The 115343-nt window shown below is 39.5% G+C and carries 100 protein-coding genes and 1 CRISPR repeat array (2 of these 101 running past the window's edge); of the genes, 60 read left to right on the top strand and 40 right to left on the bottom strand.

All coding sequences use genetic code 11. From position 1 onward, the window contains the following. On the top strand, positions 1–163 hold the 3' end of the coding sequence (locus BVC88_RS15360) for a hypothetical protein (protein ID WP_075351595.1). The gene continues 878 nt to the left of window position 1, outside the view; the window shows 163 of its 1041 coding nt (coding positions 879–1041); its start codon lies beyond the left edge, outside the window; the stop codon is at positions 161–163. Between the two features lie 46 nt (positions 164–209). Here the strand turns inward: BVC88_RS15360 and dinB are convergent, their stop codons facing one another. After that, positions 210–1400, bottom strand: coding sequence for a DNA polymerase IV (gene dinB / locus BVC88_RS15355; protein WP_075351594.1), 1191 nt, complete (start codon positions 1398–1400; stop codon positions 210–212). A gap of 234 nt (positions 1401–1634) precedes the next feature. Between dinB and BVC88_RS15350 the strand changes: the two genes are divergently transcribed. From BVC88_RS15350 to BVC88_RS15340, 3 genes are all read left to right on the top strand, one after another. Further along, positions 1635–2033 carry a four helix bundle protein gene (locus BVC88_RS15350; protein WP_075351593.1) on the top strand — a complete coding sequence of 133 codons (399 nt, stop codon included), beginning with the start codon at positions 1635–1637 and terminating at the stop codon, positions 2031–2033. Between the two features lie 146 nt (positions 2034–2179). Then, the gene (locus BVC88_RS15345) at positions 2180–2875 is read left to right on the top strand and encodes an XRE family transcriptional regulator (RefSeq protein WP_075351592.1); all 696 of its coding nucleotides are present in this window, start codon (positions 2180–2182) and stop codon (positions 2873–2875) included. A gap of 289 nt (positions 2876–3164) precedes the next feature. Next, on the top strand, positions 3165–3641 hold the full coding sequence (locus BVC88_RS15340; protein WP_075351591.1) for a methylated-DNA--[protein]-cysteine S-methyltransferase: 477 nt from the start codon (positions 3165–3167) through the stop codon (positions 3639–3641). Positions 3642–3739: 98 nt separating this feature from the next. Here BVC88_RS15340 and BVC88_RS15335 read toward each other — a convergent pair whose 3' ends face one another. After that, positions 3740–4252 carry a RidA family protein gene (locus tag BVC88_RS15335; protein ID WP_075351590.1) on the bottom strand — a complete coding sequence of 171 codons (513 nt, stop codon included), beginning with the start codon at positions 4250–4252 and terminating at the stop codon, positions 3740–3742. Between the two features lie 81 nt (positions 4253–4333). Here BVC88_RS15335 and BVC88_RS15330 point away from each other — a divergent pair, with 81 nt between their 5' ends. Further along, positions 4334–4795, top strand: coding sequence for a GNAT family N-acetyltransferase (locus BVC88_RS15330; RefSeq protein WP_075351589.1), 462 nt, complete (start codon positions 4334–4336; stop codon positions 4793–4795). 102 nt (positions 4796–4897) lie between these two features. Next, positions 4898–5722 carry a universal stress protein gene (locus BVC88_RS15325; protein ID WP_075351588.1) on the top strand — a complete coding sequence of 275 codons (825 nt, stop codon included), beginning with the start codon at positions 4898–4900 and terminating at the stop codon, positions 5720–5722. A gap of 1 nt (position 5723) precedes the next feature. On the opposite strand, the gene BVC88_RS15320 is transcribed toward BVC88_RS15325, so the two are convergent. Further along, positions 5724–6647, bottom strand: a complete 924-nt coding sequence (locus BVC88_RS15320) for a DUF6089 family protein (protein WP_075351587.1) — start codon at positions 6645–6647, stop codon at positions 5724–5726. A 51-nt stretch (positions 6648–6698) separates the two neighbouring features. Beyond that, positions 6699–7601, bottom strand: coding sequence for a mechanosensitive ion channel family protein (locus tag BVC88_RS15315; RefSeq protein ID WP_075351586.1), 903 nt, complete (start codon positions 7599–7601; stop codon positions 6699–6701). A 163-nt stretch (positions 7602–7764) separates the two neighbouring features. Here BVC88_RS15315 and BVC88_RS15310 point away from each other — a divergent pair, with 163 nt between their 5' ends. From BVC88_RS15310 to BVC88_RS15290, 5 genes are all read left to right on the top strand, one after another. After that, positions 7765–9306 (top strand): bifunctional GNAT family N-acetyltransferase/carbon-nitrogen hydrolase family protein, encoded by a 1542-nt coding sequence (locus BVC88_RS15310; RefSeq protein WP_075351585.1) that lies wholly within the window; start codon positions 7765–7767, stop codon positions 9304–9306. Beyond that, positions 9288–9872 carry a KdsC family phosphatase gene (locus BVC88_RS15305; RefSeq protein ID WP_075351584.1) on the top strand — a complete coding sequence of 195 codons (585 nt, stop codon included), beginning with the start codon at positions 9288–9290 and terminating at the stop codon, positions 9870–9872. The genes BVC88_RS15310 and BVC88_RS15305 overlap by 19 nt, the downstream gene beginning before the upstream one ends. Then, positions 9859–10707, top strand: a complete 849-nt coding sequence (gene kdsA / locus BVC88_RS15300) for a 3-deoxy-8-phosphooctulonate synthase (protein WP_075351583.1) — start codon at positions 9859–9861, stop codon at positions 10705–10707. The genes BVC88_RS15305 and kdsA overlap by 14 nt, the downstream gene beginning before the upstream one ends. Positions 10708–10717: 10 nt before the next feature. Continuing rightward, a complete protein-coding gene (locus BVC88_RS15295; RefSeq protein ID WP_075351670.1) occupies positions 10718–12340 on the top strand; it encodes a L,D-transpeptidase family protein in 1623 nt (540 codons plus the stop codon). Positions 12341–12539: 199 nt separating this feature from the next. Then, positions 12540–14207 carry a L,D-transpeptidase family protein gene (locus BVC88_RS15290; RefSeq protein ID WP_075351582.1) on the top strand — a complete coding sequence of 556 codons (1668 nt, stop codon included), beginning with the start codon at positions 12540–12542 and terminating at the stop codon, positions 14205–14207. Here BVC88_RS15290 and BVC88_RS15285 read toward each other — a convergent pair. After that, a complete protein-coding gene (locus BVC88_RS15285; protein WP_075351581.1) occupies positions 14187–14879 on the bottom strand; it encodes a murein L,D-transpeptidase catalytic domain family protein in 693 nt (230 codons plus the stop codon). The two genes, BVC88_RS15290 and BVC88_RS15285, sit on opposite strands and share 21 nt — an antisense overlap. A gap of 305 nt (positions 14880–15184) precedes the next feature. On the opposite strand from BVC88_RS15285, the gene BVC88_RS15280 reads away from it, so the two are divergent. The 8 genes from BVC88_RS15280 (at position 15185) to BVC88_RS15245 (ending at position 21370) form a co-directional block, all read left to right on the top strand. Beyond that, positions 15185–15595 (top strand): 6-pyruvoyl trahydropterin synthase family protein, encoded by a 411-nt coding sequence (locus BVC88_RS15280; protein WP_075351580.1) that lies wholly within the window; start codon positions 15185–15187, stop codon positions 15593–15595. Next, complete coding sequence (folE, locus tag BVC88_RS15275; RefSeq protein WP_075351579.1) at positions 15555–16259, top strand: GTP cyclohydrolase I FolE; 705 nt, start codon at positions 15555–15557, stop codon at positions 16257–16259. Before BVC88_RS15280 ends, folE begins: the two co-directional genes overlap by 41 nt. 97 nt (positions 16260–16356) lie before the next feature. After that, complete coding sequence (locus BVC88_RS15270; protein ID WP_075351669.1) at positions 16357–17037, top strand: SDR family NAD(P)-dependent oxidoreductase; 681 nt, start codon at positions 16357–16359, stop codon at positions 17035–17037. Between the two features lie 72 nt (positions 17038–17109). Next, entirely contained in the window at positions 17110–17373 is a 264-nt protein-coding gene (locus tag BVC88_RS15265; RefSeq protein WP_075351668.1) for a hypothetical protein, read from the top strand. 15 nt (positions 17374–17388) lie between these two features. Further along, the gene (locus tag BVC88_RS15260) at positions 17389–17832 is read left to right on the top strand and encodes a hypothetical protein (RefSeq protein WP_075351578.1); all 444 of its coding nucleotides are present in this window, start codon (positions 17389–17391) and stop codon (positions 17830–17832) included. Continuing rightward, on the top strand, positions 17829–18458 hold the full coding sequence (locus BVC88_RS15255; RefSeq protein ID WP_075351577.1) for a flavin reductase family protein: 630 nt from the start codon (positions 17829–17831) through the stop codon (positions 18456–18458). The genes BVC88_RS15260 and BVC88_RS15255 overlap by 4 nt, the downstream gene beginning before the upstream one ends. Before the next feature lie 87 nt (positions 18459–18545). Continuing rightward, entirely contained in the window at positions 18546–19541 is a 996-nt protein-coding gene (locus tag BVC88_RS15250) for a ligase-associated DNA damage response exonuclease (protein WP_075351576.1), read from the top strand. A 260-nt stretch (positions 19542–19801) separates the two neighbouring features. Then, entirely contained in the window at positions 19802–21370 is a 1569-nt protein-coding gene (locus BVC88_RS15245; protein ID WP_075351575.1) for an L-serine ammonia-lyase, iron-sulfur-dependent, subunit alpha, read from the top strand. A 72-nt stretch (positions 21371–21442) separates the two neighbouring features. On the opposite strand, the gene BVC88_RS15240 is transcribed toward BVC88_RS15245, so the two are convergent. Then, entirely contained in the window at positions 21443–23089 is a 1647-nt protein-coding gene (locus BVC88_RS15240) for an AMP-binding protein (protein ID WP_075351574.1), read from the bottom strand. Positions 23090–23149: 60 nt separating this feature from the next. After that, positions 23150–25870 carry a DUF6797 domain-containing protein gene (locus tag BVC88_RS15235; RefSeq protein ID WP_075351573.1) on the bottom strand — a complete coding sequence of 907 codons (2721 nt, stop codon included), beginning with the start codon at positions 25868–25870 and terminating at the stop codon, positions 23150–23152. 234 nt (positions 25871–26104) lie between these two features. On the opposite strand from BVC88_RS15235, the gene BVC88_RS15230 reads away from it, so the two are divergent. After that, positions 26105–26791, top strand: a complete 687-nt coding sequence (locus BVC88_RS15230) for a hypothetical protein (RefSeq protein ID WP_075351572.1) — start codon at positions 26105–26107, stop codon at positions 26789–26791. Positions 26792–26814: 23 nt separating this feature from the next. Continuing rightward, complete coding sequence (locus tag BVC88_RS15225; protein ID WP_075351571.1) at positions 26815–27675, top strand: phosphotriesterase family protein; 861 nt, start codon at positions 26815–26817, stop codon at positions 27673–27675. A gap of 147 nt (positions 27676–27822) precedes the next feature. On the opposite strand, the gene BVC88_RS15220 is transcribed toward BVC88_RS15225, so the two are convergent. Beyond that, positions 27823–28521, bottom strand: coding sequence for an SGNH/GDSL hydrolase family protein (locus tag BVC88_RS15220; protein ID WP_075351570.1), 699 nt, complete (start codon positions 28519–28521; stop codon positions 27823–27825). A gap of 210 nt (positions 28522–28731) precedes the next feature. On the opposite strand from BVC88_RS15220, the gene BVC88_RS15215 reads away from it, so the two are divergent. The 3 genes from BVC88_RS15215 to BVC88_RS15205 all read left to right on the top strand — a co-directional run bounded on the left by BVC88_RS15215 (position 28732) and on the right by BVC88_RS15205 (position 31998). Beyond that, complete coding sequence (locus BVC88_RS15215; protein ID WP_075351569.1) at positions 28732–29292, top strand: LemA family protein; 561 nt, start codon at positions 28732–28734, stop codon at positions 29290–29292. Between the two features lie 218 nt (positions 29293–29510). Then, positions 29511–31193: a DUF2207 domain-containing protein gene (locus tag BVC88_RS15210; RefSeq protein WP_075351568.1), complete on the top strand. Its 1683-nt coding sequence runs from the start codon at positions 29511–29513 to the stop codon at positions 31191–31193. Positions 31194–31467: 274 nt separating this feature from the next. Next, positions 31468–31998, top strand: a complete 531-nt coding sequence (locus BVC88_RS15205; protein ID WP_075351567.1) for a hypothetical protein — start codon at positions 31468–31470, stop codon at positions 31996–31998. Positions 31999–32102: 104 nt separating this feature from the next. Here BVC88_RS15205 and BVC88_RS15200 read toward each other — a convergent pair whose 3' ends face one another. After that, positions 32103–32699 (bottom strand): hypothetical protein, encoded by a 597-nt coding sequence (locus tag BVC88_RS15200; protein WP_075351566.1) that lies wholly within the window; start codon positions 32697–32699, stop codon positions 32103–32105. A gap of 63 nt (positions 32700–32762) precedes the next feature. Further along, positions 32763–34466: a M28 family peptidase gene (locus BVC88_RS15195; RefSeq protein WP_075351565.1), complete on the bottom strand. Its 1704-nt coding sequence runs from the start codon at positions 34464–34466 to the stop codon at positions 32763–32765. A 169-nt stretch (positions 34467–34635) separates the two neighbouring features. On the opposite strand from BVC88_RS15195, the gene guaA reads away from it, so the two are divergent. The 4 genes from guaA to BVC88_RS15175 all read left to right on the top strand — a co-directional run bounded on the left by guaA (position 34636) and on the right by BVC88_RS15175 (position 39646). Further along, positions 34636–36165 (top strand): glutamine-hydrolyzing GMP synthase, encoded by a 1530-nt coding sequence (gene guaA / locus BVC88_RS15190; protein WP_075351564.1) that lies wholly within the window; start codon positions 34636–34638, stop codon positions 36163–36165. Positions 36166–36323: 158 nt separating this feature from the next. Further along, positions 36324–37979, top strand: a complete 1656-nt coding sequence (locus BVC88_RS15185; RefSeq protein WP_075351563.1) for a hypothetical protein — start codon at positions 36324–36326, stop codon at positions 37977–37979. Between the two features lie 3 nt (positions 37980–37982). Then, positions 37983–39275: a glutamate-1-semialdehyde 2,1-aminomutase gene (gene hemL / locus BVC88_RS15180; protein WP_075351562.1), complete on the top strand. Its 1293-nt coding sequence runs from the start codon at positions 37983–37985 to the stop codon at positions 39273–39275. Positions 39276–39289: 14 nt separating this feature from the next. Next, the gene (locus tag BVC88_RS15175) at positions 39290–39646 is read left to right on the top strand and encodes a Spx/MgsR family RNA polymerase-binding regulatory protein (RefSeq protein ID WP_075351561.1); all 357 of its coding nucleotides are present in this window, start codon (positions 39290–39292) and stop codon (positions 39644–39646) included. Here the strand turns inward: BVC88_RS15175 and BVC88_RS15170 are convergent. The 4 genes from BVC88_RS15170 to BVC88_RS15155 form a co-directional block, all read right to left on the bottom strand. After that, a complete protein-coding gene (locus BVC88_RS15170; RefSeq protein ID WP_075351560.1) occupies positions 39640–41016 on the bottom strand; it encodes a c-type cytochrome domain-containing protein in 1377 nt (458 codons plus the stop codon). The genes BVC88_RS15175 and BVC88_RS15170 overlap by 7 nt on opposite strands. Positions 41017–41020: 4 nt before the next feature. Continuing rightward, entirely contained in the window at positions 41021–42526 is a 1506-nt protein-coding gene (locus BVC88_RS15165; protein ID WP_075351559.1) for a DUF1501 domain-containing protein, read from the bottom strand. Position 42527: 1 nt separating this feature from the next. After that, positions 42528–45263 carry a DUF1553 domain-containing protein gene (locus tag BVC88_RS15160; protein WP_075351558.1) on the bottom strand — a complete coding sequence of 912 codons (2736 nt, stop codon included), beginning with the start codon at positions 45261–45263 and terminating at the stop codon, positions 42528–42530. 115 nt (positions 45264–45378) lie between these two features. Further along, positions 45379–46335, bottom strand: a complete 957-nt coding sequence (locus BVC88_RS15155; RefSeq protein ID WP_075351557.1) for an NAD-dependent epimerase/dehydratase family protein — start codon at positions 46333–46335, stop codon at positions 45379–45381. Between the two features lie 151 nt (positions 46336–46486). Here BVC88_RS15155 and kbl point away from each other — a divergent pair, with 151 nt between their 5' ends. After that, positions 46487–47680, top strand: coding sequence for a glycine C-acetyltransferase (kbl, locus tag BVC88_RS15150; RefSeq protein WP_075351556.1), 1194 nt, complete (start codon positions 46487–46489; stop codon positions 47678–47680). 45 nt (positions 47681–47725) lie between these two features. On the opposite strand, the gene cdaA is transcribed toward kbl, so the two are convergent. Beyond that, positions 47726–48601 carry a diadenylate cyclase CdaA gene (cdaA, locus tag BVC88_RS15145; protein WP_075351555.1) on the bottom strand — a complete coding sequence of 292 codons (876 nt, stop codon included), beginning with the start codon at positions 48599–48601 and terminating at the stop codon, positions 47726–47728. Further along, entirely contained in the window at positions 48598–49380 is a 783-nt protein-coding gene (gene folP, locus BVC88_RS15140) for a dihydropteroate synthase (protein WP_317044978.1), read from the bottom strand. The genes cdaA and folP overlap by 4 nt, the downstream gene beginning before the upstream one ends. A 122-nt stretch (positions 49381–49502) precedes the next feature. Between folP and BVC88_RS15135 the strand changes: the two genes are divergently transcribed. The 3 genes from BVC88_RS15135 to BVC88_RS15125 are packed head-to-tail and all read left to right on the top strand — an operon-like array spanning position 49503 to position 51674. Then, positions 49503–50048: a DUF1599 domain-containing protein gene (locus tag BVC88_RS15135; protein WP_075351553.1), complete on the top strand. Its 546-nt coding sequence runs from the start codon at positions 49503–49505 to the stop codon at positions 50046–50048. Next, positions 50041–51141: a BT_3928 family protein gene (locus tag BVC88_RS15130; RefSeq protein ID WP_075351552.1), complete on the top strand. Its 1101-nt coding sequence runs from the start codon at positions 50041–50043 to the stop codon at positions 51139–51141. The genes BVC88_RS15135 and BVC88_RS15130 overlap by 8 nt, the downstream gene beginning before the upstream one ends. Next, complete coding sequence (locus BVC88_RS15125) at positions 51138–51674, top strand: shikimate kinase (RefSeq protein ID WP_075351551.1); 537 nt, start codon at positions 51138–51140, stop codon at positions 51672–51674. Before BVC88_RS15130 ends, BVC88_RS15125 begins: the two co-directional genes overlap by 4 nt. Here BVC88_RS15125 and BVC88_RS15120 read toward each other — a convergent pair. Both BVC88_RS15120 and BVC88_RS15115 read right to left on the bottom strand, forming a co-directional pair. Beyond that, positions 51658–53166, bottom strand: coding sequence for an OmpP1/FadL family transporter (locus tag BVC88_RS15120; RefSeq protein ID WP_075351550.1), 1509 nt, complete (start codon positions 53164–53166; stop codon positions 51658–51660). The two genes, BVC88_RS15125 and BVC88_RS15120, sit on opposite strands and share 17 nt — an antisense overlap. Positions 53167–53242: 76 nt before the next feature. Further along, positions 53243–54610, bottom strand: a complete 1368-nt coding sequence (locus BVC88_RS15115; RefSeq protein WP_075351549.1) for a hypothetical protein — start codon at positions 54608–54610, stop codon at positions 53243–53245. 123 nt (positions 54611–54733) lie between these two features. On the opposite strand from BVC88_RS15115, the gene proS reads away from it, so the two are divergent. The 3 genes from proS to floA all read left to right on the top strand — a co-directional run bounded on the left by proS (position 54734) and on the right by floA (position 57782). Further along, entirely contained in the window at positions 54734–56215 is a 1482-nt protein-coding gene (gene proS / locus BVC88_RS15110) for a proline--tRNA ligase (protein WP_075351548.1), read from the top strand. A 95-nt stretch (positions 56216–56310) separates the two neighbouring features. Then, the gene (locus BVC88_RS15105) at positions 56311–56769 is read left to right on the top strand and encodes an NfeD family protein (RefSeq protein WP_075351547.1); all 459 of its coding nucleotides are present in this window, start codon (positions 56311–56313) and stop codon (positions 56767–56769) included. A gap of 2 nt (positions 56770–56771) precedes the next feature. Further along, a complete protein-coding gene (gene floA / locus BVC88_RS15100) occupies positions 56772–57782 on the top strand; it encodes a flotillin-like protein FloA (RefSeq protein WP_075351546.1) in 1011 nt (336 codons plus the stop codon). Positions 57783–57794: 12 nt separating this feature from the next. Here the strand turns inward: floA and BVC88_RS15095 are convergent, their stop codons facing one another. Together BVC88_RS15095 and hemA are read right to left on the bottom strand one after the other, a co-directional pair. Next, entirely contained in the window at positions 57795–59357 is a 1563-nt protein-coding gene (locus BVC88_RS15095; RefSeq protein ID WP_083639119.1) for a WG repeat-containing protein, read from the bottom strand. An 86-nt stretch (positions 59358–59443) separates the two neighbouring features. Beyond that, complete coding sequence (hemA, locus tag BVC88_RS15090; RefSeq protein WP_075351545.1) at positions 59444–60712, bottom strand: glutamyl-tRNA reductase; 1269 nt, start codon at positions 60710–60712, stop codon at positions 59444–59446. Positions 60713–60903: 191 nt separating this feature from the next. Between hemA and BVC88_RS15085 the strand changes: the two genes are divergently transcribed. The 21 genes from BVC88_RS15085 (at position 60904) to BVC88_RS14985 (ending at position 87296) form a co-directional block, all read left to right on the top strand. After that, positions 60904–61587 carry a ComEA family DNA-binding protein gene (locus tag BVC88_RS15085; protein ID WP_075351544.1) on the top strand — a complete coding sequence of 228 codons (684 nt, stop codon included), beginning with the start codon at positions 60904–60906 and terminating at the stop codon, positions 61585–61587. Positions 61588–61632: 45 nt separating this feature from the next. Then, on the top strand, positions 61633–62106 hold the full coding sequence (locus tag BVC88_RS15080) for a type I restriction enzyme HsdR N-terminal domain-containing protein (RefSeq protein ID WP_075351543.1): 474 nt from the start codon (positions 61633–61635) through the stop codon (positions 62104–62106). 69 nt (positions 62107–62175) lie between these two features. After that, positions 62176–62889 (top strand): Crp/Fnr family transcriptional regulator, encoded by a 714-nt coding sequence (locus BVC88_RS15075; RefSeq protein WP_075351542.1) that lies wholly within the window; start codon positions 62176–62178, stop codon positions 62887–62889. Between the two features lie 37 nt (positions 62890–62926). Continuing rightward, complete coding sequence (locus BVC88_RS15070) at positions 62927–63439, top strand: rhodanese-like domain-containing protein (protein ID WP_083639118.1); 513 nt, start codon at positions 62927–62929, stop codon at positions 63437–63439. 92 nt (positions 63440–63531) lie between these two features. After that, complete coding sequence (locus tag BVC88_RS15065) at positions 63532–64296, top strand: DUF547 domain-containing protein (protein WP_075351541.1); 765 nt, start codon at positions 63532–63534, stop codon at positions 64294–64296. 45 nt (positions 64297–64341) lie between these two features. Beyond that, entirely contained in the window at positions 64342–65697 is a 1356-nt protein-coding gene (locus tag BVC88_RS15060) for an NAD(P)/FAD-dependent oxidoreductase (protein ID WP_075351540.1), read from the top strand. Beyond that, positions 65694–67238 (top strand): 4Fe-4S binding protein, encoded by a 1545-nt coding sequence (locus BVC88_RS15055; protein ID WP_075351539.1) that lies wholly within the window; start codon positions 65694–65696, stop codon positions 67236–67238. The genes BVC88_RS15060 and BVC88_RS15055 overlap by 4 nt, the downstream gene beginning before the upstream one ends. Beyond that, positions 67239–68705, top strand: a complete 1467-nt coding sequence (locus tag BVC88_RS15050) for a cellulose synthase family protein (RefSeq protein WP_075351538.1) — start codon at positions 67239–67241, stop codon at positions 68703–68705. It begins immediately after the preceding gene. 3 nt (positions 68706–68708) lie between these two features. Continuing rightward, positions 68709–69401, top strand: coding sequence for a glycosyltransferase family 2 protein (locus BVC88_RS15045; RefSeq protein WP_075351537.1), 693 nt, complete (start codon positions 68709–68711; stop codon positions 69399–69401). Positions 69402–69526: 125 nt separating this feature from the next. After that, complete coding sequence (locus tag BVC88_RS15040) at positions 69527–70405, top strand: hypothetical protein (RefSeq protein ID WP_075351536.1); 879 nt, start codon at positions 69527–69529, stop codon at positions 70403–70405. A 44-nt stretch (positions 70406–70449) separates the two neighbouring features. Continuing rightward, the gene (locus BVC88_RS15035) at positions 70450–71739 is read left to right on the top strand and encodes a glycosyltransferase 87 family protein (RefSeq protein WP_075351535.1); all 1290 of its coding nucleotides are present in this window, start codon (positions 70450–70452) and stop codon (positions 71737–71739) included. Next, complete coding sequence (locus BVC88_RS15030; protein ID WP_075351534.1) at positions 71736–72467, top strand: hypothetical protein; 732 nt, start codon at positions 71736–71738, stop codon at positions 72465–72467. The genes BVC88_RS15035 and BVC88_RS15030 overlap by 4 nt, the downstream gene beginning before the upstream one ends. 12 nt (positions 72468–72479) lie before the next feature. After that, positions 72480–73232 (top strand): DUF6503 family protein, encoded by a 753-nt coding sequence (locus tag BVC88_RS15025; RefSeq protein WP_075351533.1) that lies wholly within the window; start codon positions 72480–72482, stop codon positions 73230–73232. A 5-nt stretch (positions 73233–73237) separates the two neighbouring features. Further along, positions 73238–74455 (top strand): bifunctional alpha/beta hydrolase/OsmC family protein, encoded by a 1218-nt coding sequence (locus tag BVC88_RS15020; RefSeq protein WP_075351532.1) that lies wholly within the window; start codon positions 73238–73240, stop codon positions 74453–74455. After that, positions 74452–75492, top strand: coding sequence for a glycoside hydrolase family 113 (locus BVC88_RS15015; RefSeq protein ID WP_075351531.1), 1041 nt, complete (start codon positions 74452–74454; stop codon positions 75490–75492). The genes BVC88_RS15020 and BVC88_RS15015 overlap by 4 nt, the downstream gene beginning before the upstream one ends. 132 nt (positions 75493–75624) lie before the next feature. Then, positions 75625–75834: a YgaP family membrane protein gene (locus tag BVC88_RS15010; RefSeq protein WP_075351530.1), complete on the top strand. Its 210-nt coding sequence runs from the start codon at positions 75625–75627 to the stop codon at positions 75832–75834. A 340-nt stretch (positions 75835–76174) separates the two neighbouring features. Continuing rightward, positions 76175–80476, top strand: coding sequence for a type II CRISPR RNA-guided endonuclease Cas9 (gene cas9, locus BVC88_RS15005; protein ID WP_075351529.1), 4302 nt, complete (start codon positions 76175–76177; stop codon positions 80474–80476). Between the two features lie 11 nt (positions 80477–80487). After that, positions 80488–81381: a type II CRISPR-associated endonuclease Cas1 gene (gene cas1 / locus BVC88_RS15000; RefSeq protein ID WP_075351528.1), complete on the top strand. Its 894-nt coding sequence runs from the start codon at positions 80488–80490 to the stop codon at positions 81379–81381. 34 nt (positions 81382–81415) lie between these two features. Further along, complete coding sequence (gene cas2 / locus BVC88_RS14995; RefSeq protein WP_245803655.1) at positions 81416–81721, top strand: CRISPR-associated endonuclease Cas2; 306 nt, start codon at positions 81416–81418, stop codon at positions 81719–81721. A gap of 146 nt (positions 81722–81867) precedes the next feature. After that, a CRISPR array of direct repeats spans positions 81868–83886; the repeat unit is 46 nt; unit sequence GCTGTGATTTCCACTGGAAAGATACATTTTGAAAGCAATTCACAAC. A gap of 94 nt (positions 83887–83980) precedes the next feature. After that, positions 83981–85366, top strand: a complete 1386-nt coding sequence (locus BVC88_RS14990) for a Gfo/Idh/MocA family protein (protein ID WP_075351526.1) — start codon at positions 83981–83983, stop codon at positions 85364–85366. 343 nt (positions 85367–85709) lie between these two features. Continuing rightward, entirely contained in the window at positions 85710–87296 is a 1587-nt protein-coding gene (locus tag BVC88_RS14985) for an AsmA family protein (RefSeq protein ID WP_075351525.1), read from the top strand. A 177-nt stretch (positions 87297–87473) separates the two neighbouring features. Here BVC88_RS14985 and BVC88_RS14980 read toward each other — a convergent pair whose 3' ends face one another. Beyond that, positions 87474–88106, bottom strand: coding sequence for an FMN-binding negative transcriptional regulator (locus tag BVC88_RS14980; RefSeq protein ID WP_075351524.1), 633 nt, complete (start codon positions 88104–88106; stop codon positions 87474–87476). A 102-nt stretch (positions 88107–88208) separates the two neighbouring features. Here BVC88_RS14980 and BVC88_RS14975 point away from each other — a divergent pair, with 102 nt between their 5' ends. After that, positions 88209–90467: a helix-turn-helix domain-containing protein gene (locus tag BVC88_RS14975; protein WP_075351523.1), complete on the top strand. Its 2259-nt coding sequence runs from the start codon at positions 88209–88211 to the stop codon at positions 90465–90467. A 174-nt stretch (positions 90468–90641) separates the two neighbouring features. Here the strand turns inward: BVC88_RS14975 and BVC88_RS14970 are convergent, their stop codons facing one another. Together BVC88_RS14970 and BVC88_RS14965 are read right to left on the bottom strand one after the other, a co-directional pair. Then, on the bottom strand, positions 90642–92177 hold the full coding sequence (locus BVC88_RS14970) for a sulfatase family protein (RefSeq protein WP_075351522.1): 1536 nt from the start codon (positions 92175–92177) through the stop codon (positions 90642–90644). Positions 92178–92273: 96 nt separating this feature from the next. After that, positions 92274–93920, bottom strand: coding sequence for a carboxylesterase/lipase family protein (locus BVC88_RS14965; RefSeq protein ID WP_075351521.1), 1647 nt, complete (start codon positions 93918–93920; stop codon positions 92274–92276). Between the two features lie 91 nt (positions 93921–94011). Here BVC88_RS14965 and BVC88_RS14960 point away from each other — a divergent pair, with 91 nt between their 5' ends. Beyond that, on the top strand, positions 94012–94731 hold the full coding sequence (locus BVC88_RS14960) for an NUDIX hydrolase (protein ID WP_075351520.1): 720 nt from the start codon (positions 94012–94014) through the stop codon (positions 94729–94731). Here the strand turns inward: BVC88_RS14960 and BVC88_RS14955 are convergent. Genes BVC88_RS14955 through BVC88_RS14945 form a run of 3 tightly spaced genes read right to left on the bottom strand, consistent with a single transcriptional unit; the run spans position 94724 to position 97730 of the window. Beyond that, positions 94724–96241, bottom strand: a complete 1518-nt coding sequence (locus tag BVC88_RS14955) for a M20/M25/M40 family metallo-hydrolase (protein WP_075351519.1) — start codon at positions 96239–96241, stop codon at positions 94724–94726. The two genes, BVC88_RS14960 and BVC88_RS14955, sit on opposite strands and share 8 nt — an antisense overlap. Positions 96242–96264: 23 nt before the next feature. After that, on the bottom strand, positions 96265–96930 hold the full coding sequence (locus tag BVC88_RS14950) for an NAD-dependent epimerase/dehydratase family protein (protein ID WP_075351518.1): 666 nt from the start codon (positions 96928–96930) through the stop codon (positions 96265–96267). A 17-nt stretch (positions 96931–96947) separates the two neighbouring features. Beyond that, positions 96948–97730: an NYN domain-containing protein gene (locus BVC88_RS14945; protein ID WP_075351517.1), complete on the bottom strand. Its 783-nt coding sequence runs from the start codon at positions 97728–97730 to the stop codon at positions 96948–96950. A gap of 143 nt (positions 97731–97873) precedes the next feature. On the opposite strand from BVC88_RS14945, the gene BVC88_RS14940 reads away from it, so the two are divergent. Beyond that, positions 97874–100045 carry a B12-binding domain-containing radical SAM protein gene (locus BVC88_RS14940; RefSeq protein ID WP_075351665.1) on the top strand — a complete coding sequence of 724 codons (2172 nt, stop codon included), beginning with the start codon at positions 97874–97876 and terminating at the stop codon, positions 100043–100045. A gap of 39 nt (positions 100046–100084) precedes the next feature. On the opposite strand, the gene BVC88_RS14935 is transcribed toward BVC88_RS14940, so the two are convergent. Genes BVC88_RS14935 through BVC88_RS14925 form a run of 3 tightly spaced genes read right to left on the bottom strand, consistent with a single transcriptional unit; the run spans position 100085 to position 102219 of the window. Next, complete coding sequence (locus BVC88_RS14935; RefSeq protein ID WP_075351516.1) at positions 100085–100384, bottom strand: chaperone modulator CbpM; 300 nt, start codon at positions 100382–100384, stop codon at positions 100085–100087. A 1-nt stretch (position 100385) separates the two neighbouring features. Next, a complete protein-coding gene (locus tag BVC88_RS14930; protein WP_075351515.1) occupies positions 100386–101282 on the bottom strand; it encodes a DnaJ C-terminal domain-containing protein in 897 nt (298 codons plus the stop codon). A gap of 46 nt (positions 101283–101328) precedes the next feature. After that, the gene (locus tag BVC88_RS14925; protein ID WP_075351514.1) at positions 101329–102219 is read right to left on the bottom strand and encodes a dienelactone hydrolase family protein; all 891 of its coding nucleotides are present in this window, start codon (positions 102217–102219) and stop codon (positions 101329–101331) included. Positions 102220–102470: 251 nt separating this feature from the next. Between BVC88_RS14925 and BVC88_RS14920 the strand changes: the two genes are divergently transcribed. Next, positions 102471–103037: a Pycsar system effector family protein gene (locus BVC88_RS14920; RefSeq protein WP_075351513.1), complete on the top strand. Its 567-nt coding sequence runs from the start codon at positions 102471–102473 to the stop codon at positions 103035–103037. Between the two features lie 44 nt (positions 103038–103081). Here the strand turns inward: BVC88_RS14920 and BVC88_RS14915 are convergent, their stop codons facing one another. The 11 genes from BVC88_RS14915 to BVC88_RS14865 all read right to left on the bottom strand — a co-directional run. Further along, positions 103082–104044, bottom strand: coding sequence for an NAD(P)-dependent alcohol dehydrogenase (locus tag BVC88_RS14915; RefSeq protein ID WP_083639117.1), 963 nt, complete (start codon positions 104042–104044; stop codon positions 103082–103084). Positions 104045–104072: 28 nt separating this feature from the next. After that, positions 104073–105224, bottom strand: a complete 1152-nt coding sequence (locus tag BVC88_RS14910) for an aminotransferase class V-fold PLP-dependent enzyme (RefSeq protein ID WP_075351512.1) — start codon at positions 105222–105224, stop codon at positions 104073–104075. A gap of 90 nt (positions 105225–105314) precedes the next feature. Further along, entirely contained in the window at positions 105315–105878 is a 564-nt protein-coding gene (locus BVC88_RS14905; RefSeq protein WP_139316581.1) for a hypothetical protein, read from the bottom strand. 163 nt (positions 105879–106041) lie between these two features. Next, positions 106042–107352 (bottom strand): polysaccharide deacetylase family protein, encoded by a 1311-nt coding sequence (locus BVC88_RS14900; protein ID WP_075351510.1) that lies wholly within the window; start codon positions 107350–107352, stop codon positions 106042–106044. 101 nt (positions 107353–107453) lie between these two features. Beyond that, on the bottom strand, positions 107454–109727 hold the full coding sequence (locus tag BVC88_RS14895) for an aminotransferase class III-fold pyridoxal phosphate-dependent enzyme (protein ID WP_075351509.1): 2274 nt from the start codon (positions 109725–109727) through the stop codon (positions 107454–107456). Positions 109728–109989: 262 nt separating this feature from the next. Next, positions 109990–110679: an SIMPL domain-containing protein gene (locus BVC88_RS14890; protein ID WP_075351508.1), complete on the bottom strand. Its 690-nt coding sequence runs from the start codon at positions 110677–110679 to the stop codon at positions 109990–109992. 137 nt (positions 110680–110816) lie between these two features. Continuing rightward, a complete protein-coding gene (locus tag BVC88_RS14885; RefSeq protein WP_075351507.1) occupies positions 110817–111785 on the bottom strand; it encodes a Kelch repeat-containing protein in 969 nt (322 codons plus the stop codon). Between the two features lie 145 nt (positions 111786–111930). Next, entirely contained in the window at positions 111931–112779 is an 849-nt protein-coding gene (locus BVC88_RS14880; RefSeq protein ID WP_075351506.1) for a prephenate dehydrogenase, read from the bottom strand. A gap of 6 nt (positions 112780–112785) precedes the next feature. Then, positions 112786–113934 carry a pyridoxal phosphate-dependent aminotransferase gene (locus BVC88_RS14875; RefSeq protein ID WP_075351505.1) on the bottom strand — a complete coding sequence of 383 codons (1149 nt, stop codon included), beginning with the start codon at positions 113932–113934 and terminating at the stop codon, positions 112786–112788. Further along, positions 113931–114758 carry a prephenate dehydratase gene (locus BVC88_RS14870; RefSeq protein WP_075351504.1) on the bottom strand — a complete coding sequence of 276 codons (828 nt, stop codon included), beginning with the start codon at positions 114756–114758 and terminating at the stop codon, positions 113931–113933. The genes BVC88_RS14875 and BVC88_RS14870 overlap by 4 nt, the downstream gene beginning before the upstream one ends. Then, a protein-coding gene (locus BVC88_RS14865; RefSeq protein WP_075351503.1) for a 3-phosphoshikimate 1-carboxyvinyltransferase crosses the window boundary here: on the bottom strand, positions 114755–115343 show its final stretch. The gene runs 638 nt beyond the window's last position; 589 of the gene's 1227 nt are visible here — the last part of the coding sequence; the start codon falls outside the window, past its right edge; it ends in the stop codon at positions 114755–114757. The genes BVC88_RS14870 and BVC88_RS14865 overlap by 4 nt, the downstream gene beginning before the upstream one ends.

The raw sequence follows: 115343 nt of genomic DNA, 5'->3' as shown, positions 1-115343 counted from the left end.
TCAATTTCGCCCTTTGCTCAATCTTTACTTTTTTCCGATGGTAATTGATAACGGCTATGCCTATGAAGGACGAAAAGACAAGAAGTCGTTTGAAGTGTATCGCTATCCGCTTAAGGGGCAAGTTTCTGACAAGGTGGTACCATTTGGGTTTGAGGGAAATTAGATGCTTACAATTCAGTCTAATTTTAAATTTCTTCATTTTAAATTCTTCACACCGTCATCCCATTAAAAGGATTGAATCGCCGTCTGCCGACACCCATACCCACTGCCCGGCAGACGCTTTTTTCACCGAATTTCCCATTGATTTTGTCCAGCGCCTGGTAGAGGTTGATCTGCTCCTGCGTGTCTTCGAAGAGGCTGATCTGATAGTTGCCATAGACTAGCGAACTGAAGCGTACGCCGATGAGCCGGATTAGCATGCGACGGTTGTAGAGCTTGCGAAAGAGCTCCTTGACCAGCGGAATCAGCGTATGATCAGCCGAAGAGTAGGGGATGCGTTGCTGGCTCGTATGGGTATCAAAGTCGGAATAGCGGATTTTCACACTCACACAGGCGGTGAGTTGGCCATTTTGGCGAAGTTTGCCCGTGAGTTGCTCGCACATCGCCACTAGGGTAGCTTCCAGCATGCGCACGTCGATGGTATCCTGTTCGAAGGTATTTTCCGTAGAGATGGATTTTGCTTCGGAGTAGGGCGTGACGGGCGAGGTGTCGATTCCGTTTGCTTTTTCCCAGATCATATTGCCGTTTTTCCCGAAGGTCGCCTGTAAGAGTTCGGCCGGCATCTGCTGTAGCGTCAGGACTTTTTTTACTCCCATATTATAAAGTGTCTGGGAAGTCTTTTCACCGATCATGGGGATTTTGCGCACCGAGAGTGGGGCCAGAAAAGGCTTTTCCTCACCGAGGAGAATCTGCTTGGCGTTATTCGGTTTTGCCTCGCCGGTAGCTACTTTGGAGACAGTTTTATTGGCAGAGAGTCCTAAGGAAATCGGCAGGCCCGTCTCCTTGATAATGCGCTCTCGGATCTGCTGGGAAAGCTTGAAGCAACCAAAAAACCGATCCATTCCGGTCATGTCGATGTAGAATTCATCAATGGAGGACTTCTCGAAAAGCGGCACTTCCTCCCGGATGATCTCGGTGACTTCATGGGATTTTTGGCTGTACTTCTCGAAGTCGCCCCGGATGATTAGTGCTTCGGGGCAAAGCTGCCGCGCCGTCCGCATAGGCATGGCTGAGTGTACGCCGAATTTCCGTGCTTCGTAGCTGCAGGAAGCGACTACGCCTCGATCGCCCGAACCCCCAATAAGGATAGGTTTCCCATTCAACCGGCTATCAAACAGCCGCTCCACCGACACGAAATAGGAATCCAAATCCATGTGCACAATATTCCGCTTCACTTCCATCTCTAATTGTTTATTAAATTGACATTTTATTGTTTATAATTTAATCAAAGTTTTTATATTTGGATAAGCTTAAAATTGGATTGACGGAGGTTGACGAGAAAAGAAAGATAGGCCTTCGGCAAGATAAGCTTCGCGAGATAGACCTTTGGTGAGATAGCGAAAGATAGGTTTCACTAGATATCGTTGCGCGGAGATATAGGGGAGAGACAGTAGTAAACTAATTCAGACAAAGCCATGGAATCCAGCTCAAAATACATCCCCCTCAAGGAATTGGACATCTATATTTTGTCAAGACAATTGTCTGCTAAGGCATGGACTATCTATCAAAGACTAGATTATCACCTAAGGAAAAACTGGGGAGATCAGATGATAAGTTCTATAGATTCTGTGGGAGCAAACATTGCCGAGGGCTATGCGAGATTTCATTTTCTTGATAGAATAAGGTTTTATTATATCGCTAGGGCATCACTTTCAGAGAGTGTTGAACACTGGATTAGTGTAGGTCAGGAGCGAAAAATAGTGCTAGAAGAGGAATATCAAGAGATCAACTGTATTGCAAAAAATTTGCAGATCAAACTTAATCGGCAGATCAAGACAACTTATGATGCAAAAGACAAAGTTTCGTCTAAATAGAGCTAGTGTATATACCTTCGGTGTAAATAGGTTTTCGGAAAGATCTAATTCACAATTGTCTAATGTAAGTCAGGTGGTAGGCTATCTGTCTTAGACTATCTTGAAAATATCTGCGAAGCTATCTTAAACTATTACTAAATGAACAAATGACACTTAATTCTAATATCAAATTCCTCCGAAAACAAAAATCCCTCACTCAAGAAACCATGGCTTCTGCGATTGGGATTTCACGGTCTAAGCTTGCAGGATACGAATTGAATGTGAATCCGCCTTTGGAGACACTGGTGAAAATTTCGGATTACCTCGGGGTATCGGTGGATATTTTACTTCGGGAAGATCTTACTTCTTATTCTCCGTACAAACTCCGCGAACTCCTCGAAACGGATCAATTTCTTCGTGGTCGGAAGTTGCGAATCTTGGCAACCACAGTGGATGAGCAAGGACGCGAGTTGATCGAAGTGGTCTCCCAACGTGCCAAGGCGAGTTATTTGGCTGGGTTTTCCGATCCGGAGTTTATTGCGGAGTTGCCACGATTTGCCTTGCCTTTTCTACCCATGGATAAGAAACATCGGGTATTTCAGGTGGATGGAGACTCCATGCTTCCGATTCCTGATGGGGCTTGGATTGTATGCGAATATGTGGATGATTGGCTGGTAATCAAAGATGGCGAACGCTATGTAATCGTCACCGAGCAGGATGGAGTGACCTTTAAAATCGCCTACAACCGAATTAACTCAGACCAAAAACTATTGCTTTGCTCAGCAAACCCAATCTATCCGCCTTTTGAAGTCGAAATCGAACAAGTGCAGGAAGTGTGGCGGTATCGACTGGCGATGAGTTGAAATTAAAATAGAAATACAGTAGAAATACACCTCCCTTTGGTCGGTGAAATAATCAGTTCGAATCCTATTTCGCCGAAGGCATATTTCAAAAAGTCTATTTCCTATTTTTAACTTTAAATAATATGTATATCCGCAATTGCACCAGTAAAATGTGAAAAACGACTTAATGAATGATAAACACTAGCATAGCTGGTACTTCGGTCATCGGTCATCGGTCTTCCAGCCTGATAAGCAAAGAAACAGAGGACAAGGCATCATCGCAGACAATCAAAATAAATAAAAAATAACAATGCCTATCATCCCATCTCCACTCGGAAATATTCTGATCAATACTCAGGAAGAAATGATTTCCGAACTCCGATTTACTGAAGAATCGGTTTCTCCCGAAGTCTTGGAAGCTGTCGTCTTGAAAGCTCAGGAGCAATTGGAAGAGTATTTTTCAGGAAAGCGCAAGGTGTTTAATCTCCCCTTGGCAATTAGCGGAACAGCCTTTCAACAACGGGTTTGGACTGCCGTAAATACCATTCCTTTTGGGGAGACAACTTCCTATTTGAAGCTTTCCCAAACCCTTGGCAATCCAGCTGCGATTCGTGCAGTTGGAGCGGCGATTGGAGCAAATCCCATATTAGTGATTATCCCTTGCCATCGAATCATCGGTACCAATGGTCAACTCACCGGCTATGCTGGAGGTTTGGGTCGGAAAGAGAAGTTGCTGGAACTAGAAGGAAGACCACGACAAGCAAAGCAGGCTAGTCTTGATTTTTAAGTTCATTTCTTGATTATGGATATTGGTCAGCCCAAGTTTGGGACAACCCACGTCCAACATCAGTCACCTGACATCGAACATCGATCATCCGGCTTTTTTTAATCTTTCAATTCCACGATTACTTCGATCTCCACGGCAATATTGTTTGGCAAGGCAGCAACACCAACTGCTGATCGGGCATGCTTTCCAGGTTCACCAAAGACTTCCACCATCAAATCTGAAAAGCCATTAATAACTCTAGGATGATCAGTGAAGTCCGGTGCGGAATTTACCATTCCCAGCACTTTTACAAACTGTTTGATCCGGCTTAAATCGCCTCCTGTGGCAGCTTTGAGTACGGCTAAAGTCTCGATACCGGTTTCTCGGGCCGCTTGATAACCTTGCTCCAGCGTCAAATCTGCTCCAACTTTCCCAAACACATCCGGGCCATTTCCAGCCAAATAAAGTATATTTCCTACCTGTCTCCACTTGACATAAGTGCCCATGGGTTGTCCCACTTCAGGTAGATTGATGCCTAGTTCTTTGATCCGGGCATCAGGTGATTGAGCCTGTGTGAAAAATGGAAAAGTGGCCAGAGCAGCTAGTAGCGTAAAGAATTGAAGTGATTTCATAGTATTTTTGAGTTATTTATATTTCTAAGCTAATCGATTCTGGTTACATTTAACAATCTCAAACCTCAAAAAATAGAACTCGTGGACCAAGTTCGAATTTTACCTTACTCCCCAGCCTATAATTCTGCCTTTAAAGCTATCAACCAATCTTGGGTAGAATCGCTTTTTTCGCTTGAGCCTTTTGATATCGAGCAGTTCGAGAGACCAGAGGAGACTATTATAAAAACTGGAGGTACAATTATTTTCGCAAAGCTTGGAGAGGAAATTCTTGGAACTGTAGCCCTATATAAATCTGGAGACGATACCTTTGAAATGATTAAAATGGGGGTTGATCCAAAGGCCCAAGGTAGAGGAATTGGGATGCTTTTAGGGAAATCTATTATTGCCAAGGCCCGCGAAATGGGAGGTAAAAAACTTGTTTTGTATAGTAATACTAAGCTGAAAGCAGCGCTTCATATTTACGAAAAACTTGGTTTTAGATCAGTTATACCTGAAGAAGGAAAGTATTGTCGATGTGATGTAAAAATGGAAATGGATCTTTAAAGATTTTTTTTGCTAATTTTTATCATGAGTTCAGCTGATTTTTGTTAGCTGAAAATGAGGTTTTTATTTTGAAATTTAGGTTCAATCAATTTCTACATCATTATGAAAAAGATCCTTGTTCCTTTTGATTTTTCCTCCTATTCACTTGCGGCACTAAAAACTGCTCAAAAAATAAGTGCTAAATCCGATGCGGAGATTCTCTGTGTTACCGTCATTCCTTCAGAGGTGGATTGGGAATTACTCTCCGATGAGGCGAAAAAGAACTATCCTGATCTGATCTCAGAATTTGAGGAGGCCGAAGAAGTGCTTCCTGACTATATCCATAAGATTGCGCCGGCAAAAGCTCCAATCCGACAAATAATCCGAATAGGAGTTCCAAATGAATTAATCCTTCGGGTAATTCAAGAGGAAAACCCCGATTTAGTGGTGCTAGGTGCCTATGGTAAAGGATATGTGGAAGGGAACTTTATAGGTTCTACGCTCCAAAAAGTGCTTCGTAAAGCCACTTGCCCTGTTTTAGCTGTGAAAGAGGCCTTGGATGGAAATGATTTCCGAAAGGTTGCTTTTGCTTCAGATTTTGAACCAAAATCTAAAATAGCTTTTGAGAAAATCAAGCCACTTGTCAAGCTATTTAAAAGTACAGTTCATTTGTTGTTCGTCAATGTTCCTGCTCATTTTACTTCGACACAAGAAATCACTTCGGGAATGAATTCATTTATGAAAGGGCATGAGGAATTGACTTTTCACCAGCATATTTTCAATGATTCTGAGGTAGAAAAGGGGATGATTGCTTTTGCCGAAACCCAGAATATTAAATGGATTATTTTGGTTTCCAGTGATCATAGCCATGCACCAACCTATCAAATAGGAACTACAGAGACTTTGATTTTCAAGAGTGATTTGGGTGTGCTAAGCGTAAAGACCTAGTTTACCAGAATCTGAACCGCTTTTCATTGATTCGGTTTCTGAAGATCCAGTTGTCGAAAATATCTCGTGACAAGTGGATTTCAAGGCCAAGATTCACGGTCATATAGCCATCGAATCGGTGTGTAAGACCGGATCCTCTTCGGATTCGGCCATTATTTCGTAGGATTTTATCGACATCAGGTAGCCCATTGTCATCCATAAAGTTTGGGTTTCTGATTGCAAGCCTAAGTCGATCTGGATTGTTTCCAGTGACATAATCATCCACTAGATCTAAATAAAACTCTGACACATTGTAAGCAGAAATGTCATCCATGTAGTCTGTAAAAGTCCATCGGTAATTTCCTTCGAATGTCAAGTCCATGTAGACATTCAATTTATATTTTAACCCAAGCCCCGTAGGGATTACCACTATATAGCGCTCATAAGGGTTGTTTTCAAGTTGTAGCGGACGGAGATCTACCCAATTCCCATCCAACTGAGTTTCAGGATTATTAGTAGACATGCCTAATCCCACGAAAACGTAAGGATTCCATAGTGGACGATTGATATTTGGAGTTTTTACAGGATATAAATAATACTCAACGATGCCGGTAAGCTCCCAGTTTTGAGCTCGGAAATCTAAATTCCTAGGTGTCCGATAAGCTCTAGGATCAGACGGAGGGTCTTGCCCAGACATTTTTACATAAGAAAATTCTCCTCTTGCTCGTAAATGCGTACCGAAAGTATAGTGGAAAGCAAAATTCGCATTCCAATCTGGTTGAACTCCTTCATTATACTTCCAAAAAGAATAGAGCTCTCCAAAATATTGGGTAGGACCGATACTCGCCGATATCGACCATGGTTCTTCAAATCGATACCTGTAGAAGCTTTGTGAATAGGCAGAAGCTGTTGCGAAAAAAAGAAAAATAAATATTAGTTTTTTCATATTGAGACTTTACTCCACCCGCTTATTTCTTATCAAAGCTGAAAATTAGACTTATTTCATAAGATTTTCAAACCCTGATTTCATATGAAGATCACGCTGTGGGAAAGGTATTTCAACGCCCTCTTCTTTAAATATCCTGAAGATCTCGTAATATAATTGACTTTTAAGAACTTTGGGTCTATTAATGTATTCCGAAGTCCAAACCCGAAGGCTAAAATTAAGACTACTATCACCGAATTCCTCAAACAAGACATCTGGTTCAGGTAAATTCAAAACCCCACTGTTATGCTTTGCTACATCAAGTAAGATTCGTTTTATTTTTTCAGGATCTTCTTTGTATGATACCCCAACAGGGAAATTGAATCGGATATTTCGATCATTATGTGACCAGTTTATTACTTGACTATCAATAAATTGACTATTTGGGACGATGATACTGATATTATCATTTGTGACAATCATGGTAGATCGGGCTGATATTTTAATAACATCTCCTGAAACATCGCCGACTTCAATCCGGTCACCTTCTTTTATGGGCTGTTCAAATAAAATAATCAACCCACTAATGAAGTTGTTGGTGATATTTTGAAGGCCGAAACCAATACCTACACCAACTGCACCTGCTAAAATCCCAAATGCACTTAAATCCAGGCCATTGGTTTGAAGAATGGAAAAAATACCCGCCAAGATTAAAAAGTACTTAATCATTGTACCGATGGACTTTCGAGTTCCTACGTCCAAACGATATCGACTTAAGATCTTATTGACGATGAGTTTTCTAATCCATTCAGCTCCGATGAAAAGTACTACAAAAGAGAGGATTAGAGTAAGGACTAGTCCAATGGTTAATTTTGAATCTCCTAAATTAAAAAGACTGAAATTCATGATCTCTTCAAGCCATTCTAAGAGACTTTGAGCTTTTTCTTTGGCTACTTCGTCAATGTTTTGTTGCATTTGTTTGATTTTGAGTTCATTCAAACCTATCGGTTTATTTATTAAGAGGTTTCTCGTTTCTATTTTGAAAGTTAACCAAAAAATAAGCCAGAAGGATTTTTGTTCTCATATTACTGACCATCCGAATACCGAATTATTAGATAGTTTTGGCTAATTTTGGCTCATGAGCAAACACAGAGAAGAGCTAGAGCACAGACTCAAACTTCGAAACATCAAGCTTTCTGATTATGAGGATATCCGACAAATCATGATTTCCATTTATCAAAATCAAGGGGGAGCTTGGACTAAAGCAGAATTAAAAAATCAACTTAATGCCTTTCCTGAAGGTCAGATATGTATTGAGGATAATGGGATAGTGGTTGCAGCTGCATTGAGCTTAATCGTAGATTATGCTCGATTTGGTGATAATCACACTTACGATCAGATTACCGGCTTTGGTAAATTTGATACTCATGATGACGAAGGCGACACCTTGTACGGAACGGATGTTTTCGTTCATGCCGACTATCGAGGTATGCGAATTGGGAGGAGATTATATGATGCGCGAAAAGAACTTTGTGAGAATCTTAATCTAAGGTCAATCATTGCCGGAGGTAGAATCCCTGGTTATTCGAAATACGCCGATGAGATGACCCCTAGAAAGTACATCGACTTAGTCAAGAACAAAGAGGTCTTTGACCCGGTGCTTTCGTTTCAATTGGCAAATGAGTTCCACGTCAGAAAAGTTATTACCAAATATTTGCCTTCAGACACTGATTCTAGAGCTTATGCTACTCTTCTTGAGTGGATCAATATCTACTATGAAAAGGATGAGAAATTAATTGGAAATAAGAAGTCAATTGTCAGATTGGGTCTTGTGCAATGGAAAATGCGTAGATTCTCTAATGTAGACGATTTGATGCAGCAGGTAGAGTTTTTCGTGGATACAGTTTCTGGCTACAAATCGGATTTTTGCTTGCTACCAGAGTTTTTTAATGCACCCTTATTGGCAGAGTTTAATGATATGGATGCTTCTGAGGCAATCCGGAATCTCGCTGATTATACAGATGAGATTGTAAGTAGAATGAGCGATCTGGCTGTATCATATAATTTGAATATCATCGCAGGATCCATGCCTGAATACGATGGTAAGAAGCTCCGAAATGTAAGCTACCTCTGCCGAAGGGACGGTACTCAGGATAAGCAATATAAATTACACATTACACCGGATGAAGCATCTTATTGGGGGCTTCAAGGTGGAAATGGTATTAATGTCTTCGATACTGACGCCGGTAGGATTGGAATTTTAATTTGTTACGACGTTGAATTTCCTGAGTTGGGGCGAATCCTCGCAGAACAAGAAATGGATATTTTATTTGTTCCTTTTTGGACTGATACCAAGAATGCATTCCTTCGCGTAAATACTTGTGCCAGATCACGTGCGATCGAGAACGAATGCTACGTAGCAATTACTGGTTCTGTGGGTAATCTCCCAAAAGTTGAGAATATGGATATTCAATATTCCCAAGCAGCAATTTTCTCACCTTCTGACTTTTCTTTTCCGCATGATGCAATAGTCGCTCAGGCTTCAGAAAATGAGGAGACGATCATTGTAGCAGATGTTGATTTAGACTTATTGACTAAGCAGCGAAAAGCAGGAAGTGTGAGAAACCTAGAACAAAGAAGACTTGACCTTTATTCGATTCAATGGAAACAGAAAAAATAGTATCCTCATATTTTTCTCATATTCCGGATGAAATCTGGGAAAAAGCCACAAAGATAAAGCTTCTCATCACGGATGTGGACGGAGTATTGACTGATGGAGGTATCATCTATGATGATATGGAAACTGAGTATAAGAAATACGATGTCAAAGATGGTTTGATAGTAAGTCATCTAAGAAGAAATAAATTTATGGTTGGAGCTATCACAGGCCGAAACTCCAGAGTGGTAGAAAATCGATGCGAGGAATTGAAGTTTGATTTTCATTATCATGGAGTGAAAAACAAAGGAAAGAAGTTTGATGAAGTGCTAGAAACTTTAGAGTTGGAGGCAGATCAAGTGGCGTATATCGGGGATGATTTGATTGATATACCTATTCTTTCCAGAGTTGGCTTTTCTATTTGTCCGGCAGATGCGATAGAGTATGTAAAGTCTTTTGCTCATTATACTTCCAGATTTTCTGGAGGAAAAGGAGTATTCAGAGAAGTTGGTGATTTGCTGCTCCATGCTAATCAACTGCTAGTACCTATTATTGAAAATTTATCCCAAAAGGAAAATGATAAGAACTAATCAAGTAATGAAAATCACAGATGATGTGGTTTTGGGAGCAGAGAAGCCTGTTTTATTTTCTGGACCCTGTGCGGTAGAAAGCTTTGATATCTGTATGGAAATCGGGACTAAGGTGAAAGCCTGGGCTGAATTGCATGGATTTTCATATGTTTTTAAAGCCTCTTTTGATAAAGCAAATCGCACATCCTCAGGTTCTTTTCGAAGTATAGGAATGGATAAATCGCTGGAGGTGCTTCAACGAGTGGGAAAGGCACTCAATGTTCCTTTGGTCACAGATATTCATGAAAGTTATCAAGCCGCTGAAGTAGCAGAAGTTGTTGATGTACTTCAGATACCTGCATTTCTTTGTCGTCAGACCGATTTGCTTTTGGCAGCTGGGAATACTGGAAAGGCGGTCAAAATTAAGCGTGGTCAATTCATGGCGCCGGAGGATATGCAGTATGCTGTTTCTAAAGTCCGATCTACGGGAAATGATAATGTCTGTCTGACTGAGCGAGGATTCTCTTTAGGCTATCATAATTTGGTTGTAGATATGAGAGGGCTTCCGATCATGAGACAGTTTGCGCCAGTGGTATTTGATATCACGCATTCCGTTCAGCAACCGGGCGGGCAAGGAGGTACCAGTGGAGGTCAGCGCGAATTTGCTCCGATTCTAGCTCGAGCAGCAGCAGCAACCGGAATTGATGGGTTTTTTATAGAAACTCATCCAGAACCTGAAAAAGCCTTAAGTGATGGGCCTAACTTGATTCCTCTACATCGTATGGGGGACTTTTTGGAAATGCTCCATGAAGCTTGGAAACTGGGCCGGAAGTACCAAGATTTTCAAGTATTGTAGTCTTATTTTTATGAATGTTATAATAGCTATTCTTGGGTTTTTTTATCTACAGACTGGCTTTTCATCAACTATCAGCGATCAGATCAGAATTAGGCTGGAGTCTGATGAGCCAGGAAAGAAAATCGAAATCCGTGGAACCTCATTACTTAGCAGGGATGAGATTCAGACCTTTTATGCTAATCGAAATTTTGAAGAAGTATGGTCTGAAAATGGAGTTTTGAAGGAATTGGCCTATGAAATGCGATTTGAAATCCTTCAATCAAAGTTTGACGGGCTCAATCCGTTAGATTACAATCTGGAGATTTTGGAGATTTTTTTTCAAACTTTCGAAAACAATAAAAAGAATAAAATTAAAAATAACCCAGGTGATTTAGCAGATCTAGATTTGATTCTGAGTGATGCGTTTTTTCATTTGGCGTCTCATCTGGAGCGTGGTAAAGTGGATCCCATAGCTTTAGAATCAACTTGGGATATTACGCGAAAGCCTAAAAAAGCAGATTATAGCGCACTGCTTGAAGAAGGTGTGAGTTCTGCTGATATACGAAGACAACTTGAAAAGCTTTACCCTGATTTTGTGATTTACAAAAGGGGAAGAGAGGTAATCAGGTCAATGGATGAGCGACGCAAGTCTGATACACTTTCATGGAAAAGAGTAAAAATTGATAAAACCATTAAAGTTGGAGATGAAAATTCAATTATTCCTATTCTTCGAGACCGTTTGATTTTTTGGGGTTATTTATCTCAATATCCGATTTCAGATCAAAAACGCTACGACTCTACGATGCTGAAAGGAGTCATAGAGTTTCAGAAGAATAATGGAATGGAGCCAGATGGAGCCATCGGAAAATTGACTGGTCAGGCACTCAACTATTCACCAGGAGATCTTATAAATAAAGCTTCAGTAAATTTAGAGCGACTTAGATGGCTTCCTGATACTGTTATAAATCATGAGTTTATACTAGTTAATATCGCCAATTATCAGTTAGACTATATTCATAATCTTGACACCTTATTTTCGGCTAGAGTGATAGTAGGAAAACAATATCACGAATCACCAATCTTCACGGCAGATATGAGTTATATTGTATTTAGCCCATATTGGAATATCCCAAATTCAATTGTTAAAAATGAGATTATTCCCTCTGTAAGAAAAAATCCCAATTATTTGAATCAGAAGAATATGGAAGTGATCACTTATTCGGGAAAAGCCGTTGATCCAGGTTCCATCAACTGGTCTTCTAAATCATTTCCTTACCTAATAAGACAAAAACCTGGTGGGAGTAATTCTTTGGGATTAGTGAAATTCATGTTCCCAAATCGATATAGCGTCTACATACATGATACCCCATCGAAAGCTTTATTTACAAAGGAAGAGCGGGCTCTAAGTCATGGGTGTATAAGATTAGAAAATCCTACAAAATTTGCGGAGCTGCTGCTTAAAAATGATCCATTTTGGACTCCTGAAAGAATCGATGAGGCGATGCACTTGTCAAATGAAAAGATTGTACACTTAGATCGCAAAATCCCTGTGATATTACTTTACTTGACGTTTTGGGCAGATTCAAATGGCAAAGCACATTTCCGCCCTGATGTATATGGTCGCGATGCAGAGATTATCGAAGCACTTCGTTAATCGTAATTTTTCAAACTACCCCTAATTGGGAAATCTTCGCCCCTACTAATCTATGAGTTTAATAATTCTATTTTTCCAGCCTTGATTCTAAATCATTGATCACAAGTGAGCTGTTTTGTTTTTTTAACCATTTGTAACTTACAAAAGTAGAAGCGTATGAACTTTGATCAGTAAACGAGAAATTAATCTCTCGGTACTTATGAATAAGAAAATTATTATTTCAATAGTTTTAGTCCTAATTGTCTCTATTGGATTGGTTTGGTTTTTCAACCAGCGCAGATCTGATTTGACAGATGAACTTAGAGCTGAATTAAGTGGTGAGGGGTCTGGGGTTTTATTGAACTCTGACTTTCAATCAGAAATTGAAAGCTTCTATTCAGATCGAGATTATTTAGAAGTGTGGCTTTTCAATGGCTCTCTATCCTCGACAGGTAAAGATTTAGTAACAGCAATCGAAAACTCACGCTATGATGGACTACAGCCAGATGATTATAATTTAAGTCTTGTCTATGCTTTAGCCGCTAATCCAGAAAAAGAGAATAAGAAATTTAGTAATCTCTCAGTTGGAGAAAAGGTCAAGCTAGATCTTCTGTTGACTGAAGGATTTTTAAAGTTGGCAAAAGATCTTGTTTATGGCAAAGTGAATCCTTCTGATTTAGACGCCAACTGGAAATTTGAACGAGAGGAATCTGACATAAATCTTATCGACTTGCTTACAGAGGTAGCCGGTGGAAGTGCAGTTTCCGAAACTATTGAAAAACTTTATCCTAGTTTGCCTTTGTATTCAATGGGAAGAAAATCTATTGAAAAGTTATATGAGACGAAGAGAAATGATACTCTTTCATGGGAATTTAAGACCGTAGAAGGCTCAATAAAAGTAGGAGAAAATCATGAGTCTATTCCTGCCCTTCGCCAGCGGTTGATTTTTTGGGATTTTCTGGGTGCTGAGGAACCTGAAAATCCATTGCTCTTTGATTCCACAATGCTTAAAGGATTGAAAAAATATCAGGAATTAAATGGAATGAACCCAGATGGCGTGATTGGTTCACTAGTAGCAGAATCACTTAATAAGTCTCCCCAGAACTTGATTGACATTGCTTCCATCAACATGGAACGTCTCAGATGGATGCCGACTTTTGACTGGGAAAAAGAGATGGTTTTGGTAAATGTTGCTAATTATCAATTGGATTACCTCGTGAAGGCTGATACAGCATTCACTGCCAAAGTGATCGTAGGTAAGGAATATAATGAATCTCCGACCTTCACAGCCTTGATGAGTTACATTGCATTCAGTCCCTACTGGAATATTCCAGCTTCTATCACACAGGAAGAAATAATACCTGCTGTTCGTAAGGATAAAAATTACCTCAATCAAAAAAATATGGAGGTAGTGGAAACTTCGGGAAATCCAGTAAATGAAAATAGGATTGATTGGTCAGATAAGAATTCCGAGGATTTCCCATACCTAATTCGACAAAAGCCAGGAGGAGATAATTCTTTAGGATTAGTAAAGTTTATGTTCCCTAATGAGTACAATATTTACATTCACGATACTCCTTCAAGAAGTCTATTCGACAGAGAGACTAGGGCCTTGAGCCATGGATGTATTCGTATCCAAAATCCTGACCAGTTCGCCAAAGTCCTTCTTAATGACAAATCTTGGAACGATGAAAAAATCAAGATCGCAATGAATCAGGATTCTGAGCAAATTGTCAAACTAGACCGTGAAATCCCTGTGGTCATTCTATATATGACTTTTTGGGCGGGTGAAGATGGGACTGCTAATTTCAGATCAGATGTTTACAACCGTGATGAAGCGCTGCTGAATGCCTTGAAAAGAAATAATTCAAGGTTGGCTAAGAATTGACTTGGATAAGTAATTAGCATCATTACCGTAGATAAATAACAGGGATCCATCTTTAATTAGGTCAATCGCTTTTGATGAAAGTTCAGCTGGTAAGGCCGGACATCCTAGACTTCTCCCCAACCTTCCGTTTATTTTTGCAAATGACTCATTTGCGTAGTCTGCACCATGAATTACGATTGCTCGATTTCGAGCTTGATCATTAATTCCTTTTTCTAACCCGTCTAATCTTAAGGAATAACCGTGTTTTCCTTGATATGTCTCTCCTGTCTTGTAGAATCCAAGGCTGCTTTGATAAGACTCTGGCTTGTTTGAAAATTTACTTGCAATTAGTTCTCCTGAATTTCTACCATGAGCGACGACTGTATTTAAACTCACTGTTTTTGTTGTCAGGTCGACTATCCATAATCTTCGTTCAGTGGAAGGAAGACTGAAATCTACAATAGTGAGAATAGGTGAGTTCAACTTATCATCCATTTTTTCCCATCCGGCGTAGGCCAATTCGAAAATTTCCTTACTCGGTAAATCTCCATCCGGATGATTTAAGGAGAAGTAAATTTCTGATGCCGTATCGGACTTTTCTTCTAATGAGGGGGAATTGCTATCGGTAGGTATTGGAGTAAAGTGACTATTGAAAAAGAATAATATTGGAAATAGGAAGTTTGATAAATTCATAGGGCGTAGACTAACAGGTTATATTTATTAAATCACATTTTAGAAAGGATTGCTGTCTTATACAATTTGGGTTTCTAAACAAAAGAGCTGTGGCTAGCTTTCACTGGGTGTGTTTGAACCTTTACATCTCCTAACTTGGTTTAATCATTACTAGTTCCAAACGAAATACTCGTACCAATTATTATTCTGTATTTTTGCAAATCCAAAGAAAAAAATAATTCGTTGAATAGCAAGGTTTTGGGAATTTTGTTTAACGAATTTTATTAAAAATTAAACAAAAATAAATAATCAGGGTTCAACATCCAATGAAAGTATCCGTATTCAGAAAAGAGCATTTCAATGCCGCGCACCGATTGAACAATCCCTCTTGGTCAGAAGAGAAAAATCAAGCCATATTCGGGAAGTGTAACAATCCTAGTTTCCATGGTCATAATTACGAGTTGTTTGTGGAACTTCTTGGGGAAATTGATCCTGACACTGGATATGTCTATGACATGAAAATATTAAGTGATCTTATTAAAGAACACGTTTTAAATAAATTTGACCATAAAAATTTAAACTTGGATACCGATGAATTCAGTCAACTTAATCCAACCGCTGAGAATATTGCAGTGGTTATTTGGAATATTTTAAGGGAAAAAATTGATCGGAAATTCGAATTAAAGATTCGACTTTATGAAACAGAAAGAAACTTTGTTGAATACAATGGAAATTAACCTTTCCAACTCCTCATTTGATGAATTGGGAGAAGATCACGCAGGTTCATCTTTTGAAACGCCTCTTCGAGAGGATGCTTTCGAAATGGATGACAACCTGAAGATTGAACTTATTGAGAAGCACTTCAGAGAGATTATGCACATCATGGGCTTAGATCTCACCGATGATAGTCTCAAAGGAACGCCGCACCGTGTCGCCAAGATGTACGTGAAGGAGGTTTTTAGTGGATTAAATCCCAAGAATAAGCCTGCTGCTAAACTATTCGAGAATAAGTATAAGTATAATGAGATGTTGGTAGAAAAAGATATCACATTTCATTCTCATTGTGAGCATCATTTTGTGCCAATTTATGGTAAAGCTCACGTCGCTTATATCTCTAATGGAGATGTTATTGGTCTTTCCAAAATCAACCGGATTGTTCAGTATTACTCTAAAAGACCACAAGTTCAGGAGCGATTGACCATGCAGATTGGTAATGAATTGAAAGAAGCTTTGGGAACCGAAGACGTAGCAGTGATCATGGATGCATACCACATGTGTGTGAGTTCTCGCGGAGTTCAGGATACAAATAGTTCCACAGTAACTTCATTCTATTCGGGAAAATTCCAGCATGATGAGCAGACTCGACAGGAGTTTTTGAAATATATCGAATTGAAAAAATAGAATTCAGAAAACTAGACCAACAAGACCGGATTTTTATCCGGTTTTTTTTTTGACTTTCTCAAAACAAAAAACATCCAAAATTGCTTTTAAAGACTATATGAAAGGTAAAAATATTGTAATAATTGGAGGGAACTCCGGGATTGGAAAAGCACTTGCCGATCAATTGTCAGAAACAGGGGCAAATCTTTTCTTGTATTCGAAAAGCGGGAACGGGACTCATGCCTTGGACGTCACAAAAGATTTTGATCAAATTCCCGATCTCCCTGAAGTTATTGACGGGTTAGTTTATTGTCCAGGTACAATCAACTTGAAGCCGTTTCACCGAATAGCCATTTCAGATTTCCAGAATGAAATGGATGTTAATTTTTTTGGAGCAGTACGAGTGCTTCAGGCCTGTCTCAAAGGATTGAAAAAGTCCGATTCGGCTGCTGTCGTTTTATTTAGTACGGTTGCCGTGCAGACCGGGATGGGATTTCATGCAGGAATAGCGTCAGCTAAGGGGGCTATTGAAGGGTTAACCAGATCCTTGGCAGCTGAGTGGGCTCCGTCCAAAATCAGAGTAAATTCGATTGCCCCATCTTTGACAGATACACCTCTGGCATCTAATCTTCTGTCAACCCCTGAGAAAAAAGAAGCATCAGATAAGCGACACCCTCTAGGAAGAATAGGTTCTCCGGAGGATCTTGCTAACGCTGCATTCTATTTATTATCGGATAACTCCTCTTGGATGACAGGTCAAATCCTGCATTTAGATGGAGGTATGTCAAGTCTTAAATAAGATCTTTAAACAATTTGACTTCGAAAAGTGTACTCTAAATGGGTATTGTCCCGAGAAGTAAGAACTGTGAATATGAAGACACCACCTGAATCATTCTTATTATTCAAAGAAGAATTGAGGAAAGCCCAACTTGAGAAAGAAAGGCTTAAAAAGGAGTATGATCAAAAATTGAGCGGAGTAAATAAAGAACTCGAACGTCTCAAAGAGCAAATCCAAGCTCAGCAGGATATGCTTCGTACTACCTTGGATTATGCATCTAATCTTGAACTGAAGCTTGACCAAATCAAGTCAGATGTAATTATTTCTCAGTCTCAAAAAAATAAATCTGTTTATTGATTAAACACGCCTGTCATGAACGAAACTCAATATCCTTCCGAAACGCGAGATTTTGAATTAGCCTTTGAGGAGAAATATGCTCGGGTGCTAATTAATGTGGAGAAAAAAATGGTTATCTGTGAATTGCTTGCGGATTACATACCTATCGATGATTTCAAAGAGACTTTTTATAGAATCGGAGACTTGGTCAAAGAAGGAGACTTTCGAAAATTTATCTTTGATAAGCGATCCTTGCGGGCATTTCATCAACCTACGATGGAATGGTACTTTATCCACTGGAAAAGTGAAATGCTTAAATACGGTGTAACCAAACATCGGAAAATACTTCCGTCAGAAAAGTGGTTTGAAAAAATGGTACAAATTGCCAAAGCTCAAATCCTCCAAAATTACCCCGATAACATTATAGACCAGTTGGATATACAGTATTGTGATTCCATCGAAGAAGCAATAATGAAATGATAAAACATTTCGATCAAGAAGCAATTCTATCGGCAGACTCCTTTTACAGGAGAAATCTCATTAATTGCCTCTCAGGTTACAAAAGTTTAAATTTAATTGGAACTCAGAATAAGGAAGGAGTAACCAATCTCGCTCCTTTTTCACAGGTCTTTCATATTGGGGCATCTCCTCCTTTGGTAGGGATTCTATTTCGTCCTCATACTGTAAAGCGTGATACACTTGAGAACATTCTGGAAACTGGCTTTTTTACTCTTAATCATGTCACCTCCGAATTTTATCAAGAGGCTCACTGGACTTCTGCTAATTGGGATGGTTCGGAATTTGAAAAGACTAGCTTAGTCCCCGAATACTTGCTTAATTTCTCAGCACCTTTTGTGAAAAACAGTCCATTAAAACTTGCTTGCGAACTGGTTGAGACGCAGACTTTGAAGGTAAATCAAACTGTACTGCTAATAGGAAGTATTTCGCATATTTTCGTGGAGGAAAAAGGTTTGCGTGTTGATGGTTCTTTGGATTTGAATATTTTGGATACAGTAACTGTTTCTGGATTGGATGAGTATCATAAAGGATTGAAGTTAAGTAGGTTGAGCTATGCAAAGCCTATCCAAATGCCATCTGAAATTTAATTTTCCGCCAAAAAAACTAGAGGAAAAAATCCTTTCTTCAATTTCTTATACAAAAACAGTATTCTTTTTAGGTTTTGTAACAATAAATTGAAACTCCTAGAACTCACCGAATCAGGTTTATTTTGCCCGGCAGCCGGGATTTATATTGATCCCTGGAGAACTGTGGATCGTGCCGTAGTTACTCATGCACATTCAGACCATTCTCGCTGGGGGATGAAGCATTACCTAGCCCACCATCATTCTGTTGAAGTGATGAGGCTTCGATTGGGCAAAGAAATAAGCCTTCAAACTGTAGATTATAATCAGCCTTTAGTGATTAATGGAGTGAAAATCTCCCTCCATCCTGCTGGTCATATTCCGGGTTCGGCGCAGGTAAGACTTGAACACAAAGGGAAAGTAGCTGTAGTCAGTGGAGATTATAAAGTTGAAAATGATGGACTATCCACTCCATTTGAGTCTGTAAAATGCCACGAGTTTGTATCTGAATGTACCTTTGGCCTTCCGATCTACAAATGGGAAAGTCAATCAAATATTTTTAATCAGATTAATTCCTGGTGGAGGTCAAATGAAGCGGAAGGAAAAAACACAGTGCTCTTCGCCTATTCTCTCGGAAAGGCCCAACGAATTCTGCAAAATCTAGATCAAAGTATTGGTTCAGTCTTTGTCCACGGAGCTATTTGGAATACCAACCAAGCATTAATCGCTAATGGAATTGATATCTGGGATGTGCCAAAAGTAACTTCTGATTTAGCCAAGTCTGCTTTCAAAGGTTCCCTAATTATCGCTCCTCCGTCAGCCATGGGCACTCCTTGGATGAGGAGATTTTCACCTTATCGGACTGGAATTTGCTCTGGCTGGATGGCTGTCCGAGGGGCAAGGAGAAGACGAGCCGCAGATCGTGGATTTGTGCTTTCAGATCATGCAGATTGGGAAGGATTGGTTACTGCAATCACTGCTTCGGAAGCCGAAAAAGTCTACCTGACTCATGGGAATACTGCTTCATTTGGAAGATTTCTTCAAGAGGAGCGAGGGATAGATGCGGTCGAATTAAAGACACTTTTTGGGGAAGAGGAGGAATCCTGAACGTTTTTTAAGGTTATTAATCCTTCGAAATCCTGCGCGTAGGTTATTGAATTTAAAATTATTAGGATTTAAGACCCTGTCATTTTCTTTAGAAGGGTGAAAGTTTTCTCATTTAATTTTCAAAAAATACTTCTGAAAGGGTAGGTACAAAATCACAGATATACATTTAAAGTATATAAAAAAACTAAAAATCTTATATTCTTCTTTTGTCTTAATTAACTTAAAATCAATATATTGATTTGTTTAAATAACCTGATCTTATGAACTACCCAAGCATATTTAACGACGTCGTCGGCCCAGTGATGAGAGGGCCTTCCAGTTCCCATTGTGCAGCCGCTTTAAGAATTGGTAGAATCTGTCATGACTTGATGGATGGTAGGATTTCTGAAATCATCATTGATTTTGATCCCAATGGTTCTCTGGCTACTACACATAAAGAGCAGGGTTCCGATATGGGTTTGTTTGGAGGTTTTTTGGGCTGGGAAGCATACGATGAGCGATTGGTTCAATCCGAAATGCATCTCGGTGCTGCTGGAATTAAGTTCGAAATCAACATTAAGGATCTCAAGTATGATCACCCAAACACCTATCAAATCACTCTAAATAATCCTTGGGAGACACATCAGGTAATTGCGATTTCTACTGGAGGAGGAATGATAGAAGTTATAGAAATTGATGGGGTAAAGGTCTCTTTAGCAGGAGATAAATTTGTAACCTTGATCTACTCCTCTGATTTACAAAAGTTGAATAATTACCTTCTTAAATCCGGAATCTTAGAGGATGTAGAATTTCATATTGAAAAAGGAGATTTTTTGGCATTAACGTCGCTGGCTTTTTTGAATGAGTCAATTATCGAGGAGCTAAAAGAAATCGAAGGTGTCTCTCAAGTGAAGCAAATCAAGCCTGTCTTGCCAATTTTGGCAGGTAAAAATCCTACTGTTCCATTTATCACTTGTGAAGAGATGTTGGAGTACAATAAAGACAAGAATTTAAGCTTGTGGGAGCTTGCCGTGAAATATGAAAGCATTCGGGGAAATATCTCTGAAAAAGAGGTGCTTTCAAAAATGAATGAAATCAGAATTATCCTTAAGAATGCGGTGGAAACAGGCCTGAAAGGAACCAAGTTTGAAGATCGGATTTTAGGACCTCAATCTGTGAATTTCAAGTCCATGATGGAAGATAAGAAATTGATTGATGGAGATGTTTTAAACAGAATCATCATGTATGTGTCGGCAATAATGGAGGTAAAAAGTTCAATGGGTGTAATCGTTGCTGCACCAACTGCAGGATCCTGTGGTGCGATGCCAGGGGCTGTTTTGGGCGTTTCAGATTCCTTGGGTCTTTCGGATGAAGATACTGTCAAAGCCTTGATGGTAGCAGGCTTAATAGGTGTATTCATAGCAGCGCATTCCACTTTTGCTGCGGAGGTTGGTGGATGTCAAGCTGAATGCGGTTCTGGGTCTTGCATGGCTGCAGCGGCAATTGTCAGTTTGGTAGGAGCAAGTTTGAATCAAAGCATTTCCGCTGCTTCCATGGCTTTGCAAAGTTCTTTAGGAATGATCTGTGACCCAATTGGAAATAGGGTAGAAGCGCCCTGTCTCAACAAGAATGTGATGGCGGCTTCCAATGCTTTGTCTTGCGCAAATATGGCTTTGGCAAATTATGATCATTTAATTCCCTTGGATGAGGTAATTGAGACCATGTATGAAGTAGGGAAAAGTATTCCGAATACCTTGAGATGTACCAATTTGGGAGGACTTTCTATCACGAAAACTGCTAAGGAAATCGAAGCTAGACTTGTTCAGAAGCATTTCTATAAAAGCTGCTAAGAACTTACAGAGACTAAATTCAAAAAATAAGTAGGTGAAGCTAAAACAGGTCTTTCGCTTCACCTACTCTTTCTATTTCTCATAGACTACATCATTTTTAGATTCAAACCATTGTCCATATCTATCTTTATGAATTCCTTCAACTCTATTTCGTTTTACTTTTAGCGTAGGGGTCAATAGTCCGTTGTCTACAGACCAATCCTCCTCCATAATAATTACTTTAGCAATTTTCTCATAACTTTCAAGTTTAGGATTGAGCTCGCCGATAGTACCCATAAGCGATTTCTCCAAAATTGCTTTGCTTTTTGATTTTCCTAGTTCAGATACTACGACTAAAGCAATTGGTTGAGGGATACCCGTCCCTACAATACAGACTTGATCAATATCTCCATTTTTCAATAATTCTAATTCTATAGGCGCAGGACTTATGTATTTCCCTTTATCTGTTTTGAATTGATCTTTGATACGTCCTGTAATAGAGAGGTAGCCATCATGATCGAACTCTCCAATGTCTCCAGTCTTCAAGAAACCGTCTTCAGTAAACATCTCAGCTGTTTTCTCTGGCTCTTTGTAGTAACCTTTCATCAGACAATCACTCTTTATAAGGATCTCTCCTTCTCCTGATAGTTTCGATAAAACTCCAGGCAGTGGTCTGCCTACCGTTCCAAATTTATTCGAGCCAGGTAAATTGAAATGAGAAAGGATGCAGTCTTCTGTCATTCCATAGGCTTGATTGATTTCTATTCCGAGTTTTGAATACCATTTTTGCAAGCTAACAGCGATAGGTGCTGCACCAGAAAAATTTGCTAATGAAGCGTCTAGGCCTAACTTTTTCCGTATTTTTTTCTTGATGATATTACCTAAAATGGGCAAAGAAATGAGTCGATCCAGTTTTTTCTGAGGCATCTTTTCCAATATCTTTTCTTGGAATTTTTGCCAAATTCTAGGGACTCCAAAGAAAGTTTCTGGCTGAACTGAGGCAAGGTCTTCCGCAAATGTGGCCAAGGATTCAGGAAAACTGACTGATGCGCCACGATAGACGGCAGATAGCTCTATCCCTGCTCTCTCAGCAATATGTGTCATGGGTAGGTAAGAAAAGTATCGAGGCTGTTCAGGCAATTTTATAGACTCTTTAGCTGTACTGAGTAGCCTGCTGAAAGTACCTACCGTGTGCATGACGCCTTTTGGACTTCCCGTCGTTCCAGAAGTATACATGATGGTCATCAAGTCCTCAGGTTTCTGCTCAATAAGACCTTTTACCGGCTGGTTGCCAGCTATTAGTTCATCCCATCCATATTCCTCCTTGATGTCATATAGTTCAACGCCGATGATCGGAATGTCTGGTATGCCGGATTTCTGCTCGCTATAATCATCCAGTTTGCCGACGATAATAGCTTTTGACTCACTATGAACCAATATTTCATGGATTGACTCGGCACCTAAAGTGGGGTAAATGGGTATGGATATGCAACCTGCCATCATAATTGCAAGATCTGCCATGATCCAATGAGCACAATTCTTAGAGAGAATCGCGACATGACTTCCCTTCGAAAGTCCCATTCCATTTAGCGCGGATGCTATTTTTCTGATTTCTTCATCCGCTTCCTTAAAAGTATATTCCTTAAATACGCGATTAATAGGTTGCCTTAAAAATGTCTTGTTGGGCGTAGTATCTACCCAATGGGCAAAAGCCTCGAGTGGAGTATTAAATCTTTCCATGTATGGTTATTTTAGGTTAATAGAAATATAGGAATTTTATTTTTTTAGAAAAGCGAAATATCACCTAACGGCGATTTCTCCCAATTGATGAATTGTATTCTGAATTGATCCCTCAATGCTTTTACCATTCTTATCCTTCACTTGGTATTGGATTTCCATCACCCAAGTTGGTTTGATGTTTGGGATAGTCAATAGTATCGTCTTTTTGTCCTTTCCTAATTCCGCTTTGATGACAGACAGCATTTTTTCATTGTAGTGTTTTGATCCGTAATTTCTGGATCTCAACAAATCCCATGTTTCCACGGTGTAGTTTGTGATTTCATTGACGCTGTCTGGATCCAGTTCGTCCGTAAAGCTTAGCTCAATACCTGCAGTAGTAGCTTTGATCCCAATGGGGATAACCATGGGTTGATCTACCTTTCTTATTCGATATAGTCCTCCCAATTGTGGCTGTGTAGAACCCCAAGCCGATAAGCCACAAAGATAAAGTTGTTCATCTCCTGGGTTAAATCTTCCACGCATTACCCCGGTAGAAAATCTCGGAATCGGTAATTCGAAAATGCCTCCCTGTACTTGCTCGCCAACTGTCTCGTAAGGAATGACAAAGATTTTCCCATATCCATAAGAGAAGTTCAAAAGCTTTCCGTCTAATTCGCCCCACTTTTTACTATCTACCCAAAGGAGTTCGGAAGGTGATTGATCTATATCCCTTTCTACCCAAACCAAAGGAAGTTCCATCCCTCTTTCGGTGCTATCGGCAGGAGGGTTGAAGCTGAACATGTTGCCATAGAATCCACCTTCTTTTACCCAATTGATCCTGTTCATCGGGTTCCAGTGTCCTTCCTGGTCAGTTACGATAAAAGTGCCATCCGGATTGATACAAACCCCATTTGCTGCTCTGAAACCTCTTGCTATGATATCGGTCTTTTTTCCATCCTTGCTTACTTTGATCAAGGTTCCATGTTGTGGGACCAAAGCCTCTCTGGCGTGGCGGGCACTTTTGGCATAATAAAAATTCCCTTCCACATCGACTTGAAGCCCCATGGCGAATTCATGGAAATGATCGGTCACTTGATGATCATTGTTAAAGCTTTCGTAAAAGTCTGTTTCCTTGTCTCCATTAAAATCGTGTAATCGAACCAACTGATCTCTACAGGTGACAAAGATTTCTTCGTTGACCACTTTGATTCCCAAAGGTTGAAACAAACCTGAAGCGATTCGTTGCCAAGTAAGTTTGCCGGAATTTTCAAGGAATCCTTCCACCAACCAAACGTCTCCATCTGTAGAGCAAATCACCCCTTTATTTGGATTTTTGAAAAAGTCCAGACCGCTCAGTCTGAATTGATTTCTCCATGGACTGTCAAAAGGTGGATTCAAAATATCTACTTGAAAAGGACCTTCTTGCTGTCCTCGCAGTATTTCAGTAGTCAATTTTTCAGGATATCGAGCAGGACCTCCTTTAATCAACTTATTTAAGTCTTCTGGTTTGGTGGAAGATTTGGCAAATTGTTCAAGACCTGTGGTTCCTGCTTTTGCAATCAGTAACTTGATTTGGATGGATTTGCCGGATTCAATTTCCAAAATGTGAAATTCAGCCTCTTTTTTTAAACTTGAACCTTCCCCAACAAATGCAACCGCCGCACTGCTTGGTGCCACTCTCATTTTTAGAGTTTGATCGGAAGCAGATATGTTCAATGTTCGTGTGAAAACAGGCTGATTATCCAAAGTTTCCATTCCAAAGGTTTCCAATACTTTCGCTTTGCCCACGGAGTAGGAAATTATCACGCGATCATTGTATTGATACAGGCCCTCATAATGTGTCCACTCTCGAGGCAAAGGACCGAACTTTCGTTTATCTCTAGCTGTAAATCTGGGGTCATCAAAGTTACCGGTAGCGGGGTTTGCCCAAGCTGGGGCTACAGGATTTTCAAAATGAAGTTCACCGATTGTTCTTGGTGAAATATTGTGCCTCCCGTTAAATAAAATAGCTTCCCAATCTATAAACCCTTCACCTGTCCAAGCACCTGCAACTCTCATAAGATCGTGGTCAAACATTATCCAGGCTTTGCCAGCGGCAACTCCACCTTTCCCCTTGTCAAGTCTTATTGCAATTCCTTTATAGGCAAAATTTGAATTCACTAGGGGCTCATCTGGAAGCGGAGCTTTGCCTGATGAACGCTCTCGTGGTGCTGCATCGAGACCAACAAGTTCATATGTATTTATTAAAAAATTCCCGTAATCCATTTCAGCCCAAGGCTTAAATTCTTTGGCAGCGGGCCCTGTATTGGTTCCTGCGGGGAGGCTTGCTAAGTAAGTCGAATCGACTTCGATATATTGAGTTACATTATCTTCCTTCAAAAAGGTTTCCCTTAAGTAATTGATGATATCATACTTCTCCACTGGAGTCAAATTGACTTGTGGAGGCATGGACCCGTAGCCTCTGGTAAGCGTTTGGTAGATTGAATAGGGATCCTTTCCTACTTTAAATTCATCCTTCCAAAACTTGAAAGCATTGGGCATGGAGCCTTCCTGATCCGGGTTTCCATGGCAATTGAAGCAGTTGTTGTTGTAAATATGTTCCCCCGTTCGGATCGATTCCCCTTGTCGGTCTCCCCAAGCGGTGATGAGTCTCTGATGATCAATGTTTTTTTCGTAATCTGGGAGGTCTGATTCCTGAAGATTAAAACCAATTGGAATTTCTGATTCTTTGGTACTGGAATTACATCCAATGAAAATCAGAAATAATAAAAGAGAGTTTAAACCAAGCAGGAATCTTTTCATAGTTAAGTTAGATGGGCTTTTTTGCTAGTTCTATTTTAAAATTCAATTGCGTTCAATAATCGATTTTAAATTAAGGTAAACTTCTGATAGAGAGTAGGAAAATACACATTTCCTCGAAAGGACCGTATTTTAAAAGGATACTTTTTGGGGAAGAGAAATATTTAGTGCAATTTGTTAAACCTTGAAAATAATTTTTCAGTTTTAAACTTAAGTTCGATTTAAATCCAGTTTTTTATGAAAACACTTTCCTTAGTATTTCTGATTTGTCTTTGCCTTGTTGAGTTTTCCCTCGCAAAAGAGACTCAAGATGAGTTTGTAATTAAAAATGCTAATTATTCATTTGAGCTAATACCACTTCCTCAAACAGGTTTTCTCAAAGGAGGTAGTGCTTCCGGTCCAAAAATGATTCAAGTAATTGGAAAACCGGATCAAGTATTCAAACAGGTCTGGCCTGAATTTTCAATTAAATCTGAATGGGAAAAGAGTGAATACAGTTTAAAACTTACAAGTTCTGAACAAGAAATTAATTCCGCTTTTTTAAAAGAAGTCTTAGACGATTTAATTAATAAATATCCTGATCAATTCTCAATTGGAACTAAGTCAATTGAATTCAATTGCATGAAGGTTGAAGACGAGTCACTTTTAAAAAATGCCATGTTTAATCCCAATCGAGGAATTGAAAAGTTTATTGCCCATAAAAACAATTCAGTAGAACTTAAAGGCCTTAAGCTTGAAGAAATTGCAGAATGGCTTACGGAAAATACGCAGTATTCATTCGGCTTCTTAGGAGATCAGGAGGGGGTTTTTGAAGTCAAAATTAATCTTACCTCTGCAAAAACAATTGCGTGCTCCCTTGAGAAAATGGGTTTGAATACTGCCGTCTGCCAGGGTAAAGTAGAGGAAATAATATTAATGGATTAACAGAATCCGTTAAATTGCCTTTAATGAAGCCTTTTGTATTTAATATATCAGTTCTCATTATTATCGGACTTCTGTTTTTTTCCTGCCAGGAGAAAGTGTATCAGGAATCTGATCAATTTTTTAATTCAGTTTCAGGTAGTCATTCGATTGATTCCTTAGGCTTGACTCTGATTCACGAGCATATGCTGGTGGATTTTATCGGAGCTGATTCGGTTTCTATGGATCGGTATGATAGAGCCGCTGTGGTTCAAAAAGTCTTGCCTTATCTTTTGGAGGTAAGAAAATTTGGAGTCAAGACCATCTTCGAATGTACTCCCTCCTATTTGGGAAAAGATCCAGAGCTTTTAAAGATTTTGAGTGAAAAGTCGGGAATTCAGCTAGTCACTAATACCGGTTACTATGGAGCTGTGGATGGGAAATACTTACCCAAACATGCGTTTACTGAATCAGCTGAGGAACTTGCCGCTCGATGGATTGATGAATTTGAAAATGGGATTTCTTCCACCGGCATTAGACCTGGATTTATTAAAATATCCGTAAATGCGGAGCAACCGTTGCTTGAGGTCGATGCTAAGCTTGTGCGAGCTGTTGGAATAACTTTTCAAAAGACTGGTTTACGAATAGTCTCTCATACAGGTCCTTGGTTTGCAGCCCTGCAGGAAGTGGCGATTTTGCAAGAAATGGGAATTGACCCTTCGGTTTTCGTTTGGGTTCATGCTCAAAATGAACCCGATTTCGAGAATTTCAAGAAAGCAGCGGAATTGGGTGTTTGGATTTCCTGGGATGGAATAGGCTGGGAAGTGGATTCCTATGTGGATCGATTTTTGTTTGCCAAGGAAAATGCTTTTGGAAGAAAATCCAAAGCGGGCTTTTGGGTTAAGTAATTAGGGAGATTAAACCAAATGCTATCCGAAATTCTAATAAAACCATTATTTAATTTATTACAATTTACGGGGTTTGTAAGTGGATAATTAGAAATCAAAATAAGCCATAGAACCCTAGTCGGGGTCATATGTACAACCTATTAAATACTACTTGAAATACCCCAAAATCCCTTTGGCAATTAGTGCATGTCCTTTTTCATTCGGATGATTTCCTCGAGACATCAAAGAAAGAAGATCGCCTCCAGAGATTACTTCATTTTTGAACAAGGCGTAGCTATCAGCAAGGCCGACCTCGTATTTTTCTGATAAGGCACGAATTTGATCAGCATGCTGATCTAAAACGGTATCAACCTCTTTTAAATCTAATTTCTGATCGGGTGAAGGAGTTAAAAGAATGATTTTTATATCCGCTTTCAAGGCCATTTGGATCATTGATTCCCATTCAACTTTTGCGCTATCAATTCCAAGTCTTCTGTCATTCAAGGCATAGTCAATAAAGAGTACATCAGGTTTATGAATTAGGACATCTGATTTGAATCGCTGGGCTCCACTTTTAGAATCTTCGCCACCAATCGAGGTATTGATGATGTTAATCATAGCGTATGGATATTGTGCTTTTAGCTCCTTTAATACTAGGTAAGGATAGGATTGGAGGGTATTTACAATTGGGGTTTTGAAATAACCAGCCGGTACAGAATGACCATGAAAAACCAAGTTGATCGTCCTGTTTTCAGGCCATTTTTTCTGAAATTCGATTTTCAGATCATTTAGATAATCAGATGGATTCACCTTAGGCTGAAATGCAAAAAGAACAAAAGAAATTAGGATTAAGTGGAGTGACTTCATTTCAAGATCGGATTAAGTTGCTTATTCTAAGGGTAATTTAGTAATCTTCGGGTGGAGGCTTTGTTTTCTAGATTTGGATGTGCCGATATTCTTGAGTTTTCAATAAAAGTTGGTATTTTGAAAATGTAAAATCATCGGAGTACGAAAAGACTGTATACCAATTTACTTTTTTGATATCTCTGTCCTAATTCATTTTAAACCCAACGCATTATGGTAGTACTTCTCATTATTGCTGGAATCATCGTGTTTCTAAGCATTATTCTAATTGGCATTTTCAACAAATTTGTAAAAAACAAAAACACGGTAAAAGATGGCTGGAGTAATATAGATGTGGCTCTTAAGCGACGCTATGACCTTATTCCTAATCTTGTGGAAACTGTAAAAGGCTATGCCAGCCATGAAAAGGAAACCCTTGAAGCTGTAATCCAAGCTAGAAATGCTGCGATGGCTGTACCTTCTGATGACATCAACAAACAGATCCAAGCAGAAAATCAGCTCCAAAAAACACTGAGAAGCATTTTTGCATTGAGCGAAGCATATCCCGATTTGAAAGCCAATACTAACTTTCTTCAACTCCAAGACAAACTGAATGAAATAGAGGAAAATCTAGAGCGGTCAAGACGCTATTACAATGGCACTGTTCGCGAAAACAATACCTATGGAGAAAGTTTTCCAGCAGTGATGGTGGCCGGTATGTTCAATTACCAACATTTTGACTATTTCGAAGCTGAGCCAGAAAGTCGTGAAAATGTAAAAGTGAGTTTTACTTGATCTGATTTTCCTTTTTAATGCCATTACCCATAATTCTTTGCTTTACCGGCCGGAAGACAGAAGACCGGTGACCGAAGTAGCCTAAAATCTAGTTTGGAGCTTTTCTCTGATGTTTTTGTCAATATATTTTCAGAAAGTAATAAACACCTATCTCTTAATTAGAAAACAATTATCCATACAAATCTTCAGTTAAGCTTTGTAGGTACTTTAGCACTAACATGAAAAAAATCTCATTTTTATTACTCTTATTTTTTGCGCAGTTAATAGTCAACGCTCAAGATTTCACAGTCACTTCCTACGTAGTGGACATTACGATTCATGAGGAAGGTTATTTTGATGTAGTTGAGAAATACAACCTCAATTTTGAAGCTCCAAAACATGGTATCTTTCGGGATATTCAAACTTCCTACGATTTGTTGAACGAGGAAGACAAGGAAGAAACCCGTAAGATCAAAATAAGCAATATTGAAGTTCCAGGCTATAAGTTTGATGCTCCTTCAGCATTTGGGCAGAAAATGTCCGATAATCTGCGGATCAAAATCGGGGACGCTGATATTACTTTGGAAGGCCCACAGCTGTACGAAATCAGATATAGAGTAGAGAACGCTTTTCTCTACGAGAAAGAGGCCATACAATTCTATTGGAATATCAAGCCTAGTGATTGGAATGCTCCTTTCAATAAAATTGATTTCAAAGTTCATTTACCAAATGGAGTCACGCTGGATGAGGGAGATTACTTTTTGTATTCCGGAACGGTAGGCTCAGCTACGCCCTCCTCAGATTTCTTAACGAGTTATTCTAATGGTGCTTTTTCGGGCAACAGCAAACCTGATGTAGTTTCTTCTGGCGGCGAAGCGGTGACAGTACTGTTGAAATTGCCTTTGGGAAGCATTAAAGAGATCAAACTCTTCTGGCCGTTCTGGACAAATTATGGATGGATAATCATTTTGACCTTAGTTTATATTGCATTTCATGCGATCTGGAAAAAGCATGGCAAAGACGATCATGTCACCTCTACGACGAGTTACTATCCGCCTAAAGGTATGGATCCAGCTATGGTGGGTTACTTGATCGATGATTCTGGTGATACGGCAGATTTGATATCACTCATTCCATTCTGGGCTTCCAATGGCTACCTGACTATTGAGGAGATAGATGAAAAGGGTTGGTTTGCCAAGGATGACACAAGGCTTAACAAATTGAAAGATCTTGAAGCTGATGCTCCTTTATATCAGCGCCAACTTTTCAATGGTCTATTTGCCAGCACAACAGAAGTGCTAGTCAGTAGTCTCAAGGAGAAGTTTTATACCACGATGAGTACCGCAAGTGGTGACTTGAAAGCCGCAGCGCAGATTTACTATGTGAATAAGTCTCGCAGAATCAAAAATTTTACAATCGTCGGATTAGTAATTCTGATTTTAATTCTTACGCCATTATTTCTGTTTTTCTGGGGAATAATAGCTGCAATCGCTGTCGCAGTTTCACTGCTTTTCTTGATAATCATGAGTCAGTTTTTGATCAAAAAGAATAAAGAAGGAACTGCGATTCTATCCGAGTTGAAAGGTTTCAAACAGTTCATCAAAGTCGCTGAGGAGAACAAACTCAAAATGCTACTCAAGGAAGACCCTTCCTATTTCGAGTCCACGATGAGCTATGCCTTGGCTTTTGGCATGTTTGACAAATGGGCAAAGAAATTCGATGCCCTAAATATTCAGCCACCAACCTGGTACTATTCTACTTCAGGAAGGATGATGTCAATGAATCATTTCTCCAAATCCTTTAACAATTCTATCAAGTCCACCCAATCCACTATGGTGAGTTCTCCTTCCAGTTCTGGAGGTTCGGGTGGCGGAGGATCATCCGGAGGTGGTTTTGGTGGCGGCGGTGGCGGAAGCTGGTAGATGATTTAGAAATTATCATTATTCTGGATGAAGTCAGAAGCTTAATATCTTTACTTTAATCGACAAAAGACCGATGAAATATGACCGAAGTAGGGATTTCCTAATGTTGATCATATCTTAAGATGCTTTAAATTGTTTATTTAAGAAAAGTGAAGTCTCTCATAAATTATAAAACAAATCTTATGAAATCGAGCATGTCGTAATCGACACAAACTGGGATGATTATAAGCCTTGCGAGATTCCATATGACCATTGAAAAAACAAATTATATCACATGAAAAAGGTAGCAATTCTAGCAATCACATTCTTTGCCATTTCGATGACCGTAAATGCGCAATCCACGGATGCCAAATACCTAAGCAAGGTTCAGACGCTTGATAGCACAATTGAAACATTGTATGGAGTGATTTCTGGAGAAAAAGGTCAAGCAAGAGATTGGGAGTTATTCAAATATCTATTCCATCCAGATGCCAAGCTGATCCCTTCTGGTAAAAACCAAGCGGGCGTAATCGGAGCTACTTTTTTGACACCAGAAGCGTATATTTCCAGAGCTGGAAAAATGTTGGTTGACACCGGATTCTTTGAGAAAGAAAGCCATAGAACGGCGGACACATTTGGTAATATCACACAGGTATTCAGCACCTATAATTCCTACAATAATGAATCAATGGATACGCCATTTGCGAGGGGGATTAATAGTATTCAACTGCTCAACGATGGAAAAAGATGGTGGATTATTAATATATACTGGATGCAGGAATCGGAAGAAAGTCCAATCCCAGAAAAGTATTTACCGAAGAATTGAGTCCTAAAAGATTTCAGCTTTGGATAAGATTAGCTGAAATGAACTTTTGGAAATGAAAATGACCAATGAGCAAACTCAATTTTCAAAGGTCCTACGCTAGGAATCTATTTCAATTTAAAACCAACTCTATAGGTAGCCATGAGATACCAAGGCCAATAACCATCAAATGATGACATACTAAGTACAGCGGAATTTCTGCGATTTTCATTTTTGCTTTTCCAATCGAAAACAACCTGCTGGGTATAACCTAATCTTATAAAACGCTCTACATTTTTAATGTCTACATAATAATTTCCAAAATCGTCATAGACTAGATATGAGCCTCCGTATCCATTTTCACTCCCAATTTGAAAGGAAGGGCCAAAGGCTAAGGAAACCTTGAAATCATTTTTTGTTTTCAATAGATCATATCTGAAAGTCACGTTCGTAAAGAGGCCAGAGGAATTATCGTTTTTATTTTTATCATCCTCATTCCAATATTTAATAGATTGATAAAAAGTTATTGATGGATTTAGGGAGGTTCTTTTTCCTAAACTAAAGTTTAGCTCATTATTTATGTTAACACCTAAAAGTCCACCATTACCGTCTATAGTGGGGCCTGCTCCCAAGTAATAAGTCAATTTGTTGGTTTCTTGAGCAAATGCACTTGACTGCAAAAAGCATGGAATGATTGCTAAAAATAGTAGAAAAGATTTTTTCATCTGAATAGAGGCTTAGGTTTCAGATGGCAAACTTAACAAAAAAACTTAGTTGAATTTTTTTTTTTAAAGTTCAGGTACCTGAGCCTTGATCGTTTCTTTTGCGAGCTGTATTCTCCTCAAAGTTTTTTCATCGTCATCATGAACCAAGTCCTTGATAGAATCCAGAGCCTTCTCATAATAATCAGCCCAAGTGTCAATTATTTTCTGCTCATCTTCTTTCGATCCACCTGATGCAATTGCTTGTTTGCTAAGCGTAATTTCTATTTCTAACCGAGCTTTTGCTTTTTCCATAAGCATTTGAAGTATTTCTTCAGCTGTTTTCGAATCCGAATTCAATAAGGTATAAGCACTTACCAAAGCTCCCGTTGCCACATTTTTCATTGTTTCTTGAGAGACTTTATCCAATCGGTCATTATCCGTATGATAAAATTGATCAGTAAAGTGCCAAAGTAACAAGCCCGGAATATTGGCATTCAAAAAGGGTGTGTGATCACTTCCTCCCTCAAAAGGATTGGTTACCACCTGCCAATTCGCATGCTTTCCTTGATTTTGAAATACACTGAGAATAAAATCATTCAAATAATGAGGCTTCATATCTTCCACCTTCAGTGGACGACCTCCCCATTCGGTATGTTTATCCTCACCTCGAGTCCAGATGGCGCTTGGATCAGGCATTTTCTCAATTAGAAATGTGCCCCCAGTAACATCCGTATTTTCTCCTACCATATCCAACGAAATCCCCCAAATAATTTCAGCTTCTCGTTTCTCTTTTTCTTCAATATATCGTCGGGTAGAAATAATCTCATCCCCCCAAAGAAATGTCAGCGTTCGTTTTAAATCTAATTTGCCACTTTGAATTAGGTCAGCTGTAAGTACCGTCATTTCCAATTGAGCTCCGACACCAGTTGCATTGTCATTTGCGCCTGGTTCCTGAATATGTGCTGAGAAAACAAGGCTTTCCAAGGGTAATTCACTTCCTTTCACATTCGCTACAACAGTAAGTTCTTCCGAATCATAGATTTTAGTTTCAATCTTTGCATTGACTTCCACTTTACCTTTTGCCAAAGCTGCTTTCAGTTTTTCTTTTGCTTCAAAAGAAAGTGCTATTGCCCAGTTTTCTTTTTCTGCTTCATACCGCAGACTTCTAAATTGAATTGAAGTTTGATTTTTTTCAGGTTGTAGATAGTCGGGATTGTCATAGGTTAAAATCCCCAATATTCCTCTATCAGCAGCGGATTGAAGGTTTCGATAACTCACCTGATCGGAAAAAATAATTTTTCCATTTAGATCCAATTGCTCAAGGTCTTCCTTTTTGGAAATGTAAATGACTTCCGCTTCGACTCCTGACTTTGGAGTAGAGGAGGAGTATTGATAAATCATATTACGATTCGTAGAGAATTCTAAAAGATCTTTATTCTCACCTGTTATTTTCAAACTCGCGGCTACAGGTTCCCAAGTTGGGCGATTCATCCCTCTTTTTTCGATTCGATAGGTTAGTCTGGATTCTGGTTTTGAATTTTCTTCCAATACAAATCCTGCTTCTTCGAGTTTTTTTGCAATCAAAAATACCGATTCGTTGAAGCCGGTATTTCCAGCAACACGCCAGTATTTTTCTACAAAAGCAACCGTTTCAAAAGCCAGATCACCTGAATATTTTGGACGAACCAAATCAAAATAGGGATTGATCGTTTGATCGAGTGAACTTTGAGCAAAGCTCAATTTTGAAAATGCGAGGAGAAACAGGAATAGAAAATGGATTTTTTTCATTGAAGTTTGAAATTGAAAACAGGTTCGAATTTTAGTTTTTTAAATTTCACAACCAATCGATTCTTTTTGTTTGGTTGATTTTTTGACTTTTATATCCAGATAGCCAAACATTCTTCGGTTATTTTCCAATATCATTTCGGCAATTTCCCTGACCTGATTACCTTTGCGCATGGCAGAACAAATCTTGATCCTCGATTTCGGTTCTCAGTACACCCAACTCATCGCTAGAAGAGTCCGAGAACTGAATGTTTATTGCGAAATCCACCCTTATAATAAAGTCCCAGAAATCACTTCCGATATCAAAGGAGTGATCCTGTCGGGATCTCCGTGTTCAGTTCGAGACGAAGGGTCTCCTGATTTGGACCTAGACGTTTTCAGAGGAAAGCTTCCACTTTTGGGAGTTTGCTACGGTTCGCAGCTGCTAGCGCAAAAGTATGGAGGAGAAGTGCTGCCGTCAGAGATTCGTGAATATGGCCGAGCAAACCTTTCTCATATCGATACGCATTATGACTTGTTGAAAGAAATGAGCCATGGTTCCCAAGTTTGGATGTCGCATGGTGATACGATTAAAGAATTACCTGACGATTTTGAAGTAATAGCCAGCACATCTTCAGTGCGTGTTGCAGCTTTCAAGGTAAAAGAAGAAGAAACTTACGGGATACAGTTTCATCCCGAGGTGACGCATTCAAGTGAAGGAAAGAATCTCCTTCGAAATTTTGTAGTTCAAATCTGTGGCTGTTCTCAGGATTGGACATCTGATGTTTTCATTGATGCGACGATTGCAGATTTGAAAGCTAAAATCGGTTCAGATAAAGTAGTGATGGGACTTTCTGGAGGAGTAGATTCCTCAGTAGCTGCAACATTGATCCACCGAGCGATTGGAGATCAATTGACCTGTGTTTTTGTCGATAATGGCTTGCTTCGAAAAAATGAATTTGAAGAGGTGCTTGATTCCTATAAGCATATGGGATTGAATGTGATTGGAGTTGATGCCAAGCAGAAGTTTTATGATGCTTTGGAAGGATTGACTGAACCTGAATCAAAACGAAAAGCTATTGGAAAAGCATTTATCGAAGTTTTTGACGATGAAGCGCATAAAATAGAAGGGGTGAAATGGCTTGGTCAAGGGACGATCTATCCGGATGTGATTGAATCTGTTTCTGTAAAAGGTCCTTCAGCAACTATCAAATCTCACCACAATGTGGGTGGATTACCGGACTTTATGAAGTTGTCGGTGGTTGAGCCTTTGAATACTTTATTTAAAGATGAGGTTCGGGAAGTAGGTAGAGCTTTAGATATTGTAGAGACGATTATTGGAAGACACCCTTTCCCTGGTCCAGGATTGGCAATTCGAATTCTCGGAGATATCACTGCCGAAAAAGTGAAGACGCTTCAAGAGGTGGATTATATTTTTATCCAAGGGTTAAAAGATCACGGTCTTTATGACCAAGTATGGCAGGCTGGAGCGATTTTGCTTCCGATCAATTCTGTGGGTGTAATGGGTGATGAGCGAACTTATGAAAAGGTAGTTGCACTAAGAGCAGTTGGATCTGTTGACGGAATGACTGCTGATTGGATTCATTTGCCTTATGAATTTTTGGGTAAGATATCCAACGAGATAATTAACCGAGTTAAAGGTGTCAATCGCGTAGTTTATGATATTTCTTCCAAGCCACCGGCTACGATCGAGTGGGAGTAAATGTTATTTAGGATTTAAAATATAAGATCTAAGAACCCGGAGATATTCTTCGGGTTTTTTGTTGAATTCATATCTGAATCCATTTCGAGTTAAACTTTGGGTTTGAAAAATATGGGTTAAATTTGTAAATCCTGAATAATAAGGCATACTGACTATCCATGAGAAAAATTCTTTTTCTACTTCCACTCATTTTTATTTTCAGCTTCGCAAAGGCTCAGATTCCGATACCAGATCAATATACCAAGGCAAAAGCTGAATTGGCAGCTAAAAATTACTGGGAGGCAATGCCGCTTTTCAGGGAGTTCTTGGATGAGAATAAATATGGAAACCTTTCTAATTATGCAGCTTTTCATTTGGGTGAGGCGGCTTTTGGAGCAAATCAAGCCAGTCAGGCAATTGAAGCATTGCAACCTATTTCTTCAAAAAGCTGGTTAAAAACAGATGAATCAAATTATCTCCTCGCATTAGCCTATTTTCAAAATAATCAAAATTTAGAAGCTCTTCGGACAATCAAAAGGATTCAAAAAGAGGAAATAAAAAATCTTGCAGCAAAAGCAACTTTCGAGAATCTTAAAAGTGAGAGTCCAAGTTTTATGGTTACAAATCTTGGAGAATTCAAGGATAATCCTGGCTACGGTGCGGTGATGAAAGTTGTTTTGGAAGGGCAAACTGTGCTTTCTGCCACAGAGCGTGCTGCATACTATGAGTTGCAGGGACTAGGAAGTTCCAATAAGAACATTAAAGATGAGGTATTGGATATAGTAGTGATTTTACCATTTACAAATTCCAATAGTGCTTCAGTTCTCAATATATCGGAAAATGATTTTGTGTTCGAATTATATCAAGGGATAGAATTAGCCAAGCAGGAATTACAAAATCAAGGAGTTAAAGTGAGTTTGAATACTTTTGATTCGAAGCGGGACTTGAGTCACCTTCAAGCTGTTTTGCAAGATCCTTTAGTGGCAAAGGCCGATGTGATTATTGGGCCAATCTATCCTGAAGAAACGGATATGGTCAGTGCTTATTCTGAAAATGCAAAAATTCCCTTTATTCATCCCCTTTCTAATCTCGGGGACCGATTCGAAGAGATGAAGTATAGCTATTTATTTAGACCTTCAGTTCAGTCGCTTGCCCGAGGTATAGTTGTAAACCTGAAACAAAAAAATTGGGGAAAGCGGGTGGCTATTGGAAACAGTGGCAGTACTCGTGATGAAAAATTAGCTGGTTTTCTTGGGGAAGAGCTTCTTAAAGAAGGATTTACAGTAATCAGCAACAAATCTGTTAACCCTAGAGATGTCTCAGAGTTTTTAAAAAAATTGGGAATTAAATCAGGAAGAGATTCCTTGTCCAAGGAAGTAGTAGATCAGATTATTTTACTTTCTGATGATCCCGCAATAGCGCAACCTACATTCGCACTATTGGAATCTGTTTCAGCCTCTATCCCAACTTTGGTAATGGATTCCTGGTTAACCTTTAATTTTGCGAACTTTGAGATGCTTGAGTTTCCAAACTTTCATTTTATAGCAAATAATACGCTCAATTTTGATAGTGAAGCCTCCAAGCTATTTACAGAGAAATTTTATTCTGTGTATAAATCAAACCCAAATATTAACAGTTCGCTTGGCTATGAACTGGTCTATTTACTTTCTTCCAATATGTCTCCAAGCAAAGGCTTTGATTTAAGGAGAAACCTTGATCAATCAGTCTATCAAAAAGGAAAGTTGACTTGGGGTTTTAATTTCCAAAATAGTAACAACAATCAATATGTTCCTGTGTTTAGTTTAGAAGCAGGTGAATTGAAACCATTAAATTAATCCATGACTATTTCTGAAAGCAAGCGGCTTTTTGCCCATGCTCAAAACTTTATTCCAGGTGGGGTGAACTCACCCGTTCGTGCATTTCGCGCTGTTGGTGGGGATCCTTTATTTATCAAAAAAGCAAATGGAGCCTTCATCTATGATGAGGACGACAATGAATATATTGAACTTATCAATAGCTGGGGTCCAATGATTCTAGGTCATAACAATCCGATGATTCGGGAGGCTGTGATTAAGGCAATGGAAAACGGAACCTCTTTTGGAGCGCCCACAGCAAAAGAGGTCGAAATTGCTGAACTGATCGTTTCAATGGTTCCTTCGGTAGAGAAAGTTCGAATGGTCAATTCGGGCACAGAAGCTACTATGTCTGCGATCCGAGTAGCAAGAGGGTTTACCGGGCGAGATAAATTCATCAAAATGGAAGGCCACTACCATGGACATGGAGACTCTTTTCTTATTGCAGCTGGTTCTGGCGCTATGACGATGGGTAATCCAGATTCCCCGGGAGTGACAAAGGGGACCGCAAAAGACACTTTGTTGGCGCCTTATAATGATTTGGATGCTATTGAAACTTTAGTGGCAGCTAATAAAGGAGAAATTGCAGCTTTAATATTGGAGCCCGTTCCAGGAAATATGGGCTTGTGTTTGCCTCTTCCCGGATATTTAGAAGGTCTCCGTGAAATCTGTACCAGAGAAGGGATTGTGTTGATTTTTGATGAAGTGATGACTGGTTTTAGATTAGCCAAAGGGGGAGCACAAGAACTTTATGGTGTGACTCCGGATATGACCACTTTGGGGAAAATAATCGGGGGCGGTATGCCTGTTGGTGCATACGGAGGGAAAAAAGAAATTATGGAATTTGTTTCTCCAGTTGGCCCAGTTTATCAAGCGGGGACACTTTCAGGAAATCCTATAGCTATGGCTGCGGGATTAACGATGTTGAACTACCTCAACGAACATTCTGAAGTCTATGCTAAGTTGAGTCATATAGGGACAAAACTTTCCGAGGGTATCATGAAGGTTAATGAATCAATGGGTTTTGGGTTTACCGTGAATCGACTCGGAAGTATGTATTCTTTGTTTTTTTCTACTGAACCAGTGATCGATTTTGAATCTGCAAAGAAATCTGATACGGCCTTGTTTGGAAAATACTTCCAAGCAATGCTTCATCGAGGTGTCTATTTGGCACCTAGTCAGTTTGAGAGTTTGTTTCTCTCAACAGCCTTAAGTGATGACTTGATCGATCGGATATTGAATGCACACCAAGAAAGTTTGAAGGAGATATTTGAATAAAATTTGAAAATAAAATGGCTATAAAAGTTTACGGTATAAAAAACTGCAATACGATGAAGAAGGCCTTTGACTTTCTTCAGGAAAAAGGTGTTGATTACGAATTCATTGATTATAAAAAGCAAAAACCCACAGCTGATTTATTGGATGGGTTTTTAGAAAAAACTGAGTTAGGTAAATTGGTAAATAAGCAGGGGACTACTTTCAGAAAAATGTCCGATGATCAAAAAGTAGCTTTGGAAAAGAAAGAAACAGCTATTCCAATTTTAATTGAGAATTCTAGTATGATCAAAAGACCGGTAATAGTTTATACGGATGGTTCTTTGACATTAGGATTTGATCAGGATCAGATTAATTCGAAAATCTCTCAATAAACGATAGTGTCGGTTGCCAATTTTGGTAGCAAATAATCCCCGGTTTCCAATTCAAAAGAAAAACGTACTTTTTCTTGATTGGAGGCCGGGGTTTTAAATACATATACTTTTTCCAGGGTAGGATGCCCATTCAGTAAACTCAAACTTTCCATGGAAATGGCTGTGGAATTCAAATAGAGTAATTTGAGATTTGTACAGTTTTTCAGTGAGGATAAATTTTCACCGGATATTTCAAGACCATTGAGTTTCAAAACGGTAATATTCGAGGAGGTTCCTATCAACTCAAGAATTGCTTGTGTTGCCTTGGATCCACTCAAATCTAAATACGCTATGTGATCGGAAACTGAATTGAGCAATTCCCAGTCTTTATCCTCAAATGCAGGGAAGTTGATGCAGCTAACTCGAAGTAATGGATTGTCCAAGGCAATATTTTCAATGAAAAACCCCTTCTCTCGTAATTTTGAAAGTGTATCTGAGGAGATTGATTTAAGAGTGGTTTTAGGATAAAATGGAAATTCCTCCTTTGCGAAGAATTGAGAAATTAAGCTGGTTGAAACTTTGGAATCTCCCAGTGTTTGATCCATTGATCCCCCGCTTTCTATCCAAGCTTTGATTAATTCGATCTCTGCTTTTCGCGGTTGTCTTTTTTCTTTAGGAGGCATATGCTCCTCATCCTCTTTTGGAAGGATTAAGCGCGAAAAGAGCTTACTGTTTTCAGCATTACCTTGATTCACTATTTTGCCATTTTCACCTCCTTCTAACAATCCTTTTGCAGAAGTTAAATCCATGTCTCCTTTCAGATTTTTTGGATTGTGGCAAGAAGTACAATTGTGATTAAGAATAGGCTGAATTGCTCCATCAAAAAATGCGATTTCTTCCCAGTTTTCAGTAGGTAGTTCTAAAGGTTTGGACTGTTCAATCTCGATTCCCAGAAAGCTCTGCAAACCCGAAGGCAAAACTTCAAACAAATAATCATCTCCATGAGTGATATTGCCCCCAAAGTGCCCTGTAAGGATCAAGATTAATAAGAGCCCACTGGAATGGATTTTTCTGTTTTTTGTGATATCAGGGTTTCTTCTAAATGAAAAATAAAGCCAAGCAGAAAATGCAACTGTGCACCAACCTAAAATCAAATGGATTTGAACTGAGTCCCAAGTATATCCTTCGTGCTGATATTGGAGAAATCCGGAAATGGCAGAAAGAAAGGCGAAAACAGTTCCGGTAAGAAAAGTAATTGGAATCACATTGCTGAAATTGGTCTTTCCCTTTTTGGAGAGAAAAATCAGCAGCACAGCAAAGAATAAAATTCCGATTGGTAAATGGACGAAAAGAGGGTGAAATCTGCCAAAAAGCGGTAAGAGAAAATCCATTTGGCTAGGCTAAAATTGAGTGAATTAATTCTCCCTCTACATCGGTCAATCGGAATGGGCGACCCTGAAAATCATAAGTAAACTGCTCGTGATCAAAACCCATCAGATGCAAAATCGAAGCATGGATATCATGAACAGAAACTCGCTCATCAAGCCCTGCGAAACCAAAATCATCTGTGATTCCATAGCTAGCTCCTTTTTTAATTCCTCCTCCTGCCATCCACATGGTAAAGGCATCGCCGTGGTGATCACGACCTTTCCATCCCTGAACTTTCCCTTCTCGATTTTCTTGCATTGGAGTCCGGCCAAACTCCCCACCCCAAACAACAAGTGTTTCTTCCAGAAGTCCTCTTTGCTTCAAATCCAATAAAAGTGCAGTTATCGGTCGGTCTATTTCCTGGCATTTTTGCCGAAGGCCGGAATCTATTGATCCTTCTTTTGAGGTGCCATGAGTATCCCAGCCCCAATCGTAAAGCTGAACAAAGCGAACCCCTTTTTCCACTAATTTTCTTGCCAACAGGCAATTGTTTGCAAATGATTCCTCACCGGGTTTTGTACCATATAGCTCTTGAATCGCCGCTGGTTCATCATTGATGTTCATCACTTCCGGAACTTCGATTTGCATACGATATGCCATCTCATATTGATTGATCCGAGCTAAGATTTCGGGATCACCGAAGTCCTTGAAGCTTTCTTCATTTGCCGAATTAATGGCTTGAATGACTGATTTTTTCATATCTCTTGTCATGCCTTCTGGATCCTGAAGGTATAATACCGGATCGCCTTTTGATCGGCATTGTACTCCTTGATAGACAGATGGCAAGAACCCAGAACCCCAGACGCTTTTGCCAGCATCAGGAGTTTTTCCGCCTGATGTCAGAACTACAAAGCCTGGTAAATTTTTGTTCTCGGTGCCCAGCCCATAAGTTACCCAGCTTCCAATACTAGGTCTCCCAAGTCTAGGGCTTCCAGTCTGCATAAATAATTGTGCAGGACCATGATTAAACTGGTCGGTGTGAACGGCTTTCAGAAATGCGACTTCATCTACTACCGAAGAAAAATGGGGTAAATAATCTGATACCCAAGCGCCTGATTGACCATGCTGAGAAAATTTGGCTTGTGGCCCTAGGATATTTGGAACACCGCGGATAAATGCGAATTGACGGCCTTCCAATAAGGATTCCGGGCAGGCTTTCCCATCGTATTTGACTAATTCAGGTTTGTAATCAAACAACTCCAATTGCGAAGGAGCTCCTGCCATATGGAGGTAAATGATTGATTTGGCTTTTGGTGCAAATGGAGGTGGGAGTGGAGCCAAAGGATTTAAATCACGATCTGAAAGATTTAATCCCTGGGATTTTTTGATAGTTCCTGGTTCGCAACCAAATAGCAGCGGTGCCATCGCAAGTCCTCCTACTTTGCTCACACAATCCATCAGGAAATGCCTTCTGGTTTGATTCTGTAGTTTTTGTTGCGAAAACTCATTCAGTAGCCTTTCGAGTTGATTCATATCAGGGCCTGGTTAGAAATTCATCCAAATTCAAAAAAGCATTTGCCACTAAAGACATAGCTGCTAACTCTGGAGTCACTTTTTGATCCTTAAATCCAAAGAAGTTTTCAAGCAATTCAGGACGATTTTGATATTCTGAAAGTCCTTGTTTGTAAAGCGATATCATTGCTTCTGACTTTGTTTTTGAAATTTCACTTAAAAGTAATTTGGAATAGCCAAATGAAATGGCGGATTTTGGATCTGTCGGATTGGATTCAATCATTTCCTTTGCCAAATGGAAAGAAGCCTCGAGAAAAACCGGATCATTCAAAGTAACCAAAGCCTGAAGTGGTGTATTCGTTACGATCCTTCTACTAAGGCAAACTTCTCGACTTCCTGCATCAAAAGTGACCATGGATGGATAAGGACTGGTACGTTTTAAAAAGGTATAAATTCCTCTTCTGTACCGATCTTCTCCTTCGGCTTCTACCCATGACTCACCATTGTAGACAGTCTGCCAAATCCCTTCGGGTTGCGGAGGCATGACAGGCTTTCCATACATTTTTGAACTGAGCAATCCACTTACAGCCAGCGCTTGGTCTCTCACTTGCTCTGCTGAGAGTCTTATTCTTGGACCTCTAGCATACCATTTGTTTTGAGGGTCTGCTGCGAAAAGCTCCGGAGACAAAGCTGATTTTTGCTTGTAAGTTTCAGAAGTAACGATCTCACGAATGAGCTTCTTCATGCTCCAATCATAGTCATTCATAACTTTCCAAGCCAAATAATCCAGTAATTCAGGATGAGAGGGAGGGTCTGACTGGGTTCCCATATCTTCCAGTGTACTCACTATTCCTCTTCCAAAAAGTTGATCCCAAATTCGATTTACCAGCGTCCTTGCAGTTAATGGATTTTGATTATCTACCAGCCACTCTGCGAATCCCAATCTATCCTGTCTCCATTCTTTCCCGCTGGGATTTAAACTCTCCGGAATCCTAGGACTAACTTTTTCACCAGTTATCATCCAATTTCCACGTTCAAAAACATGGGTCTCTCGACTCATAAAAGTCGGGTTTTCAACTAGAATAGGCACAGTGGTGGGCTTAGCCGCAATTAAGTTTTCCCAATTATTCTGGACTTTTTCGAAGCCATTTTTTTCTTTCCCCGGCAATGAGGGTACAAAAGCAAACCAAACGACAGCAATAGCATTCTGTTCTGTTTTAGCTTTTGGACTTTTTATCTCCAGGTATAAATCTTGTTTCCCTGAAAGTTTAGGGAAAGAAATAGTTCGAGTTGCTTTTGCGGATTTATTTATTGGGATAGTACTCAGGATCTCTCCCTCTGGACCATCTTTTCGGATGGTTAGAGTACTCCCATCCACCTCAGACCAATAATTCATAAGAAGTTGATCTGCTTCTTGCGTATCTATATTTCGGAGGTAGCAGGACCCATCGGCTTGCATTCCAAGCCATTTGGTATCAATCAATTCAGCTTTGACAAAGTCCTCGGCAATATGAGCTGCGTATTTTGGCTCTTGGAAAGTCAGAAAATTTTTGATTCGAATAGCTTCTTTTTCACTTTGATTTTCACTTACCCAATGGACTATTTGATTTAGTCTTTCCTGATCCTCTGATTCATAAAAACGAAGCTTAGGTTCTTCATCATGAGTGTCCTCGTCTCGACTATTGTTGAAAAAAGCAGTGGACTGATAAAATTCCTCGTGGCGAATCGGATCATAAGGATGGCTATGGCACTGCACACATGCCATGGTAGTGCTTTGCCAAACCTCATAAGTAGTACTCACCCGGTCGAGTACCGCTGCTACACGGAATTCTTCATCATAGGTACCGCCCTCGTCATTGTTCATGGTATTGCGGTGAAAAGCCGTAGCGGCTAGTTGATCTGTGGTAGGATTAGGCAGTAAGTCTCCAGCCAGCTGCTCAATTGTAAATTCATCAAAAGGTTTGTCGGAATTGAATGCTCGAATGACCCAGTCCCGATAAGGCCACATCGTCCTAGTGACATCCCGCTCGTAGCCTTTGGTGTCAGCATATCTTGCTAGATCCAACCACCACGATGCCCATTTTTCCCCAAAAGAAGGCGAAGCTAGAAGTTGATCAATGGCAGTATCATAAGAGATTCTACCGGATTGGATTGATTGGATCATTTCCTCAGTAGGAGGTAAGCCTGTGATGTCGAGCGCTGCTCTTCGAATCAAGTGAGATATATCTGCTTGCTCAGAAGGTTGGAGATTTAACTCTTCCAACTTTTTTCTAACATAGAAATCAATGGGCTTGAGTGCTTTTGGGTCGTTAGTATTCCCCAATGAAGCAGTAGAAGAGTTTAGAGGAAGGGTTGGTTCTGCTACCGGAGTGTAGGCCCAATGATCTCCCCATTTGGCGCCTTGGCGGATCCAAGTTTTAAGGAGTTCAATTTCTTCTTCGGATAATGGGGGTTTTTGATAAGGCATCCTTAGCTCAGGATCACTTTCGGTAAGTCTTCGGATTAGCTCGCTTCCGTTGGGATTCCCTGGAATTATTGCAGGATGACCTGATTCGGTATTTCCTAAGGCCTCTTCTTCAAATAGGAGCGAAAATCCCCCATTCTTTTTTACACCTCCGTGACAAGTGATGCAGTGGGTGTTGAGTATAGGTTTGATTTGCGTACTGAAATCAATCTTATCTTCTTTCGTCCAAAAGAAGATAAGTAGTGAAACTCCAAGTAAAACAGATAGAAGGATAGCTATTCGCTCGCGGGTCATACCAATTAATGATTCTCCCTAAAATAGCGAAATTGGTCGATTTAGGAAAACATCAAAAAGTTGAATTGATCTGAAAAAATAAAGCTCGATGGATTCGAGCTTTTTAAAAGAAGAGTTAATTCTTTGAGGGGAAGAAGTCAGGTAAATTTTTAAGAATATCGGACGTCATCGCATTCAGGTCGTAATCAGGACTCCAGCCCCAATCTTTTCGAGCAAAGCTATCGTCTATGCTATCCGGCCATGAATCTGCTATGGCTTGTCTGAAATCAGGATTATAGGCGATTTTGAAATCCGGGAAGAAAGGCAGAATACTCTGATAAATCTCTTCTGGTGTAAAACTCATCGCCGCTAGATTGTAGCTAGATCTGATTTTGACGGACTCTCTGGGAGCATTCATCAAGTCCATTGTAGCCTTGATGGCATCTGGCATATACATCATAGGAAGTGAGGTGTCTGATTTTAAAAAGCAGTTAAAATCAGTTCCAGCGATAGCCTTGTGGTAGATATCCACTGCATAGTCAGTGGTACCTCCGCCTGGTAAGGATTTATATCCGATCAAACCTGGATACCTGAGACTTCTTACATCGACATTGAATTTTTGAAAATAATATTCACACCATCGTTCTCCGGCTTGTTTACTGATTCCATATACGGTATTTGGCTCTTTGACGCAATATTGCGGTGTGTTGATTTTTGGAGTATTTGGTCCAAAAACTGCAATTGAAGAAGGCCAGTATACTTTGTCTAATTTAAATTCATTGGCCAGTTCTAATACAAAAAGGAGACTTTCCATGTTCAAATGCCAAGCAAAGATTGGTTTTTTTTCTCCTGTGGCAGATAATACAGCAGCAAGATGATAAATCTGAGATACTTTCTCATTCTTGACCAGATTCCTCAAAGCCTCTTTATTCATGACATCCAAAACTTCAAATCTGCAATAATCAAACTTCGATCTGGCTGATTCCTGGAGGTCTGTTGCGATAACTGATTCTGATCCAAAGAGATCAGTGAGGGATTTGGTTAATTCTGAACCAAGCTGTCCGGCTGCGCCGATAACAAGAATTTTTTCCATGAAGAGGCTTTCAAAATCACCCAAAGTTATGCTTTAGGTTTTTGTTTATATTTGGGTTTGCTAGCGCAAAAGTAAGAAAAATCAATTCTCTTTATGGGGTTTTTGACGAATGGAAACCCCTGTTTTTGCATCATTTATAGACCAAATATTCATGTACGATTCATTAAAACCCAAATTAGAACAAGAATTAAAAGAAATAGAGGCTGCTGGATTATTTAAAAAGGAGCGAGTGATCACCTCTCCACAGGCTGCCGAGATCACAATTTTAGGTGGTAAGCATGTTCTCAACTTTTGTGCAAATAATTATCTAGGGCTTTCTTCCCATCCTAAAGTGGTGGAGGCTGCTAAAGCTGCAATAGATTCTCATGGATATGGGATGTCTTCAGTCCGTTTTATTTGTGGAACCCAAGACATTCATAAAGAATTGGAGCGGAAAATTTCTGAATTTTTAGGGACTGAAGACACCATTCTTTATGCTGCTGCTTTTGATGCCAATGGTGGTGTTTTCGAACCGATTTTTGGTGCAGAAGATGCCATTATTTCAGATGCACTTAACCATGCTTCGATTATTGATGGAGTTCGGCTTTGTAAAGCCATGCGATTTCGATATGAGCACAATAACATGGAAGATTTAGAAAAACAATTGAAGGATGCAGTTGCAAAAGGAGCAAAACAAAAAATCATTGTGACTGACGGAGTGTTTTCAATGGATGGCACGATCGCACAATTGGATAAAATTGTAGCTCTTGCAGAAAAATATGATGCACTGGTAATGTCAGACGAATGTCATTCTACAGGCTTTATGGGTAAGAGAGGACGCGGAGTTCATGAACATTGCGATGTCATGGGTAAAATTGATATTATCACCGGAACTTTAGGTAAAGCGCTGGGAGGTGCATCGGGAGGATTTACTTCTGGTAGAAAAGAGATTATTGAAATTTTGAGACAGCGATCACGACCATATCTATTTTCAAATACTTTGGCTCCATCTATTACCGGAGCATCAATTGCTGTTTTAGATTTGTTGTCTGAGACTACCGAGTTACGGGATAAGCTTGAATCAAATACGGCTTATTTTAGAGAAAAAATGAATGCGGCTGGATTTGACATTAAACCCGGTACTCATCCCATTGTTCCAGTAATGCTCTATGATGCTGTACTTTCTCAAAAAATGGCAGAGAAGCTTTTAGAAAAAGGCATTTATGTGATAGGATTTTATTTTCCTGTGGTGCCTAAGGGGCAAGCAAGAATTAGAGTTCAAATTTCCGCAGGACACGAAAGAGAACATTTGGATAAAGCAATTAATGCATTTATAGAAGTTGGAAAAGAGCTAGGTGTGATTTAAGCTCTATTATATTCTAAACATAAAAGGCAGTGAATTCACTGCCTTTTATGTTTTACTGGTCATTGCAAGTTTTCGTTTCTTCTTCAACTCATATTCCTGAATATCCTCGAATCGACTATCTACCTCCTCGTTATTTAAGTAATCATTGATTGTTTCTCGAATCTCCTGAAACGACATGTTATGTAAGACTTTGCCATTTTTTGTCATAGAGAGTTGCCCTGTCTCTTCAGATACAACTAGTACTATGGCGTCTGTTGCTTCTGACATTCCTATTGCAGCACGGTGCCTCAATCCAAACTGTGCCGGCACCTCTCGTTCTGTAACTGGAAGGATACATCTCGCAGCTTTGATTTTACCATTGTGAATGATAACAGCTCCGTCATGAAGTGGGCTATACTTATTGAAAATAGAAATCAATAATCTCTTGGATAATTCGGCATCCAATATATCTCCGCTTTCAGCATAAAACTTCAACTCTGTACTTTTGGATATTACAATGAGTGCACCTGTGTTACTTCCAGCCAATACCTTTGAGGCATCTACTATTGGACTGATATTAAATGTCCCATTTTCTCTTTTTTTCCAAAAGAATAGAAGGTCTTTCCAGATGTTGTCATTAGACAGGAATGAAGATCTTCCGATTAGGAGAAGGAATTTTCTGATTTCTGGTGCAAAAATTATAATTGCTGCGATCACACCAACTCCCATGAATTGACCTAAAATAGAGGAGAGGAGCTCCATTCTAAGTGCTCTTACAAGCAAATAAATCAAATAAATAGATAGAAAGCCCAGAAAAATCTTGATAGCAACACTGCCTTTAAGAAGTTTATAGACTTGGTACAGCAATGCCGCCACCAAGGCAATATCTATCATATTGACAATGGAGATTTCTAAGAAACCTATTTTAAAAAGTAAGCTCAATTTATTGGGTATAAAATGTTATATAAATCTATAGTTTGTTTAGCTTCTTTAACGTCATGCACTCTAAGTAAGTTTGCTCCTTTGGATAAAGCAAACATATGAAGTGCGGTAGATCCATTTAAAGCATCTGTTGGATCAATTTCCAGCGTTTTGTAAATCATTGATTTTCTAGAGACACCCGCCAAAATAGGAACTCCGAGAACTTTGAATAATTCAATGTTTCTCAATATCCAAAAATTTTGGGGAATGGTCTTAGCAAATCCAAAACCTGGATCAATTATTACATCATTGATGCCAAACTTTTTAAATTCTTCCAGTTTTTTAGCGAAATAGTGCATTATTTCTACTAAAATATCTGAATAATCAGTTTGACTCTGCATGGTTTTAGGATTCCCCTTCATATGCATAGCGATGTATGGAGCTTTTAATTTCCCAACCGTAGCCAACATATTGGGATCTAGTTCCCCTGCTGAAATATCATTTACTATATGAGCTCCTTCTCTAATTGCAGATTCGGCAACATTACCTCTAAAAGTATCAATAGAAATCAATGTTTCTGGGTGATTTTTGGAAACCCAAGTCACAATCGGTAAAACACGATCTTCTTCTTCCTGAATGGAAATTTCAGAAGCGCCTGGCCTAGTACTATATCCCCCCAAATCCACAATATCTGCCCCTTCTGAAATGTGCTTTTCAATTAGTTTAATTGCAGTCTCCAATGTGTTGTAAGTCCTACTTCCTGAATAAAAAGAATCAGGTGTTAGATTAACAATTCCCATTATCTGAGGTCTTTTCCAATTTAAAAGCCTCCCGTTGATTTGAAATGTATATTTTTGGGGAAATAATTTATCTTCGAAATAAGAAGCGTAATCCGGATCGGGAATCATAAAAATTAATCACTTTGGAGAATCAAACTAGTAACGAATATAATCAAGTTATCAGTCGATGTAAAGAATTATTCAGGAAGAAAACCTTAGATTATGGTACAGCCTGGAGAATTTTGCGGCTTCCCTCAATAACTGATCAGATCTTTATAAAGGCTCAGCGAATAAGGTCAATTCAAGAAAAAGGATTACAAAAGGTGGGTGATCCTGTAGTAGATGAATTTGTGGGGATTGTAAATTACTGCATTATTGCATTGCTTCAAATCAGTTTTAAGGATGATCCTCTTATGGAAATTCCATTTGACATCATTGAACCAAAGTATGATCAATGGGTGAATGATACGAGAGCTCTATTGGAAAATAAAAATCATGATTATGGAGAAGCATGGAGGGAAATGCGGGTGAGTTCCATGACTGATATTATTCTGATGAAACTCCTAAGGGTAAAACAAATTGAAGATAATCAAGGACAAACATTGGTGTCTGAAGGTATCGAAGCAAACTATCAAGATATGATTAACTACGCTGTTTTCTGTTTAATTAAACTAGGCTATCATGATTAAAGATGGTTTTCTTTGGGTAATTAGGGTTCTTGTAGGAGGGCTATTTATCTTTTCTGGTTTGATTAAAGTCAACGATCCAGTTGGGACTTCGATAAAGTTGGAGGAGTACTTTGATGTTTTTTCAAATGATATTGCAGGTTTCTTTTTTTACCTAAAGCCATTTGCATTAGAGTTTGCTGTAATTCTGGTGGTTATCGAGGTAGTTCTTGGAGTGATGCTTATTCTTGGAGTCAAAAGCAGATTCACGGTTTGGGCGCTTACATTGATGATTTTGTTCTTTACTTTTTTGACATTCTTTTCTGCATACTTCAATAAAGTTACTGATTGTGGCTGTTTCGGAGATGCTATCAAACTGACTCCTTGGCAATCCTTCTACAAGGATTTAATTCTTTTGGTACTTATCGCAATCTTGTTTTTGTTTCAATTGGATCTACCCAAAAAGTCTCCTTTTTGGGCAAAAATTGTAACCGCAGTTTGTTTTGTTTTGTCTTTAGCACTTTCTGTTTTAGCCATTCGGAACCTTCCATTTATTGATTTTAGAGCATATAAAGTAGGGGTAAATATTCCTCAAAACATGCTTCCTTCTTCCCCGCTTCAGTATTCTTATGTCATGAAGAAGGATGGAGAATTGCTTACGTTCGATCAATATCCCTCTGATGAAACGTTGGAGTTTGTAGAGATGAATTTGAAAAACCCCGAAGCACTTCCCAAAATATCAGATTTTGCTGTTTGGAATGATGATGGAGACTTTTCTGCTGAAGTATTCACAGGGGATAAAGTATTGATTTTGGTAAGTAGTATGCTTAAAGTGAGTGATTCCAATCTAGAAGAAATCGATCAATTGATTAAAGATTTGAAGGATTCACCAATTCAACCAATTTTCGTGGCTGCTGCCTCACAAGAAGAAATTACTTCCTTTATGAGTGAAAGAGAATGGGGCATTCTTGGATTACAAGCAGATGCCACTGTGGTCAAGACGATGATAAGATCGAACCCTGGTATTATGCTGCTGAAAGACGGTAAAGTATTGGCTAAATATCATCATAATAACACTCCAACTTCAAGCGAAGTTTTGGATTTTTACATCAAATGAGCAAAGAGCTAAAAGTGGTTTTGGTTGGATTGCCAGGTTCTGGTAAGAGCACTTTCGGACGGCATTTAGCGTCTGTATTGAAATTCCCTTTTTATGATTTAGACCACTTAATTGAAAATCGATATAAGATGAAAATCCCCGATATTTTCTCGATCCACGGAGAGGGAGGATTTCGAAATTGGGAAACAGAGGTATTGGAAGATATATTGAACTTAAATGAATCTTTTGTTTTAGCCTCAGGAGGAGGGGCTCCCTGTTTCAATGGGAATATGGAACTTATAAATTCTAAATCTACCTCAGTGTATTTAGATGTTCCTTTGGAAGAGATATCAATTCGATTTGGAGCCTCAAGATCCCAGAATCGGCCCATGTTCTCAGATTTAGACCAAGGGGAGGTTATTTTGAAATTGAAAAGTCTATTGGTCGACCGTGACCATTTTTATAATCAAGCAAAAATAAAACTCAGCGGAGAAGATTTTTCCGCTGAGTTATTGATTTCTGAATTGATTCGATTAATTAAAAATTCAAACTAAGAGTTAAAACTCCATTTGTAAGACTATTCTTCAATTCAGTTACTGGACCGATATTATTTCCCGCATTATCCAGTACTTGATAACTGGAATATAGAGTGTTGAATTTTTGATTTACAATGGCGAAGTCAATTGAAAAAGAATTTAATCTTATTCCTAATCCACCTGATAGTTGCTGAGTACTTCTGTCATAGTCAGAATTTGCGATTGGATCACCATACAACGCATATCCACCTCTCAAGCTGAAATTACTGATTTTGTATTCTGCGCCTATTCTAAAATCGATGGTGCTCTTATAAATATTTTGAATTTCTAAATTATCAGGTCCTGGATTGAAACTGTTAGAATTCAAACGTGCAGCCGAATAATCAACCCAATCGACATCAGCAGAGATAAATCCATTCTTCCCTAAAAAGAAAGCTGCTCCACCCCCAACTTTCAAAGGAGTATTTAGACCAAATCGATTAATGAACACATCTGTGAATGCTTCTTGCCTTCCGAGTGTGACATCTTCTTGCTCAAAATAGTAATTGTCATAAAAAGCTAAATTACTTGCACTGTACTCTTCGTCTAACGTGTACCATGTCGGACTCTGAAAATTGAAACCAAGGTTCACGTAATCAATTGGTTTGTAAATCAATCCCAGATTAACATTTAATCCACTTCCATTTATAAAAAGATTTTCAGAAAGCGAAGAATTAATAAGAGGACCATCTATAAATTCTTCATTGTAGACTTTAAGCGAAGAATAATTTAAAGTTCGTATTCCCAGTGAACCACCAACGAAAAGTTTATGATTGAAATTGGCTCCATAGCTGAAAGTAAGTTGACTCGCAGATCCTTCTTGTCTCACATTTTCATCCTGAAAAGGAAATCCAGTAACAAAAGAGTCATAGACATCAGGATTTGGAATAGGATTGCCTTCATCATCAAAAGCAACCGGATTGATTTGATAAGTCTGATATGCTAAACCTGTTAAACCAAAAGATTCAATTTGATTTTCACGAATCCCAAATGAATCTTGAATGTAAAAGTCGATAATTGAGGTTTCTCCAATTTCATCGGAGAAATATCCATATTCAGTATTAAAGTTTGCAATTCGTTGGATGCTGACTCCAAAAGCCCCGCCCTTAAAAGCTCCCCTTTCAAGTTCACCCTTTGGTTTTGCAATTACTATACTGAGATTTGGAAGCGCAAAATTGCTTGTGTTGTAGCTTTTATTTTGATTGAGGTAAGTCGTCTCTACGCCCCAATCAGTAATACCTAAGGACACGCTTGCTTGAGATGATCTGAAGAATCCAAGCCCAGCAGGATTCCCGGCAACATTTGAAACATCTCCTCCTAGTGACCACTGCGTTCCACCTATAGCCATTATCCTTGCAGATCCAGCAGGCTTGTTTTGACTAAATCTATATGCGTCTTCAAAGTAACCACTTTGAGCATATCCTGATGAAATTGAAATAAGACAGAATAATACCAAAAAGGATGACCTCATTTAGAATTTGTTTAGTGTGATTAAATAACGGAATAAAGGGCTATTAGGCTGAAAATTATTCAAAAAAAAAGGGGAATTAATTCCCCCTTCCACCTCTTGATCCTCCAGAGCTGGCTCCGCCACCTCCGCTACTTCTTGATGCTCCTCCTCCAGAACTCATTCCTCCTCCTGAAGAACTCCGGCTTGGTGTGCTGTAATTAGAAGGAGAGGATGATCTTGTTGGAGTGCTATATGTTCTAGTATTTGTCCGACCTGGATTGTAGGTTGGACTTCCAGATCTGCTAGGAATAGTACTTCTGTTATATGATGGACTCGACGATCTGTTGTTATAAGCTGGACTGCTTGATCTTGTAGCCCCGCTTCTGCTAGGTCCTGTGTATGTTCTTGAATTAGATGGAATTGCTGATGGTCTCGCTGAAGGCATAGCGCTTCTTGTTCTGGTAACTGTCCTGTCCATTGCAGGAGAAGCTACATTTCTAGTACTTCCATTTGTGGCAACTCTAGATCTTGAATTTGAATAATAATCATTCTGTGAAGTTCCAAAATCTCTTGAAGTGGTTCTGGCATTATTAGCATTTGTCAATGATCTTCTAGAAGATGAACCGCTGTTTAAAACATCTCTTCTAGCCTGCGCTCTTGCTGTGCTTGGCTGGATTGCAGCATTAGAAGAGGACCTGGTAGCATTCGCCAAAGATGAACCTCTGGTTGGTCTAGCTCCAGTTACAACTCTTCTATCTCCATATTCACCACCAGGGATAACATAAATTGGTCTACCATACATAGGGTATCCCCATCCCGGATAACCACCGTAAATTGGCATTCCCCAACCCATTCCAATATTTGGTCCCCAAAATGGGTTGTAACCTCCAAAACCCATGCCGAATCCAAAACTCAAATTAAACCCAGGTCTGTAACCCCAGGAAGGACCCCAAAATGGGTCATAGAATCCTCTCATGCCCCATGGACTCATACCCCACGGACTCATCCATGGGTTCATCATTCCCATGCCATACATCATCCCCATATTGAAGGACATCGCAGGATTAAAACCGGAATTTCCCCCTGATCCGTTTACTCTAAAATTATTATAGGCATCGATATCTCCTTGATTGGCTTGATTTTCACCAACACCTGATTCATCAAAATACACTACACCTTCTTCTCCCTCTACTGTCTCAGTCTGGTATCGAGCAATGTAGTCAGGATTTACGTTTCTTGAACTGAAGTTTTCTTGAGAAAAGGCTTCTGGCTGTAAGCTAGAAAGTGATTCAAATTGCTCAGGATTATTATTTTGAACGGCAAACTCTGTCGCTACTTTAGCGTCAGATGCCATGAAGTATAGATTGTCTTGTTGGTTATTCATAGCCATCTTATTAGTGCTACAAGAGGCTAGAACTACTGCTCCTACAAGGAATGCTGACGTTTGAATTGAAAATTTCTTCATAATAGAAGTTGAATTAGTTACTCTGTTATACGTACACACAGACTAAGGGTTATTCTTTTTGGGTTATATTTGTCATGCTGAAGTTAGCAAAAATAAGAACAATCTGTATCTCAATCAACAACAATGAGTAAAGGACTACCAAAGAGAAGTGAAGATTATTCACTCTGGTATAACGAATTAGTGAAAAGAGCTGATCTAGCTGAAAATTCAGCTGTAAGAGGCTGTATGATCATCAAACCCTATGGTTATTCTATCTGGGAAAAAATGCAGGCAGAATTAGATCGAATGTTTAAAGAGACTGGTCATGTAAATGCATATTTCCCTCTTTTTATACCCAAATCATTCCTAAGCAAAGAGGCAAGCCATGTGGAAGGATTTGCCAAAGAATGTGCTGTAGTTACACATTATCGACTTAAAAATGCTGAAGATGGGAGTGGGGTTATTGTTGATCCAGAAGCTAAGCTTGAGGAAGAATTAATCGTCAGACCCACATCTGAAACTGTTATCTGGAGCACCTTTAAAAGCTGGGTTCAGTCGTATAGAGATTTGCCTTTACTCATTAATCAGTGGGCAAACGTGGTTCGTTGGGAAATGCGAACCCGGTTATTTTTGAGAACATCTGAATTCCTATGGCAAGAGGGGCATACAGCTCATGCTACAGCAGAAGAAGCCAAAGCGGAAACACTTCAAATGATGCATATCTATGCTCAATTTGCAGAAGAGTTTATGGCGTTGCCAGTAGTGAGAGGGAGGAAAACTGAAAATGAAAGGTTCGCCGGTGCGGACGATACACTTTGTATCGAAGCAATGATGCAGGATGGCAAGGCCCTTCAAGCAGGAACTTCTCATTTTTTGGGTCAAAACTTCGCAAAGGCATTTGAGGTAAAATATGCAACCAAAGAAGGTGGACTTGAATACGTATGGGGTACATCATGGGGAGTTAGTACCCGGTTAATGGGTGCTTTGATAATGGCACACTCAGATGATAATGGTTTAGTACTTCCTCCAAAATTGGCCCCATTCCAAGTAGTAATTGTCCCAATCTACAGAAGCGTTGAAGAATTCGATGCTATTTCTGTAAAGGCTAATGAAATTATATTAGAACTTCGAAAGGTAGGGATCTCGGTTAAATTTGATAATCGTGATACCCATAAACCAGGTTGGAAATTCGCTGAATATGAGCTTAAAGGTGTACCGGTCCGAATCGCAATTGGGCCACGTGATTTAGAAAATGGAACTATTGAAATCGCAAGAAGAGATACTTTGACCAAGGAGCAGTTCGAATTATCAACACAACCAATTGCAGAGAAGATTTCAAGCCTTCTTGATTTGATTCAGGAAGAGATTTACAACAAGGCATATAATTTTCAACAAGAAAAAACTACCGAAGTCAACTCCTGGGAAGAATTTAAAGAAGTTTTAGAAACAAAAGGCGGTTTCCTTTCTGCGCATTGGGACGGTACCTCTGAGACGGAAGATAAAATCAAGGATCTCACTAAAGCTACAATCAGATGTATTCCTCTTGATCAAAAAATTGAAGAAGGAAAATGCATCCTCACTGGAATGCCTTCTAAAGGTAGAGTGTTATTTGCAAAAGCATATTGAAAAACTAGCCCGATTATTCGGGCTTTTTTTATGATTATTCAACTTTGGTAAAAAGTAATCTTGTATTTTAGTCGAATTACTACCAACTTTTCACTATGACGATCTTAGTCCTTTCTAGCCTCCTGATTATAGGGTTAATTCTATTGCTGGCAGAAGTTCTCTTTGTGCCTGGAACAACAATAGTGGGGATTCTTGGAATGATTGTAAGTCTAGCAGGAATTGCTTACGCTTTCATAAGTTTTGAACCAGGGGTAGCATGGTGGATTACAGGTATTGCAGCAATTTTAAACTTGGCTGCGATAATTTATGGTTTTTCTTCAGGAGTATGGTATCGTTTTTCTCTAAAATCTGAGATCAAAGGTGGTACTTTTGATGGAAGAACTGAAGGTCTTCAGGTAGGAATGCCCGGTCGTACTATCTCTGATCTAAAGCCTGTAGGCAAAGCGATGATTGATGATAAAATCTACGAGGTAAGATCATCCGGAGGATTTATTTCTGTAGGAACCGAGATTACAGTAATTAAAATTGAAAACAACACTATAATAGTAAACTAAAAATGGAACCATCTAGCGCAACCTTTATACTAATCGCTGCATTTGCAGGAATAGTACTTTTATTCATCTTTCTTTATTTCGTCCCTGTTAATCTGTGGATTACGGCTCAGTTTTCAAATGTTCGTGTAGGATTATTAGAACTTGTAGGGATGAGAATCAGAAAAGTACCGCCAAGTGTGATTGTTAATTCAATGATTACGGCTACCAAAGCGGGACTTCAATTGACTACCAATGATTTGGAAACCCATTTTCTGGCAGGGGGAAATGTGCCAAATGTTATCAGAGCTTTGATTTCGGCAGATAAAGCAAACATTACCCTTTCATTCAAGCAGGCTACGGCCATCGACTTAGCTGGAAGAGATGTGTTTGAGGCAGTGCAAATCTCAGTTAATCCAAAAGTAATTAATACTCCAAATGTGGCTGCTGTTGCTGCTGATGGGATTCAATTGATTGCCAAGGCAAGAGTAACTGTTCGTGCAAATATTGCTCAGTTGGTAGGTGGTGCAGGTGAAGAAACTATTCTAGCAAGAGTAGGAGAAGGTATTGTGACCTCAATTGGTTCTGCTTCAAATCACAAAAGTGTATTAGAAAATCCAGATAAAATCTCGAAACTAGTTTTACAACGTGGATTAGATGCTGGTACAGCATTTGAAATTCTATCTATTGATATTGCGGATATAGATGTAGGAACTAACATTGGGGCAAAGCTTCAAATTGACCAGGCGTCAGCAGATTTGAAAGTAGCTGAAGCGAAGGCCGAGGAAAGAAGAGCAATGGCCGTGGCGTTAGAGCAAGAGATGAAAGCGAGAAATGTAGAAATGCGGGCAAAAGTAATAGAAGCAGAAGCAGAGGTGCCAAAAGCTCTGGCAGAAGCATTTAGATCAGGAAAGCTGGGTGTGATGGATTACTATCGAATGGAAAATATCAAATCTGATACTTCGATGAGGGAATCCATTGCAGGTTCTGATACTGATTCGAAAGATTCAGGAAAAGGGAAAACAGATAAAAAATAAAAAAAAGGGGCATTAAGCCCCTTTTTTCTTTCTTTTTTCAGTTGGAGCCTCTTCCAATATAATTGGGTGATATAGGCTCTTTGTTAATACCTGATTATTTTCCCAATCAACCAGCAATTCTTCAAAAGCCAATGGGAGTAAAATAGCACCATTATCATTTAGTACCCCCATCGATCCTTCTTTTTGAACAATAATAAAGTCCTTTTTTTCGCGGATAATTCGTTGAAAATCCAAAGGAAGGATTTCAGCTCCCTGAGCAGACAGAAGCCCTGTTTTTCCGGAATCTTCGATTAGAAAAAAACCATCTGAGGTTCGGGAGATATTATCATATCCATTTTTATTCAAAACATTCCCGGATCTGTCGAGCAAAAAATACTTGCCAGAGTTTTTCCCGATACCGATTCCGTTTCTAAACGATTTAATTTCTTCCCAGGAACTTGATCCTATTTGATTTCCGGATACATTAATTAACTGCCATTTCCCTGTGCTTTTGACGGTAGCTATCTGGTCAGAAAAAAGCGATACCTCATCCCAAATTGGAGAAATGATCCATTCACCATTTGAATTCAGAAAGCCGAATTTACCTTTTGATGAGGCAGGGAATAAGTTTTCACTCCCATTTTCGATCCGTTCCGCATTAATGTTTGGTTCTACAAGCCAACCCTTTTTTCCAAGTAATCCGACTTTATTTCCTCTAAAGCGAACATTGTAAAGGTTCGTCCCTATTCGCTCCACAGACTCAATTCCAACCGAATCCAACAATATGCCATCTTCCTCCATTACTCTTCGGAGCTTGCCATGAATGTATTCAAGCATGAGTCCATTCTCGAAAGTGATTTCGTGAAAAGAATTATAACGAATATTCGCCCTGATATCATTTCCCTCTATAAGCAGGTATTGATTTTCGTCATATCCATAGAAAAAATTACCTGCAGTATGCTCAAGTCGATCGATAACTGGATTAAGGACATAATCTCCTTCTAGATTGATCAAGCCAAACCCAGACTCCTCTTTAGTAAGTACGTAGCGCCCGTCGTTGTCTGAAATAAGTTGAAATACTTTGTCAGGATTTTTGGAAAGGGGTAAGAAATAGTTGTTTCCCCTTCTTGCAAATAATAACCCAAGCTTCGTGAATTTTGCCTCATCAAAAGTTCCAATAGGGGTTAATTTATTTGTTCCTCTCTCAAAAACCCAATATTCTTTTCCTTTTCGAGCAAGCAATAGGTTGTAAAAAGTCTGGATCTCCTCATATTCTAATGCCAATACTTTTTGACCATATTCATGGTAGGCGCCGATTCCTTGAGGGCCTTTCACTAAAATCCACGGGGCTAAATATTGGTAGATTTCATTTCCATCAAATTTTAAGGCGGGTTTCAAATCTTGAGAAAGTAAGAATAATTCTCCATCTACTTTTCCAATGCGTACTGATTCCCCTAGTAATTCTATTTGATCATAAATCAATCTGGATTGAAGCTCTAATTTGGAATTATATACTTCCCAAGTTTGGGCTATCAATACCTGGCTGAAAAGAATAACTGTAAATACAGTGAGAGTAAACCTTAATTTCATTTTCATGAAGACTTTGTTGAAATAGGCTAAAGGTAAAATGACCAAGAGCGTTGTGTATTTCCCTTGGTCATTTTGTTTGATTTATAGACCAATTAATGGTCTGACTTGATTTTGTCCAGATCAAAAAGATCTGAGATCATTTCGATCATTTCTTCTGCTTGGTCTCGCTTACAGGCGGCCCTAAGCTGGACTACAGGTACTTTAAGCACTTTTTGCATCATGCTTTTGGTAATTTTATCTATGATTGCAAACTCATCTACACTTAAGTTCTTCAAGTGCCGAGCTATTTCTTCTTGACGAATTTGCTCCAATGTCAATTTCAACTTGTTGATAGTGGGGGAGACCATCATTTCTTTTTTCCAATTGTAAAACTCATCAATACTTCCATTAATGATTTCCTCCACTTGTGGCACGGCCTCAAGCCTTCTCTCTAAAGTAGAGGAAGCTTTACTTCTGATGTTGTCTACATTATAAAGTATCACTCCAGGCACATCTTCTACACTAGTTTCAATACTTCTTGGAACAGATAAATCCACCAGAAGCTTGTAGCTCATGATTTCGAATTCCTTAAGAATTTTCTTGGTGATGAAAGGCTCCGGTCGAAGTATAGAACTTACGATTACGTCAGCTTCTTTCATTGCTTCAAGGCAGTCTTCGAATGGAACTACCTCAAAGCCCATTTCATCTGCAATCTCTTGTGCTTTGGAAAAAGTTCTATTGGTAATCTTGACTTTTGCCTCCGGCAAATGAATCATATTTTTCGCTACATCTTCACCAATTTCTCCTACTCCAATCAATAAAATTCGGGGTTGATATGTATTTGATGTAAGACTTTCGATTAGTTCAATTGTCGCATAGGATAGCGAAGCAGCACCATCTCGAAAAGCTGTTTCTTGCACGATTCTTTTATTGGTAAAAAAGATAGTGTGCATCAACCGATGCAAAAAAGGTCCTGCCATATCCAAATCAGCGGATGCTTGATAAGCGCGCTTTACTTGATTTGATATTTGAATGTCTCCAACAACTTGAGCTTCAAGACCCATTGAGACTCGGAATAGGTGTGTGATTGCCGGACGATCATCATTAAAAATCTCAAAATAGTCTAAGTAATTGATGATGTCTGTGAGTCCTTTTTCCAGCCCTATAAGTTTGATGATCTCAGTACTCAGGTCAAGATCATGACTGTAATATACTTCAGTACGATTGCAAGTAGATAAAATAAGCGCATCTCCTAAGCTAAAGAAGTCTTTTAGTTTAAGGAGAATACTATGTATCGCCTGATCATCAAGGGAGATGATCTCTCTGATTTGAACAGGGGCGTTTTTATGAGAGATACTTAGGGATCGAAACTTAATCTGCATTATTCCTACGCGTGGATTGCAAATTTAACAGACAAAGACTTGGGAAAAGTTCTTTTGGATGTATGATCTGTCAATTTGTAATCTGTCTAAATAAAATTTTATTTCACCCAACAAAGATGGGAGTTTGTGAATTTGATTTCTAATATTATTAACTTATACGTTATTGATAAAAGCTATCAGCATCTTTTTAAATGAGAAACAAACTTTTTTACTGGCTCAAGATAAATCTAGGCTTCTCAAATAAGGAGTCCAAAGGATTTTTATTGCTAACTCCTTTTTTGGTGGTATTTGCTATCTCGCCTTACCTTCTGAAGACTATCAGGAACTCGGGAGCCCAAGACTCCCACGAGCACTACCTAGCTACAATAGATAGCCTGAAAAAGTTTGAAGTTGAAGTAAAAACTTCTCCAAATCCTATTTTTAATCCGGCTGACACTGCCGCCAAACCTAGTTCTATTTCAAAAACAAAAAATCTCAATCGAATTGAATTTTCAGAGGCAGACTCCACCTTGCTCCAGATCGTTCCGGGTATTGGTCCAGGTCTTAGTGGCCGCATCATTAAGTATCGAGAAAATCTTGGTGGATATTATTCAAAAAATCAACTCAATGAAATCTATGGGCTTAAACCAGAGACGATTGAGGAAATCTGGACTTATTTTGATTTCAATCCCTCAATTACTCGGAAAATACCAATCAATTCCTCCGATACCAATCAACTTTCTGCTCATCCTTATATCAGTTATGGTGAAGCAAAAGTAATTATAGCCTACAGAAACCAGCATGGGCATTTTACTTCCGTACTTGATTTGAAAAAAATCAGGATATTTAATGAAGATTGGATTTCTAAAATTGAGCCATACTTATCTTTTGAATAATCACTATTAGGTGGCTAATTTCTTCGATTTTGTGCACCTTTGCTTATGGATTCCTTAAAGAACCAGATCGAATTACCGCTACTTAATCTACCCGATTATAATCCAGAGCTTTATCGAAACGATGATAAACTTTGGGTTTTTGATCCGATCAGAAAAAAGCAATTAGTTTTAACCCCGGAGGAATGGGTTAGACAGCATTGGATTAATTTTCTTATTCAACATCAAAACTATCCTAAAGGGCTTTTTGCACTTGAAAGAGGATTGAAATACAATCAACTTCAAAAGCGGACGGATTTAGTGATTTGGGATAAAATGGGAGATCCTTATCTTTTAATTGAGTGCAAAGCGCCTAGCGTGACTTTGTCTCAAAAGACCATGGAGCAAGCTTGTGTCTATCACCAAGAACTTAAGTCTCCTCATTTAATTATTTCAAATGGGAATCAACATATCTTCATGAGTTATGACTCAAAATTAAATCTCTTTCATCAGGAGAGAGATTGTCCTAAAGCCCCAAATTGATCTGTTTTTTTGTGATTTTTGTCAGTTATTTTATAACTTATATCTTTCTTTTTAAAGACTATAAATACCATGGGTAATCCAATCAACAAAATGCCATGTGAGCTTTGCGCCAGCAGAAAACATTCGATGTTATCCGAATTATCAGACACTCATATCTGTACGATTTCAGAAAATAAAAATCTGATCTCTCACAAAAAAGGTCAAATTCTTTATTACGAGGGCACTAAACCTCTAGGGATTTTTTGTATCAATTCTGGTGTGGTGAAAGTTTATAAAACTGCATCTAATGGAAAAGAACAAATTATTCACCTAGCAAAGTCTGGTGATTTTCTTGGGTATTCTGCTTTATTAGGTGAGGAGAATTATTCAAATTCCTCCATGATTATTGAGGATGCGAAAATCTGCTTCATTCCAAAAGAGTCTTTCTTGAATACATTATTCTCAAATAGTTCATTTTTCAAACGAATCACGAAAGAACTCAGTCATGAAATAGGAGTGATGGAATCCAAGCTAACAGATGCTAACCAAAAAAGTATTCGAGAGCGACTGGCATTTATTCTGTTGCAGCTAGGTAATACCTATGGTGTAGAAGGCGGTGAGAATCAAAAAATCGATCTCATTCTAAGCAGAGAAGAGATCGCAGGTATGGTGGGAACTGCTACTGAATCGGTAATCAGACTTCTTTCTGAATTCAAAAAGGATGAATTGATTGATTTGGAGGGCAAAAAAATTATCATAAAAGACAAGCGCGGGTTGGCAAGATTATCTGATTTTTACGCTTGAGTTCGAACTGCATTTCTCAGAAATCAGTTACCCAATCATGCAAACTATAAATAGGAATTATTTCTGGGCTTTTATTGTCGCAGTAAGTTTGTTCATTTTGCCTAATCAAGGCATTGGGCAGTCTTTGGCGTATCGAACACTTCTTTCCACTCTTTACGACACAGATTTTCCCACACTTAAACCGACTGAGCTTTCTTCTGCCTTAGCGGATTTTCAAATTTTGGATAGCCGCGAGAAAGAGGAATTTGAAGTTAGCCATTTGGAAGGGGCTAAGTGGGTGGGCTTTGACACCTTCAAATTAGAAAATGTAGCAGGTCTGGATAAGAATAAGCCTGTTTTAGTCTATTGTACAGTGGGAGCTCGTTCACAGGATATCGGAAAACGGTTGACTGAGGCAGGATTTACCAAAGTATATAACCTTTATGGTGGAATCATACATTGGTCAAACGAATCGATGCCGCTTTACCAAAAAGGATTGCCCACCAATCAAGTTCATACCTATTCAAGATCTTGGGGTATTTGGCTTGAAAAAGGTCAAAAAGTCTATTGATTTCCTGATTCCTGTCTGCTTCCCGACCAAAAGGGAATTCGATTCATCCCAATTTTGCTTCACTTCGTAGATCAGGTAAAACAATCCAACTTATGAAATATTTTAGTCGCTTTCTAATTGCCCTAATCACTCTTGGGACAATTGCCTGTCAAAATTCAGTTCCCGGAATGGCTGGAACAACTCCTCCAAATCACCAAGCTTGGGATCAGTTGCTCAAAGCCCACGTTAGCCCAACAGGTATTGTTGATTACAAAGGGTTTATCAATGATAAAGCAAAGCTAGATGCCTACCTTAAAACGATCAGTGATAACGCACCAGCTCGAAAGACTTGGTCAAAAAACGAACAACTTGCTTATTGGATCAATGCCTACAATGCTTTTACTGTGAAACTTATTGTAGATAATTATCCGGTGAAAAGTATTCGGGACCTTGGCCCAGCATTGAAAATCCCCTTGATCAAAGATGTTTGGCATTACAAGTTTTTTAAATTAGGAGGTCAAGAATCCAGCTTGGATGAAATCGAACATTCGATTTTGCGAAAAGAATTTGAAGAACCAAGGATTCACTTTGCCATTAACTGTGCTTCGGTGTCGTGCCCGCCACTTTTGAATGAGGCTTTTACTGCCACTAAAATGGAATCTCAACTTGATCGGGTTGCAAAGACTTTTGTAAACGACAAATCCAGAAACAAAATCAGTGCAAATGCGGTCGAGATCTCTTCGATTTTCTCCTGGTTTAAGGGTGATTTTACAAAGAATGGGTCGATTATCGATTTTCTAAATAAGTATAGCACGGTTAAAATTAGCTCGAACGCAAAAGTGTCGCACTTAGATTATAATTGGAATCTTAACGAATAGCCAAAGCTTTTTGTAAATTCCTTTTCTAACCCAACCCTATCCTATATGAGCGGCAATCGCCACGTGGTCATTATCGGCAATGGAATCTCCGGTGTAACCTGCGCCAGAAACCTCCGGAAACTTGATGAAAATGTGAGAATCACCTTAGTTTCGGGTGAGTCGAAGTTTTTTTTCTCCCGAACAGCCCTCATGTATGTCTACATGGGCCATATGAAATTTGAGCATACTCAGCCTTACGAAAATTGGTTTTGGGAGAAAAACAGATTGGAGCTCAAGGAGGCTTGGGTGAAAGAAATAGATTATTCGTCCAAGCAAATCATATTCCAATCAGGAGAGAAATTGGCTTACGATGATTTGGTGATTGCGGTAGGTTCTAAGCCAAATAAATTTGGTTGGAAAGGCCAAGATCTCAAAGGAGTTCAAGGATTATATTCCAAGCAAGATCTCGAGCTGATGGAGTCAAATACCCAATCAGGTGTCAGTCGTGCAGTTATTGTTGGTGGAGGATTGATCGGAATCGAAATGGCAGAAATGCTGGCCTATAAAAAAATTCCGGTAAGCTTCTTGGTTCGGGAAGCAGGCTTTTGGGATAATATACTTCCAAAAGAAGAGTCTGCCTTAGTCGGCAAACATATTCTGGAACATCACATCGACCTTCGGTTGGAATCTGAATTAGAGGAAATTATCGGGGATGAATCTGGTAGGGTAAAAGCAGTTCGAACGAAAAGCGGGGAGGAGATCCCCTGTCAATTCGTTGGCTTGACTGCCGGTGTGAGTCCCAATATTGACTTTCTGAAAGGAAGTGAATTGCTAACCAATCGAGGCGTAAAAGTGAATTTGAGCTTTGAAACCAATATTCCAAATGTCTACGCGATTGGAGATTGTGCAGAATTTGATCAATCTCCTGCTGAAGATCGAAGGCCTATCGAGCAAGTTTGGTACACAGGAAGAATGCATGGGGAGACCCTAGCTCAAACTTTGGCTGGCAGACCCACCTCATACAAACCTGGGCATTGGTTCAATTCCGCAAAATTTCTGGATATCGAATATCAAACCTACGGAACTGTTCCAGCTTCTTGGGATTCTTCGCGTGTTGATTCATTCTATTGGGAGCATTCAGGAGGCAAAATCGCTTTCCGGATGCTTCTGGATAAATCCGGGACATTGCTTGGAATCAATAATTTTGGATTCCGCCTGCGACATGAGTTTTTTGATCGAGCCCTTTCCGAAAAATGGTCCGGGACCAAGGTTATTGCAAATCTCGCCAAAGCGAATTTTGATCCGGAGTTTTTTGCTCCTTATTACATCGAGATTCAAAAGGAATTCAAAAATCAATTTGGAGGAGATTTCAAAGTTTCAAAACCTTCATTCATTCAAAAATTATTCGGAGCAAGCGTATGAAACTAATTCAAAAACTAGGTCTAATACTTTTCTTAATTGGTTTAGGTAGTTTTATCCTGATCCCTTTTTTGGGGAATTACAGCTTGGATAAAGAACTTGTTCTTGCCAATACGAAGGATATCCATCAAGCGAAAATGGCAGAAATTCTCGAACCCATGTATGGTGAGAGTTACTCTTCGAATTTTACATTCCTGAATGCTTTTGGGGATTACTTCAATACCTACAATGATCAGTTAAAGGCCGAAGCAAATTGGGATCAAGTGATTTGGGATGATTATTCCTTCTCCTTGGCCTTGGCAGGATTGGATAGTCCGGTAAAGGATGATCCTTGGATGTTTTTCGCCTTGTCTATTGGATTGGCGGTACTTGGAGGAATTTTCTATAATCTTCCAAAATACCAAGGCGAACCTGAGGGAATTAAGAATAACGGAATTTTTCATTCATCTATGAAGAACAGAGGAATTCTTGGAATGATTACCGGCTCTTTTTTAATCCTTTTCTACATCTTGCTTTATTGGTTTCCTGCCTATTTGGTGACTTTGGTCGCCATGGTTTCTCCTATTAGCGAAATGCTCAGTGGCAATCCTGCGAGTCAATGGTTTTTGTATGGTTTGATTTACACCTTGGCCATTATCGTCATGGGAGTCAGGATGTTCAGAAAATACCGTGGCAATAAATACCAGCAGCTTCGTACGGCGTCCGTGATGTTTTTCCAGACGGCATTTGCCTTTTTGATTCCTGAGATTTTAGTGTTGTTAAATCAACCTTATTTTGATTTCAAAAATATTTGGCCGCTGGACTATGATTTTTTCTACGATTATCAGATTAGTACCTTCTTAAGTTCCGGTGGAGTAGGCATGTTTATGTTGATCTGGGGGATTTTATTAATTATAGTTGGAGTACCTGTTTTCACATATTTCTTCGGTAAGCGTTGGTATTGTTCCTGGGTTTGCGGTTGCGGTGGATTAGCAGAAACTGTGGGTGATCCTTATAGACAGCTTTCTGATAAGTCTCTAAAAGCTTGGAAATATGAGCGCTACATTATTCACGGAGTTTTGGTTTTAGCGGTGGTGATGACGCTGGTGACTATTGCCAATTATTTTTCGGGCTTCAGTTTTCTGGGAAATGCCACAAACCAGTTACATTCGTTTTACGGTTTCGCGATCGGATCTGCTTTTGCCGGAGTAGTTGGTACAGGTTTTTATCCTTTCATGGGGAACCGAGTATGGTGTAGATTTGGTTGTCCACTCGCGGCTTATCTTGGACTCGTGCAGCGATTCAAATCCAGATTTAGAATCACTACAAATGGGGGACAGTGCATTTCCTGCGGAAATTGTTCCACTTATTGTGAGATGGGAATAGATGTCCGAGCTTATGCTCAGAAAGGACAAAATATTGTCCGCTCAAGTTGTGTAGGATGTGGAGTTTGTTCTGCGGTTTGTCCGAGAGGCGTACTGAAACTTGAAAATGGATCTGAAGAGAACCGTATTACTGATTTCCCAATTCTAATCGGAAACGACTCTGTTAAGTTGAATGCCTAAATGATTTTCCTCTACCTTCTACTGGGAATATATACCCTGGGAATGCTGTTTATTTTTGCCTATAGCTTAGCTCAAGGGCATTTGCTTTTGAATTTTTTAAAATCTAGAAAGTTAAAGGGCCCTATTCCATCGGACCCTGTGAATTGGCCCAAGGTAACGATCCAACTTCCAGTGTATAATGAACGCTATGTCGTGGAGCGCTTGATTGATGCAGCCGCAAAAATTAATTACCCAAGAGAATTGCTCCAAATCCAGATTTTGGATGATAGTACGGATGAGACAGCCCAGCTTATTTTAGAAAAAATCAAAGCCTTTCCAACTGTTGATTTTCAGTACCTTCATCGGGTAGATCGGAATGGATTTAAAGCAGGGGCCTTAAAGGAAGGTTTGGAAAAAGCTACCGGTGAATTCATTGCCATATTCGATGCGGATTTTGTGCCTGATCCGGATTTCTTGAAAAAAACCATTCCTTATTTCACTTCAGAAAAGATTGGTATGGTTCAGACGCGGTGGACGCATTTGAATGAAAATTATTCACTGCTTACCAAGTTGCAGGCCTTTGCCTTGGATGCCCATTTTCTGATCGAACAGATTGGAAGAAATACTCAACATGCTTTTATCAATTTCAATGGTACAGGAGGAGTCTGGAGAAAAAGCTGCATTCTTGATGCTGGAAACTGGAATGATGATACCCTAACGGAAGATCTGGATCTTAGCTATCGTGCACAACGCAAAGGTTGGGAATTTGTCTATCGAAGGGAAATTGAATCACCTGCCGAACTTCCACCCATCATGTCGGCTGTCAAGTCTCAGCAATTTCGCTGGACCAAAGGGGGAGCTGAATGCGCTGCAAAGCATGCTGGAGGAGTCTTGAAGCAGGATTTGCCTCTATCGACTAAAATCCATGCAATGGCTCACTTGTTTAATAGCACTATTTTCATCGCAGTAATCACGGTAAGTTTATCAAGTATAGGAGTTTGGTGGGCTGGACAGCAAGGATTGATTCCAAGTCAGTTATTTCAGTTAGCCGGAATTTTTATGATCGGATTTGTGATCATCGCCGCAGTGTACCTGGTAGCCTTTTTCTACGAGAAGAAAGGTTTCTGGAAAAGTTTAATCCAAGGACTTTACATTTTACCGCTCTTTCTCTCAGTTTCCATGGGTTTAGCGTTGCACAATTCACAAGCAGTTTGGGAAGGTCTAACAGGGAAAAAGTCACCATTTATCCGTACTCCTAAATTCAACCTTGAGGGAGGCAAAACCGGTCTAAATTCTAATCTATACATTACCGGAAAGATTCCGGTGACGACATGGTTTGAGGGGCTCTTCGCATTGATTTTTGCTGCAATGGTTTTTCTTTCAATTCGAATGGGGTCTTTTGAAATGCTGCCTTTTCACTTGATGTTGACAATAGGATACAGCTTGGTTTTTATCACCTCTTTCAAAGCCTATGGTTTGGGTAAATAACAAATGAGAAAAGTCCCAATTATTGATGTCATTATTCCTGCATACAACGAGGAAAAATCAATCCCTAAAGTAATTGCTGAAATCCCAAGTTTGGTTAGGCATATCGTAGTAGCCAATAATAATTCGTCGGATAGAACATCCGAAGTAGCAGCGGCAGCTGGAGCACAGGTAGTGTTCGAACCTCAAAAAGGTTATGGTAAAGCATGCCTCACGGCAATGGATTGGATTAAAAAGCAGGCGATCCAACCGGATATCGTGGTGTTTTTGGATGGGGATTACAGTGATTATCCTGAAGAATTGCTAGATCTCATTCAGCCAATTTTGGAGGGTAAAGCAGAAATGGTGATCGGTTCCCGAGCACTTGGCGAGCGGGAATCTGGTTCGATGACATTGCCGCAGGTTTTTGGAAACTGGCTTGCAACAACCATGATGCGTTACATGCAAGGAGCAAAATTCTCGGACTTAGGGCCTTTTCGAGCGATTGTTTGGCGAGATTTATTGAACTTGAAAATGGTAGATCAAAACTTTGGTTGGACCATCGAGATGCAAATCAAGGCTCATAAGGCAGGGCTTCGCTATACAGAGGTGCCGGTAAACTATCGAAAAAGAATTGGTGTTTCAAAAGTCAGCGGTACTGTCAAAGGCGTATTCGGAGCGGGATACAAGATTATTTTTACGATTTTTAAATATTGGTAAGGGAAGCCTAATTTGAAAATTCAGGATTTTAATTCACTGTAAAAATATTCTAACGGACTGCTTTCAAGTCTGATGTCCAAAGTGACCTTATTTCAAATCGCAGGAAACTACGAAAATTTAATTTTATGAAGTCGAATCTCTTTTCTTTAATTCTCATAGTTCTTCTTTTTTCCTGTAGTCCTTCTGGACGCGAAGGAGTAGTGGAAGAACAGTTTGCCGGACATTGGTATCAGGGAAAAGCAGAAATCAATGTGTTTGAGCTCAAGCAAATGCGTTATGGGGAAGTAAGGGAAGGAAAGGCAGTTATGATTTTTGTTACGGAGGATTTTTCGAAGCGAAAGCAAGTCAAATTAGATAATCCCAGCGGTTCAGGAGCAGACGCCCAAAAAGTCCTAAAACTCAATATGACCAGAGAGTTTGTGACTGGAGTTTATCCCTATCATACCATGCTATCAGTTTTTACGCCAGTCTATGAGGAGATAAATTCTCCCAAATTGACAGCCTCAATGACAGAATGGTGTGGTCAATCTTTTGCGCAGATGAATTGGAAAAATAATGGCTATCAAACTCAGATTTTTTCCTATTTCGAATCTGAAGGAGATCAGGAATTTAAGTTGAGTGCCAGATCCGAAGATGAGTTATTCAACCTGATTCGGTTAAATCCTGACTTGATTTCTGAAGGAGAAAAAAAACTAATCCCTAGTTTGATTTATCAGCGATTTTCCCACATCCCATTGGAGGTCGAAGAGGCTGTGATCACCAAGAAGTCTTTTGGATCTGCTCAAGAGGAGATGGAAGTGAATTATCCGAGACTTGGGAGAACTCTAGTGATTCGGTATCAAACTGCTTTTCCATTTGAGATTCTTTCCTGGCAGGAAATCCAAATCACAAAGAATGGTCAACAGGAAGTCACCTCCGCAGTGAGAAAACGGGTTCAAATGCTAGATTATTGGACTAAAAATGGATTGGAAGATGAAGTTTTACGAGAAAGTTTAAGCTTTTGAAACCATCTCTTAGAAATGGCCTGAACTTATTAATTTGGTTCTTGATGCTATTAGGAATCCTGACATTAGGCTATTGGGTTCCGAGGGCAGAATTCACCACACTTTTCATGCTGTTTACCTTAGTTTTTGCGGGGATGCTGTTTCTAAGGAAATCACTTCCCCCAACTTTAGATTGGAAATGGATTTTTTTTGCGGGATTGATCCTGCGGGTTTCCTTACTATTTGCAACTCCAAATTGGTCGGAAGATTACATCAGATTCCTTTGGGATGGTGATTTACTTCGGAATGGTATAAACCCCTATTTGTTGACGCCCTCGCAACTGGAAGAATTAGGGCTTGCCGCTGATAATGCTTTCCGGATTCAGCTTTTTGATGGTTTGAATTCTCCTGATTATTATTCTGTCTATCCACCATTGAATCAAGCTTTGTTTTACATTGGAGCAGCAGCATCCAATGGTTTTGTTTGGAATGGTTTTATAACTCTGAAGACCATTTTAATCCTAGGAGAAATAGGAGTGTTTTTTGTTTTTCTCAGAATTTTTCTGCTCTTACATATTCCATTTAATAAGCTGATCTATTATTGGTTGAACCCACTAGTCATCTTAGAAATCTCTAATAATCTGCATTTCGAGGGCTTGGTACTCCTGTTTTTGCTTGGCAGTTTTTATTTCATTTTATCCAAAGGTTTGGCCAAATCAGGATTTTTTTGGGGGATCTCAATTGGCTTGAAACTTCTCCCTTTGATGCTCTTACCCTCATTTTTTTCACTTGGGAAAATTCGAAAATCATACCCTTTTTGGATGGGTACCTTTCTGGCTTTAATCCTGAGCTTTGCCTGGCTTATGATCGATCAGTCATGGATCAATTTCTTCCAAAGCCTAAAACTCTACCAAGGCAAATTTGAGTTTAATGCATCAATTTACTACCTGCTTCGGGAAGTGGGTTTTTGGATCCAAGGTTATAATACGATTGCTACATTGACCAAGATCCTAAGTGGGAGCATCTTGATTGGGATTCTTTATTTTTCCTGGAAAAAAAGACCTAAATCCAATTTGGAATTAGTCGATTTGTGGGTCTTGATTTACTTGATCTATTTGATTTTTCAGCCGGTAGTCCATCCCTGGTATATTCTTCCTGCTTTAGGTATAAGCCTGTTGACAGAGCGAAAGGTTTTTTTTATTTGGAGTTTTGCTGCAATTTTCTCTTATCAAGCTTATGGGAATTTGGATTATCATGAGAATCCACTTTTCCTCCTTTTGGAATATGGATTGGTAGGTGCGGGGATCTATTTGGATTACGTTAGTCAAAAAAGAAATTCTAATTTGGTGTTATGAAAAAAATAGTAGCGTTCTGTTTTTTCTCAATCGCTTTGCTAATCAGTTCTTGCACGCCAAGTCCTGAGAAACAAGCCCGGGAATTACTACAAAAAAGTATAACTGCCCATGAAAAAGAGAATTCTTGGGAGAACCTATCAGCTATAAAATTTAGAAAATGGACCCGACTTTTAAATGAAGATGGGACTATCGAATCCGAAACCGACCAATTAAATGAGTTCCGAATTAAGCCGTATTTCGAGGGAAAAATTTCGTGGACAAAAGATAGTGTAGCTCATGTCTCGAGTTGGGATGGTAGCCAAATGAACTATTTGATGGGTGGAAATGAAGTTTTAAATGCTGATTTTTTAGCTCAGAAAAAGAAAGATTTGGATGCTGCCTTTTATGCGCTTGCTCAGCCTTGGGAGCTTTTGGATGATGGCCCGAAACTTTCCCTAGCGGAACAAAAAACACTTGAAAATGGAACTCTGGTTGATGTAATCCTAGTTGATTATGGACCTGAATCGGATACCTGGTGGTATTATTTTGACCCGATCACTCACCTGATGATTGGAAACGAAGTACAACTCAAAGATCACCGAAGTCTAATCTATAATTTGAGTTATGACGAAAGCAGCGGAATGCTTTTGCATGGCAATAGAGAAAGTTTCAGAGTGAATGAAAAAGGCGAAAAACTGTATTTGAGAGCAGCTTATCGCTATTATGATTACGAATTGATTTTTGAATAAAAGAAAATACCCATGCAAAAGAAATACAGCTTATTATTAATCATTGTCTTAGGTTTAGTTTATTCCTCTTGTGACTCACGGACTGAAGCGGAAAAGATCGTGGATGAATCTATCGAAGCTCATGGTGGAGAAGCCTTCTCAAATTCTCTGATTGAGTTTGATTTTAGAAATATTCACTACACCATATTTAAGACCGAAAGTGAATTTGAGTATATCCGTGAGTTTTCTGATTCGACAGGAAATGTAAAAGATGTCTTGAATAATGCAGGTTTTGTGCGAACCGTAAATGGTACCAAAATCGATACGCTGGACCAAGAATGGATTGGTAAATATTCCAGATCTGTCAATTCGGTTGCTTACTTCGCGTTTCTTCCCTATGGACTGAACGATTCCTCAGTGATTAAAGAATACTTGGGAGAGACGACTCTGAATGACAAAACATACGATTTGATCAAAGTTACTTTTCAGCAAGAAGGGGGAGGGGATGATTTCGATGATGAGTTTTTATACTGGATTGGAAAAGACGATAAATTCATCGATTACATCGCTTATAGCTACAATACCGATGGTGGAGGGGTAAGACTTAGAGAAGTGACGGATGTGATTGAAGTAGGAGGAATTCGCTTTCAAAACTACCTGAATTTCAAGCCGGAAGACAAAAATACTCCAGTAGAAAAAATGCAAGATTTGTATGTTTCAGGAGATTTAGAGTTACTTTCAGAGATAATCCTTGAGAATATAGAAGTGAAGCCACTACAGAAATAAGCGAAATGAATCCGAAACCCTTAAAATTTGAGAATAAAAAAGGGCTTAGGCTTGCAGCAAATCTGTATTTGCCCTTGGATAAGGCTCCCAAATTTTACGCGCTTTTTGCGCACTGTTTCACTTGTACCAAGAATTTTTCGGCGGTTACTCAAATTTGCACCTCACTATCACAGCATGGAATAGCTGTATTAAGTTTTGATTTTACTGGATTGGGAAGGAGTGAGGGTGATTTTCAGGATAGTACGTTCAGCGCTAATATTTCGGATTTAAGTGATGCTGCTGCTTTTTTGGAGGAAAACTTTGAAGCTCCAAAGATGCTGGTAGGACATTCGCTTGGAGGAGCTGCAGTATTATATGTGGCAGATCTACTCGACTCAGTTCAGGCAGTGGTGACCATTGCAGCACCGGCTTTTCCTGCTCATGTCAAGCATTTGTTTGAAGATGGTCTCAAGGAAGTGGAGGAAAATGGGTCTGCAAAAGTGAATATTGGCGGCCGCTCCTTTCGAATCAATAAATCATTTATAGACGATCTTGAGCAAAGACCTATCACTAGTTTCCTTAAAAATCTTAGAAAGTCTATTTTAATTTTTCATTCTCCCCAAGATCAAATTGTGGGGATTGAAAATGCAGCTGAAATTTACGGAGCTGCATTCCATCCCAAAAGCTTTATTTCCTTGGATGGAGCAGACCATTTGCTTTCCAATGCTGCCGATAGTCAATATATCGGAGAAGTAATTTCTTCCTGGAGCATTCGCTATGTAGCGATTTCAGAAAATTCTAAGCTGAATGATCTGAAAGGAAATCAAGTCCTAATCCGATTAGCCGGCGATGGCTACACTACTGAGATCAAAACTCCCCATCATCATCTCCTTGCTGATGAACCCACTGAAGTCGGTGGAGCCAATCTCGGACCTACCCCCTATGATTTATTGATGGCATCGCTGGGAAGCTGTACTGCCATGACTTTGAAAATGTATTCAGAACGAAAGGACTGGCCTTTAAAACAAGTGCAAGTCTACTTAAATCATGATAAGGTACATTTGGATGATAGCAAAGCTTCTGAAGATCCCGGAGCAAAAGTCAGTCAGTTTACCCGCATCATCGAACTGGAAGGTGATTTGGATGAGGATCAGCGGCAGAAATTATTGGAAATTTCCAATCGATGCCCAGTTCATCGTACCTTACAGGAAGAAATTAAAATTCGAACCATGCTTGCCAAATGAAAACTCCAAGAATCAACACTTATTTATTCAGCTCCGTGGGCTTGGTGTTGCTGCTGTTTTTTTCTTGGGTTTTTATTCCTGAAAATGAACTTCTAATTGCAACAGAAAAATGGAAAGGAGTCTGTTGGGTAGGGACTCGATCACCGCTTGAAGGTCCTGAACTGAAAGCATTGAAAGCTACTGGAGCTGATGCAATTTCCCAAACTCCTTTCGGTTGGCAGAGTGCTGTAAATTCCCCTGAGATCAAATGGCAAACTGTCAATGAAAAAATGTGGTGGGGTGAATCCTCCAATGGCTTAAAGGCTACCTTGGATTCCTCTTCTGCCTTGGGTATGATGAACATTCTCAAGCCACATCTTTGGGTGCGGGGCAGTTGGCCGGGAGAGATTGAAATGAAGACTGAGGAAGATTGGTCACTTTGGTTTGAAAATTACCGTGGATTCATCTTGGATTATGCTATTCTTGCCGAGGCCCAAGGGTTTCCGATGCTATGTATCGGTACAGAGTTGGAGAAGACTTCCCATCGGGAAAGTGATTGGCGAAAAGTGATTGCTCAGGTCCGAAAGATCTATTCAGGTAAGTTGGTTTATGCTGCAAATTTCACGGAGTTTGAACAAATCAAATTTTGGGATGAACTGGATTACATTGGGATTCAAGCCTATTTTCCCCTTGCCAAGTCGCATAACCCAAGTTTAAGTGAACTTACCAAGTCTTGGGAGAATCATATTCCAAGGATCGAAAAAGTGGTAAGGAAGTTTAAAAAGCCAGTATTCTTCACAGAGATTGGCTATTGCAATACAGTGGATGCAGCGATTGAGCCTTGGGTTTGGCCAAATGAGCGAAAGGAAATCCAGCTTTCGGAAGAAATCCAAGCCCTTTGCTACAAGGCATTTTTTGAAACAGCCTGGAAAAAATCCTGGATGGCAGGCGTATTTTTCTGGAAGTGGTATCCTGAAGCACATGGTAGAAATCCAGATTTTACCCCTCAAGGAAAAGCGGCAGAAGCGGTGATGGCAGAATATTTTTTAGCAGATTGATTTGGTAGAGAATTTATTTAGATAATTTAAAATCAATTATTTAACTGACTTTTATCATAAGATCATGGTCTGATTATTTATAAGTTTATTCATTATTAAAAGTGAATTGATCATTCTCCAAACCAAAAAGTCATGAGAAAAAATATGGGAAATGCTGACCGGACAATCAGATTGGTAGTGGCAGCAGTTTTAGTGGTAATGTATTTTTCAGGAGTAATTTCTGGAACATTAGGCTTAATAGGGTTAGTTGTTGCTGCAATTTTTACATTAACAACAATTTTGGGCTATTGCCCACTTTATTCATTGATAGGTGTAAAAACCTGCAAGGTCCGAGAGGTTTAGCAGTCCATAGTTTAATAAAATAACAAGCCGAAGGAAAAATCCTTCGGTTTTTTTTTGTGCTAAATTTTATCTGCTAAAGGACTTTAAAATGGGTTTTGCCATGATTTTTTACTTGAATGACATCAAATGTCAGAAAACTTTAAAAGTTTATAAAAAAATTAGTTCAAATCTGCTTTGAATATAAAATTCTATTAATATTTTAGTGACTATTGTTTGAGCAAAAAAAAATGCCCCGCAGAAAGGCGAGGCGCTTAATGTTTTCACAACGGAATAATCCTTATTGTGAATTGCTTTTAAAATGTTCTCTAATGTAAGGTTAAACTTTAATTTTTAAAATAATATGAAAAATATTCTTGGACTCGACCTAGGCACCACTTCAATTGGCTTCGCTCATGTGATTGAAAGCGATGACTCTTTAAAATCATCAATAAAGCAAATAGGAGTTAGAGTAAATCCGCTATCAACGGATGAGCAAACGAATTTCGAAAAAGGTAAGCCAATTACAATAAATGCGGATCGCACACTGAAACGCGGAGCTAGAAGGAATTTGGATCGATACCAAGATAGAAGAGCTAATCTGATTCATGCTTTATTCAAAGCCAATATCATTACAAGAGAAACAAAACTCGCGGAGGATGGTAAAAGCACCACCCATTCTACTTGGAGATTGAGAGCTCAATCTGCTACAGAGAGAATTGAAAAGGATGATTTGGCAAGAGTACTTTTGGCGATCAATAAAAAGAGAGGCTACAAAAGCAGTCGTAAAGCTAAAAATGAAGACGAGGGGCAAGCGATTGATGGAATGGAAGTGGCTAAAAGACTTTATGAGGAAAAGCTTTCACCCGGTCAATTTGCGTATAAGATGCTTCAAGAAAGCAAAAAGCACATCCCGGATTTTTATCGTTCAGATTTGCAAGAAGAATTGGATAAGGTTTGGGCTTTCCAGAGGAAATATTATCCAGAGATTTTAACCGACGAATTTAAGAAAGAATTGGAAGGAAAAGGGCAGAGGGCTACTTCTGCAATTTTTTGGGTTAAATACCAGTTTAACACGGCTGAAAATAAAGGAACTAGAGAAGACAAGAAACTTCGAGCCTATAAGTGGCGAAGTGAAGCTGTTTCTCAACAATTAGAAAAAGAGGAAGTGGCTTATGTAATCACAGAGATCAATAACAACCTAAATAATTCTAGCGGATATCTAGGTGCAATTTCAGATAGAAGCAAAGAGCTTTATTTCAAAAAAGAGACTGTTGGACAATATTTGTTCAAACAATTGCTAAAAAACCCTCATAAGCAGTTAAAAAATCAGGTTTTTTACCGTCAAGATTATTTGGATGAATTTGAAGTAATATGGAACGAACAAAAAAAACATCATCCAGAATTAACAGATGAGCTTAAAATAGAAATTCGAGACATTGTAATTTTTTATCAGCGAAAGCTGAAGTCGCAGAAAGGATTAGTTAGTTTCTGTGAGTTTGAAAGTAAAGAAATTGAAATAGAAACTGGTAAAAAGAAAACAATTGGGCTGAAAGTAGCACCAAAATCTTCGCCATTGTTTCAAGAATTTAAGGTTTGGCAGGTGCTTCAGAATGTTCTAATCAAGAAAAAGGGGAGTAAAAAGCGAAAAACAAAAAATGAACAACAAGGCAGTTTATTTGAAGAAGCCAAGGAAATATTTGAATTCGATTTAGAATCAAAAAAGCATCTATTCGATGAATTGAATATAAAGGGCAATTTGTCGGCAAAGACTGTACTTGAATTATTAGGATACAAAGATCAAGATTGGGAAATTAATTATTCGGTTTTGGAAGGTAATCGAACTAATAAAGCTTTGTATGAAGCCTATCTGAAAATACTCGATATCGAAGGATATGATGTCAAGGATTTATTGGATGTAAAATCTAATAAAGACGAAATTGAATTGGATGATATACAGATCGATGCATCTGAGATTAAAAATATGATCAAACAGATTTTCGATACCTTAAAAATCGATACAGCAATCTTGGACTTTGATCCTGAGCTAGATGGTAAAGCATTTGAACAGCAACTGTCTTATCAACTTTGGCATCTTCTGTATTCTTATGAGGGAGATGAATCGGCTAGTGGAAATGAAAAGTTATACGAGTTGTTGGAAAAGAAATTCGGATTTAAAAGAGCGCACAGCCAAGTATTGGCAAATGTGTCTTTGTCTGATGATTACGGGAACTTGAGTAGTAAAGCTATTCGAAAGATATATCCTTTCATCCAAGAGAATGATTATAGTACTGCTTGTGAATTAGCAGGATACCGGCATTCTGCATCATCATTGACAAAAGAAGAGATTACTAATCGTCCTCTTAAGGATAAACTAGAAATACTTAAAAAGAATAGCCTTCGTAACCCTGTAGTTGAAAAAATCCTAAATCAGATGGTCAACGTAGTAAATGCATTGATCGAGAAGAATAGCAAAAGGGATGAAAATGGAAATATTGTTGAGTATTTCAAATTCGACGAAATACGGATTGAGCTTGCTCGCGACTTGAAGAAAAATGCTAAAGAGCGCGCCGAGATGACTTCGAACATCAATGCGGCAAAAACCAATCATGATAAAATATTCAAAATCTTACAAAATGAATTCGGAGTAAAAAACCCTAGTCGAAATGACATCATCAGATATCGCTTGTATGAGGAGTTAAAGAGCAATGGGTATAAGGACTTATATACAGATACCTACATTCCAAGGGAAATACTATTTAGTAAACAAATTGATATTGAACACATTATTCCTCAATCAAAATTATTCGACGATAGCTTTTCTAATAAGACAGTTGTGTTTCGAAAGGATAATCTTGATAAAGGGAATAAAACAGCTTCCGACTACTTGGAAAGCAAATTTGGAGAAAAAGGTCTTGAAGATTTTGAATCCAGAATATCAAGTCTTTTTGATTTGAATAAAAGAAATAAAGATGAAGGTATTAGTAGAGCTAAATACCAAAAATTACTTAAAAAGGAGACTGAAATTGGTGATGGGTTTATTGAACGCGATTTGCGGGATAGTCAGTATATCGCTAAAAAAGCAAAGAATATGCTCTATGAAATATCCCGATCTGTACTTTCTACCACAGGTAGCGTAACTAATAAACTTCGAGAGGATTGGGGCTTGATTAATATTATGCAAGAATTGAATTTTGAAAAGTTCAAAAAGCTTGGGTTGACTGAGATGGTGGAGAAGAAAGATGGAACTTTCAAAGAACGTATCAAGGATTGGAGTAAAAGAAATGATCATCGGCATCACGCAATGGATGCTTTGACAGTTGCCTTTACAAAACACAACCATATTCAATATTTGAATAACCTCAATGCCCGAAAGAATGAATCCAAAAAACTGCATAAAAATATTATTGGGATTGAGTCGAAGGAAACACACATATCAATTGATGACAGGGGGAATAAAAAACGAATATTCAATTTGCCAATTCCAAATTTCAGAGAACAAGCAAAAGTACATCTAGAAAGTGTACTAGTGTCCCATAAGGCTAAAAATAAGGTTGTTACCAAAAACAAGAATAGAACAAAAACAGCCAAAGGAGAAAAAGTTAAAGTTGAACTCACACCTAGGGGGCAATTGCATAAAGAAACAGTTTATGGGAAGTATCAATATTACACTAGCAAAGTGGAAAAAGTTGGGGCAAAGTTTGATTTGGAGATAATTGGAAGAGTCTCCAACCCAACACACAAGCAAGCTCTTCTACAAAGACTTTCCGAAAACGGGAACGATTCATTGAAAGCATTTAGTGGGAAGAATTCACCAAGCAAAAAGCCTATCTATATTAATACTGAAAAAACAGAAATACTTCCTGAAAAAGTGAAATTAGTCTGGCTTGAAGAAGATTTTTCTATGCGTAAAGATATTACCCCTGAAAACTTTAAAGACGAAAAATTAATAGAAAAGGTAATAGATATCGGGACAAAGAGAATTCTACTTAGAAGATTAAGGGAATTTGGGGCTGATGCAAAAAAAGCTTTTTCTGATTTAGATAAAAATCCAATTTGGCTTAATAAGGATAAAGGTATTTCAATAAGAAGGGTAACAATTAGCGGAGTTTCCAACACAGAAGCACTGCATTTTAAAAAGGATCATTTTGGGAATAAAATCTTGGATAAAGATGGAAATCATATTCCCGTAGACTTTGTAAGCACTGGAAATAATCACCATGTCGCTATTTACAAAGATCAAGAAGGGAATCTCCAAGAGCGAGTGGTTTCATTCTTCGAAGCGGTGGAAAGAGTGAAACAAGGTCTGCCTATTGTTGATAAGGCTTTTAATCAAAATTTAAGTTGGCAATTTTTATTTACCCTAAAGCAAAATGAATACTTCGTATTCCCCAATAATATAACCGGCTTTGATCCAAATGAAATTGACCTAAAAGATCCTAAGAATAGGAAATTAGTAAATCCAAATTTATTTAGAGTTCAGAAGTTTGGGGATTTATCAAAATCTGGTTTTTGGTTTAGACATCATTTAGAAACTAACGTGGATGTAAAAAAAGAATTAAAAGGTATTACGTACTTTGATATTTATTCAACTAAAGCTCTAGAGAAAATAGTTAAGGTGCGTTTAGATCATTTAGGAGAAGTTGTAAAAGTGGGTGAATATTAGATTAAGTACCGATGATCAAACGAACACTTTTTTTCGGTAACCCAGCTTACCTGAGTACAAAAAATGAGCAGATTTTAATTTCATTCCCAGATGATAAGCCAGACCGGATTGTACCTATTGAAGATATTGGAATGCTTGTGCTGGAGCATCAGCAAATTACAATTACAAATGGGCTGCTCTGCAAACTAACTGATAGAAAGGTAGCAGTAGTCACCTGCAATGCTCAGCATCTTCCTGATGGGCTTTTACTGCCCATGCATGGACATACTGAACAAATGGAACGAGTTGGATATCAATTGAATGCTAGCCTGCCACTTAAAAAGAATCTTTGGCAACAAACTGTAACAGCTAAAATTGAAAATCAACATAGGTTACTAAAGGAAAAAGGGAAACCAAGTAAGCGAATGGAGTATCTGGGAAAAAATGTGAATTCTGGAGATACTAGCAATTACGAGGCTCAGGCAGCAGCTATTTATTGGCAGAGCTTATTTGATATTCCGGATTTCAATAGAGGTCAATCAGGCATTCCACCTAATAATTTGTTGAATTATGGTTATGCTATTCTGCGGGCTATTATAGCCAGGGCGCTCGTTTCATCGGGTATGCTTCCAAATGTGGGGATTTGGCATCACAATAAATACAATGCCTATTGCCTTGCAGATGATATTATGGAGCCCTATCGTCCCTATGTGGATTTGGTGGTTTCGCACATAGTAGAGACAGAAGATTGCTATGACGAATTGACTGTAGAGCTTAAAAGAGAATTGCTGACAATTCCAGCATTGGATGTCTTGATCGATGGACAGAAAAGCCCATTGATGGTAGCTGCCAGTCGAACGAGCAATTCACTTTTTGAATGTTTTGCAGGGATCAGTCGAAAGATTATTTATCCAGAATATGCATGAGAATTATTATTCAAGGCTTAACCAATACCGCAGTTTGTGGGTCTTAGTATTTTTTGATCTACCCACCGAGACGAAAAGAGATCGGAAAATCGCTTCTTCTTTCCGAAAGAAATTGTTGGATGATGGGTTTGCGATGTTTCAATTCTCCATATATATGCGATTCTGTGCAAGTCGGGAAAATGCAGAAGTACACACCCGAAGAGTAAAAATAAATCTCCCACCAAAGGGGAAGGTGGGTATTATGCAGATTACAGATCGACAGTTTGGGATGATGGAATTATTTCATGGGAAAACTATTGCAGAGAAAGAACAACCTGTTCAGCAGTTAGAACTTTTTTAGATTCTCTGTAAACTTTTCCAATCCGCCTCGGTGAATTGGAAAAGTAAATGCCGGGTTAGCACAGATACTGCTCACCAAAAGATCCAATTTTTATTTTCCTAAAAAGAGCATAAAAAACAGCATACCAGCCACTTATCGTGGGGTATGCTGTGATTTCCACTGGAAAGATACATTTTGAAAGCAATTCACAACGAGATCCTCCCAGAAGGGGTAAGAATCCTCGCTGTGATTTCCACTGGAAAGATACATTTTGAAAGCAATTCACAACGAGATCCTCCCAGAAGGGGTAAGAATCCTCGCTGTGATTTCCACTGGAAAGATACATTTTGAAAGCAATTCACAACCTCCTGGAGCTTCTTGCGCTTGTCCAGGATGCTGTGATTTCCACTGGAAAGATACATTTTGAAAGCAATTCACAACTCGAAGCTCACGGAGCTGTTGCGATAGAGGGCTGTGATTTCCACTGGAAAGATACATTTTGAAAGCAATTCACAACTAGTAGCTGGTTTTGCCCTGGTATTCAAGAGCTGTGATTTCCACTGGAAAGATACATTTTGAAAGCAATTCACAACTACCCTCCCTCTTTGATTTCGGCACTATTGCTGTGATTTCCACTGGAAAGATACATTTTGAAAGCAATTCACAACTATCAGGCTCAAATAAATTCTTGGCTATAGGCTGTGATTTCCACTGGAAAGATACATTTTGAAAGCAATTCACAACCAATCGCTGATTTGGCTGATCCTGGATCTAGCTGTGATTTCCACTGGAAAGATACATTTTGAAAGCAATTCACAACCTATGAAGGATTGCTCGAGGTGCACGCCGTGCTGTGATTTCCACTGGAAAGATACATTTTGAAAGCAATTCACAACAGGATGATCTTTTTTGAAATCAATATCCAGGCTGTGATTTCCACTGGAAAGATACATTTTGAAAGCAATTCACAACGGGATGGAGGCGATACAGCGACTGCCCGAAGCTGTGATTTCCACTGGAAAGATACATTTTGAAAGCAATTCACAACCCACGTGATTGATGGTGCAACCCAGCCTCTGCTGTGATTTCCACTGGAAAGATACATTTTGAAAGCAATTCACAACGCGGGGGTTTATAATTTGTGACGAACTAAAGCTGTGATTTCCACTGGAAAGATACATTTTGAAAGCAATTCACAACGAGAGCATAACAGCATATCAGTATCCATTCGCTGTGATTTCCACTGGAAAGATACATTTTGAAAGCAATTCACAACCATCGTACTGCCAGACCTTCCAGACTATCTGCTGTGATTTCCACTGGAAAGATACATTTTGAAAGCAATTCACAACGGGCGCTGTCAATTGCTGGATTTATTCCGGGCTGTGATTTCCACTGGAAAGATACATTTTGAAAGCAATTCACAACCATTGTTACCGGTATGGATTCCAAAATTTCGCTGTGATTTCCACTGGAAAGATACATTTTGAAAGCAATTCACAACAACTTCCTTTAAATTGATTCCGGCCTCAAGGCTGTGATTTCCACTGGAAAGATACATTTTGAAAGCAATTCACAACTATTGAGCAGGTTGAGCTTGTCAAAGTGCTGCTGTGATTTCCACTGGAAAGATACATTTTGAAAGCAATTCACAACGCGCAAGGTTAGTTGCTGCATTACCTACATGCTGTGATTTCCACTGGAAAGATACATTTTGAAAGCAATTCACAACCAGACCCTCGATCTCGATCTCAAAATGGGGCTGTGATTTCCACTGGAAAGATACATTTTGAAAGCAATTCACAACAGTACCAGGTGAAAAGACCCAATTTTCGATGCTGTGATTTCCACTGGAAAGATACATTTTGAAAGCAATTCACAACGCAAAGCATTTTAGGGCCTTATATTGAAGGCTGTGATTTCCACTGGAAAGATACATTTTGAAAGCAATTCACAACCTTCACCAAAGTCGGAAATCCCACCAAAGGGCTGTGATTTCCACTGGAAAGATACATTTTGAAAGCAATTCACAACGCGGTTGATTGGTAATCCAGCCTGAAGCATGCTGTGATTTCCACTGGAAAGATACATTTTGAAAGCAATTCACAACCATTATTAAGCACGGGCGTTCCCTTGCATGGCTGTGATTTCCACTGGAAAGATACATTTTGAAAGCATCCAAAAGTTGATTCTTGTAGAAGGTCCACTATCTTTTTATATTTCGCTATCTATCTTCCTTTATTTTTTTTTAATTAGCCATAAGAACCCAATACAAAAACCATGGACAATAATAAGCGACGCGAATTTTTGAAATCAACTGGCCTGATGGGGCTGGGATTATTTGGAGCAGGATCAGCCTTCGGGATGGATCTGAATAAACTTCCTACCGAAGCAGCGAAGGGACTTAATCGAGTTCAATCCTTTAATATGTCTGGTTTTGCGGCTCCCAAGCTGGAGACTGTCCGGGTTGGAATCGTTGGTTTGGGGATGCGTGGTCCGGGTGCAGTAGATCGATTGAGTAAAATCGAAGGAGTAGAGATTAAAGCACTTTGTGATTTATTACCAGAGCGAGTGGAAAAAGCCAAGGAGCAGTTGAAAGGTACTTCACACCAGCCTGAAGGCTACTCTGGAAATGTCTATTCCTGGAAGGAAATGTGTGATCGCACAGATCTGGATCTGATCTATATTGCCACCCCTTGGGAGTGGCATACTCCTATGGCAGTCTATGCCATGGAAGCTGGAAAGCATGCAGCAACTGAGGTGCCTGCTGCCCGCACGCTTGATGAGTGCTGGCAATTGGTAGAGACTTCCGAGCGCACTAAGAAGCATTGCATGCAGTTGGAAAACTGTTGCTATGATTTTTTCGAATTAATGACTTTGAAAATGGCCCGCGAGGGATTTTTTGGAGAGGTGGTACATGTAGAAGGTGCCTATATTCACGATTTACTTTGGCTAAACTTCGATAAGGATACTGGTTATCAAGATATGTGGAGACTTCGAGAAAACTATCGAAATGGAAACCTTTACCCTACACATGGACTAGGTCCGGTCTGCCAGATTCTAAATATCAACCGAGGAGATCAGATGGATTACCTGACTTCACTTTCTTCAAATGATTTTCAGATGAAGAAAGAAGCTGAAAAGTTGGCAAAAGAGGATATGTTCTGGGCAGAATTCGCCTCAAAAAACTATCGAGGCAATATGAATACTACCGTCGTGAAGACCAAGCAGGGCAAATCCATTATGATTCAACATGATGTGACTTCTCCGAGACCTTATTCCCGGCTTCATGTGGTCAGTGGCACAGAAGGTTATGCACAGAAATATCCTGAGCAAAAAGTATCTAAAGGACATGTTTGGATGAAAGAGGAAGAAATGGCGGAACTGACAAAAAAATATACTCCCGAGATTGTTCAGAAAGTGGGTGAGCTAGCCAAGCAAGTTGGGGGTCATGGAGGAATGGACTTTATGATGGATTGGCGTCTGATCGATTGCCTTCGAAATGGATTGCCACTTGATCAGGATGTCTATGATGCTGCACTATGGAGCTGCATCTCTCCACTTAGTGAATGGTCTGTGATGAATCGTTCGAATTCGATTGATGTCCCGGACTTCACCGCAGGAAATTGGAAAACAAATAAGCCAGTTCCGATTACTTTAAGATAAAGGACGATTAATAGATTTAGTTTTCGGAATCTTTCCTGCGCTTGATCAAATCCAAAGTTACCCAAATGGCATAATGATCTGCTTTGGATTCCTAATCATCAGCGTTGCCAAGGAGTTGAAAATAATTCGAATCGTTAAAAAAAGCAGGCGATTGGTTTTCCTTTTGGTCTTGATCGATGGGGTCATCATTTCTTACTTCTTTCCCGGTAATCCATTCAAATCCTTATTCTGGAAGTCTTGAGAGGATTTTTTGAAATGGAGAACAACTGAGAAAAATCATTATTACTGCCCGGGTTCCTTTTCTTGCTTAGTTATCCGAAGATTTCCGGTAATTTTCCAAAGAATGAAAAAGATACTGATTGGCTTTTTGATTGCAACGGCTTTGCTGTTAGTGGCTTCGTTTGGTTTAGAGGCTTATTTTGAGAAGAGGATCTCAGAAGCGATCAATACCAATCCTGATCGGGCCTATGATATTCTTTTTGAGGATATTTCAATCAGTCTTTTCCGAAGGAAAGCTAGTCTCAAAAGGATACGTCTTGTATCGCTTAAGGATTCGGAGGCTATAAAAGTCAGTGGTTCACTCCAAAGTATTGAGCTTTCAGGGGTCGATTTTTTGGATTTGATTTTTAATCGTAGGCTTTCTATTTACAGATTAGAACTGGTTGACCCTGGGTTTAAATTGACTAGAAAAGACATTCAGGGACGTCCTGAAGACAATTCAAAAGCACTTCAGGATGTTTTTAAGGATATTATTTCAAGAGGATTAATTCAGAATTTTGAATTAGTCAACGGCACTGCGGAATTTTTTGTGGAGCAAGACAGTCTTATTCGCTTTGCCCAGTTTACTGATTTGAATATTTCCGCAAATGGTATCGTCTCTGATTCGGTGATCGTTCAGAATCCTGTTCCATTCCAATTGGAGTCAATTCAAATGAGCTTAAAAAATCTTAATGTAATTACTGATGTAAATCAGAAATTTAAATTGGGTGAACTCAGATTTGATTCAAAAACAGAATCAATTTTAATAAAGGATATCAGCTTAGAATATGATAATTGGGAAGAAACAGCCAATTCATTGGTTTACCAGCAAGATGTGATTGAGTTGACAATACAGACACTTTCATTGACCTATCTCAATGCTAAGAATAATATATCTGGAGATTGGCAAATAGCGGCAGGATTAGCGGAGTTCCGTGGGTTGAGTTTGGATGATTATAGGGATAAAAATAAACCCAGACCGGAGGAGCCTGAGAAGCCACTTTTTGAAGGCTTGGTTGAGAAAATTCCTTTTCCAATCGAATTGGATACGATTCGTATTTTAGATTCTAAGCTAGTTTATCGAGAGTTTTTACCCGGTAAATCAACGCCTGGTATTTTGAGTTTCGAAAATCTAAGCGCTGAAATTCTAAATGTTATCTCTACAGATTCTTTGCAAGGCGATTCGGAAATGAAAATAACTGCAAATGCGCTTTTTCATGGAGTGGCCGAAATTGATTTGGGGATTCAAGTGCCTTATGGAAAAAATTCTTTTAGCCTTCAAGCCGGAATTAAGAAGTTTGAATTATCTGAAATCAACAAGGTCTTGGAGCAGATGGCAAATGTCCGAGTAGAGACAGGTGAACTTTTGAGTTTGCAGCTTCAAATGGAAGCCAGCAGATATACTTCTTCGAATCAACTGAATTTTCAATATGAAAATTTGAAACTGAAGATTCTCGATGAGGGGAAATCTGTCAATAAGTTAAAGAGTTCGCTTGCAAATATTTTTACTTCTAAAAATAATTTAGCTTCCGACCCTAACTATAAAACAGCTACTTATCGTAGCAAGCGTAATATTTATCGTGGACCTTTGAATTTGGTCTGGCTAAGTACAAAGGACGGACTGATTCAAATTGTGCCGGGAGAGGTAGCACAGTTGTTTTTGGATAAATAATAAAACTTTCCAGAAATTGGAAGACTTGAATTTAGCCTTATCAAAATTCCAACAAAAGATTCTTATCAAAAAGGGATTAGTTTGATCCAGTTTTGGACTATTTTCTAATTTTTTGACAAGGAGATTTCAACAATCAGTTTTCATTTCAGGGATGATTCCGAATAAGTCAATTGAAACTTAGGAATCATTTTTTCCCTTCTGGATTTTTTTCATGTGAGTTGCAACATCGCGGTCATTTTCGGCTTCGCTTTTTTCGAGCTGAGAGACGATATTTTGAAAGTTGGTTTCATCTCGATTCTGAGAAAGTTTTGCACTGGCCTGAACTTCGGATATTAGGATCTCAAATCCTACCAGCGCTCGAATCTGTCCTTGAAGATAAGTATCGCTCATTCCTTCCACACTTACTCGGTTTGGTCGTCCTTCTTCGTAAGTGTCCACCAGCTTTTTCAAATGAATCAATAACTCTTCTCCCTCAATGATCCGGATTTTTCCATAGACGTGCACAGCTAAATAATTCCAGGTAGGAACATTCTCATGATTGTACCAGGAAGACGAAATGTAGGCATGTGGACCTTGAAACATTACCAAAACCTCAGATTGGTCTGGGATAGATTTCCATTGCGGATTTGCTCTCGCAACGTGGCCTGTAAGAACTGTCTTTCCTTCTGAGTTTTTGTCCAGCACAAAAGGCAAATGAGTTCCATGAGGCCGTTGATCTACCTGGGCGACTAGCGTACCAAAGGCATTATGCCTGATAAATGCTATAATTTGAGGTTCGTCCTCCCAAAGATTAATCGGATGGATGTACATGGCTTTTGGGGCTTCTTTCTAATTTTGACCTAAACTAGAAAAATTAAAGACTCAAATTCAATTTCTAATAAATTCAAATCAAATTTTTAGTAAGTTAGTTTTATGGAAAACGAATCAACGGATCGGTTAGAGTTGGCAGCTAAATTTGTCAACAATACTGGTGCACCAATTTTTTTGACCGGGAAGGCAGGAACAGGAAAAACCACTTTTTTAAGGGATCTCGTTCGGAAAACCCACAAGCGTCATGTGATTTTGGCACCAACTGGGATTGCAGCATTGCATGCAAAAGGAGTGACAATTCATTCACAATTTCTTCTCCCATTGGGAAGTTTTCTACCTGTAAGGGAACCAGAGGGGAATTTTACCAGTCAATTTGGCTTTTTTACCCAGCATACATTGGCTAGAAAGCATCCTCTAAATCAACTCCGAAAGAATGTTTTGAAAGCAGTTGATCTTTTGGTTATCGATGAGGTCAGCATGCTGCGAGCGGATGTTTTGGATGCGATCGACTATCGGATGCGAAGCGTCAAAGGGAATTATAGAGATCCTTTTGGAGGTGTTCAAGTCTTGATGATTGGAGATTTGTACCAGCTTCCTCCGATCGTTAGGGATCAAGAATGGGAGGTTTTAAGGCAATTTTACCCAAGCATGCACTTTTTTGAAGCACATGCTTTGCGGAATTCAGGAATGGTCTACCTCGAGTTGGATAAAATCTTTCGCCAACAGGACGAGCAGTTCATTCGTTTGCTAAACCATCTCCGAGACAATGAAGTGACTGCTGAGGATGTAAAGGTGCTCAATGAACATTACAAGACTGAGGCAGAAGTCAAAGAGATACCGCCGTGTATCACCATCACCACGCATAATTACAAAGCTGATCAGCTCAATCAGAAAGAACTTGAAGCCTTGAATATCACTTCTTTCTATTATGATGCGGAAGTGGAGGATGACTTTCCGGATTCACTTTTCCCCCTTCCAAGGAGGATTGAGTTGCGAGAAGGGGCCCAAATTATGTTTGTAAAGAATGATAGTTCGGGAAGTGCTGAATATTTCAATGGAAAATTGGCAAAGGTAATCAGGCTCTCTAAAACCGAGGTGATCGTTCGAATGCAGGATTCGGAAGAAGAGTTTCAACTTCGCAAGGAGACTTGGGAAAATAAAAAGTACATCATTAATCCGGATACGAAAGAACTGGATGAGGAAGTTGTAGGAACATTCTCACAATTCCCGATCAAACTGGCTTGGGCAGTGACTGTGCACAAAAGCCAAGGTTTGACCTTTGATCGAGCAATTATTGATGTTGGGCAAGCTTTTGCTCCGGGACAAGTATATGTGGCATTAAGTAGGCTTAGATCTTTGGAAGGGTTAGTGCTTCGAAGTAGGATTTCTTCCGATTTGATTCACTCAGATCGACAGGTGGTAGATTTTTCCGTCAGTGCCAAAAAACAAACTCGACTGGAGGAACTTCTGATTCAATATCAAAGTCAATATGTTTCACATATTTTAGATTCTACGTTCGATTTTAGTCCAATACAAAAAGAGCTGGAATTCTTTCAAAAGGATCAAGCTAGCAGTATGGAATTTGAAGATGAAGAAATGCGCGGGGCCATTCCAACGATTCAGCAGCTCTTTCAATCTGAAAAAGAGAACTCAGACCGTTTTCGAAGACAACTATTGGCATTGGTTTATCAGGGAAATCAATCCAAACTCCAAGACCGCTTAGGCAAAGGAAGTCAGTATTATCGTGAGATTATTGCCAATCAGATCCAGCAAGTCATTAGCTTAAGAAGTCAAGTGGAGCTTTTTTCCAAGACAAAAAAGTATCAGGAAGGATTGGAATCGTTGGAGGCAATACTTCTTCGAAAGTATTTGGAAATCAGCAAAGTGGCTCGGATAGTTAAAGCCATTCTAAACGGCGATATGCCTGGAAAAATGGAAGAGCTGGATCAGGAAATCCTAGCACTTCGGATGCAATTCATCAATCGCGCCAAGGAAAAAGCTGCAGAAAAAATCACCAATCTTAAAACTAAAACCGGAAGAAAAAAGACTGGGGTTGCAAAGCCTAAACGTACCAAAGGGGATTCTCAGGAATTAACTTTTGCCCTTTTTGAAATGGGAAAAACCATTCCTCAGATTGCAGAAGAGCGCGAATTGGCAGAATCGACGATCAAAAGCCATTTGGCTGATGGAATCGCATTAGGAAGAATTGAACTTTCGGATTGTCTTCCTGAAGAGGTGATTTCTGAGATCAAATCTCAATTTGACCGCTTCAAAACTGTCTCAGCCCTTCGTGAGCACTTTCAAGGAAAATTCGATTACGGTACGTTGAAGATGGTTTTTGCAGGAAATAAGCTGGAATGATATTAGATATGTGATTTAAAAGTTCAGATTTAAGAAGAAAATCAGAAGGCTAAAGTGAGAAAGGTGAAAGCTGTCTTAAAAGAAAGTAAAAGCCATCAACGATCTCGTAAATCGTAATTCGTAAATCCCCGATCCTATTTCGTAAATCCTAAATCTGACACCATAAACCCCACATCACTTCACTTTGTACTCTTCCTTAAGCCGCTTGAGCTCAGTTTGCATCCGGATAACCTGGTTTTGCATTTCAGGAGCAGAATAGACATTATTCATCTCCTTAGGGTCGCTTTGGAGATCATAAAATTCCCATTCATCAGAATCATAGAAATGGATAATTTTAAACCGTCCATCGAATGCTCCTTCGTGTTTTTTTACTGAATGAGCACCCGGATATTCAAAATAGGCATAGTATAGACTGTTTCGCCAATCTGAAGGCTTTTCCCCTTTCATGATAGGTAGCAGGCTTAAGCCTTGCATGGTTCCAGGATCTGGGGTATTAGTCATTTCTAAAAAGGTCTGTGCAAAGTCAAGATTTGAGACCAGCGCATCAGAAGTAGTACCAGCGGGAATCACTCCCGGCCAAGACATCAGCAAAGGAGTTCGGAAGCTTTCCTCGTACATGAATCGCTTATCAAACCAGCCATGCTCTCCGAGATAAAATCCTTGGTCAGAGGTATATACGACCAAGGTATTTTCCTCCAATCCATTTTCTTTTAGATAGTCCAGTACTTTTCCAACACTTTCATCGACAGCTCTTATCACTGCCAAATAATCCCGCATGTACCGCTGATATTTCCATCTGACCAAGTCCTTCCCACTTAGATTAGCCTTTTCAAAATCTTCCCGAATCGGATCATATACCGCATCCCAAGCTTTGGCCTGACTTGGATTCATACGACCATAAGTTCGCTGATAGACTCCTGACGCGGAATCTGCCTTGCTCCACATCTTCAGATCATATTTCAATTCCATGGTTTTGTCAATGGTCATATCCTGATCCCGAGCAGCAGAGGTTCGAGTGGCATAATCGTCAAATAGATTATCAGGCTCAGGAAAAGTCACATCTTCATATAGCGAGAGTTGATTCGGGCCTTTTTCCCACTCCCGATGAGGAGCTTTGTGCTGCATCATTAGCATAAAAGGCTTTCCTGAATTTTCTTGACTCTTTAGCCAATTGAGTGTTTTGTCAGTAATAATTTCTGTCACATAGCCCGTTTCTATGATGGTATCAGTCGCTGTGATAAAATCTGGATTGTAATAGTGTCCCTGTCCGGGAAGAATATCCCAATAATCAAAACCAGTTGGAGCTGACTTCAAGTGCCATTTTCCAATCAAGGCGGTATTATATCCATTGGCTTGAAGTAATTTGGGGAAAGTGGTCTGACTACCGTCGAATGTATCATTATTGGTTAGATGACCATTAGCATGAGAGTGGAGCCCCGTCAAAACAGAAGCTCTTGATGGAGCACAGATGGAATTGGTAACGTAGGCTTTGTTAAATCGCATCCCGCTTTTAGCGATTCGGTCAATATTTGGTGTAGGAGCAAAGTCTTTTAATCGACTATCATAAGCGGAAATTGCCTGGAAAGCATGATCATCAACGAATACAAAAAGGATGTTTGGTTTTTTAGGAGCCTCCGGTTCTTTTTTCTCGCAAGCGAAAAAGGCTACAAGAATCAAGAAAATTCCAATGCGGTTAATAAATATGTACATGATCAAGGTGTTGGGTTTTCTTAAAGATAGTCGAAACCAAAAAAAAAGGAAGCCTTTCGACCCCCTTTTTCAATCTAGGTTAAGTTTAATCAGGTACTATCTTTTGTTATTTCCATAAAATCGATCATGGAATTGGTAGCGAGGGGTATCCGTCGCTTGAAACATTTTGCTTTCGGTATTGATGTCCATCACTGGGGGATTCACATCCGCAGCTTTTAAAGCCTTCCATTCAGGGAGATTTTCACCATTTGGATTACCAGTTTTTATGAAGTTTGCAAAGAAACTCATAAAGGTCTTAGACACTTTGTAATCATCCTCAGTCCATGCAAATACGTCAACGAGCGGGAGATTTCCCATGGCATATTCGATTTCGCATGCGTGGGGAGCACCGATCGGTTCTGGCATTTTTGGTCCACCTTCTACTGTCCCACCAGCTAAACCTGGAGTCAAATTCGCATCTTTCAGTGGAGGACGAAGCTTGCTATATAAGTATCTATAGACAGGTTGATCAGAATTCTTTACATGAAGATCAAGCCACTTCCAAGTGCTATAGGCGATGAATCTATCTGCTGCAAGATCAGTGGCAGATCGCTCGACTTCTTGTGGACTAGCATGTGGATGGAGCGCTAAAACTTCCTCGTAATTCTCAGGATAAGTCTCTTTAACCTTCGTGATAAAAGCTTCGGAAGTATAGGGTTGACCTTGCATAAAAGCCATACCCGGAATCTCAGCAGAATTCCAACCTGCCAGCAGAGGAACCATCGCCTGCTCCTTAGCTTCAAATATTTCCGGAAGGGTCTTAGGAAGAAAATGTCCGTCAATGGTTACCGGAAAACCAAAAAGCTTGGACTCCAAAAAGATTTCGTAGACTTCTGCAGTGCTCAGTTTTCGCATTTCGGCTATAGAATTATAGCCTGCTTTGGTTACGAAATCAGTTCCGACTTTCTCCGCATCTTCAAGTTTGCTAGGTGCCAAAGTAGGATTGATTCCAGCGCCTGATTCACCAATTGCACCGGCGATTAGCCCTTTAGATAGAAGGGAGGCCATTTGGTAGCTGACAGAAATTGAACCTGCAGATTCTCCAGCAATGGTTACTTTCTCAGGATCACCACCAAAAGCCGAGATATTTTCCTTCACCCATTTGAGAGAAGCGTGTTGATCCATTAAGCCGTAATTTCCTGAACCTTTGTGAGCCGTTTCTGCACTAAGATCAGGATGTGCCAAAAAGCCAAATACATTCAAGCGATAGTTTACAGTCACCACTACAATCCCTTGCTGGGCCATTGCTTCCCCGTTGTACCGAGGCTCGGAACCGTCACCAGCAGAGAAACCTCCTCCGTAGAAATAAACCAAAACTGGCAGATTTTTATCATTTCGAGTTGCTGGCGTCCAAACATTTAGATAAAGACAATCCTCACTCATGCCATCAGACTTGAAATCCATATCCCCAAAAATGGGTGCTTGAACAGCTCTTGGACCAAATTTCTTGGTTTCTTTCACTCCCTTCCAATTCTCCATTGGCTGTGGGGCTTTCCACCGCAATTCACCTACCGGTGGCTTCGCAAAAGGGATTCCAAGGTATTTTTTAATGTTGGTTTTGGTGTCGTAATATCCGGCTATTGTGCCATTCTTGATTTCGGTTGTCACTTCAATACTATTGAGATGCTGCGCTTTGGAAAAATAAGGTAATACTAGTATAGTGGTAAAGAATAAAAGGATGAGGAATCTTGGGCGGATTTTCATTGATTAAACATTAATGTTTCTTATTGAAACAATAGTAGCTTCTTTGGTGTAATTTTCCTAGTTATTTAATTGGTTTTTTATAGATTCGTCCATGGCATTTGACTCAAGGGACTACATCCCCAACCTTTCTTATGACGCTGTGATCTTCGGATTTGCTGGTGAAAAGCTGAAAATCTTGGTTTTAGAATATCAGAATACCGGAACATTTGCACTTCCCGGGGGATTTATCCGTATGGATGAACCCTTAGATGAGGCGGTAAAAACTGGTGTATCTGAGCGTACTGGGTTAGAAAAGATTTATTTGGAGCAATTTCACACTTTTGGATCATTGGAGCGTTCCGATCCAACCATCATGAAAAAAATCCTTGATGGGCAAGGATTGAAATTAGAAAATGATTGGATGCTGGGTCGATTTATTACTGTGGCTTATTATGCACTGATAAATTACGAGACAGTCAATCCAAAACCTGATGCCTTATCTGATTCCATTGATTGGTATAATTTTGATGAGCTACCGCCATTAATGCAAGATCATAGTCAAATTGTAGCAAAGGCACTCGAACATCTTCGGACCCACCTAGACCAGAAACTATTGAGCTTCAATTTGCTCCCTGACTTTTTCACTATGAAAGATTTACAGCAAGTCTATGAATCCATTATGGGAGAAAAGCAAAACCGAGCAAATTTCCAACGAAAGATGCTCGGCCTAGGGATTTTAGAACGTCATGAAAAGCTCTTTTCAGGAGGTTCTCATAAAGCTCCTTTTCTTTATAGTTTTAAAAAAGAACTTGCAAATACTGAAATCAGTTAAGCGGTTCCGTTAAGACTGAGATAATCGCATAAATACCTTCTTTATAATTCCCCAATCTCAAATTCTCATTCGGGCTATGTTGATTATTATCAGCATTCACCGTTGGAATGGTAACCGCCGGAATTCCCAAAGCATCTACAAATGGAGAAATTGGAATGGAACCTCCAGAAATCCGAATTTGAACCGGGTCCTTCCCGTAAGCGCGAACCATCGCTTTGCGAAGCCAAGCTCCTGCTTCAGAATCCATTGGTGTTCGAAATGCCTGATAGGAAATGGATTTTGTCATCTTAACGATTTTTGGATATTTCATCCGCTCCTCATCACTAGGTTCGTGGTCCAATACTGTAAATCCTTGTCCCTGAATATGCTTCTCGATCAGACCAAAAAGACGATTCGGATCCGACTCAGGTACTAGTCTAATAACCAATTCTGCCAAGGCTACATCTGGAATAATTGTTCGAGCCTCCGGACCAACCCAAGCTGACCGCATTCCGCGGATATTCAAGGAAGGATATTGAATGCTTTCTTGGTAGCTTTTTCCCACTTGATCCGTTCTTCCCAATCCAAGTCGCTTATTAATAGCATCTTCATCATCAGGAACTGCAGCAAAAATGGCTTTTTCTGATTCACTAAACTCAATGCCATCATAGTAACCGGGAATCGATACTCTTCCTTCAGAATCTTTCATCGAGGCTAGCAGCTGTGCTAGAAGGAATGCAGGATTCGGAGCATAGTTTCCATAGTGCCCACTGTGCTGTGGAAGCTTAGGGCCATAAGTAGTGAGTGTCATGTCGCTGATTCCCCGGGCTCCGTAGCTGAGAGTTGGCTCATTGCTTGTATGTCTTGGTCCATCCATGATCAGCATGAGATCTGCAGCGAGTTTTTCTTTGTAATCGATTACTGCCTTTGGTAATAGTGGTGAGCCTTGCTCTTCCTCAAAATCAAGGATGATTTTCACATTGTAATTGGGAGAAATCCCAGCTTCTGCCAAAGCATCCCAACCTGTCAAAAACATAGCGATTGGTCCTTTGTCATCGGAGCTGGATCTGGCGTAAATCCTCCAGTCCGGATTGTATTCTGATTTCAATTTCTCCATCGGGATTATTTCCCATTCCCCTTTTTGATTTTGGGTTTTTAGGACTGGAGTGTACGGGTCCGGCTGAAGCCATTTGCTTCGATCCACAGCTTGACCATCTACATGGAAATAGAAAAGTGCGGTCTTTGTAGCTCCAGGTTGTTTTTTCTCCACGAGCAAAAGTGGGATGCCACTCGTTTTTAATCGCTCCGTAGAATACCCCCTCATGTCAAATTGATTTTCACACCATGCGATATTTACTTCGATTTGCTCCGGGTAAAAAGCATCGTTTGGCATACTTACCATATCGTTCAAAAGCGAAAGGCCATGTTGCCACTGGCTTTCAGTGAGCTCCTCAATTTTGGCTTGATTGGGTTGCTGAGCAAAAGCATTTAGAGATGCAATTAGGAAAACGGGTAAAAGAAATTTTTTCATAAGGATAAGTTAAGCTTGGGTTTTTAAGGTTTTGCGGTTTCAGTGATTTCCTTTCCGTTCAGGATAAATTTATCATAACCTTTCAGGGTCACATTGACCATAGAATCCCCGACTTCTGCTAAGGTATTGAAGCCATTTGGAAATAGCTTTCTTCCAATTGGATAGATCCAGCCAAAGTATTTGTATGCGGAAAGTACATGCAAGGAATTTGTTGCCACAGGCTTCATTACCCCAGGGCGATAAGCGAAGACTTGTTTGAAAGGAAGCTTTCGTAAATCATTTTCAGTCTTACCTTTTATTCTTGCCCAATGCGAACGTCCTTTTTCAGAACTGTCAGTTCCTTGTCCAGATACATATGTGAAGGTCATCTCAGAATTGAGTCGAGCTAAAGTTTTTGCAAAGGCTAAGGTCAGGTCATACGTGATTCGCTCATATTCTTCTTTGCTGATCCCTACCGAAGAAATTCCTGCACAGAAAAAACAGGCGTCGTAACCAGTCAATTGATTTTCGACAGTACTCAAATCAGAAAAATCTTTATGAATCAGTTCCTCTAATTTTGGATGCGAATGACCATTTGGCTTTCGACTGATTGAAAGCACTTTTTCGACCTTTGGATTATCAAGGCATTGAAGCATAACGCCTTCACCGACCATTCCGGTAGTTCCTGTGATGATGATCTTTAGTCCCATTTGGCGTGTCAGTTTGATTATTTCAATTTAACCAATGGATAATTCAATCCATTGACCTCATTTCGAATAACTGTGTATTTGTCCAGGCTTTTGAAAAGCTCGGTAAGGTTACGATAGCCATAAGATCTAGGATCAAAACTCGGATCGATTTTCCGTAAGGAAGCACCAATCTTAGCGATGTGGATTTCCTCCTCCTCATCTGATGCAATTTCAAAGGCCTTGTCAATAACGCTTAAATCTAAACTTGGAGATTCTTTGAATAGCTCCTCTTTATTAACATCTTCTGATTTTGCGGTAGTCTTTTTAGGTTGTGATTTGCTTGATTTATCAGTAGACTTTGATCGTTTTTCGCTCACTGACTCCGTGATGAGGTTTTCTGCAAAAGTGAAGATCTCGCAGGACTGAACAAATGCTTTTGGGGTCAGTCTTCTTCCGATTCCCATGACAAACATTCCCTCTTCACGGATTCTTTTTGCAAGACCTGTATAGTCGGAATCACTCGAAACAATACAAAAACCATCCACACTGTCACTATGGAGAATATCCATCGCATCGATGATCAGTGAACTGTCTGTCGAGTTTTTTCCCGTGGTGTAAGAAAATTTCTGAATGGGGTTGAATGAATACTGGTTAATTACTTCTTTCCAGCTGTTCATGTGTGGGGTAGTCCAATCGCCGTAGATTCGTCGGATGGTGGCTTTTCCATATTTGGAAACCTCCTCTAAAATCTCTTTAATCAGTTTTGCTTGGGCGTTGTCTCCGTCAATTAAGACGGCTATATTAAATTTATTTTCTTTCATTTCTGATGCTAGTTAAACTGTAAATCTACTTAATTAAAAACTTTAACATCCCCCAAGTGGTCCTTTTAAAGGTTTTATTTGGATCGTTTGGATTGCTTTTGGGGATTCTTTCCGAACTTTACAATACCAATCCAACTTCGATTTTGACAAATAAAGTCCTTTTCATCACGCCTCCGCTTACACAGCTCAATACGCCTTATCCTGCCACAGCTTATCTCAAAGGTTACCTCAATACCCTCGGTGTAGCTTCCAATCAAGTGGATCTGGGGATTGAGATGGTATTGGAGCTTTTTTCCAAAAAGGGACTAGAAAACGTTTTTGAGATTGTAGCAGAGCAGATCGATGAATTGTCAGATAATTCAGCCCGGGTTTTTCGCCTTCGAAAGAAGTATCTACAGACCATTGATCCTGTGATTGCTTTTCTTCAGGATAAAAATCCAACGCTGGCTTATACTATTTCAGAAGGGGATTTCTTACCGGAAGCTAGTCGGTTTGAGCAGTTAGAGGATTTGGAATGGGCTTTTGGTACACTTGGGATTCGGGATAAAGCTCGATATTATGCAACGCTCTACCTTGAGGATTTGGGTGATTTGATCAAAGAAGTTGTGGATCCAAATTTTGGATTTAGTCGGTACGCAGAGAGATTAGGCTTGTCCGCCAGCACATTTGATGAAATGGATGAAGCACTCCAAGAGCCTGCAGGAATGATTGACCAGATAATGCTTGACTTGTTGAAAGAGAAAATCGATTTGTATCAACCGAATTCCATTGCTTTTTCGGTTCCCTTTCCTGGGAATCTTTACGGGGCCTTCAAGTGCGGGCAGTACATCAAGAAACATTATCCGGAAATTAAAATATGGATGGGTGGTGGATATCCAAACACGGAACTCCGATCTCTCAAAGAACCTCGAGTTTTTGATTACGTGGATTTTATTGTGTTGGATGATGGGGAAGCTCCGATTCGTTTGCTTTTAGAGTATTTGGAGGGAAAAATACCAATCAATGAATTGAAGCGTACGTTTGTGAGGCTTGATTCAGAAGTGAAGTTTCTAAATAATTCCTCCGTAAAAGATATTGCACAGCGGGATACTGGGACACCTGATTATTCTGATTTATTGCTTCGCGATTACCTTTCGGTAATTGAAATCGCCAATCCCATGCATCGACTCTGGTCGGATGGGCGTTGGAATAAACTGACTTTAGCACATGGTTGCTATTGGGGAAAATGTACATTCTGTGATATTTCATTGGATTATATCGGTCGGTACGAACCTATCAATGCCGAGATTTTATGTGACCGCATTGAAGAAATCATGGCTCAGACAGGCCAAAATGGATTTCATTTTGTGGATGAAGCTGCTCCTCCGGCTTTGATGCGTGACTTGGCAATTGAAATTTTGAGAAGAGGCCTGACGGTAGTTTGGTGGACGAATATTCGTTTTGAAAGTAGTTTTACTGCAGATCTTTGTCGCTTGCTTCGGGCCTCAGGTTGCATTGCGGTTTCCGGAGGTTTGGAAGTCGCATCAGACCGACTATTGGAGTTGATCAAAAAGGGAGTAACAGTCGGTCAAGTGGCGAGAGTGACGAATAATTTTACTCAGTCTGGGATCATGGTTCATGCTTATTTGATGTATGGCTTTCCCACTCAAACTGCTCAAGAGACTATCGACTCACTGGAAATGGTTCGCCAATTATTTGAATCCGGGGTGTTGCAATCCGGATTTTGGCATCGTTTTGCGATGACGGCTCATAGCCCAGTAGGATTGAATCCGAAAGATTTTTCGGTAAGAATTAAGAGTGGGGAAGGAAGTTTTGCCAATAATGAATTGCAACACGAGGATCCTACAGGCGGCGATCATGAGCTTTTTGGTGAAGGGCTACGCAAGTCCCTTTTCAATTACATGCATGGGGTTGGTTTTGATATTCCACTTCGAGAATGGTTTGATTCGAAGGTTCCAAATCCATCTGTTTCCAATACTTACATCTTAAAGGAATTGGAAAAAGAGGAAGGATTTTCTTACAAAGATCAAAGGCGAATCATCTGGATAGGAGAGGAGCCGGAATTGCTGGAGGGAGAAAATGATGGTTTTGCTGATTTGGTTTTTTCAGGCAAAAAGGAAGATTTCGCGATGGAAATCCCAACGGAATTGGCAGAATGGGTGCTCGGATTACTTCAGGAGGTTTCATACCAGGAAAGCTTAAAAACCATCAAACTTATTAGGGAAAGCTATGAACAGGAATTTGGAGATTTTGAGGAGTTGACCTCTTCAGAAGTATGGGAAATACTTCGAGAGCATGGGTTATTGGTGCTTTAGGTGGTTCTTTTCTTTTCGTTATCGATATAGGAGAACCTCTTACAGTTCTCCAGAATACCATTGCAATTTCTTTTTTGCTTCGTCTAGTTCAGATTGTAAACTTCCTACTTTATTCAGCAAATTCAGGATAATGTCAATTCCTTCCAGATTGACATTTAGCTCCTCATGAAGGCGAAGCACTTTTTCAAGATCAGAGACTTTTTCTTCCGAGATAAACACTACTTCATTTTCTCTCACCAATGAGATCAGACCAACTTCCTCCAATTGCTCAATAAATGAGAATTGAAGCTGATAATGGGTGCATACCGTTTCTACTAAGATTAATTTCCGCTCTTCCATTTTATCTCAGGTTTTTAAGTTCTTTGAATAATTCCCGCTCTTTTTCTGTAAGATTTTTGGGAAGTGAAATGGAATAGGTGAGAATCAAATCTCCAAACTCCCCCTTTTTCTTATAAACAGGAAAGCCTTTGCCTTTTAATCTCACTTTATCCCCATTTTGGGTTTCAGGAGCGATTTTCAGTTTTACCTTTCCGTCAAAAGTATCCGTAACCAACTCTCCACCAAGCATCGCAGTGTATAAGTCAAGCTCAACGTTTTTGTGAAGATTATTTCCCATTCGGTGAAATTCAGTTGTGTTGTCGAGGTGGATTTTAATGTATAAGTCTCCATTTGGACCACCATTAACTCCTTGACCGCCTTTGCCTGGGATTTTTATGGTTTGTCCATTTTCAATACCGGCAGCTATTGTCAATCTGATTTTATTGCCATTCACATCCAAAACTTGAGGGAAGTCCTTATAGACATCCCTCAAATTGAGGTGTAATTCTGCATTCAGGTCTTGCCCCTTAAATTTTACACTTCTACCACCTTGTTGATAGCCAGATCTACCTCCTCCAAACATGGACTCGAAATAATCAGAAAAGTCACTTTCTGAAAATCCCTGACTGGATGATCTTGATCTTTGCCCTCCCTGGCTTCTTCGCTGTTGCTGTTGGCGTTCAAACTCTTCTCCATGCTTCCAGTCTTTGCCATACTTATCGTACTTGGCTCGATTCTCAGGATTGCTTAGTACTTCATTTGCCTCATTAATTTCTTTGAATTTCCGCTCCGCTTCTTTGTCATCGGGATTAACATCGGGATGATATTTTCTGGCTAGCTTTCGATAGGCTTTCTTGATTTCATCAGGAGTTGCCGTTTTAGGTATTCCAAGTGCCTTGTAATAATCTATGAAATCCATGAATTTTTTTCCGGTAAGTTTTAGACTAAAATTCCAATCCTTGATTCTATCCCTTCAATTTCTCTTTGAAAAAGCTGATCGTTCGCTCCCAAGAGAGGTTTGCAGCAGCTTCATCATATCTGGAAGTGGTGTTGTTATGAAAACCATGATTAGTTTCCGGGTAAAAATAGGCTGTGTTTTCCACACCATTTGCCTTTAAAGCGGCTTCGTATGCTGGCCATCCGGCATTAACCCGCTCATCTAATCCTGCATAGTGCAACATTAGTGGTGCTTTGATTTTTGCTGCTTCTTCGGCAGTTGGTTGACCTCCATAATAAGGTACGGCAGCTCCCAATTCAGGAATTCGAACCGCCATCATATTTGAAATCCACCCGCCGAAGCAGAATCCAACTACGCCTACTTGCCCAGTACAATCCGGATGATTTTTTAAGTATTCATATGCTGCGATAAAATCCTCAAGCATTTCATCTCTGTTTCGCTTGGATTGCATGGTACGTCCATCATCGTCGTTTCCAGGGTATCCGCCAAGTGGTGTCAAAGCATCTGGTGCAATGGAGATAAAACCAGCCACCGCGGCTCTTCTTCCTACATCTTCAATGTATGGATTGAGTCCTCTGTTTTCGTGTACAACTACTACTCCAGGTACTTTTCCTTTTTTATCAGCTGGAATCGAAAGAAGCCCTTTGATCTCTCCACCTCCTTTAGGAGAATTATACATTACGTATTCCGAACTCAGTCGATCATCATTCTCTGAAATAGTCCTTGTACTCACATAATCAGGCATCATCGCACTCATCAATGAAGCTACTGTGATCCCTCCGACTGCATACACAGATAGTTTCTCTACAAAAGTTCTACGATCGATACGATTATGCGCATAGGCATCATAAAGGTCAAAAACCTCCTGATTAATTTCTTCTTTTTTAAGATTACTCATGATATGATTTGTTTTTTTACAATTAGTTTTAAAAAATCCATTCTTCAATTTATTTAAAATGAATTGGATTACTCCTAACTTTTTGAAGTTTGGAGTAAAAACTGTTTGAATTCTGAGTTTATAAGGATTTTGTTCGGTTTTGAAGATTCTCTGTTTAGAAATTTCTCATGGGTAATCTTATTGATCCCAAGTTGAAAGGTTCTATTTTTAGGAAAATTATTCTTTAAATTAAGATTCCAAAAAAACCATCTATGGAAGAAGTAGTCAAAGTAAAGAAAGAAAAAACTGAACGGGAACGTCAGACATTTTTTAGAGTGACTTTTAAGAATAATTGTAATCTTCTTCAGATTGCTGATAACAAAGCCAATATTATCATAAGCATCAATGCCTTAGTGATTTCTTCAACTATAGCGATTATTGGATATGGGTCAATTTCTCATGGCTTGGATATCAAAAACCCACTTACCTTGGTTCCGATTTTGCTCTTGCTCTCTACCTGTTTGACCTCTACTATTCTTGCCGTGCAAGCGGCAAAGCCAAAAATTATGGGTAAAACTCCCCCAACGGCAGTTAAGCCTAAATCAAGTATGCTTTTTTTTGGCGAGAGTTCAACTTATACCTTGGATGAGTATTTGTCAGAAATCGAACGCATCCTTCCATCCAAAGCCGAAATACACGAACACATGGGGATTTCACTTTATTACCAGGGCAAGGTTCTCAATAAGAAATATAATCTGCTAAGACATGCTTATAATGTCTTTATCCTGGGGTTAGTGATAGGTATTTTGACCTTTTTGATGTTTATGACAGTTTCTTGATTTTAGGCAGATAAATTTCCGGATAAAATTTTCTCTAAAAATCTCTAACTGACGCGCAAAATAACATTCCCGATTTTCTGTCCAGTTTCCACATAGGTATAAGCTTCCACGAGTTGATCAAAATCATACACACGATCAATTAAAGGTTTGAAGAGACCTTGTTCGTATTGATTCTTTAGAAATTTTATGTCCTCTTGAGAAAAGGTGGGGAGGGGAAAAAGCAATTTTTTACCGGTGGTGAATTTATGCTTTATGGCCAAAAAGATATTTTCCAAGCCAGGTCCTAATTCAGTAGAAATATAGATTCCATTTTCTTTTAACAGAGGTTTACAAATCGAAAACCTACTTTTTCCAACCGCATCAAAAATAAAATCATATCGCTCTTCGGTTTGGGTAAAGTCTTCTGTTTGAAAGTTTACCACTCGATCTGCTCCGAGATTCCTGACCGTATTCATGTGCGCTCCGGGACAGACAGCGGTGACTTTTGCACCTATGGCTTTGATGAGTTGGATCGCTGCTGAGCCAATCGCTCCAGTACCTCCGATCACGAGAACATGCTGGTCTGCCTGCACATTCGCAGCCCGGATATTTCCCAGGGCATAGTGGGATCCTTCACTTAATGCAGCTGCGGTTTCAAAATCCAATCCTTCGGGAATGGTTGTTATACCTTTGTTTTCATCGATTACTTTGAATTCAGCATGTCCTCCAAAGCCCTGATCATCAAAGCCAAACACCCGATCACCAACTTTGAACTTGGATACTTCGCTTCCGATTTCAGAAACTATCCCGGCAAATTCGCATCCTAGTACTGGTTGTTTGGGTCTAAATAGTCCGGAAAAAAATCTACTGACAAAATATTCAGCACTTCTGAAACCTGAATCGGTTCGATTAACTGTTGCTGCTTTGACCTGAATCAGAACATCTGACTTGCCCACTGTTGGTTTCGCAATTTCAGCGAATCTGATGACAGAAGGAGGACCGTATTGGGTATAGATTTGAGCTTTCATAGCAAAGGGGGTTTAATCCCTATACGGATTAAAGCTGCTGTTCGATAACGTGCATTAATGCGGAGACGTCTTCAGCTACATTAAAAACGTTGATGGAAACTCTTAAATATTCCCCTCGAGTAGAGACATAAATTTGATTAGCCTCCAGTTCTTTTTTTAAATCCGCCGAATTGATACTTTTTGGTAAAAGGGGTGCGAAAAGATGCTGGGCTAGAAATGGGGCTGGTTCCGTTTTTCCTCCGATATGGGAAATAAAGTCCAGGAAAGGTCGGTTTAATGAGCTGGCGTACTCCTGAATTGCAGTAGGTGTCCAGTCTAAAATTTGTTTCAAACTAGCTTGAAGCATAGGCATCAAGACAAAATTTGCGGCCTCGCCCACGTTGTATCTCGCTGCTCCAGGACTGTAATCTGAAGCATATTCGGATAATCGCCCAAAATCTCTGGCATTGACCCGATTCATCCATGACTCTTCTAGGGGAATTCCCTGATGAAATTTTTCACCGATGAATGCGATGGAAAGCGAATATGGGCCCAGTAGCCATTTATATGTCGCGCAGATTAAGGCATCAATTTGACAGGCCTTCACGTCTATTGGCATAGCCCCGACGGATTGCGTCCCATCCACAATGAACACAGCTCCCATTTGCCGGCATTTTGCTCCGATGGCTTCCAAATCAAATTTTAACCCACTCATCCAATGAATGGATGAAATCAAAACCACGGAAGTTTTCGCATCAATCGCTTCAAGAAGTGCAGAATTCCAGGATTCACCTTTTGAAATTGATGCAGGATCCGGAGAAATCGTCTCAACGTAAGTTTGGTTTTCCTTTGCCCAGCGAGCAATGGAAAAATAACCGCTTGGAAACTCGTCCTGAACGACAATCGCTTTTCCCCCAATTTTCGGCTTGATATTTTTTAGAACCGAAGAAAATCCATAGGATGTGGAAGGAATGATGGCCACGTCGGAAGACTCACAATTAACCAATTTCCCAAAAAGCTTTCGAACTGAATCAACCCCATCAAAGAAATCAGTTGGTTTTAACTGAAAGGGATTTCGCTGTTGGATGATCGAAGCAATCCCAGCTTCTTCTGAAGATTTAAGCTGAGGTCCTCGATAGGCATTATTTAGGTAATGGACGTCTGGGTCAAGATGGAAGAGGTGTTTTTGGCTTTTTAGCATTTCACAATTTACAAAAACTGCTTTTAGTCAGAAACGTATATTTTTGATAATTTCATTCTTACGCCTTTTTTTTATCAAGCGATTGCTGGATTAGTTTTTTGCTTTAATCAGTTGAAAGCCATCTGAAAATAGAATTTCTTTTTTAGTATAATTTGAAATTTCTTTTTTGAAATATTTTCCGAAAATCTGTTCTCCTCGACTTTTTGCCAACCCAATTTTGATTGTTTTTGAAGAATTATTCATCACTTCAACCTCAAAGATTTCATATCCTAGTGATGATATAGTATAAGTCTGAACTTCCTGACCTTTCGGAAGGATTATATTGCAGATTCCTCTATTGTTCGAATTGAATACCTTGTTTTTTGATTTGTTTTCAAAATACTTAAAAATAGTAGCAGAGACTTCCTTTTCATTTTCTAAATCATAAAATTCAAAATGAAATTCAACGGAATTATATTTTTCATCGTCCTCCAAGGATTCAATATTGACTTCACTATTTATATTTTTCGCTGTGGAGTAGTTGATAGCTAATTGCTCTTTTGAAAGTTGATAAGTACCATTTCCGTAATTAATAGGTCCAAGATCACCTCTGGATTCATAAGTAAAAGTGCCGTCTTTTGAAAAAGTATAAGAGTCTGAGAAATCTATTATCATAAATTCTGGGTGACTTAAATAATACTTTCCTTCAAGCTTATTTTGAGCGCGAAGAGTTAATGGAGTTAAAAGTATTAGAAATAAGAGGTTAAATCTTGAACACATAATGATTTTAGATTTCCTTTTAAGAAATCGCGGGGAAGGCAGATTTTTGTTAACAGTTTTAATTCGTGATGTAAGTCTTCGGATCAATTAAAGATAATGGCAATAAAACATACCTCCCTTTTTCATCCGTCTGAATCACCAAGGGTTTTTGATCAGACCTTTTAGCCTGTGTCCAGTCTTCTGGAATATAGGTTTTGATTGTTAGAGGGACAGAATAGAGTAGGGGGTCAAGGTCTGAATTAAGCGTGATGATGATTTTGTCATTTTCAAAGCTACTTTCTATGCTTGTGTTTTGACGGGCGCTGACATATTTGGTAACATCACGGAAAGTTTCAATCCAAAGTTGGTCTTCTGTGGATTTCATAAACGTGAAATACTCCTTCAATTCATTCCGAGTTTTAGGTTCCCAGCCCAAGTTTTCCACGCCATGGATTACCAAGACCAGCCAGATATTGTCATGATTCAAGGTCGTATCGATCCAGCTTTTCATGTCTTCGAAAGAATGCCGGGTCAGTATCCCTCTTTGCCATTGTACATACTCTTTTTCTGATTCTCCAGGTTGAGCTTTGCTCCCTCGGTTGATCTCTTCCAACCAAGTTTCTGGCATTCGATTTCGTAGGGAAGGATAGATTTGGTGCGCATATTCCATGACACGCTCATCCTCGGTTCCGTAGGGTCCCTCTGCAGAAAAGATGGATTCTTCTCCCATAAACTTCAAAAGATCAGCTTTACTTTGCTCTAATTCATAAAGCATATTAACCTCATCCAAAACAGCGAGTCGGGCATGAGTTACGGTGTGGGACGCAATCTCATGGCCTTGGGCAGCATAGGATTTGTATTGCTCCCAGGAAGTAGTGTCTTCTACATTATTGTGAAAAACAACCGCTCCAGTATTCACCATTTTCCCGGTCCTGATCTTTTCGTATCCTTCATCGATCAGGCTATAGGCTTCCTGGATTTTTCCCGACTCAAACAGTGATCCTGCTCTGGCGTGATAATCCTCCGCTTCGGTAGTTCCTGTAAAAGCAATAAGCGAAGCTCTTTCAAAGAAATTACTGGAATCTGTTTTTGATGTGGCGGTTTCTCGAATGATATCTTTTGGGTCTCTTCCGATAAACTTTCCTTTTGCTGATCCTTCCACTTTCCCGGTGATGATGTAAAAAGTGGCAGGAAGTCCGAGGCTATCCATGATAGGTTTTGCAATCGTCAGTTGATTGATGATTCCATCATCGTAGGTGACCGATATTGCTCCGGTTTTGCCTTCAGGCCATTTGGTGATTTCGGAAGTGCCTACAAAAGGATTGGATTCGGTGCATGAAAAGCCGAGACCGATTAAGAGAATAGAAAATAGATTTAGAATAAGTTTCATGTCAGTTTGGAATATTTTGAAATCCAATATCCCAATTTGTTTTGGAGATAAAGAACCGCTGATCCAAAAGGGACTTAATTCGGGACTACCAAAATCATTTTTTAAGCGATCTTATTCAGAATATCCTCAATGTTCCGAACTACTTCAGCTGCATTTTCTTTGGAAAAACAGAGTGGGGGCTTGGTTTTTAGCACATTGTCATGTGGTCCATCTGTGCTGATCAGGATGTTTCGGTTTCGAAGCTCATTTTTGATCCGCGAAGCTAAAGCAGTATCGGGGTTAGTGGTTCCTGATTTTACCAACTCCACTCCAAGGAATAAGCCAGAACCGCGGACATCTCCAATGCAGGAATGGTTTTTCTGTAATTCCTTAAAAAGTTCGAAATAGTATTTGCCAACGATTCGAGCATTTTCTTGGAGATTTTCTTCTTCGATTGCTTCCAAAACTGCAATGCCGATTTCGCAGGAAACCGGATTCCCTCCAAATGAACTGAAAAACTCCACGCCCTTACTGAAAGAATCTGCAATTTCTTCTGTGCAAACTACCGCCCCCATAGGATGTCCATTACCCATTGGCTTTCCCAATACGACCATGTCAGGAATAACGCCTTGGACCTCATAGCCCCAAAAATGAGTTCCCACTCTTCCAAAGCCTGTCTGAACTTCATCAGAAATGCAAATTCCTCCTTGATTTCGAATGGCAGGATAAAGTGCTTGGAGATAACCTTTGGCTAAAGGAACTTGGCCGCCACAACCGATTATCGGTTCTGCGATAAAGGCTGCGATTTTCCCATCGAATTCTTCTAATTGAGCTATGGCGTCTTTCGCATAGGCTTCCCCTGCGGAACCATCGTCCTTTTTGTATTTCCCCAAATAAGTATCCGGAATGGCAGCTTTCAAGATATTCGGCTTTTGTCCGATCCCCTTTTTGTTACTGAATTTATAGTCGCTGATATCAATCGAAATCTGGGTATTTCCATGGTAGCCATGCTCCATGACCATGTAATTTTGACTTTTGGTATGCGCCGTGGCGATCCGCATTGCGAGATCACTTGCTGCTGATCCGGAGTTGACAAAGTACACTTTACTCAGGCTAGGAGGGAATTTAGCTAAAAGCTTCTCCGCGTATTCTGCCAAAGAATCATAGAGGTAGCGGGTATTTGTATTGAGCTTTGCCATTTGGCGCTGACCAGCCGCCACCACCGTTGGATGCGAATGTCCGACATGAGGAATGTTATTGTATGCATCAAGAATCGCATTTCCCCGGTCATCATACATGTATTGAAAAGCCGCAGAAGTGATAGCAATCGGGTTTTTGTAACTCACCGAAAGGATAGGCGAAATGGACTGATACCTCCGCTCAAGTTGGGCTTCAATTGGGATAAATTCTGATACAGGAAGATTTACTGCCTTCTTGAAAATGTTGGAAGCGCCTAGTGGGCTAATTGCGATCCATTTCCGAAGGGTAGCCCAAGCTGCTTTTTCACTGATGGTAGCATAGCTGTTTTCGGGATCTACTTTTCTGGCTTGAGCAGATTGACAGACAGAAATACAAAGTCGAGCGGCAATCAGATAGTAGAGTATTTCTAGTTCCTGAGCTTCTAATGGAAGTTTTTGATGATAAGCTTTTAGAAAATCCGTTACCCAATCCAAGGGTTTTTCCTTGTCATAAATGATATAAGTCAATGCAATTGCAACCTCATTGATCAGCGGAGAATAAGTACAATCTCCGAAGTCAATAATTCCGGTAACTTCACCGTCTTTGGTCAGGATATTCCACTCATTTGCATCCCCATGGATCAGTTGCTTTCGGAGTTGGTGCATGATTGGAACCACATTTTCTTCAAATTGAAGAAAAAAGTAGCGGACAAGACTTCTGTCTTGGGCAGATGGTATGGACTCAATCAGCGGTTTATTCAGCTGCAAATATTGAATATCCCAATCCAGCTGCCTGGAGCGTAAAACATAACTTTTACATTCCTTTAATCCTAAATCCAAGTCTGCCAAAAAGCTACCTAACGATTTATAAGTAGTTTTTGATGGAGGAATTGAGCCTAAAAATTCTCCTTCAAGAAAACTTAATAACCGAAACATGCTTGGCTTTCCGCTCAGTTCTTTTTTCAAAAGAAATTGGCCTTTCTGAAATGGAATTGGCTTTGGGATTCCGGAATTGATATGGGCTGAAAGCTGAAGTAAAACCTCATTTTCTGCTTCTAGAATGTCTGCGTATTCTGCTTCGAAAGGGTAGGTTTTGAGAATGGATTTTTTACCTGAATCAACTATGGAATAATTCAGATTAAAATAGCCGGCTAAGATTTTGATTTCGGGGTTTTGGAAATTGAATTCTTGCTTTAGTAAATCTTCCAGCTCATTCATTATTGGGAGGGATTCGTTGTTTAGATCGAATTATTGACCAATATCTCAATTTCTAAAGCGATAAAAAAAGATTTTAAATGATCTGCTTGTGAAATCTTGCTCACCAAAATGAGCACTGTTGGCCAATCGAGTTGAGTGATGATGAAATTTTTTTATGACCCAAGTTTTTAAAGTTTCAGATTGGGTTTTTCTAGATGGCCTTCAAATAAAAAACCCCGACAGAATAATCTGCCGAGGTCTAAAGTTTTGTCTTTATAAACTATCAATAGGTATACTTCATATATACTTTTCGAATCAAAGTTTGATCATCAGGCGCAATCATTATTTCTGAAGGGCTATCCGCCATAGTTCGCATCATTTCCATTTTTGGGTAAACTTGCTGAGGAGTATCTAAGGATACACGATGAACCCGGATTGTTTTAATTCCTAAAGTTTGGGCAATTAATAGGGCTTTACTTTCGGCATTTTTTAAAGCTTCTACCAACATTGCGTCTTCAAGCGAATTTCTGCTTGCCTCAGATACTTGGAAATGTAGATTGAAACTCATGTCTCCTGCTTCTTGTATTGATTCCACAATCTTTTGGAGATCCTCATTCTTACTTCCTGAGATGATTCTTAAACTCTGCCGTGCTACGTAGCCGCTATCTCTCGAAACTCCGCTTCGGTAGACGCGATTGATGTCTACTGAGTAATTGTCTGCTATTAATTTATAATCTTTGATTTTTGCTTTTTTCAGCGCGTCTGCAAGATTCTTAGTCTTTCGATTAAGTACTTCCACCGCAGAAACGACTTTCATGGACTTTTCTTCTAGATTTATCGTAAAAGTTGCTTCATCAGAAGCGACTTTCCGCATGGATACACCCTCAATTTCAATTAAAGGAATCTTTAAATCCTCTTGAGCAAAAGCTACAAAGCTTACTAAAATCAATAGAGCTGTTAAGGTATGTTTCATGATAATTGTGTTTGTTTTCAATTTTAACAGTTCAAAAGTGAAGCCAGACTTAGTTGATTTATCAGAATTTGGAAATCAGAGATCTTAAAAAAAATTAAAATCCGATCTAATAATCTTTCTGTAAAAGAAGTTTTTGACTATTTCCATTCTAAGGTTTCAATATCGTTCAGTTCTGGCCCACCATATCGTTCGGCCGATCCAGCTGCTACGTACAATTTGCCTTGGTAATAAATTACGCCAGTACCATGTCTACCTTGATTTAACTCCGGAAGATTGGACCATTCACCAGTTTTGGTATTCAACACTTCCACTTCTGAGTGAGAAAGTTCTTGGGTACTACTTTCCCCATTCATGACTACTAAAAACTCATTGTGTCCAATTGAAGAGCTACCACCTCTCGGTGTCGGTAATCCATTTTTTTCTGTATGCCATGTGCCGGTATTGAAATCATAATAATCTACTTCTGAAATGGTCAATTCCAACACTTTGTCAATAGCCGCATGAGAAATTCTGCCTCCTGCTACATAAGCTCGATCTCCAACCATTGCGGCACCAAAGTGGTCTCGAGGTCTTGGTGCATCGGGTAAGACTTTCCAAGTATCAGTTTTTGGGTCATACTCATCAAACCAAGCCACATGACCCTCCCAATGCCCATCAATGATCCCACAGACTAGGTAGATTTTTCCTTCTCTGGAAAAAACTCCTACTGAACCACGAAGCCTATCCGCAGGAATCTTTGGCCCTTTTCGCCAAGTATTCGTTTGGGGGTTGAAAATCAGGAAATTCTCTATTGGTTTCTCATGTGGATAGGGACCTGATAAAGCTCCGATCACATAGATTTCTCCCTCGAAAGCCAAGGCTTGAAAGTGATGGAAATTCATTGGAGACTCTGCTAATTTCTTCCATGTGTTGGTTTTGGGATCAAATTCTTCAACCGGCCGATCTGTACGGCCACCCAGTGCATAAAGCTTGCCGTCTAATTCTACCAGAGAGTTTTCATGTCTTGGAGATGCTTCATTTGAGGTGTCCAAAACCTCCCATCCTCCTTTTTTACCACAGGCGCTTAAGGAAAAAACTAAAATGAAGAGAAAAATGGTCGATTTCATAGGTGAATAGGATTTTAGATCAAAGTACTAAAAAATGGGAACCCATAACAAAAAAAACACGGACATACCGTGGTTTTTTTGATCTAAATCTCTAAAATTAAATCTTTAAAAGCTGAGACTATTTTTAAAATTATCGCTATGACTTTTATTTCCCCAAATCCAAAATGTCCCGAATCTTATTAATATCCGACAAATCTGAATAAATCGAGTCGCTATCACTTTGGGCAACTTTTGCGCGGATATCAGCAAGGTTTGCAATATATCCATCCAGAGCTGCCAGAATATTGTCTTTGTTTTCGGTAAGAATAGGGGCCCACATCGCTGGACTGGATTTTGCCAATCGTACGGTGGAAGCAAAACCGGAACCTGCCATGTCGAAGATGTTTTTGTCATCAGCCATTTTTTGTAAAACCGTTTTTCCCAACATAAAGGAAGAGATGTGGGATAAATGAGAAACAAATGCCAAATGACGATCATGCTCCTCCGGATCCATAAATCGAAGCTTCAGATTTAGTGCATCAAAAAGAGAATAAGCTTTTTCTTTAAGATGTAAATCTGTTTTTTCCATTTCGCACAGAATCATCACCTTTCGATCTAATAGATCAGCAAAAGCAGCTTTAGGGCCAGAATATTCTGTCCCGGCAATTGGGTGTCCAGCCAAATATTGCGCTCGCTTTGGATGATCGGAAACTTTAATACAAAGCTTAGATTTAGTTGATCCAAGATCAATTACCAAAGTTTCTTCTCCGATTTGATCAAGCATTTTAGTCAATAAATCACCCATCGTATCTGCCGGAGTCGCTAGAATTACGATATCGGTATCCGAGTCCGGGTTTTCTTTGACTTCGGTGATAATTCCCAGAGTCAGCGCATCTTTTTGATTTTGTTCGGAGATATCTGAACCAGTTACTTTCAATTCAGGGAATTTTCTTCTGGCAGCGAGACCAAAAGATCCTCCCAAAAGTCCAAGTCCAATGATGTGTATTTTTTTCATAGTCGATTATGATTTGATTCGATTAATAGCTTCCAGGATTTTAAACTCAGGCATGCAAAGCGATATTCTGATATATTCCTGTCCTTCTGCACCAAAGATTTTTCCTGGAGTTAAAAAGATATTTTTTTCATATAAAAGCTCATCTACCATTGCATCCGCTGTTTTTCCATTTGGCACTTTACACCAGACGAATAATCCAGCTGTGTCCTTGGAAAAGCTTAAACCAAGTTTTTCTGCAAGCTTCCAAACGAGTTTTCTACGGTTTTGATAATTTTCGTCCAGTTCGGCAAACCAGTTTTTTCCCAAATTCAAAGCTGCAATTGCCCCTTTCTGAATCCCGAGAAACATCCCTGAATCCATATTGCTTTTCACTTTGATGACTGCTGCGATCCAGTCCTCACGGCCAGCAAGTAATCCCACACGCCAGCCTGGCATATTAAATGTTTTGCTTAGCGAGTTCAATTCCAAGGCTACTTCCTTTGCTCCCGGAATTGATAAAATGCTGTTGGGCTCAGGATTGAGGATGTGGCTGTAGGGGTTGTCATGAAGCAAAATAATGTCATGCCGTTTGGCAAAAGCTACCAAATCTCGCAAAATCTGAACGCTTCCGGTTGCTCCGGTGGGCATATGTGGATAGTTGATCCACATGATTTTTACTTTTGAAAGATCTGATTTTTCCAACTCTTCCAAATTTGGTCGCCCTTTTTTCTCGAGATCCAAACTATAGTAGATTGGAACTGCACCAAGTAATTTGGAAACAGAAGCGTAGGTAGGGTAGCTAGGATTAGGGATCAAAACTTGATCTCCGGGATTTAGAAAAGTCATACTGAGATGCATGATTCCTTCCTTTGAACCCATCAGAGGTAAGATTTCCTTCGCGGGATTAAGCTGTACCCCATATTCGCGCAAGTAAAATTCTGCCATGGCTATCCGTAATTCGGGGATGCCTTGATAGCTTTGATAGCCGTGAGCTTTTTGATTTTCAGACGTGCTTCGCAAAGCCTCGATTACTGATCGGTCTGGGGATAAATCAGGACTGCCAATGCCTAAATTGATGACAGGCTTTCCATCTGCGATCATCTGATTGACTTCTCGGAGTTTTGCCGAAAAATAATACTCTTCTACCGTGCTCACACGATCTGCATATCCCTTCATTGCTTTCTGCTCAAATATTCTCCGAAAATTTTTACCTCACCGAAATTAAGTTGACATAATTCCATGGCTTCTTTAAATGAAGCGTAATTTTTAAATTCTGCATCCATAAAAAATGCATATTCCCAAGGTTTGTCAATCACCGGGATCGATTGAATCTTACTCAAATCCAGACCTTTTTCAAACAACATGGTTAATAATTTAGCCAATCCGCCAGCTTGATTTTTGATTGTGATTTTGAAAGAAGCTTTGTTCGCGGTGTAAAGTGTTTCTGTTTTCTCTTTTTGCAAAATGATAAATCGAGTGAAATTGTCTTTCACCGTTTGAATATCCTTTGCGAGGATTTCCAGACCATAAATCTCAGCAGCGATTTCACTGGCAATTGCAGCAGTGCCTTTCAGTTTTTGCTCCGAAATTCGTTTCGCTACTGACGCGGTGTCAATGTCTTCTACTTGGATGATCTGGGGATATTTAGCAAGAAAGGTTTTGCACTGAAGTAAAGCCATGGGATGTGAGGCAACTGAAAGGATATCCTCGATTTTCTGGCCGGGCAATGCCATGAATTGATGGGCGATTGGCAAGTAATATTCATCTCTGATATTCAGTTCATAGCGATCAATCAAATCATAGTTTGGGAGTATTGCTCCTGCGATGGAGTTTTCAATCGCCATCACTCCAAATTTTGCTTCACCATTTGCCACAGCTTTTGCCACTGGTTCAAAGGTGTTGAAGGTCAATAGTTCTGCATCAAGTCCAAAATATCGGATGGCTACTTGATGATGAAATGAACCTGGGATTCCTTGGATGGCTACTTTAAGTTCGCTCATGCTGATTTTTCAGTTTGAATACCTGCCAAATTGCAATGTTTCCAAAAACTTGGATAAGACTTGTTGACCACGGATGGATCTTCAAAAAGAACCTCCGTTTTGGTAACCAATGGCATAAATGCCATAGCCATCCGATGATCCTCATAGGTATGAATCTGAACTTGATGTGGCATTGTGACAGATGGGATCACCTGAAATACATCGGGTTCGATTTCTTTAAGTTCGGCATTAAACTTTGCCAATTCTTGCTGAAGTGCATGGATTCGATCTGTTTCCTTGATCCTCAAACTCTCCAAACCAGTGAAAATCGAGTTTTGACCCAAAATCGCACAAGTCACGGCGACAGTCTGAGCAAGATCGGGGCAATGTGTGAAGTCCCATTTTTCCAAACCGCTCACTCCCTTTTTTTGAAGTAAAACGCCACCGTTTTTAAAAGTGGATTTGATGCCAAGGAAATCCATGATTTCTACGATTTTAGAATCACCCTGAAGGCTATTTTCTTTTAATCCCTCCAGGAAAAATGTCCCTGAATCAGCACAAGCAAGTAGGCTGAACCAGTAGCTTGCCCCGGACCAATCGCTTTCT

It is taken from the genome of Algoriphagus marinus, assembly GCF_001936475.1.
Taxonomy (GTDB): domain Bacteria; phylum Bacteroidota; class Bacteroidia; order Cytophagales; family Cyclobacteriaceae; genus Algoriphagus; species Algoriphagus marinus.
The sequence above is the reverse complement of the archived record's forward strand: the minus strand, read 5'-3'. Positions and strand labels throughout refer to the sequence as shown.

Coding starts and splice junctions, on each gene's coding strand:
- dinB (WP_075351594.1), bottom strand. CDS start 1,400: ATGGAAGTGAAGCGGAATATTGTGCACATGGATTTGGATTCCTATTTC.
- BVC88_RS15350 (WP_075351593.1), top strand. CDS start 1,635: ATGGAATCCAGCTCAAAATACATCCCCCTCAAGGAATTGGACATCTAT.
- BVC88_RS15345 (WP_075351592.1), top strand. CDS start 2,180: ATGACACTTAATTCTAATATCAAATTCCTCCGAAAACAAAAATCCCTC.
- BVC88_RS15340 (WP_075351591.1), top strand. CDS start 3,165: ATGCCTATCATCCCATCTCCACTCGGAAATATTCTGATCAATACTCAG.
- BVC88_RS15335 (WP_075351590.1), bottom strand. CDS start 4,252: ATGAAATCACTTCAATTCTTTACGCTACTAGCTGCTCTGGCCACTTTT.
- BVC88_RS15325 (WP_075351588.1), top strand. CDS start 4,898: ATGAAAAAGATCCTTGTTCCTTTTGATTTTTCCTCCTATTCACTTGCG.
- BVC88_RS15320 (WP_075351587.1), bottom strand. CDS start 6,647: ATGAAAAAACTAATATTTATTTTTCTTTTTTTCGCAACAGCTTCTGCC.
- BVC88_RS15315 (WP_075351586.1), bottom strand. CDS start 7,601: ATGCAACAAAACATTGACGAAGTAGCCAAAGAAAAAGCTCAAAGTCTC.
- BVC88_RS15310 (WP_075351585.1), top strand. CDS start 7,765: ATGAGCAAACACAGAGAAGAGCTAGAGCACAGACTCAAACTTCGAAAC.
- BVC88_RS15305 (WP_075351584.1), top strand. CDS start 9,288: ATGGAAACAGAAAAAATAGTATCCTCATATTTTTCTCATATTCCGGAT.
- kdsA (WP_075351583.1), top strand. CDS start 9,859: ATGATAAGAACTAATCAAGTAATGAAAATCACAGATGATGTGGTTTTG.
- BVC88_RS15295 (WP_075351670.1), top strand. CDS start 10,718: ATGAATGTTATAATAGCTATTCTTGGGTTTTTTTATCTACAGACTGGC.
- BVC88_RS15290 (WP_075351582.1), top strand. CDS start 12,540: ATGAATAAGAAAATTATTATTTCAATAGTTTTAGTCCTAATTGTCTCT.
- BVC88_RS15285 (WP_075351581.1), bottom strand. CDS start 14,879: ATGAATTTATCAAACTTCCTATTTCCAATATTATTCTTTTTCAATAGT.
- BVC88_RS15280 (WP_075351580.1), top strand. CDS start 15,185: ATGAAAGTATCCGTATTCAGAAAAGAGCATTTCAATGCCGCGCACCGA.
- folE (WP_075351579.1), top strand. CDS start 15,555: ATGAAACAGAAAGAAACTTTGTTGAATACAATGGAAATTAACCTTTCC.
- BVC88_RS15270 (WP_075351669.1), top strand. CDS start 16,357: ATGAAAGGTAAAAATATTGTAATAATTGGAGGGAACTCCGGGATTGGA.
- BVC88_RS15265 (WP_075351668.1), top strand. CDS start 17,110: ATGAAGACACCACCTGAATCATTCTTATTATTCAAAGAAGAATTGAGG.
- BVC88_RS15260 (WP_075351578.1), top strand. CDS start 17,389: ATGAACGAAACTCAATATCCTTCCGAAACGCGAGATTTTGAATTAGCC.
- BVC88_RS15255 (WP_075351577.1), top strand. CDS start 17,829: ATGATAAAACATTTCGATCAAGAAGCAATTCTATCGGCAGACTCCTTT.
- BVC88_RS15245 (WP_075351575.1), top strand. CDS start 19,802: ATGAACTACCCAAGCATATTTAACGACGTCGTCGGCCCAGTGATGAGA.
- BVC88_RS15240 (WP_075351574.1), bottom strand. CDS start 23,089: ATGGAAAGATTTAATACTCCACTCGAGGCTTTTGCCCATTGGGTAGAT.
- BVC88_RS15235 (WP_075351573.1), bottom strand. CDS start 25,870: ATGAAAAGATTCCTGCTTGGTTTAAACTCTCTTTTATTATTTCTGATT.
- BVC88_RS15230 (WP_075351572.1), top strand. CDS start 26,105: ATGAAAACACTTTCCTTAGTATTTCTGATTTGTCTTTGCCTTGTTGAG.
- BVC88_RS15225 (WP_075351571.1), top strand. CDS start 26,815: ATGAAGCCTTTTGTATTTAATATATCAGTTCTCATTATTATCGGACTT.
- BVC88_RS15220 (WP_075351570.1), bottom strand. CDS start 28,521: ATGAAGTCACTCCACTTAATCCTAATTTCTTTTGTTCTTTTTGCATTT.
- BVC88_RS15215 (WP_075351569.1), top strand. CDS start 28,732: ATGGTAGTACTTCTCATTATTGCTGGAATCATCGTGTTTCTAAGCATT.
- BVC88_RS15210 (WP_075351568.1), top strand. CDS start 29,511: ATGAAAAAAATCTCATTTTTATTACTCTTATTTTTTGCGCAGTTAATA.
- BVC88_RS15205 (WP_075351567.1), top strand. CDS start 31,468: ATGAAAAAGGTAGCAATTCTAGCAATCACATTCTTTGCCATTTCGATG.
- BVC88_RS15200 (WP_075351566.1), bottom strand. CDS start 32,699: ATGAAAAAATCTTTTCTACTATTTTTAGCAATCATTCCATGCTTTTTG.
- BVC88_RS15195 (WP_075351565.1), bottom strand. CDS start 34,466: ATGAAAAAAATCCATTTTCTATTCCTGTTTCTCCTCGCATTTTCAAAA.
- guaA (WP_075351564.1), top strand. CDS start 34,636: ATGGCAGAACAAATCTTGATCCTCGATTTCGGTTCTCAGTACACCCAA.
- BVC88_RS15185 (WP_075351563.1), top strand. CDS start 36,324: ATGAGAAAAATTCTTTTTCTACTTCCACTCATTTTTATTTTCAGCTTC.
- hemL (WP_075351562.1), top strand. CDS start 37,983: ATGACTATTTCTGAAAGCAAGCGGCTTTTTGCCCATGCTCAAAACTTT.
- BVC88_RS15175 (WP_075351561.1), top strand. CDS start 39,290: ATGGCTATAAAAGTTTACGGTATAAAAAACTGCAATACGATGAAGAAG.
- BVC88_RS15170 (WP_075351560.1), bottom strand. CDS start 41,016: ATGGATTTTCTCTTACCGCTTTTTGGCAGATTTCACCCTCTTTTCGTC.
- BVC88_RS15165 (WP_075351559.1), bottom strand. CDS start 42,526: ATGAATCAACTCGAAAGGCTACTGAATGAGTTTTCGCAACAAAAACTA.
- BVC88_RS15160 (WP_075351558.1), bottom strand. CDS start 45,263: ATGACCCGCGAGCGAATAGCTATCCTTCTATCTGTTTTACTTGGAGTT.
- BVC88_RS15155 (WP_075351557.1), bottom strand. CDS start 46,335: ATGGAAAAAATTCTTGTTATCGGCGCAGCCGGACAGCTTGGTTCAGAA.
- kbl (WP_075351556.1), top strand. CDS start 46,487: ATGTACGATTCATTAAAACCCAAATTAGAACAAGAATTAAAAGAAATA.
- folP (WP_317044978.1), bottom strand. CDS start 49,380: ATGGGAATTGTTAATCTAACACCTGATTCTTTTTATTCAGGAAGTAGG.
- BVC88_RS15130 (WP_075351552.1), top strand. CDS start 50,041: ATGATTAAAGATGGTTTTCTTTGGGTAATTAGGGTTCTTGTAGGAGGG.
- BVC88_RS15125 (WP_075351551.1), top strand. CDS start 51,138: ATGAGCAAAGAGCTAAAAGTGGTTTTGGTTGGATTGCCAGGTTCTGGT.
- BVC88_RS15120 (WP_075351550.1), bottom strand. CDS start 53,166: ATGAGGTCATCCTTTTTGGTATTATTCTGTCTTATTTCAATTTCATCA.
- BVC88_RS15115 (WP_075351549.1), bottom strand. CDS start 54,610: ATGAAGAAATTTTCAATTCAAACGTCAGCATTCCTTGTAGGAGCAGTA.
- proS (WP_075351548.1), top strand. CDS start 54,734: ATGAGTAAAGGACTACCAAAGAGAAGTGAAGATTATTCACTCTGGTAT.
- BVC88_RS15105 (WP_075351547.1), top strand. CDS start 56,311: ATGACGATCTTAGTCCTTTCTAGCCTCCTGATTATAGGGTTAATTCTA.
- floA (WP_075351546.1), top strand. CDS start 56,772: ATGGAACCATCTAGCGCAACCTTTATACTAATCGCTGCATTTGCAGGA.
- BVC88_RS15095 (WP_083639119.1), bottom strand. CDS start 59,357: ATGAAAATGAAATTAAGGTTTACTCTCACTGTATTTACAGTTATTCTT.
- hemA (WP_075351545.1), bottom strand. CDS start 60,712: ATGCAGATTAAGTTTCGATCCCTAAGTATCTCTCATAAAAACGCCCCT.
- BVC88_RS15085 (WP_075351544.1), top strand. CDS start 60,904: ATGAGAAACAAACTTTTTTACTGGCTCAAGATAAATCTAGGCTTCTCA.
- BVC88_RS15080 (WP_075351543.1), top strand. CDS start 61,633: ATGGATTCCTTAAAGAACCAGATCGAATTACCGCTACTTAATCTACCC.
- BVC88_RS15075 (WP_075351542.1), top strand. CDS start 62,176: ATGGGTAATCCAATCAACAAAATGCCATGTGAGCTTTGCGCCAGCAGA.
- BVC88_RS15070 (WP_083639118.1), top strand. CDS start 62,927: ATGCAAACTATAAATAGGAATTATTTCTGGGCTTTTATTGTCGCAGTA.
- BVC88_RS15065 (WP_075351541.1), top strand. CDS start 63,532: ATGAAATATTTTAGTCGCTTTCTAATTGCCCTAATCACTCTTGGGACA.
- BVC88_RS15060 (WP_075351540.1), top strand. CDS start 64,342: ATGAGCGGCAATCGCCACGTGGTCATTATCGGCAATGGAATCTCCGGT.
- BVC88_RS15055 (WP_075351539.1), top strand. CDS start 65,694: ATGAAACTAATTCAAAAACTAGGTCTAATACTTTTCTTAATTGGTTTA.
- BVC88_RS15050 (WP_075351538.1), top strand. CDS start 67,239: ATGATTTTCCTCTACCTTCTACTGGGAATATATACCCTGGGAATGCTG.
- BVC88_RS15045 (WP_075351537.1), top strand. CDS start 68,709: ATGAGAAAAGTCCCAATTATTGATGTCATTATTCCTGCATACAACGAG.
- BVC88_RS15040 (WP_075351536.1), top strand. CDS start 69,527: ATGAAGTCGAATCTCTTTTCTTTAATTCTCATAGTTCTTCTTTTTTCC.
- BVC88_RS15035 (WP_075351535.1), top strand. CDS start 70,450: ATGCTATTAGGAATCCTGACATTAGGCTATTGGGTTCCGAGGGCAGAA.
- BVC88_RS15030 (WP_075351534.1), top strand. CDS start 71,736: ATGAAAAAAATAGTAGCGTTCTGTTTTTTCTCAATCGCTTTGCTAATC.
- BVC88_RS15025 (WP_075351533.1), top strand. CDS start 72,480: ATGCAAAAGAAATACAGCTTATTATTAATCATTGTCTTAGGTTTAGTT.
- BVC88_RS15020 (WP_075351532.1), top strand. CDS start 73,238: ATGAATCCGAAACCCTTAAAATTTGAGAATAAAAAAGGGCTTAGGCTT.
- BVC88_RS15015 (WP_075351531.1), top strand. CDS start 74,452: ATGAAAACTCCAAGAATCAACACTTATTTATTCAGCTCCGTGGGCTTG.
- BVC88_RS15010 (WP_075351530.1), top strand. CDS start 75,625: ATGAGAAAAAATATGGGAAATGCTGACCGGACAATCAGATTGGTAGTG.
- cas9 (WP_075351529.1), top strand. CDS start 76,175: ATGAAAAATATTCTTGGACTCGACCTAGGCACCACTTCAATTGGCTTC.
- cas1 (WP_075351528.1), top strand. CDS start 80,488: ATGATCAAACGAACACTTTTTTTCGGTAACCCAGCTTACCTGAGTACA.
- BVC88_RS14990 (WP_075351526.1), top strand. CDS start 83,981: ATGGACAATAATAAGCGACGCGAATTTTTGAAATCAACTGGCCTGATG.
- BVC88_RS14985 (WP_075351525.1), top strand. CDS start 85,710: ATGAAAAAGATACTGATTGGCTTTTTGATTGCAACGGCTTTGCTGTTA.
- BVC88_RS14980 (WP_075351524.1), bottom strand. CDS start 88,106: ATGTACATCCATCCGATTAATCTTTGGGAGGACGAACCTCAAATTATA.
- BVC88_RS14975 (WP_075351523.1), top strand. CDS start 88,209: ATGGAAAACGAATCAACGGATCGGTTAGAGTTGGCAGCTAAATTTGTC.
- BVC88_RS14970 (WP_075351522.1), bottom strand. CDS start 92,177: ATGTACATATTTATTAACCGCATTGGAATTTTCTTGATTCTTGTAGCC.
- BVC88_RS14965 (WP_075351521.1), bottom strand. CDS start 93,920: ATGAAAATCCGCCCAAGATTCCTCATCCTTTTATTCTTTACCACTATA.
- BVC88_RS14960 (WP_075351520.1), top strand. CDS start 94,012: ATGGCATTTGACTCAAGGGACTACATCCCCAACCTTTCTTATGACGCT.
- BVC88_RS14955 (WP_075351519.1), bottom strand. CDS start 96,241: ATGAAAAAATTTCTTTTACCCGTTTTCCTAATTGCATCTCTAAATGCT.
- BVC88_RS14950 (WP_075351518.1), bottom strand. CDS start 96,930: ATGGGACTAAAGATCATCATCACAGGAACTACCGGAATGGTCGGTGAA.
- BVC88_RS14945 (WP_075351517.1), bottom strand. CDS start 97,730: ATGAAAGAAAATAAATTTAATATAGCCGTCTTAATTGACGGAGACAAC.
- BVC88_RS14935 (WP_075351516.1), bottom strand. CDS start 100,384: ATGGAAGAGCGGAAATTAATCTTAGTAGAAACGGTATGCACCCATTAT.
- BVC88_RS14930 (WP_075351515.1), bottom strand. CDS start 101,282: ATGGATTTCATAGATTATTACAAGGCACTTGGAATACCTAAAACGGCA.
- BVC88_RS14925 (WP_075351514.1), bottom strand. CDS start 102,219: ATGAGTAATCTTAAAAAAGAAGAAATTAATCAGGAGGTTTTTGACCTT.
- BVC88_RS14920 (WP_075351513.1), top strand. CDS start 102,471: ATGGAAGAAGTAGTCAAAGTAAAGAAAGAAAAAACTGAACGGGAACGT.
- BVC88_RS14915 (WP_083639117.1), bottom strand. CDS start 104,044: ATGAAAGCTCAAATCTATACCCAATACGGTCCTCCTTCTGTCATCAGA.
- BVC88_RS14910 (WP_075351512.1), bottom strand. CDS start 105,224: ATGCTAAAAAGCCAAAAACACCTCTTCCATCTTGACCCAGACGTCCAT.
- BVC88_RS14905 (WP_139316581.1), bottom strand. CDS start 105,878: ATGATAATAGATTTCTCAGACTCTTATACTTTTTCAAAAGACGGCACT.
- BVC88_RS14900 (WP_075351510.1), bottom strand. CDS start 107,352: ATGAAACTTATTCTAAATCTATTTTCTATTCTCTTAATCGGTCTCGGC.
- BVC88_RS14895 (WP_075351509.1), bottom strand. CDS start 109,727: ATGAATGAGCTGGAAGATTTACTAAAGCAAGAATTCAATTTCCAAAAC.
- BVC88_RS14890 (WP_075351508.1), bottom strand. CDS start 110,679: ATGAAACATACCTTAACAGCTCTATTGATTTTAGTAAGCTTTGTAGCT.
- BVC88_RS14885 (WP_075351507.1), bottom strand. CDS start 111,785: ATGAAATCGACCATTTTTCTCTTCATTTTAGTTTTTTCCTTAAGCGCC.
- BVC88_RS14880 (WP_075351506.1), bottom strand. CDS start 112,779: ATGAAAAAAATACACATCATTGGACTTGGACTTTTGGGAGGATCTTTT.
- BVC88_RS14875 (WP_075351505.1), bottom strand. CDS start 113,934: ATGAAGGGATATGCAGATCGTGTGAGCACGGTAGAAGAGTATTATTTT.
- BVC88_RS14870 (WP_075351504.1), bottom strand. CDS start 114,758: ATGAGCGAACTTAAAGTAGCCATCCAAGGAATCCCAGGTTCATTTCAT.